Here is a 115,343-nt window from a genome sequence, read left to right as displayed (position 1 = left end):
CCGCGGGGCCGGAGTGTCGCGCAGCCGTTCGGGGCGTTCCGGGAATCAGCATCGCTCGGGCATGCTCTGGTGGACGCGTCGATCGTCCGCAACGATTTCGGCGCCTTGGACTCGGATGATGGCGAGGGCCGGCGCCCTTGGCACCCCTTGCGTTGGCCCCATGAGGTCACGGTGACGATCGGTCAGGGCGCCACGGGTGTCTACTTCGTGAGGTCCGCTGCGGGAAGCCATGCGGTGGTGAAGCCGATGTGGGACACGTCGTCCCACTACGCCGACCGGTTCATCCGGAAGGTTGCCGGCGTCGCCACTCCCAGGGCGGAGGTGGTGCGGTGGGACACGCCTGCGGGACGGCGGGTGGAGGAGCTACTTCCCGTTGCCAGGAATTCGATGGTGAATTTCATGGCACGGTGGGGTGAGACCTCGGAGGGCGGCCCAGAGTACTTCGCGGTGATGCAGCACGCCCGGGGCGAGGAGCTGACCGGTCTGGACGGCGAGGGGCTGCGCGCGTTCCTCACGGACCATACCGCTCTCGAATCGGTGGGGAGAGTCCTCGCGGCAGATATCTTCCTCGGCAACAACGATCGCATGTCGGACTTCCACATCAACTACAGCAACCTGCTCTACGACCCCGAAGGCGCCGAACTGACCGCCATCGACAACTCCACGTATTTCGGAGGTCTGCCGAAAGAACCGGAGATGGTGGCCGTCAACTTCTTCGGTGTCGAGGAACGGTACGATGCGATCCCTTCGGTGGCGAAGAAGTTCGTCGACGGCCTGCACGAGCGTGCCGTGAACGCGGCGGCTTCGGTCGACATCGGTGCAGATGTCCTTGATCTGGCGCGCAGTTCCGTTTCGCGAGGCGCTTTCAGTCTGTTCTCCCGCATCGGGAGTGACGTGCTGGAGCACGAACAGGATCTTCGCTTCTCCTATGTGGCGGACGTGCCGTACGACGATGCGTGGCAGCCGGACGAGTGGATGGTGCGCGGTTGGGCGCAGGCCCTTCGTGAGCGATGGGGGAAGGGACCTGTCGATCCTGCCTCCGGCATGGGCACGAAGTCGGAGGAATCCACCTTCGATGCGATGAAGCGCCTCGAGAGCTATTTCAAGGAGCACTGGACGGCTGACGACGACGCCCTGGTCGCCCGGTTCGCACCCAGTGTCCGGCCGGCCGTGCGGGTCTGGCACCGGCCTGTCGAGGAGGAGATCAGCGGCATGGCGGCCATATTGCGGAACCCGGGCTCCCGGTCCCTGGTGTTCGGCGCGCACTCCGATGAGGAGCCCCTGTGGGTGGTCAAGGTCGGCGGCACCCTGCGGTGGTTCTCGACGGCGGGCGTTTCCGTGGCGGCCCCGGATACGTGGATTGGTCGGCCCGTCTCCATCGACATCGACGAGCACGGTCAGCTGACCGGCCCGGCCAGGCTAAAGCTGCAGGAGACCGGGGCGGCCTTGTCCGATGTGAAGATCGGCTTCTGCGACGTAAACCTCGGCTCCGACCTGTCCCACCTCTATGCCTGACGTCCGCGTCCGGGTCACCCGCGGGGCCCGACGTAGGACTCGACGGTGTCCTCGCGCGGGCACTGAAGGTAGTAGCGGCTGACGGGGGGTGCGCAGCATGTGCCCGGCGTATCCGTCGTCGTGCAGGGCGTAGACGATCTCCCGGGTGGAGGGCGGGGCGTCAGCGAGGACGGCGAGCCAGGCCGAGTCGTGCCGCTTGCCGTGCGGTTCGAGGTGCTCGACGGGGATGGCCGCGCGAGAGATCCCGTGGAACCCGTCGCAGCCGGCGATGACGTCGCAGTCCACGGTGAGGCGCTCGCGGGTCCGGGCGGACTCGACGGTGATCGTGCCGCGCTCCCCCAGCGGGCCGGTTGTGACGGACACGGCCGGGTGGGAGAAGTACAGGGCGCCGCCGGTGGCCGCGCGAGCCGCGACGAGGTCGGCGACCAAAGGCTGCTGCGGGTAGACGGTGTGCTGGCGGCCGCCCGCCAGCACACCGGAGGGGACCGAGAAGCGCTCGCCGCGGTTGCGGAACTCGCAGCTGCCGTGGGCCACGGCGCCCACGAGCAGCCGGTCGGCCAGGCCGTAGCGGTCCAGGGCCGCGACGGTCCTCGGTTCGATCAGGGCGGCACGAGCGCGGGCTTCGACGTAGGAGAGCGGGTGTTTCTCGACGACGACGCAGTCCACTCCCTCCGCCTGGAGAATGGCTGCCAGCGTCAGACCGGCGGGTCCGGCGCCGATGATGGCCACCTGGGTACGGATCGGCATGGCTTCCTCGCTTCTTGAGGCCGGCTGGGGTCGTGCGGGGCGCCGAGGCCGGCGGGTCCGCGGCGTCACGCGCTCGCGGGCACCTGGTCCTGCGTTCGCACCGGCACGTAGGCGGGGTTGAACTTTTCAGCCATGTACATGACGGGCCGGCCGCGCTCGACCATCACGTACGTCTTGCTCGCGCAGGTCTTCGTGCTTCCGGGAGTGTCCGGCCAGCTGCCCAGGCCCATCGACAGCAGTTGGCGCGCCTGGCTCACGCCGAGTCTGCCCATGCCTCGCCCGAGCGGGGCCTGGCGGTCTTCCATCAGCGCGTACAGGGCCGAGCCGTCGACGGGGGCCCGTACGAGGTTGTCGGAGATCGGCTCGCCCTGCCGCATGTGGACCTGCGAGCGGCGAACCAGGAGCGGGCACCGGTCGGTCAGGTCATGGAAGACCATCGACGCCTCGGAGAACTCCCCGGCGGGCCGCTGTTCCTGGCTGGACACGTGGACGACCAGTTCCTCACCAACCAGGGCTTCGAGCAGCAGTGTCGTCGAGCCGTCGGAGGTGAGGAGCACGCAGGTCTCCGGAGGCAGACAATGCCGGGAACGATGAGAACTCATGACCCTTTCGCCCGATCGGCCGTCCACTGGAGATGTGCCTTACTCGCCAAACGGCAGGGAAGCGGTGGTGCGTTCACCCCCCGCCGGTTCTCCGGGGTGTGAAGTGGGTCACGAGTCATTGTGCTGCTCGGCCGGCGCACCCTCGTGGTGCCCGCGCCCGGAATGTGCACGAGTCGTCTGCCTCAGGTACCCAGGTCGTCCGCCCTGTTCTCGCACATCGACGGACCTTCGGACACGTCGGGTCGTTCCGGTACGACCGGCGTTCCGGAATGCGGATCATGCGGGCATCGCGTCACGCTCACCGATCCAGCGCGCGAGCCGATACGGGACGTCGGGCACACCTTGTGCGCGACGCCGGCGAGCTGCCCGACATAATGCACACGTGTGCGTGATTCTCCCCGGACCGTGTGGCCACCAGGTGCGGGCAGCAACACCAACTGGATCATCGTCAAGGACGGTGACGACGCGACCTTGGTGGACAGCGGCTACCCGGATGACCCTGACCTACTGCTGGCCTCGCTGGCCGTGATGGGGCTCAAGCCGGAGTCCGTGCGCGCAGTCCTGCTGACGCACGCCCACAACGACCACATCGGGGCGGCCGAGCGTCTGCGGGCGGCGCACGGTATCAGCGTCCTCATGCACGAGCTGGAAGTCCCGCACGCCCGACGGGAGTTCCTCGACCAGGTCTCCGTCGGTCAGGCGCTCGGCCAGGCGTGGCGTCCCGGCGTGCTGCCCTGGGCGGTCCACGCTCTTCGGGCCGGCGGCACAGCCACGTGCCGGTCGCGGAACCCGCGGCCTTTCCGGCGGCGGGCCCACTGGACCTACCGGGTGCGCCAGAGCCGGTGCACACGCCGGGGCACACCCGAGGGCACTGCGCCTACCTCCTGTCCGCGAGCGGGATCCTGATCAGCGGTGACGCCCTGGTCACGGCCCATCCGACGTCGCGGATCGAGGGGCCGCAACTGCTGCCGGCGATGTTCCACACCGATCGCGCCGCGGCCCTGCGCTCGCTGGACGCGCTGGAGGGCGTCGACGCGGACCTGATCCTGCCCGGCCACGGGCCGGTGCACCGGGGAAGCGTCAAGCCGGCCGTCGAACGGGCTCGGGAACACGCAGCACGCTGAGTCCGGGCGAACGGCCCGGCACGCCGACAGGCTTCCGAGCCTGACCTGCATCGCCGGATCGTTCGCGGACGGGTCATCGGCCGGGCATGACCTGAACGGTGTCGCCCACGGGGCGCTCGCCGGTCGCGTCCGAGGTGTGATTGACCAGCGTGCCGTTGACGGTCATGGCTGTGGAGCCGCCGCCATCCAGGTTGAGCACCTGCACTGCACCGAGCGAGCGGATGAAGGACGCGGCCTCGTTGAGCGTGAAGCCCTCGCTGCCGCCGGACTGCCGACCGTCGACCGCGGCGAGGATCAGCCGGCCCCTGGCGTCGACGCCGGCCATGGTGCGTGGCTGGCGGATCAGGGCCCACGCGTAGCCGAACGTCAGGTCCTTCACGTCGACGGTACCCTCGCGGACGGCGTCGACGGCGACACGGCCCGTCCTGCACCAGGGTGGGGGCGGCACTGACGATGCTGTCGTGGGAGCCGAGGCGGATCCGGCCGCCCTGGGCGTCGCGGATGTCATGGTCGAGCGCGATCCTGCGGCCGGTGACGGCGTGTGCGGCCAGCCAGTCGCCGGCGGTGCCGATGCCCTGGAGTACGCGGTCGCCCGCGAGAACGCTGCCGCCGCGCGCGCCGGCAACCCGGCCAGAGCCGTTGAGCACGACCTGGGTGCCGGGGCCGGTGGGCAGCGGTGCGCCGAACGCACCGGTGAAGAGCACCGCGTCGTCGGCGAGCTGGCAGGTGACGTCCTGCCAGGGCAGGTCGCTGGGCTGGGCGCTGGGCCGGCCGCAGTCGCGGACGGTTCCGGACACGCGGTTGATGCCCTGCACGGCCAGCGTCGCGCTGTCGGCGTGGGCGGTGACCTTCGTGGTCAGCCGGGCGACGCGGAAGCTTCGCCCCCATGCTGGTTGACCACCGCGGCGCGCGCGCCGGCGGCCATCGACTCCAGTTGGCCGTCGTAGGCGCCGACGCCGGACTGCGTGCCTTGGATGCCGTCGGCGTCGGAGGTGACGAAGAATCCAGCGTTCACGCCGACGAGCGAGCCGAGTTCAGTCGCGACAGACGAGGTGATCCGGCGCTGGGTGGCTGCGCCGCCGTGGGTGCCCTGGACGGTGCCGGTGAACATGCGCGGGTCGCTCACGGCCACGTGCACGTTCTCCAGGTCGGCGGGCGTCTGCGCGTCGTAGCCGGTCCACTCGACGGCTGCGTGGAAGCCGGCCGCGGTGACGTCCTTCGCGGCGGCCGTGGCCTCGGTCTGCGTCGCGTAGGAACCGACGCGCACTCGCTGGCCCATGACCGGAGGCTGCGGGGCCGCGACGCCCTTGTCGGCGGCGGTGACGGTGGCGGTGGCATCGACGACGGTCAGGCCGGTGGTGGCCGCGCCCAGCGCCAGCGCGGTGGCAACCAGAGGGCGCAGCCGCCGTTACCGCGCCGCAGTGCCGCGGGGCGCGTCGCTGCCCTCGGGGGTGGCCGCGGTGCGGGAAGAGCGTTCGATCCGGCGCATGCAGGGGCCTCCTGGTGTGGCGGGACAGGTATGTGTGTTTCTGCATGTCGGATCCGTGGCGGTGAACCAACAGGGTGCTGAAGTGGAAACTTTGAGGAAACCCGACATGAACCGCCTTCAATTCGGTGCTCGTTGTACATGCCGATGATGCGGGAGGGTCGGATGAGAGGCAGGGGACAGGGAGTTGGGGTGGCCGGGGGCTGTGGGATGGCCGCCACCTGCCCTGAACCATTCCGGCTTTCGGCGTGGCCGGGCCGCCCCACATGCGTCTCCATCGCCCTGGCGCAGGTGTCGGTAAACCGTGAACCCTGCTGCCCGCCGTTCCGTTTCATAGGTACGCCAGGAGAAGGGAGCGAGCTTTTGCCCGGCAAGCAGGAACGCAAGCCCCACCGGGAAGCCGATCAGGAAGAGGCGACGGCGGCTGACACGAAGCAGCCGGAGGTTTCCACGGCTTCGGGCGAGGAAGCGTCCTCGCAGGCCGCCGACGTGATCGACAGCATCGACGAGGTCCTCGACGAGTTCGACGACCTGACGCTGTCGGAACTCGGCTTCCAGAAGGGGGACCGGGTGGACTCCCCCGAGGTGGACGAGGCCGTCAGGGACAAGGTCATGGGGTTCGTCCAGAAGGGCGGCCAGTAGCGTTGGCCGAGGCGTCACCCAAATCCGCCCTCGTGGTCAATGGCGAGGGCCTGGGCGAACACGTCGACCTGGCGGGCGAGTTGCTCGGCTCCGGTGTCGAGGTCGTGTTCCGCAGCATCGAGGACCTGGCCGTCCACATCGGGCCCGAGGGTGTTTGCATCCGCGAGACGGTGGATGGCCGGGATCTGGCCGATTTCGGCCTCGTGCAGGTCCTCGCCTACCCCAGGCCGACCGCGACCGTGCTGAACGCGATCTCGGACTATCTGGCCGTTAAGGGGGTCCGGGCCGTCAATGTGGCGGGCATCGGCGCGCCCACGAAACTCTTCACCTACGTCCGGTTGGCGAACCGGGGGCTGTCCGTGCCCTCCACGGTGTATCTGCCGTCCCGATCGCTCCCGGGTGCCTTCCACGACCTGGCCGCGCGGCTCGACCTGCCGTTCGTGCTGAAGTCGGTCACGGGCGGCAGAGCCGGCAGGACGAGGCTGGTCGGCGACGAAGCGGCGTTCGAGGGTGAACTGCGAGACGGCGACCTGGGCCGCGGGTTCCTCGCCCAGGAACTCGTGCCGCCTGACGGTTCGTACTTCGCCCTGGTGCTGGGTGGGCACGTGGAGTTCGCCCTGCGCCACACCGGCATCGGGAGCGACGATCTACTGGCCAGGACCAGATGGGAGGACGCCGAACGCGTCGACCCGCACGCGCTGGAGCCGTCAGCCGGGCGGACCGCGGTGCACGTGGCCGCGTCCCTCGGCTACGACATCGCCGGCGTGCGCCTGGTCCGGCACTGGACGACCGGACAGTGGTGCGTGCTGGACGTGAGCCCGAACCCGCCGATCGGCAGCGGCGGTTGGACCGCCGACAAGGTCAGCGCGTACCTGGCGTACATGAAGAGGCGGCTGGTCCATCCTCAGCAGGCGGACGCCGGTGGCCTGACGGACACCGATGCCACCGGGCTGCGGCTGGCCTGACGCCGGCCGCGCCCGGTCTGCGGCCCCCGCTCCGGCCAGCCGCGCGCCGCCTGGTCGGTTGCCGCGGGCCGCCTCGAGGGACAGCACGTGCTCGACGGCCTTGACCAGGACCTGCTGGACCGACTCACGGCGGCGGGCGTCGCACAGCAGGATGGGCACACCCGGCCTGAGGCTGAGCGCGGCGCTCACCGCCTCGACGGGGTAGCGGCGGGCGCCGTCGAAGCAGTTGACGGCGACGACGAAGGGCACCGCGCGCCGTTCGAAGTAGTCGACCGCCGGGAAGCAGGCGGCCAGCCAGCGGGTGTCGGCCAGCACGATCGCGCACAGCGCGCCGGCGGCCAGCTCGTCCCACATGAACCAGTAGCGGTCCTGGCCGGGCGTGCCGAACAGGAACAGCGCCAGCTTCTGGTGGATGGTGATCCGGCCGAAGTCCAGGGCCACTGTGGTGGTCGTCTTGCGCTCCACGCCAGCGAGGTCGTCGACGCCCTCACTGGAACGGGTGAGGGTCTCCTCGGTGTGGAAGGGGGTGATCTCGCTGACCGCGGAGACCAGGGTGGTCTTGCCCGACCCGAATCCGCCGGCCACGAGGATCTTCACCGCCTCCGCCAGATCCACGTCCTCCGCGGCCGGCCCACCGGTTTCCAGCCCGCCTGACATCATGCCTGTGCCCTCTCCCAGGTTCAATCTTCACCTCGCCGCAGCGCTCCGCACAGCTGCCGCTCCTGCCCGGGGACCGTCCCCGGGTGCCCTCACAACGCCCGCAGGCCGGCCAGGACCGTTGATGACGGGTACGGTGGGCCGATCGCTGCCCGCATCGGGTTCGCGCATGCGTACCGCCTGCGCGTCCAGTAGGTCCGCTAGCAGTACCCGCACCACCCCGACGGGGATTCGCAGTCCCGCGGCCACCTCGGTCACCGACCGCGGGATCCGGCACAAGTCGAGGATCTCCCAGTGCTCGGGCTGAAACGGCATCCACGGCAGCGTGCCCTCGGCCACGGTGACGACGAACGCAACCAGGTCCAGGACGTGCAGGCCCGCGCTGGTCCGGCCGCGTACCACCGCGTACGGCCGCACCACCGGGCCCGCCGCGTCGTCCACCCACTCTGGATCGCTCACATCGCTGTCCAGCGGGTGGAATCCGCGCCGTTGCGGGAGTCGACGGACATGCTCTGGCCGAGCGGCTTCACCAGCATCGCCATCTCGTAGGCGACGACGCCGATGTCTGCGCCCTGCGGGGTGAGTGCTGCAGGGCAGGCGTTGTCGCCCGCGGCGCACACGAACAGGAAGCCGGCCTCCATCTCGACCATGGTCTGGCGCACGGCGCCCCCGCCGAAATGCCGGCCGGCGCCCTCGGCCAGGCTGTTGAAGCCGGACGCCACGGCCGACAGCCGCTCGGCCTGGTCGCGGGCCATTCCGGCCGAGGTGCCCAGCAGCAGGCCGTCGGTCGACAGCAGGATCGCGTGGCCGATCTCCGGCACGGTCCGCACCATGTCGCTGAGCAGCCAGTCCAGGTTCATGGCCGATTCGGGAACGGGAAGGTGTGTCATCTGCTCTTGTGCCTTCCTGGAGCCGGATAGGGAGAGGCGGCATGGTGCGAGGGGGCGGGAGGCGGGTCGGCCGCCGCCGCGCCGGGGAAGTTCCAGGCCCGCACTGCGGGCCGGTCCCGCCAGGGCTCGTTGCCCGAACGGACCCCACCGGCCCGGGCCCGGGCGGCGCCCGCCTGGAGGGCGGACATCATCGAGCGGACGTGCTCGGGGCGGCGGCGCCGGGCGCGGGCGCACCGGGACGGGCGGCGGCGGGCCCGGCTGGGGCGCGCGGCCGCGGGCCCCGCGGCCAGCCGGGGCCGGAGCAAAAGCGCCGCTGTCCGCGGGTTCGGCCGGCGCCTGCCAGGGGAAGCCCCGGGGCGCCCCTGAGGGTTGCCCCCAGTCCATCATTCGCCCCGCCGCCGTCTCCTCGGCCTCGTCGAACAGCTCCTGGGCGAGGCTGGCCTGCGGCACGCGGCGCGGCAACCCGTCGATCATGTCGGGCTCGCCCTGGCCGGGCGGCGGCGCGGCGAACTCGTGCCCGCCCGGCGGCTGCCAGCCATCGGCCGCGCCCATCGCGGCCGGCTGCACAGGCATGGCGCCGTAGGCGCCACCCGATGTCACGGGCTGCGGCTGGGCGAATCCCCTCGGGTCGGCCAGCTGCTCTGCGGACGCCTGCCGTTGCGGCTGCCGCTGGGCAGCGGGCCGGGCGGGCGGCTGAGCCGCGGGGGGGCGTCAGGGGCTCGGGGCGGGCGTCGTGGCCAGGCTGGTCGCCGACGAGCCGCTGGCCCTCGACGGTGAGGGGCGTCCAGCCGCCCTGCCGGCCGGGTACGGAAGCGCGGGCCGGTCCGCTAGCCGGTACCTCGGCGCCTTCCGGTGCCCACTCCAGCAGCGTCTGCGGGATCAGCACCACCGCGTTGACACCTCCGTACGGGGACTGGCGCAGCGTGACGCCGATGCCGTGCCGGTCCGCTAGGACTGCCGAACGCGAGGCGGCTGGCCGGTGCCTGGCGCGGCCCGCCCGTCTCCTTCCCGGACGTCCGCCCGACGGGCGTCGTCCCGTGAGCGGCGCGTCGAGGTCGTCCCGGTCCGCCGATGCCCCGCGGACCGGGACGGTTGGGCACGTCAGGACAAGCCGCCCAGCCCTGCCTTCAGTGAGTCCAGCAAGGGGCGCAACTGGGCCCGATGGATGGCCGTCAAGGAGGTGTGAGCGTCCCGGACGGCGGCGACGACCATCTCGGCAAGGCCTTCGGTGTTGTTCGGGTCGGCGATCACCGGCGAGATCTGAAGGGTCTCGATCTGTCCTTTGCCGTCCACCGTCACCTTCACCGCGCCACCGCCTGCTACTCCCTGAGCGCCGGTAGCAAAAAGTTCCTGCTTCGCCCGGGCGGCGTTCTGCTGCAACTGATCGGCGCGCTGCAGCAGACGGTCTAGGTCGAAACTGTCGTCGTGGGCCACCTGCATGTTTCCGATCTCTTCGAACTACTGGACTGTTTGCTGCCGGGCACGAGCGGCGGGGGAAGCCGGAGCAGCCAGGTCACCCGGACCGGGCTGACTCTCCCTCAAGCCCTGGCACCGTGACCCCAAAGGGGCCACCGCCACTTCCTGCGGCGGGCGTCGGCGCGGAACCGGGACTGTAGGTACTGCGGCTCCCCGAGCTTATGCCGGATGCGCGCATCAAGAACACCACATGGCGGCGTAACGCCCCGGCAGCAGCGAGTGCGGCCACCCCTTGCGGTGAGCCGGATGGCATCCGACCGTCCCGCGGCACCGTCGCCAGCCCATACCTGTAGATACGTGTCGACTGCACCAGCCACCGACTGGTCGGGCGGATCTCCGATGCAGACTTGATCACCTCACCGATGCCGGGCTGACACCTGCAATCTCCATGGAGGGTGGCGAGGGGGCGCGGCTGGCGGCGACGGCCAGGAGCACGGAGTCCACAGCAGTGCGACAGTGGCCTGCCTCTGCGGTCCGGATCGGATGGCGCTGCACGTCTGCCTGGTCGTACCGTGCGGTGCTGCCACCTGTTGGTGATCGGTGTGGCAGGACAGCCGCTCATGCCCATTGCCGAGTGCGGGCTTCCACGTATGACTGGTCGCTCCGCCAGGGTGGGTGAGGGGCGGACAACCGACGGAACGTGTCTTGGAAAGTTCAGACATCCCCAGCACATCCTCACGGTCCGGGACTCGGTCACCACATAGCACCTACGAACTCTCGCGCCACCGTCACCTGGTGCCGTTCGATGGCCTCGGTCTTGCACGACAGGGCCGTTGTCACATTGTCCGGGGATCCATCAACGAATTCGGTGTAGTGCACATCGGTTGATATAGAGGTTTCCGTGTCGCCGGCGCCGTCACCCGGTCCGGGACCGGGTCGTCACCGCTCTACACACCCGAACCGTCCTTGCGGCACCAACCTTCGGCGCACTGGGACAGCCGGGGCGCGCCGCCCGGCGGACACGGCCCGACAGGCGGACGTTCGGAAAGGAGACGGGCAGGCCACGCCAGACTTCCATAGCCGCCGGGCCCGGGGACGCGGTCCGGCGTCTCGCCGTCCCTGCCACCCCCAGTGCCCGTCCCCAGACGCCCCGTCACACGACGTTCTTCAGGTCCGCGCCCAACGTGAGATCACAGAATCCTGACGCACCAGGCCCGGCCTGGACCAATTGCAGTGCCGGATCGATCAGCCTGGCGAACGGGTCGAGGTCGATTGACACGATCTTGCCCGTCGCGGTCAGCGGTGCCTGCGTACTCTCACCCGTGTTGTCCATCCAGCGGATCGCGCCGCCGACGTTGATGGCCCACAGGGGCTTGTCCGGCACCGCGCCGATCACCAGCGACCGAGCGCCGGAGCCGGCTTCATCCAGCAACCGCTCGAGGTCTGCCACGGCCTTGGCCACCGGCTCTTTCCATTCGCGTTTGGCGAGCGCGATACGGGCGCGATACCCGAGCGCGCCACCTGGGGCAACGTCTGTTTCGGCACCGCTCACGGTCTCGTCGAGCGCCCCATCCACTTCGGTCGGCCGTCGGTACTCATCGGCCGTGGTCTCAAGCTGCGTGACGTCGGCGTTCGGCGGTGCGGGCCGCTCACCCGCCGGGTGGAGTTCGATGGTGAAGATGGCGCGCCGGCGCAGCTCTCGGGGGTCGCTCTTGGCCCCGAGCCGGGACGGCACCGCGTTCTGCGGGAGTAGCCGCCCCCGGTTCTCCCCCTGCACCTCGAACTCGTCTGCCCTCAGTACGTCCGCGGGGTCAGCGCCCCTCTGGAAGTGGGCCAGTGCCTCGTCCAGCTGCTTGAGGAACTCGCTGCGGGCCGCTTCCAGCCGCCGCTCACCGGTCGCGTGTGCCGGGTCGTTCGCGTTGAGGAAGGCAGAGAGATCGTCACGGCGGCCGTTGCCGCCGGTAGACACGACTACGCGGGGCAGGGGCAGCCCGTTACGGCGGTTCCACAGGGCGATGCGAGCCACCTTGCCAGCCAGGGCATAAAGCGTACGCCTGTCATCTTCGGTCGGTCGGGTCGCTTTCTCGTCGAAGGTGAACGAGCTGCCAAGGGGGTCAGGAGCTTCGTGCGCTCCGACGACCACCGCGGTAAGCGGGTTGACGACGCACTCGGACCCGCCCGTCATCTGGTCGTGGAAGGTCTCCTGCTCCTGTCGGCTGACGAAGCGCATATGCCACAGATCACCCGGCGCCTTGAGCCTCCCCTGTTCGCCGGAGAGTTGGGCCAGTGCGCTGACGGCCTTCTGCTCCGCCGTCGTCGGACCGGTCGCGGCAGCGTCGGACGCGTTTCGCGCACCAGGCGCCGCGGCCCGTTCGTCCCGCACGGCGATGAGCGCGTCGACCGCGAGGACGGCGGCCCTGGCCGAGGCACGCTCCCGCAACTCGGTCGCGGTCTCCGTCTCGGCCTCGTACGCCGTCCGCATCTCTTCCAGGCGGTCACCGTGTTCGTCCAGGTTACGGTCGACAGCGTTCCGGAGTGCGTGACGGGTTCCGCTTTGCCGGGCGTAGTTCTCCAGCGTGACATGGGACGTGCCGTCCTCGCTGGCGAGGACCACGGCGGCGTAGTGGTAACCGAAGGGATTGTCGACCGGGTGGAGGGCGCCGGTGTGGTCCTCCAGCGTGAACTCGCCATGCTCGTTCTCCGAGCCGATGGACTGCGTGAGGTAGGCCTCGCCGACGGCCGGCCAGGCATCCTGGTTGATGCCGATCGCGCGCGCCGTCTTGTCCAGGCCTCGGGAGTTGGGGTTCAGCAGAGGTCCGTAACGCCGGCCCGGCAACGGGGTGGGGGGAAGCGCGTCGGACGACGGCAGGAGGGGGGTGAGTGGCCCGCGCCCACTCGCTTTTGCAACGGCCCAGAAGGTATCGGGGACGACGCCGGGACTCGCCGAACCGTCCGCGACCTGGACCAGAGCATGCGCGAGATGGTGCAGCTCACTGACTTTGAGACTGTCCGCGGCGTTCATCGGCCCCAGCACGGTCTGCCCATCCGGAGCTCGGAAGACCAGATGGTCCGCGGTGCCGCCCATCACCTGGCCGGCCAGGTCACGGCAGACGTCCGTCGTGTCTTCCAGAAAGACGGGACGAACGCGGTACAGGGTGCGTTCGGCTCCGTCGTGCCGGACGGTGAGCGAGACACTCTCGTCGAGTTCGAGTCTTACGGCGCCCCCGACTGCGTGGAGCTGCCTCCGGGACCGCTCGAAGGCGCCCCGGCTGGCGAACGCCTCTCGGCTCTCGTTCTCCGTGCTCGCGGCGAGTGTGCCGTCGGCGGAGACGTGGAGGGCCGGATGCGCCGCGTCAGTCAGGTCCTGTCGGACGGTGGCCAACCGCGGCGCTTCGGTGCCGTTGGCCTCGGCCGCGCTGTCCGACACCTGAATCGGCTTGATGTGCTGGAAGGTCGGACCCACGGCCGCGGCCGTCCGGTGCGTCACGTAGTCGACAGTGGTTTCGGCCTGGCCAGCGGTGCGGACCTCCGTTCCCGCCGCAGGCGCGGCCCCGGCTCCCCGGGAGCGAATGACCTGTTCAAGGAGCTCGGTCCGCCGCGTGTCTCCGCTGCCCTCCGCGTCCCTCAGGGCGTGCCGCAGGCCGTCGCCAACCGAACTATCCAGGTCGTTAGCCATGAACACCTGGACGACCATGCCGGCTCCCCGGCTCTCATCACCGTCCCGGCCAAGCTCATCACCACCCTCGGAGACGTTCCGCCCGGCGTCGGGCACCTGCCGAGCGGCGGCTTCCGAGATCTCTTCCGCGGCTCCCGGCGCCTCGTGCAGAACCGCGGGCTCCGCCGCGCCGGTATCCCGCTCGGGGGCCTTGCCCTTGTGCTGTGAAACCTTCGCGACAGACGCCTGCACAGGGGACGCCTGCGGATTGTCCCCGGCGGCCGACTCGCCGTCCAGCGGCGGCGCGCTCAGGTCCCGCCCCGCGAGCGGGTGCGACAGCTCGCGGATCTCCGGTCCCGAACGGAACACCTCCCCGATGGCGGCCAGATCATCGGCGCTGAGCACCGGCCCGTCCTCGCTGTTCGGCTCACCCGCCATAAGCGAACCGTCGAAAGCGACGGCCCGGGACCAGGGCCGGTCACGGAAGAGAAAACCCGACGCGAAGTAGCGGTCCGGCAACCCGACGAAGTGCAGAAGCTCATGGAGCAGCTGATGCTCACTCAGCGGGCTGCCGCCTGCGGCGACCAGATGCACATCGGTCGTGGTCGTCGCGCCCGGCTCCGCGTGCACCCGCATCACATGGTGCGCCCCGGCGCGATTCGCGAGGAACTCCACGTTGAAGTGGAACACGCTGCCGTCGGGCAGTTCGAAGCGCGGTGCGTTGATCACCCGCTGCACCGCGGAAGTCATCCGCTCCGCCAGGAAGCGGATGTCGTCACCCGTGACCCCCGGCTCAGAGGCCAGATGAACCCGCACCGTCGCGTCGCTGATCCACCCCCCGCCGACGTCCTGGAAACGCCGCGCGTCCAGCCTGATCCGGCTCATCGCCCCCGCCAGCCGACCCGGCTCATACGACCCCGACCTGCGCGGATCAAAACGCTCGGTATCGATCACCGCCGGCTCAGCAAGCTCACGCAACTCCCTCCAGGGGGCAGACGCGAGGGCCGCGGGCTCGCCCGGCAGGAGGCCTTCGTGCCCCTCCTCGGCATCGGGGATCGTCTCCAGCACGGGCCAGGACGCGGGCGCGCCCCACCGGAACGACTGCTCGGCGCCAGAGCCCATCTCCGTGCTCTGCGCCGCCTCCGGTGTGAATGCGTGGGATCGCGGGGCGGAGTGGAGGTGCTCCTGGTTCTCGGATTCGTCGGTGAGTAGTTGCAGGCCCTGCCAGATCGCTCGCTGGGCTGGGTCGAAGGTGAGGTAGTGCTGTTCAAAGGCGGTGGCGTACGGCACCCGCCCCCCGAAACCGTTGTGCTCCGACTGCGACGGCCATTGGCCACGGTCACGAAGGGACTGCTCCAGGCGCTTCTTGATGAAGTTCGGTCCGCTCAACTGCGGTGAGTTCTGACGCATCTCCTCCATTTGGGCAGGGAAACCAGGGGACCCCGGCTTTTTCAGGTTGACCAGCAGGTCACTGATGAACTCCGAGCCGGCCGGAGCCACAATCAAGTTGTTGTTCAGGTCACCCTTGCCGTACTGGTACGCGATGGCCCGGGTGAGGGACGCGTCGTCGCGTGGCGGGGCCGGGACTCCCATGTCCCGGGCTTGAGCCTCTATCCGGCCGAGGACAAACTCCAGATGGACGCGGTCGCGGACGGAAGGCGCGAAGAACGGGAGTCCGGCCGGATCCATCATTAGTGGCTTAGCGGGCAACCGCACGCCACCGGGCGCGATATCAACGTCGAGGTAGACGCCGCCGAACCGGCGCAAGGCGCCATACCGGATCACATTCGACGCCATGGCGAACGCGCGGTTGGCCATAGCGGTGTCGATCACAGTCCGTGCGGTGATGTCCTCGCTGGAGAACAACTCCTTATGCGAGCCGTGGATGTGCCACCCCGCGCCGGACAGGCGGGCGAAGTACCCGGCGTTCGCCCGCCGCGCGCCCTGGTCCGTCCACAGGTGCACGGACCAACGGGACCGGCCCGCCTCGGCCGACCACGCATCGAGGTTCCTCCGGGCGGCGTCGCTCATCGCGCCGCCGAGCCACACGAAGTGGAGATTCTTCGCGACCTCCACCGGCCTCTCGCCGGAGCCACCGAGAACGATCTGTGGCTGGTCGTAGTCGACCACGACAGTCACGCGACGCCTATCGTCCGCGGACATCCCGGCCTGCCGCTCCCCGGCCACCCGATCGATGTCGAAATCATCGACCGCAGGCTTGGACCCCTCCTGCCCTCGCAGGAATGCCCCGATCCGCGTGCCCAGTTCGTTGGCAACGGTCGCCGCACGCGATGCCGCTGTGTGCTCAGCCGTGACGCCGCCCCGGCCGAACCTGCCGTTGCCGTACCCGGTCACCTTCACCTTCGGCAAGGGCAACCCCTGCTGCCAGTTACGGACGCTCGCCCAAACCATCCGGCCGACGACATCGTCAAGCGCATCCTGGCCAGCGACCGGCAACTCATCCTTCACACCCTGCTCGAAGGGCACCTCAAAAGTCTCACGGCCCCGAACAGGCGCGGTCAACGCAGCGGCCATGTTCCGCAACGGCTCGTCAGCGAAGGCGAAGCCGCTGACGAGGCCGCGCAGTACCTCCTGGTGGTCCTGCACGGCCAGCCGGCCTTGCCGCACCGCGTTGTTCACTGCGGTCATCAAGGGGACGCCAGTGGTCTGCTGGTACAGGGTCTGCAGGAAGGTGGGCGTGAGCAGCTCGGGCGAGGAAGCCCGTCGCCGCAACAGGGCCAGCAGACCGGGTACGTTCACCTGCGGGGCGTTCAGGAACTCGGCGATCGACCGGGCGTAGGTGGCCTCAGCGGCCGCGGCAGACGCGTGCACAGGGGGCGCGGCGGGCGAGGTCCAGCCGCCGAGGGCTGCGGCCGACGGGGCCGGACGGGTGATATCGAACAGCTCCACGGTGAAGGTGAGACGGTTCGCAGCGGCGAACGCCTGGAGGTGCTCGCGCCGGACCACGGCCTGGTCGCGGTCCTCCGGCGTGTGGGTCAGCACGATGCGGGTGATATGCGACCACATGACATCGCCGTGGATCTGGGCCTCGAAGAAGCCATCCATGCGGAAGCCGACGGTGTCCCGCCGCGTCCGGTATTCGGGGTCGTAGGCGAACTCAGTGGCCTCCGCGAACGCCAGACGCACCAGCTCCTCGTTGCCGTGGACGAGCAGCGGCAGGAGATGATTGGGGCCGGTGACACCTGCGGCGCCGCGCAAGCCGGGGGCGAAGCTGTCGGCGGGGGTGAAAGTGGCCCGGTTCCGCATGGCAGGCGAAAGGTGGAACACGGCCGACCCGTACGTAGTTACTCCCGTCTGCCGCAGCGGGGACGTCAGCGCTGCGTACTTCGGTAGCAGCGCACGGTCCTCGCTCCGCGGAATGAATGCGGGAGTGGGGGCCGGCTCAGGCGGACGCTGGAAGGGAATCGCCAGCCGCCGGCGCGGAGCAGGATCCGCGTAGATGCCGCCGGCAGCCGTACTGCGACGGACGGTACCGGCGTACCCCAGCGACTCCTCCGCCTGGCCACGGAGGTACTTGTGCTTGTCCGGCTGCGTCTCCCAGACATTACGAAGCACCACCCCGGAAGTGCTGGTCAGGATGTCCAGGAGGGTGTGACCGTCCGCAGCCTCCAGCCCGAGCTCGACATTGACCGTCAGGGGCATCTGCCGCAGATAGGCGTGGACCGTGTCGATCAGACCGTTGATGCGCTGATCGTCAAGGGGGTACGCGGCAGTCCACCGCCAACGATCGCTGCGCAATTGTTCGATCAGCGCCACTCGATCCGCGTGCACCGCTTGCCGGCCGCGCCGCTCCGCCATGACCATGGCCGCGATCTGCGGCGCACGCAGCGATTGCCACACGCCCCGAGGAAGCATTGCCGCCAGCAACGCCTGCTCCTCGGACAGGGCGGCGAGCCGTCGATTCAGAGTGCGTTGCATCTCCTGTGAGTGATGCCCACCATGACTCGCAGGGTTCAGTTCATTATGGATGCGCTGAGACTCCACACGGAATGCCTCCTCGGAGCGCCTGGGATCATTATCGCGCAGCTGCTGGGCCAGCAGCAGGTCCCGGGCGCTGGGAACCATCATCTGCACGGCCCCAGATGGAGAGGCCGACTCCCCGCTCACCGACCGCCCACTGGCAGGTGCCGCGAGCGGCATCGGTTCCACCGAAATCACTTCGCCTGGCGGCGCCATGGAAGGCTCCGGCTCCACATGACGGGCCGGCCCCAGCCACCTGCGGATGCGTCCCGAAGCACCCGGCATCGCGGCACGCGGCTCGGCCACCAGCTCCACAGCCGGGAGCGGCTCACCGCCGGTGGCCGCATCCCAGTCGGCTTCGGCCGCCTCCAAAACGGCGTCGGAGGCAAGCACCTCCTGCCACGCGGCGAGCACCGCGGCACCCCCGGCATGGGCGGCGGACTCCACCCCGTCCGCGCGTGAGGCCTGTGCATCGGCGAGCGCATCGATAGCCCCGTCCACCTCGCGCTGCGCGTCCGAGAACGCCTGCAGCGCCTCCTCCCTCGTCGGCGCCTCGTGCAGAACCGCGGGCCCCGCCGCGCCGGTCTCCCGCTCGGGGGCCTTGCCCTTGTCCTGTGAAACCCTCGCGACAGACGCCTGCACAGGGGACGCCTGCGGATTGTCCTCGGCGGCCGACTCGCCGTCCAGCGGCGGCGCGCTCAGGTCCCGCCCCGCGAGCGGGTGCGACAGCTCGCGGATCTCCGGTCCCGAACGGAACACCTCCCCGATGGCGGCCAGATCATCGGCGCTGAGCACCGGCCCGTCCTCGCTGTTCGGCTCACCCGCCATAAGCGAACCGTCGAAAGCGACGGCCCGGGACCAGGGCCGGTCACGGAAGAGAAAACCCGACGCGAAGTAGCGGTCCGGCAACCCGACGAAGTGCAGAAGCTCATGGAGCAGCTGATGCTCACTCAGCGGGCTGCCGCCTGCGGCGACCAGATGCACATCGGTCGTGGTCGTCGCGCCCGGCTCCGCGTGCACCCGCATCACATGGTGCGCCCCGGCGCGATTCGCGAGGAACTCCACGTTGAAGTGGAACACGCTGCCGTCGGGCAGTTCGAAGCGCGGTGCGTTGATCACCCGCTGCACCGCGGAAGTCATCCGCTCCGCCAGGAAGCGGATGTCGTCACCCGTGACCCCCGGCTCAGAGGCCAGATGAACCCGCACCGTCGCGTCGCTGATCCACCCCCCGCCGACGTCCTGGAAACGCCGCGCGTCCAGCCTGATCCGGCTCATCGCCCCCGCCAGCCGACCCGGCTCATACGACCCCGACCTGCGCGGATCAAAACGCTCGGTATCGATCACCGCCGGCTCAGCAAGCTCACGCAACCCCGCCCAGGAATCGGCCACGCCCGCGGACCCGCCCGCCGCAACGCCCTCGTCCCCCTCCGCGACCTCACTGATCGTTGCCGGCGCGGTCCAGGACGCGGGCTGACGCCAACCGTGCCTACCTGCCGACGCCTGCTCCTCGGAGGAGTTGTCCTCCTCGCCGGAGGACAACTCGGCCTCGTCCGAAGACGAGTCGGGATGGAGCGAGGGGTCAGTCAGTCGTGGGAAGAGCCTGGCAAAGGCGCCGAAATAGTCGTCGGTCAGCAGGAAGCGCGCCGCGTCGGCGAGTTCCCTGTTCCCTTCGAGGAATCCGGGCTGGGGAGCATAGCGGTCGACCTCGCTCCGCAGCTGCCGCAGCAGCGCCGCACGGGAGTACGGGGCGCGGACGCCGTTGAGCATGTCGTACAGCTTCCGGGCCAGTTTCCGCCTGACCGCCCTGACGTGATGGCGGTACAGCCGGTCCCCATCCCTCTGTACCAAGGCGTCGGCCTCCTGCCAGGACTCGGTGTGCGGCCGGTCAGGGTGCGGGAAGTCGAGGCAGTAGCCGTCGGTGAACAGCAAAGTGGGCCGCCTGGGCAGCATCCGCTCGGTGAACCGCCAGGCGTTCGGGTGCCGCTGCTGGTCCACCACCAGCCGGGAGTGCACCTGAGCCAGCGAGCCCTCGTCGTAGTAGTACGAACCGGGCCCGGTAGGCATCCCGATGGCCTCCGCCCACTGCAGCAGGGTCAATGGGCCGCGATGCAGCGCGAGGTCGAGCACCATGGGCACCACGGTCCCATCGGCACGGAGCGCGTTGACCACCGGCCCCACGTGGAAGCTCCAATCCACCTGGCGCGGAGCCGTCTGGGTGGCGCCCCGGGCCGTGCTCGTCGTGAAGGACAGGCCCCTTTGCTCGTGGGCCAGCGCCGCGAACACCTTCCGCGGCATGGCCCCCCAGCGCATCAGCTGGATCGCCCACAGGTGTGCGCGCAGGACGCAGCCGTCCTCGGGGTACTCAGCAGTAACCGGAACCGAACCGTGCTGGTCGTGCTCGAACGTCGACTGGAACAGCTGCCGGTACCACGCGTGGACCTGCTGCATCGGCACCGGCCCGGCGTCGGCCAGGCCCAGGGCGTGATTGATCCGGTTCGCGTACGCCGGCCAGGCCGCCACCATCACCTGGCCCAGGTGCGAGCCGTAACTCCGTTGCCAGGCAGCTTCGACCGCCCACACCTTGCGCATATCGCGTTCCAGGGCCAGTAGCAGGGACAGCGCCCTCTCCGGATCCCCCGCGCGCAACGCGGCGTACACATTGTTCGCGTACTCGCCCACCTCGGGCAGCAAGGACACATCGTCCCCAGGCACAGCGGCCATGTTCCGCAACGGCTCGTCAGCGAAGGCAAAGCCGCTGACGAGACCGAGGCCGCGCAACACCTCCTGGTGGTCCTCCACGGCCAGCCGGCCTTGTTGCACCGCGTTGTTCACTGCGGTCATCAAGGGGACGCCGGTGGTCTGCTGGTACAGGGTCTGCAGGAAGGTGGGCGTGAACAGCTCGGGCGAGGAACCCCGTCGCCGCAACAGGGCCAGCAGACCGGATACGTTCACCTGCGGAGCGTTCAGGAACCCGGCGATCGACCGGGCGTAGGTGGTCTCAGCGGCCGCGGCAGACGCGTGCACAGGGGGCGCGGCGGGCGAGGTCCACGCGCCGGGGGCTGCGGCCGACGGGGCGTCCGTACTCGGCACCGGCTCGCTCCACAGGCCGGCCGCCGTTCCAAATGTTTGCCCGATCGTCCGCATTTCCTCGTCCAGCACGTTCCAGGCTTCCGCAGGATTCCGGCTGGTGAAAATTATGTAAGCGGCGTAATCCTGAATACTTTCGTACAGAAGGATGTAGTTCTGTTCATCCTCAGAGGTATTTTCCGAACCCTGAGGAAGCGGCCGATGGTACACATTCATGACGACACGAGCAGCGTCACGAGCCGCGAACATCTTTGCCGGAGAAATCGATAGTAGCCGCTCGATCTCGCCGCTTACCCCAGCGAACCCGGACTGCCATTCTTGAAGATCATGGTCGGAAACATCGGGAAATGTCCAATCGAATGACGCGTCCTCGTCCGAGAGGGCTGGCACCACGGATTCTCCGCCAGCCTCTGCCGACCATGCCGGCCGGGACAACGTCTCGCTCGCAACGTACGCCATTTCTGCCGCAACAGCGGAGCCATACGTTTCCCGCGCCAGTAGCCGCCTCCTCTCCCAGCTGTTCCGAACGCCTTCAACGGACTGTTCCTGGTCGAGCGGAGCCCGCTCTTCCAGCACCACGAGCGGGACTGGCAACTCCCCCTCGGCACCTGAGTCAAGCTCAAGGAAATTGGTGCGTATTCCAAGCACCTCTTGACTCAAGAGCACATCAGGCTGGTCAATGAGACCATTATCCAAATAGTCGGAGTGTGAGGCTTCGATGTCCATTTCAACACTCGGATACGACATCAAAACATCCAGAATGGACTGATGCTCCACATCCACCGAGGAGAGAAAATCATCTACGAGCGACCTGTTGGATCGCGTGAAAGTATCTTCAAATTTGCCCAGAATCCAATCACGCCGCTCTCCCAGGAACTCGCGAACCTCGGGCGGAAGTCCAGCAAGCACTCCTCTCAAAGATGTCCTAGAGACAATATCGAGCGTCTGCTTCACAAGGCCCATAGACTGCGGCACCCCGTAATTCGCGTTCACAACACCCGATATCTCCATCTTCAGAGAAGCTGCAACATGCGGGTAAAGAATCACCTTTGCGTAGCCGAAGAGCGACCAGGCTGCGTAGTCGTCACGCAGGGTGTCGATTTGCGAGGCATGAACACCAGCGAACACAGAGGTCACTGCCCTGGCGAAGTCGTCCGCAGCCCGCCGGGCGGCTTCCATTTCGTACGACAGTTGACGACTGGACGCCGATACGGCCCACTCGTGAAAATCAGCGAGCCCGTGTATCGGAATCCCGGTAGTATATTGCACCCACCAAGGGTTCTCCATTTTCTCGCCGATAAACACATCATCAGCAGCTTCTTCCGACAGGTATGTAAAATCCTCCACCGAAAACACTTCTCGGAGCAGTCGCCCCGGATTCCCCTCGAAGTCTTCAATCATAACCGAGAGGAGTTCGAATACAAGATCAGCATCCGGGCGAATTTCATCATCCAAGTGCCCGATAGGAGCTGAAACGAGCTCCACGATGTCATCACCGTTCAGGGCGGTGTCTCCGTCAACCGAAACCAAGCCGTGATCGAACAAATGTGTCGGCACTTCTTGATTCGAGTCACCGCGCCGCAGTCCTACGCTGGTTTCGATCTCGACTCCACCGGCTCCACCAGGCCTGGAATCAACGTTCCGCAGTCCGGGGAACAACTCATAGATCCGAGAAGTGTAGGCGCGGGCGAACAGTACGGCCTGTCTTCTCCCTTGGGCCTCCACGATCTCGGCGACCGCTCGGATCACAAATTCACTGATCCTCCGAGGTTGCTGGTCAGACTCGCTCGTGCCGATCGTCAAAGGGAATTTGAAGCGTTCCGCGCGAAGTATGGCAATGGCATCTTTCACGGCCTCGTCGGTCAATCCCGGGAGGAGAACTTCTGCCTCGCCGGGCGACGACGTAGAAGAGTCACCTCGGTCGGTGTCTGCTACGCCCGTCGGCTGACGAGAACTACCAGCCACCGTGGGGTCCGCCGACCGGGTTTCGACCAAGCCGCTCGGCAAGGCATCGACCACATCGTGCGCACTCCTGTCGATGACGACCGCCTGATCCTCAGCGGGTGCACTGTGTGGAACGGTGCCGTCCGGAGTCCGCCGCTCGGTGACGGACTCGGCGTCCGTGGCGACCGTGACGTGGCCCCGGGCAGGGAGTTCGCCCATCAGCTGCGCGAAACCCGGCAGGCCGTCCGACGCTTCAGACTCCGATGCAGTCATCTGCTCTTCAATCGCCTGCTGAGACGGCGTTACCGACTGCTGCTCGGTCCTTCCTTCGCCCTCTCCTGCGGTGACGGCCAAGTCCTCAGCGTTGGCACTGGTCCGAGAAGTTGCCGAGCCGGCCTCCACGGAGTCGAGCCCCGCCGTCTCGTCATCAGTCCACCCTGCCACCCTGCCACGCTCGTCGGACATCGCCCCGACGGCGGCAGCGGGGATCGAGGCGGACGTGTCGGCCTCGATGCCGATGGCGTCGTATTGGTGGTCGGCGCCCGGGTCGATCAGTGAGTGAGCAACGGAGGTGGATGCCTGGAAGCCGGTGTGATCGGTGGCGACGGGCGTATGCCCGACCGCACCGCTAAGGGGACTTCCACCCAGCGGCAGGGTGGAGCGCAGTTCGTCGTACTCCTTCCACTGAGCCGGAGTCATCCTGTTCATATACGTAGCGAGGCTTCCGAGTAGCGCTTGACGCTGCTCGGGAAATGGGACGACGTCGGGATTGCGCAGTCTCGACAGCAGGCCATTGATCATCAGGTCGTCCGTGCTGTTCATCCACACGTCCACAACAGACGTGTTTCCCGGGGCCGGGGACTGCCGAGGCCGTACCGGGGTGGTCTGCGGCAGCCGACGTTCGTTCAAGCGGTCCAGGTGAGCCTGGGCATGCGCCAGCAGACGCTCCACAGCCTCCCCCCGCACACTCCCGTCAGGACTGCGCTTCCACGCTCCAATGGAGTCGATGATCGATGCCAGCAACCCTCGGTTGAGGTCGCGACCACCACTGCCCCGCCCCTTCCAAGCCTGCACGGCATCATCCACCGGCCGAACCGCCTCAGAACGAGGCCGACCAGCTACCGCCGACACCGACAGCCAGCTGTTAACGACACCCACATCGCGCAACGCGGCCGGGTCGACGCCCGCCCCGCGAGCGGGAGCCGGCACTCGCTCCTCCGGCCGGGTAGCGGGCTTCTCGATGCCGGCTTGCCGGGTCACTCCGGTCACCGGCTGCGAGGCGGCCGGCGAAGGACCGGCTGGCGCACCACCACGCTGCGGAACACGCGGGCCGACAACCCCCGCAGCACCAGCACGAGCGTTCAAGCGGGTCCGGTCAGTCTGTGCCAAACCGTCGGCTTTTTCGACGGTCTGCGGCAGCTCCGGTGCGGGCTCCGGCAACGAACGAGAGCCGGTGACAGGTTGCGACGCAGGCTTCGACGGCAGCCGACGAGAATCAGCCTGAACCGTAGTGGCAGGTTGCGACGCAGGCTTCGACGGCAACGGACGAGAATCAGCCTGAACCGTGGTCTGCACGTCCCGCGTGGCCCAGTAATGCTTCACCCCACGCTTGTCCTCTACCAGGACGAGCTGGTCCTTACCCTGAGACAACAGCTTTACCGGCTGCCCGTCCGAGAAATCGACCACGCCAAAGCCAAGGTCACCGAACACGCGCTGGATCAGATAGGGAACCACATCCCCGAACTGGCCATCCCAGCTGCCTGACGCAACGATCTTCTTCACGACATCCCGGTGGAACTCCGACATGTGCGAACGGTCCGGTGCCGCATCAGAGAAGCCAGCGTCTGAGGCAAAGTAATCCCCGGCTTCTTCCCACCCATCCTGTGACAGCACGTAATCCGCGATGCCCTGCCGAAGCTGCCTGACATAGTCATCACTCCCAGGCAAGGGGAACTTAGGCGCCCTCTTCTCCAATTCATCCGGGCTGAAGCGAGCATGGACAACCGTGGCCAGGGCGTGGAAGAAACAGTTGCCGTCATCCGGCACCCACACCAGCTCCCGGCCCAACCGGGCCAGCGTGGCCATCTGCTCCTCTTTCGGCCACCAGTACTTCACGGGCGACAAAGACTCGCTCGCATCGCCCATGGACGACTCGGGGCCGCCCGAGGGCTTGACGCCCTGCGGTACGGACTCCGGCGGCAGCGGACGGCTGACCGGCGGAACCGTGGTGGCGTGGACGGTCTGCGGCAGCCGAGGTTCGTTCAAGCGGTCCAGGTGAGCCTGGGCATGCGCCAGCAGACGCTCCACAGCCTCCCCCCGCACACTCCCGTCAGGACTGCGCTTCCACTCTCCAATGGAGTCGATGATCGATGCCAGCAACCCTCGGTTGAGGTCGCGACCACCACTGCCCCGCCCCTTCCAAGCCTGCACGGCATCATCCACCGGCCGAACCGCCTCAGAACGAGGCCGACCAGCTACCGTCGACACCGACAGCCAGCTGTTGACGACATCCACATCGCGCAACGCGGCCGGATCGACGCCCGCCCCGCGAGCGGGAGCCGGCACTCGCTCCTTAGGCCAGGTAGCGGGCTTCTCGATGCCGGCTTGCCGGGTCACTCCGGTCACCGGCTGCGAGGTGGCCTGCGAAGGATCGGCTGTCGCACGACCACGCTGCGGAACACGCGGGCCGACAACCCCCCCAGCACCAGCACGAGCGTTCGAGCGGGCCAGACGAGCATCGGACCGGGTCTCCTCGGCAGAGGGTCGCCTGCTCGAGCCCACGCCTGAACCGCTCGCCGGGAGCGGCACCCCCAGCTCTCCCGGCTCCGCGTGCGCTGCCGTGTTCCGCACAGCCTCCGGCGTTCCCGAGGCTGGCTCGATGGTGCTGTCGGATGCCGGCTGTGTCGCGTCGACAGTGGGAGCGGACTGATGCCAGCCGGTTTGGGACTCCTGCTCCGGGCTGGCAGAACGCGGAATCGGCACCCCATCAACCAATCCGACCCACGAAGCAGCACCCTGTGTGGCAACGGTGATCGACTCCGAGTCGACGGCGGCGGTGTCCTCGTGCGCACTGGGGCGGGTCTGTGCGGCGGTGGGCTCGGGCAAGGACGGCAGCCGACGAATGCCGGTTCGACCAGTGGTGGGGTGGGTGGTCTGCAGCGGGGTGGAGCGCAGCTCGTCGTACTCCTTCCACTGAGCCGGAGTCATCCTGTCCACATACGTAGCAAGGCTTCCGAGCAACGCTCGACGCTGCTCGGAAGATGAGACAACGCCGGGAACGCGCAGTCTCGACAGCAGGCCATCGACCATCAAATCGTCCGTGCTGTTCATCCACACGTCCACGGCCTCCGGCGTTCCCACGGCCGACACGATGGTGTTGTCGGAGGTCAGCCGCGTCGCGTCGACGGTGGGAGCGGACTGACGCGCGCCGGTTGCGAGATGTTCCGTCACATCGGCGTCGAGCGACACTTCGCTGTGCACCGGGCCCGCTCCCGCCTCCGCAACGCGCGGCGCGGACCTTTGGTGCGCCAAAGGCTCTGGATGGACCGGCTCGGACTCACGGGCTGCAGGGACTCCGGACTCATGAACGCTGCTGCCTTCGGCAATGTGGGACATGCGCACGATGAGATCGTCGGTGCCAGGGAACGATGTCGGTTGCGGCCCTCGTACGAGACCGGCACCGCCGACAGGCCCGCTGATACGGGACGCATCGAGCGCCTTCACCAAGCCGGCCATGTACGGCGTGCCGATCTTGCCGTCGGCCAACGCGTTCAGCAGCGCGCCCTGGAGCACACGGCGGGTCTTCGACTCCCATGATGCGTCTTGCCGCATCGCGTAGACATCCGAGCGCGCGCCTGTCGTAGACCTTGTCGAAGTTGAGGGGGCCAGCAATGCCGGAGGAGCGGGTGCGGTGAGCGGCCTGTTCCTGTCCACGCCGGCGTCGGCCGCGGCTACGTCCCTGTGTTCCTCCCGCTGTTCCTCAAGCGCACCGGTGGGGGGTTCGCCCATGGCCTGGCCAGGAGGCCGGAGCCCGCCCTGTCCGGCGAGTTCGGGCTGCGTGTCCATCGTGGGCACCGGTGGCAGCTGACGGGAACCGGTTGGACCGGTGGTTGTACTGGCCTTCGTGTTCGTCGTGGGCACCGGTGGCAGCTGACGGGGGCGGGTCGGACTGGTGGTTGCGCGGACGGTTTGCTGCAGCTGGTTCATCTCGGTATCGGTCGCGGTCCTGTCGGGGACGGCCGCGCCGTCCTGCGAAACAGACGGGACCATCAGCTCGCGCGGGGAGTCGAAGACGTTGTCGGAGCGACCGCTGCCGGACAACTCCTTGGTGCCCCCGGCTCCGACCGCTGGACTCGTCAAGGGGCCCGCGGCCGGGGACAACACGTCCCGTGTGGCCCAGTAATGCGCCAGCCCGTTCCTGTGAACCAAAACGAGCTGGTTCTTGCTCTCCGACAAGCCCACTACCGGCTGCCCGCCCACATAGTGGACCACGCCAAAGTCGAGGTCACCGAACGCGTGATTGATCAGCTGGGGAAGCACATCCCCGAAAAGGCCATTCCAGCTGCCTGACCTACCGACCGCCGCCACGATGTCCCGATGGAACTCTGAGCCGTGCGACATATCCGGCACTTCATCAGCGTAACCAGCATCGGCGGCAAAGAACGCACCCCAGGCTCCCCACTCCTCTGACCTCAGGAAATTCGCGAGACCTTCCCGAATCTGCTGGACATGATCACCACTTCCGGGCAGGGGGAACTTAGGTGCCCTCTCCTTCAATTCATCCGGGCTAAATCGAGCATGGACAACCGTGGTCAAGGCGTGGAAGAAACAGTTGCCGTCATCCGGCACCCACACCAACTCGCGTTCCAACCGGGCCAGCGTGGCCATCTGCTCCTCGCTCGGCTGCCAGTAGCGCATGCTCTTGACCAACGCGTCGTTGGCCGAGGGCTGCACGCCGTCCGCGGACTTCACCGGCACCGGCGGCAGGGGACGGGGACCGGTTGAAACACTGCTGGTTGGACCGGTGGTGGTAGGACTCGCGTCGTCGTCGATGCCCATGGCGCCGTATTGATGGCTGGCCGCGGTAGCACTGGCACCGTCTGCTGCCGTGCCCTGTTCCGCCGTCCGGCCCTTGTCCTTGAGCACGGCGGGCGTGCCGGCGGCTGACTCGATGGTGTTGACGTCGGCATGGGCCGATGCCTCGAGGCCCTGCGCGTACGCAGTCTGGGCTTGGGCGGGGGGAGTGCCGACGAGTGAGTCGCTGACATTGGTGACAACCGGCTGCGTAACAAACCCCTCCGCCACCTCACTACGGAAAAGCGACTCGTGGACAATCTCAACGCTCTCCGGAAGAGCCCCAACAACCTTCGGACTCCTCACCCACCCCCTCGCCGCACCACGAACCCCAGCATCACCAACAAAACCACCATCCACCGTCTTCATAGCGACGCGAACCGGCACACCCTCCTGAGACCACAACGACGCGGTATCCCCACGCCACACCAACCGACCAGCATCATTCGACACCACCACCAGATGCGGCCCCGCCTGAACTTCCACAACCGCACCCCCACCAAGCGCCGAAGCAGCCTCCCTCACATACCTCTCAACATCCTCCAACGCAGGAACAACATCCCGCACGACATCCCCCACCGCAGGAACAACATCCCCCGCGACAAACCCCTCCGCCACCTCACTACGGAAAAGCGACTCGTGAACAATCTCAACGCTCTCCGGAAGAGCCCCAACAACCTTCGGACTCCTCACCCACCCCTCCGCCGCACCACGAACCCCAGCATCACCAACAAAACCACCATCCACCGTCTTCATAGCGACGCGAACCGGCACACCCTCCTGAGACCACAACGACGCCGCATCCCCACGCCACACCAACCGACCAGCATCATTCGACACCACCACCAGATGCGGCCCCGCCTGAACTTCCACAACCGCACCCCCACCAAGCGCCGAAGCAGCCTCCCTCACATACCTCTCAACATCCTCCAACGCAGGAACAACATCCCGCGCAACATCCCCCACCGCAGGAACAACATCCCCCGCAACAAACCCCTCCGCCACCTCACTACGGAAAAGCGACTCGTGAACAATCTCAACACTCTCCGGAAGAGCCCCAACAACCTTCGGACTCCTCACCCACCCCTCCGCCGCACCACGAACCCCAGCATCACCAACAAAACCACCATCCACCGTCTTCATAGCGACGCGAACCGGCACACCCTCCTGAGACCACAACGACGCCGCATCCCCACGCCACACCAACCGACCAGCATCATTCGACACCACCACCAGATGCGGCCCCGCCTGAACTTCCACAACCGCACCCCCACCAAGCGCCGAAGCAGCCTCCCTCACATACCTCTCAACATCCTCCAACGCAGGAACAACATCCCGCGCAACATCCCCCACCGCAGGAACAACATCCCCCGCAACAAACCCCTCCGCCACCTCACTACGGAAAAGCGACTCGTGAACAATCTCAACACTCTCCGGAAGAGCCCCAACAACCTTCGGACTCCTCACCCACCCCCTCGCCGCACCACGAACCCCAGCATCACCAACAAAACCACCATCCACCGTCTTCATAGCGACGCGAACCGGCACACCCTCCTGAGACCACAACGACGCGGTATCCCCACGCCACACCAACCGACCAGCATCATTCGACACCACCACCAGATGCGGCCCCGCCTGAACTTCCACAACCGCACCCCCACCAAGCGCCGAAGCAGCCTCCCTCACATACCTCTCAACATCCTCCAACGCAGGAACAACATCCCGCACGACATCCCCCACCGCAGGAACAACATCCCCCGCGACAAACCCCTCCGCCACCTCACTACGGAAAAGCGACTCGTGAACAATCTCAACGCTCTCCGGAAGAGCCCCAACAACCTTCGGACTCCTCACCCACCCCTCCGCCGCACCACGAACCCCAGCATCACCAACAAAACCACCATCCACCGTCTTCATAGCGACGCGAACCGGCACACCCTCCTGAGACCACAACGACGCGGTATCCCCACGCCACACCAACCGACCAGCATCATTCGACACCACCACCAGATGCGGCCCCGCCTGAACTTCCACAACCGCACCCCCACCAAGCGCCGAAGCAGCCTCCCTCACATACCTCTCAACATCCTCCAACGCAGGAACAACATCCCGCGCAACATCCCCCACCGCAGGAACAACATCCCCCGCGACAAACCCCTCCGCCACCTCACTACGGAAAAGCGACTCGTGGACAATCTCAACACTCTCCGGAAGAGCCCCAACAACCTTCGGACTCCTCACCCACCCCTCCGCCGCACCACGAACCCCAGCATCACCAACAAAACCACCATCCACCGTCTTCATAGCGACGCGAACCGGCACACCCTCCTGAGACCACAACGACGCCGCATCCCCACGCCACACCAACCGACCAGCATCATTCGACACCACCACCAGATGCGGCCCCGCCTGGATTTCGAGGACTGCGCCCCCACCGAGCGCGTGAGCAGCCTGCTCGACGTACGTCTGCTCCGGCGTCTTGAACTCGGGCTCCACACTGGTCACGGCACCGGCGGCCGTCGCGTCGCCGGACGTCTCGGTCGATACCTGAGCGGACGTTTCGGCCGACGCCTCCGCAGACATCGCGGCAGACTGCTCCTGTACGTCGGCGGAACCGGACCTCTCCTCAGTGCCGACCCCGGCGGCCTCGCCGGCTGTGGCTTCCGGGACCTTCGCAGCCTCACCGACAGCAGCCTCCGAGACCTTCCCAGCCTCGCCCACAGCAGCCTCCGAGACCTTCACAGCCTCGCTGGCTGCGGCCTCCGAGACCTTGGAGGCCTTCGCCGCCTTGGCCGCCTGCCCGGCCCGGAACTCGCTGTGCAGCTGGTCCAGTCCCTCGGCGCCAGGAATACCGTTGCGCAGTTCGTCGGCCGCTTCCGGCGCGAGCGCCGGGGGACGGACGCTCTCCATGACGCCCATCTGCATTGAGCCGCCCTCGGAGTTGAAGCCCGAGTCACGGCCGCCCGAAGTGGACGAGGCGTCCTGCGTGGACGGGCCGTCGGCCTTCGGGGCGTCCACCGAAGGCTTGGGCAGGTCGTCGAGGGAACCCGCAGCCTCCGCACCGGCGCCGTCACCCCGCTCGCCGACAGCCTGGTCACCCGAGGAGGAACTCGAGCGAGTCGGTGCGCCGGGGTCGTTCTTCGGGACGGACGGGAAGTCGGGGAGCTCGCTGACCTCGTGGTGGGCCCCGTCGCCCGCGGCGGACGAGTCCTGGGGTTTGATCTCATCGCCGCGCAGCATCTGGATGCGCTGGTCGAGCTCCATTTCGGTGAGATCCGACGCCGGCTTGCGGTCACTGCCCAACAGGTCGGCGCTGCGGGCCTCCATGGCCTTTGCCTCGGCAGCCCGCAGCGCGTCGACCTTCTTCCACTCCCGCATGAACTGCTTGAACCCGGTGGCGTCCGGGCCGCTGTCCGAGCCTCGGCCGGGCGCGGGCTTGCGGAGGCTGTCGGCCAGGTTCCGCTGGGCGACGCTCTCCTTGATCAGTGACCTGATGTCGTCGGCGCCGGCCCTCGGGGCTCCTCCCCGGAGCGCGTCCATCCGCTGCTGGCGGTTGGCGTCGTCGTGGGCCGCCCCCTTGCCCGGCCCCTCCGAGAGGTTCGGCTGGTACTTCTTGAGCGCCTCCAGACGCTGGTCGAGCTGCTCCTGGGAGGGCAGGTCCCCGCCGTCCTCGGGCTTGCACTTCAGCGCGTCCAGCCGCTGCTGGCGGTCGGCGTCGTCGTGGGCCGCCCCCTTGCCCGGCCCCTCCGAGAGGCTCGGCTGGTACTTCTTGAGCGCCTCCAGACGCTGGTCGAGCTGCTCCTGGGAGGGCAGGTCCCCGCCGTCCTCGGGCTTGGACTTCAGCGCGTCCAGCCGCTGCTGGCGGTCGGCGTCGCTCACCCCGGTGTGGTCGTCCGTCCCGGCCTCGCCGTGCGCGCCCGTGTCCTTGGCATCGGCCGCAGGCGGCGTAGCGGCGTCGGAGGTCGGCGCCGCGTCGTCCTTCGACACAGCGGGGGCGTCGTCCTTCGACAGCGAAGGCGCGTCCTTCGGCAGCGCGGGGTCGTGTGTGGCGGCCCCGGGGAGGCTGTCGAGGAGTTGCGCCGTCTTCTCCTCCGCGGCCTGCTGGAAGAGGAAGTCGCGCCGTTCGTTGATGGATTCCTGGAGCGCTTCGGCCTTCAGCGGATTTTTGGTGTCATCCAGCTGCTTGTAGAGGTCGTCCAGTACCGGGTCGTTGCTCCCGGTGCGGGTGCTGAAGTCGTCCCTGCGCAGGTTGTTGAACCTGGAGTCCATGCCGAGCTTGCCGGCGTAGGTGTTGAAGTTGTCCAGCGCGCCGCGCAGCGCGTCGGGGCCTTCCTTCGCGGCCGACTCGATGGCCGCGATGTGTGCCTTGAGCTGCTCCTCGCTGCCGCCGAGGTCGAGAACCTTGGCCGTGCCGTCGTCCTTGGCGAACGAGCGGAAGTCCTCAAGCCGGTTGTTCAGGACCTTGGCGTCCACCGGACCACGGAACTTCTCGATCAGTTCCGAGGCCTTCGCCCAGTCCTTCACAGCGATCGCGTCGCGGATCTGCTGCTTGTACTCCGAGGTCATCTCGTCCAGACCGACGGACTTCGCGGTCTTGTTCAGATCCCGGATGTTGTCGTTGACCAGCTGCTTGATGCTCTTGCCCACCGTACCGGGCGTCTCTACCCGCACCCCGTCCCGATAGGACGTCTTCCCCGCGGCCGGCACCTTAGGCGCGTCGTTCAGCCGCTCCTTGAGCGTCTTCAAGTCCCGGAACTCCGGCGACAGCTTGTCCAGCTCCCGCTGGTGCAGCGCGTCGAGCGCCCGCTGGTCGCCGGAGACCCTGACGTGGTCGTCGATGCCCTTCTGGAACGATTCCTTGGCCGAGTCGTGCGACAGGTAGTCGTCGACACCCGCTGCGCCGTCGCCGTAGTGCTTGTCGAACAGGCGCACGTAGTCGTCACGGAACCGGTCGGCCACGTCGCCCAGACCGGCGCGCAGCGGGTCGTCGGTACGGATGTTGTAGGTGCCGCCGAAGTGGTTGCTGAATTCCTCACCGGCCAGCTTGGTCCCGTTGGACCACAGCTTCTCCTTACCGACCCGCTTGGCGACGTCGGACAGCTCCTTCGCCACGTCGTCGCGCCACGCCTGGAAACTCGGGTCGAAGGTGTCGCCGTGCCCCCGGTCATGCCCCAGCAGCAGCTCGGACAGGTGCTGGTCTGCCGAGGCCTTGATCTTGTTTTGGTACTCGGTGGTGATGTGGTCGAGTTCGCTGGGGGACAGCTGAGTGCCGGCGTGCAGCGTAACCGCCTCGTCGATCTGGTCGAAGGCCTCGCGCAGGTTCGTGTGGAACCGCATCCGCAGGTCCAGTGCGCGCGGCGCGACCAGTTTGTCAATCTTGTGGTCCAGCACACTTTGCGACTTGGCCACGGCCTCCGGGGTGAGGCCGCCCTTGCTGTGGGAGAGCTCGGCCAGGTGCTGCTCGGTGACGCGGAAGATGTCGCTCTTGAGGCTGTCGACCGCCTCCCGCACGGACAGCGCCGGGTGGCCGCCGGCCACCTGGGCGTTGTCCAGCCGCGCGTCCAGCTCCGGCAGGTGGTTGAACTCGACGTCCAGCTGCGCCTGGAGGCGCGCGACCTTCGCGTTGAACGCCTTGTCAACGGCCGCGCTGTCACTGCCGTAGCCGCGGAAGCCGTCCGGGCTGGTGTAGGCGCCCAGCAGTTCGGACTTGGCGCTCTCCTCCCAGGCGTTGCGTGCCTCTTCGATCTCCACCCTCGTCAGGTGGATGTCGCCGGCGTCGAGATGCTGCTTGACGAGCGCGTCGAAGTGGTCGAGAACGCGTCCGACCTGCTGGCCCGCCGCGGCCGCGTGGTCGAACCGGTCGAGCAGCGTGTCGGCCAGCGACATCGTCGGGTGCGCCGCGTCGCCTTCGACGCCTGCCTTCCCGAGCTCCGACTTCACGTCGCCGAGGTACTGCCGCTGCACCCAGTGGGCCTCGCCCGCGTCCACCCCGTCGCGGTAGTGACGGTCGATGAAATCGCTTACCTGGCTCTTGGCGGTCTTCTCCGCCTGGCCGACAGCCAGCTTGTCGGCGAAGCGGGACGGGAGCTGCTCGACCCGCGCGTCGACGTGCAAGTTCCACTCGGCGCCCAGCGAATCGACCTGGTCCTTGGTCAGGTTGCTGAAGTCGCGTCCGGGGGCGAGCAGCTTCTCGTTGAAGTCCTTGGTGAGGGTGTCCTTGAGCTCCTGGAGGAGCTCCGCGCGATCCGACTCCGACAGCCCCGGCTGCCCGATGCCGAGTTCGTCCTCCCACTGGTGGTGCGCGTTCTCGAACCTGCCGGGGAGGGTGTGCTCGAGGACCTCGTTGCGGACATCGGCGAGTCCCATGACCACGTCATAGTGACCGAGCTGGTGGTTCACCGCGTTCTGGAACATCTCGTGGGCCGAGCCGGAGTCCCCCGGCTTGCTGAGGACGTCGGCACGGTGCGGGCCATAGCCCTCGTCCGGACGCGACGACGGCTCCGCCACGCCGTGCGGATCGTCCTTCGCGGGGGCACCGTGCTCGCCGGGGTGCTCATCGGCACGGGTGGACGGAGCACCGTGGTCGGTCACGCGACCGTTGCCCAAGTCCGACTCCGACGAGGTCGACGACGAACGGCCGGACACCCAGGAGTCGCGCCGCGACGAGGAGGCGGACGTCTCGTTCCCCCGGTCCGAGTCCAACGAGGGCCTGCTGTCGTCGATCGCGGAGGCGGACGTCCCCGCCTTCCCGGTGGAGTCGCCGACGGGACGCTCTGCTCCGGGTGCGGGGGTCTTCCCCTCCTCGCCCGTCAGGAGCGCCGAATCGTTCGACCCGACGTCGGTGTTCTCCCGCCCACCGGTGAGGCGTTCGCCGCCGCCCACGCCCTCGGACTTCGGCGCCTCCGAGGAGAGACCGGACCCGGCGTCGGACGCCTTGCCCGGCGCGCCGGGCTCGGCCGACGGGGAGAGCCGACCCGAGGAATCCACCCCGGAGACGCCCCAGTTGTCGACGATTTCGGCGGAGTGCCCCTCCGGGGTTTCCGCCATCTGCACCTTGGTGGGCTGTGGCGCCTCGCCGAACCTGATGTCCTCGTTCGGTTGCCCCTCGCGCACATCGCTCGGGCCGCCGAGCGGCTTGTCCGCCGTCCCCGTGCCCGGGGCCTTCTCGCCCGGGAGCGCAACCGCGTCGCCGTTCTTCGACAAGGCGCCCGGCATGCCGACCGAATCCTCCGGCAGCCCGCTCTTGCCCTGCTCGAGTGCGTGGGGCGTGTCGTCGATGCCGGAGGAGGAGGCGCGCGGCCGTGCATCCGCAGACGTCGCGGCGTGCACGTCAGCGCCGGAGGCCGCCGCGGGTCCGGACTGCCGCTCTTCGAAGGAATGAGAGCCCATGTCCGACGACCGCTCGCCGCCCGCGACAGACAGCTCATCCGCGGATTCCTGTGCCGACGACGCACCCGTCCCACGGCGCCCGCCACGTGCCTCATCGGCCGTGCCACGGCTTACGTCCGCACCCGAAGCGTCCCGTCCCCTTCCCCCGGTGCCTACCTGCCCACCAGTGGACCGCGGCGTACCAGCCGTAGCCGAAGCATCTGCAACGTTGCGGACCTTGTCACCGGCACCGGCCTCCACACGTATGCCGCCACCGGCCACCGCACGCGCACCACCATCGGCACCGCCCTCCGCGGTGGACCGCGACGCGCCCGTCACCGCACGGGCGCCACCGTCACCGCCGGCAGCAACCGGCTCCACACGGGTGCCGCCACCGACACTGCCACCGGCACCGGCACCGGTGCTTGCGTCGGTCGACAACGGGGTTGCCGGGCTCGCGGTTCCATCCGCCGAGGCGCCACGGGGCGGACCGTCCAGGAACGCCCCCGGCTTCGCTTGGGTGGGTGTCACGGATCCCGTTACTTCGCCGTGGGCGCCGCCCCCGCCCTCGCCCTCGAGCGTTGGACGCGGATCGGAGGTCTGGGGACGACCCACGACGGGTGACGGATCACCGAGAACCGGCGATCCTCCGGACTTGCCGGAAGTGGTGACGACCGCCGACTGCGGCTGCCCGCTGTCCGGTCGAGCGGTGATCCCGCCCGTGTTGCCGGCACTTGCCCGTGGCGGCGCGGCTGCTTCGTTCACACCGCCGACGTGAAGCGCCGATGGCGCGCCGTCCGACTGAAGCGTGGTGCGCGGCGGAGTGATCTCTCCGAGGGTGGGAACGCTGTTCCCGGGGAGTTCCGTCGGGTGCGGATCGGTGAAACCCGGTGTGGACGGCTTGGCTTCGGCCGGGACGTTCACCGACACCGTCCCGCCTGTCTTCGGTTCCAACTCCGACCCGCCACGCAGAGGCTTGAGATGCGGTGCCTCCATGCCGCCGGCAGCCAACAGGGTGCCCATGCCCGCGTTCATGGCCTCGGACGCCCAGTCGATTTTCAAGGGTGTATGCGTGATTGCCGCGGCTATCGCCTGAGCACTCACATCGAAGCCGACCGTCGAGCCACCGCCGACGATCACTGCCTCACCTGTGTAGGAAGCGACCTTCCAGATATTGGCGATCGCCGGATTGTTGAGCCCTGACAGGATGTCGCCGGCAGCGGCGGTGATCGACTTGGCCGCGACGCTCACCTCGTTGGTCGTGAATTTGGCGGCTTGCCATATTGTGCTGATGATCCCCTTTGCCTCATCCAGCGCTTTGACGAGCCCTTCGATGATCACACTTACCTCTTCGAGCAAGGGACCCAGATAGACTCCCAGCGCCAACGTCGCCAGACTCAGGATGGACTCGAACGCGCCGATGAGGGACGCGATGACGCGTTGCCTGTCGATCTGCTCGACGGCCTTCTGCAACTCCTCGGCGTAGATGTTGATCGCCTCACCGACCTTCCACGCCGTCTGGGCCGCCGCCGTCAGGACGTAGCCGACGCCCTTGGGACTCGTGAAGGCGTCATAAGCCGCCTGACTCGCCTTACCGGTCCACGCCGAACGCATTCCGGACACGTCGAGCAACAGATTCGCCGCGTACTCCTCCAGCCTGTCGCCAGTGGCGATCCACCCGTTGCCCAGGTCGTAGATGGGAGAGACGTCGAAGTCAGTCATCGGCTATGCCCTTCGCGTGTGGGCCGCCCGAGCGGAGGCTGCCCACTGTTCGTTCGTTTCGTGCGGCGTTGCGGCGTGGACCTGAGCGGCTACGAACCGGTGGTGTCCTGCACCGTCTGAATGAGAGAGGCACCCTCGTGGCGGGAGACGAGAATGCCGCGCCCGGGAGGCAGACGTTGGGCACGCTGGTCCGCGAGCACTGTTCCCTCGCGTGGATCACCGGACAGGATCAGGCCGCCGGAGCCCAGTTCGCGCATTCGGCTGACCAGCGGATCGGACGTCAGCGCGCGGCCGATTCCACCGCTTCGCCGGGCGAGCACCACATGGAAGCCGATGTCGGCCGCCTGGACGAGATAGTTGTTCACGGCCGCCAGCGGACCACGTCCGCTCGTGCCGCTACCGGCCACCAGGTCGTAGTCGTCCACGACCAGGTACAGCTCGGGGCCGCTCCACCAGCTGCGCTCCTTCAGTTCGCGCGGGGTGATGTCCGCGGGAGGCATCCGTTCCTTGAGTTTGTCCACGACCTGCTCGACGTAAGCGGCAGCGACATCGGCGTCCCCGGCCTGCGCACCGATGTAGTCCTCGGGCACCGCGCCGAAGAGTCCCCGCCGGTAGTCGACGACGATGAAGCGGACGTCCCAGGCTGACCGGCGTTCGGCCATGCCGCGCATCCATGAGCGCAGGAACGTGGTCTTGCCCGCCCCGGAATCGCCGAACACCAGGAAGTGGGGCCCGTGGGATTCCAGGTCGAGCGTCGCGGGGCCCAGATCGAACTCCCGGATGCCGATCGGTACGGCGCCGATGGGCAGCCCGGCCGTTCCGCCGGGAAGGCCTGTTGCACAGGCCCGGTCCAGTTCTTCCGGGGTGATGTGTTCCGCGAGTACGCGCAGTGGCGCGGCGCTGGTCCCGTGCCAGCAGGTGGCCAGCTCGTTGACCACCATGGCCTGCGCCTTGGTGAGGTTGTCGGTCGATGCCACACCGTCCAGCCGCGGCAGCGCGCCGTGAAAGACGTTGCCGGGCGGCACGAGACCGCGGCCGGGCGGGACGGCGTGCAGTTGCCGGGCCATCGGCCGGGAGATCTCCGATTCGCCGGGCTCGTTGAGCCGCAGCTCCAGACGGCCGGTGATGTTGTCCCGCAGGCCGGCTCGCAACTCGCCCCAGCGGTTGGCCGTGATCACCAGATGGACGCCCACGCCGAGACCACGTACCGCGATGTCGTGCACGATCTCCTCGGCCTCCTCCACACCTGCGCGCAAGGCGGCCCAGTTGTCGATGACCAGAACCACGTCGGCGCCGTTGACGCCGTCGGGCAGAGCGTTCTCGTCCCGTATCCGGCGAAAGTCGGACGCGGAGTCGATCCGGAGCTCCTGGAAGAGCCGCTCCCGCTCGCCCACCAACTGGCTGACCACGGACAATGCGCGCCGGGTACGAGCTTCGTCATGCCTGGTCGTGATGCCGGACACATGCGGGGCGGGCTCCAAGCCCATCAGTGTGCCGCCGCCGAAGTCGATGCCCAGGAACTGCAGCTCGTCAGGGGTGTGCGTGAGCATCGCACTCATCATGAGCGAACGCAGCAAGGTGCTCTTGCCGGACTGCGGAGCGCCGACCACGACCAGATGTCCTTGGGGTCCGGACAGGTCGAGCATCATGGCCCGCTGCTCCTGCCGGGCCGGCAGGTCCACCACTCCGACCGGGAACATCAGGTTGCCACCGCTCGGCCACACCTGGGAGTGGAATCCGCGTTCGGCACTCGAGCGGACCGGCCCCAGAATGGAGTCGAGTTCCACCGCCGGCGGAAGCGGCGGCAGCCACACCTGGTGCACGGGGTTGCCGTGCACCATCAGCTGTGCCACGGCCACCTGCATCTCGGTGCGCTGGCCCGGCCCGGGTCGCGAGAGGGCGACCGCGGGTTCGGTCTCGTCGGTCTCCTCGGCCTTGGCCTCTTCCGCGGTGCGCAGGCCGAACGGTACGGGGTCCGGCACCGGCCCGGACGCACGTTCCGCCTCGCCAGTCTTCTCCTGGTAGGCACCGGAGACGTGAGCCACCCGGAAGCGCTCGTAGATGCTCTCGTCGACTTTGAAATAGGCGGAGCCGGGGATCGACGGCAGCCGGTAGGCATCCGGCGTCCCGATGACCGTGCGGGACTCCTGAGGGCTGAACGTGCGAAGGCAGATCCGGTAGGACAGATGCGAGTCCAGACCGCGCAGGCGACCCTCCTCCAGCCGCTGGGTGGCCAGCAGCAGGTGCATGCCCAGGCTTCGGCCGACCCGTCCGATCTGCACGAAGAGATCGATGAAATCCGATCGCTGGGTCAGCAGTTCACCGAACTCGTCCACGACGATCACCAGATAGGGCATCGGCTCCAGCGGTCGTCCGTTGATGTCCGTGCCGCCCTGCGCGTGCAGAATCTGGTACTCGCGGACAGAGTCCACGTTGCCCGCGTCGCGCAGCATCTGCTGCCGGCGCTGTTGCTCGCCCTGCAGTGCCGCGCGGACCCGGTCCACCAGGGCCAGATCGTCGGCGAGGTTAGTGATGAGACCGGCCACGTGCGGGAGTTCGGTCACGCCTGCGAAAGTGGCGCCGCCCTTGAAGTCCACCAGCACGAAGCTGAGCTGCTCCGGGGCATGAGTCATGGTCAGGCCGGTGACGAGGGTGCGCAGCAGTTCGCTCTTGCCGGAACCGGTCGCGCCGACGACGAGCCCGTGCGGGCCGAAGCCGCCGAGAGCCGACTCCTTGAGGTCGAGCACCAGAGGGGCACCTTCACCGGTGACACCGATCGGCGCGCGCAGCAGCGCCTCGTCGTCGGGTTCCCGCCACAGGAGGGTGGGATCGAACACCCCGAGATCGTCCACCCCGAGCATCGCGGGGAGCGCGACGGCGCGGGAGAGTACCTGTTCGCGCTCGCCCGAAAGCCTCAGCGGGGTCAGCGCCCGCGCCACCTGTCCGCCCATCCGCGGCGGGCACACGTCGGCCACCGCGTCCGTGACGGAATGGATCAGGGCGGAATAGCGGGTCTCCAGGGTGAGGTTGCCGTCGGAGTCCACCCGCGCGCGGGCGTCCACCCGGCTCGGCTCCTCGCTCTCCTTGGTGACCAGGCAGACGACATGGATGCCGGTCCCGGCGCCCGCTTCGGAGAGCAGATCGGCCACGAGCGGCAGACGCGCCCAGTCCGCTTCCGGAAGGTAGCCGTCGAGCACCACCACGAGATGACGGGTTGCCTTGACGTCCCCACGCAGTCCGGTCAGGCTGCCGGACCGTTCCGCACGCTCCGCGCGGACGCGGTCGACATGGGACTGAAGGACGTCCGCGATGCCGTCGAGGCTCGTCGCCACCACGGGAACGATTCCGGCCCTGCCCGGTTGACGGGCGTGGGGAAGCCACTTGACCCAGGACCAGGAGCGGTCTTCAGCCGTGAGCAGAGCCGCGACCTGGACGTCGTCGGGGGCGTGCAGCACGGCCAGTTGCGTCAGCAGCGCCCCGGCCAGGTCACCGGTGCGCTCTTGGGGTCCGAGCAGGCTGAGCACACCGGTGTTCGCCAGGTCGATCCAGGCCGGCTGGAGGTTGACGGTCGCGTAATCACCGGTCAGTTTCGCGGCGAGGCGGTAGGCCGCCGGGTCGTACTCCGCCGTGGGGTCACCTCGTTTGCCGAGGCTGATGCGCAGCGCCGGCTCCCCGCGGCCGAGGCCGAGCCGGAGCCTCAGGAAGTCCGCGTCGGACGGCCTGCGCTCCCAGATCCGGCGCGGTGCCGTGGTCGCGATGGCCCACAACCGCTGCGGGCTGGGGTACAGGAAGGCGTTGACCGCGCGCTGGGCCGCCGCGGACTCCCGGGCCTGACGCCGGATGTCGGTGAGGTACTCGACATACCGGCTGTGCTGGCGGCGCCGCGCACGCACGTTCGCGTTCCTGGACTGCGTCCGAACCAGGACCGTGACGCCGACCGAGACGCAGACGAATCCGACACCGAGAGCGATCATCCACGGTTTTCCGTAGGTGACCATGTAGGCCGCCATGCTGACGCTGCTCAGCAGCGGAAGGAGCATGTACAGCCAGTTCGAGGCCTGGTTCTCTTTCACCTTCTGCGGCGGGGCGGCCAGCGCGACGTTCTGTTCGGGCACCGAGGGCGGAAACGTCCTCGCGGGTCGGTGGAATGCTGTTCTAGTCATTTACTGGGGAAAGTTCTCGTAGACGGCTGAATTCATGTCATCGACGTCTTCGGGTGAAGAGCTGGGCGTCCCGCCCCCGGATCCTCCACTGTTCATCGCATTATTCAAATCATTGAAGAACTTCCACAGTCCAAGTTCCGTGTGACTGAATCCGATGGCTGTCCCCTTGAGCCCTCCGGCCATGACGGGGAGCACGCCGTTCGTCTTGGTGTCGCTGTCCCCGAACATGTGCGTCATCACCTTCTTCCACTGATCCGAGAATTCCTGAGCTTCCTGGGCGCTCTTGCCCACCCACGACAATTCCAGGTTGGAAGTGACGTTGTTGATCCGTACGACCGCGTCGGCCACCTTTTTTCCCAGCGAGTCGATTCGCTGGGAGCTGTCGCCGAGAGCGTGCGGATCAATCTTTAGCTTGCTCATGTCATAGCTGACATCAGGCATGCCGGCTCCTCCTGTCGTCCGACGGGGTCATCGCGGCCCGCCGGGAGAATTCCTGACCGCTGTACGGCGCTGCGACGCGGTGCCCGCGACTGCGCCCCGGCCCCGGTCGACAGCCCACTTCCTCGGCCGCCGCGGCAGCTCGCCACCGGGCAGGGCGGGCACCACGGCCGTCCGTCACCCGGCTCACGACGCGCTCCCCACGATCGGCGATCCGGGCACGTCGCCGGCTGCCCCGCTGTTCCCCGGACGGACACGCGCGGTCGCCGCCGGCTGGGACCCGTTCCCCGATCCCGGCGCCGGCTTGTGCCCGTTGCCCAGGTTCGCCGCCCTGTCGTACCCGTCCGCCCCGTTCGGGGTGTGCCCCCCTTGCCCCTTCCCTCCCGATCCGTTCGGGGTGACATTGGCATGATTCTGGATCTCGGTATCAAGGTAGTTCCGGTAGGCGACTTCCATCCGGCGGACCATCTCAGCGAGCAGATCGTGCAGTTCGTTCGAGGAACGGGTGAACCACTGCTGGGTCTGCGCGAACGTTGTCGCTGACGGGCTTTCCCACGATGATTCGGCGGCGCTGAAAGCCCTTCCGATCTCACCGAGCAGGCCGGCTATGTTGTCCCTTTCTGCACCCACGGTTCCGATCGCAGCCTCGAGTTCATGCAGGGCGACCTCGAACTCCGCGGCCGACAGATACTTCTTCATGGGTCATACTTCTTTCACGTGTCGTCCGCCGGCGACCGGCCGCCGAGTTTCATCGGTTGTTCTTCCGGAATCTCGCCGGGGCCTCGCACCGACTGGCCCCGATATGGCAAACTTCTGCAGACCGATCTCCGTCGGCCGAAACGTCGGCACCGCGTCGCGGACGCCGACCGCAGGTAAAGGGAGAAGAATATGTCCGACCCGCAGTCCTCGCAGTACGACCCGAATCCGATCGACCCGAACGCCAAGGGCGGCGACAATACCCCCGACCCCGACTCGGGGAAGAACCTTTACTATCTCGTACCGGACGTCCACGTGCGCTGGAGCACTCCGCCGTCCTTCAACGAGGCACCTCCCGGCCAGTCGTCCGGGGCCTCGCCGACCGATGTCGCGGACAGCGGACCGATCAACTTCGATGCCGGCGGCGTTCGGGCGGTCGAGACCACGATGCTGGGACGGGTGAGCTCCGCGGTCGACGACTACGAGGCGCTGCGCACCAAGTCGCTCAACGCCGCACAGCAGGAGGCGTTCTTCGGCGTCGGCCACAAGTTCCAGGACCCCGGCGAACACCAGCACCACGACGGCGGCTTCAACGGTGGTGTTCCCACGGAGAACAGCGGCAACCAGGAGAACAATCAAATCGCCGACATGGCCAAGACCTTCGCCGACCAGATCAACCCGACGATGGAAAAGGCCCTGTGGCAGATCGGCAACGCCCTCGAGACGGTCGGCCAGTACATCACCATGATCAACACTGCGGGCCAGACCTACGCCCAGGTCGACCGTGCCGCACGCTTCCCGGAACCTCCGGCCTAGCCCCTCCTTCGAGCGGCACGCCGACTCCACGCCCCACCACCTGCCATGCCTCCGTGGGTGAGCCATCAGGCCACCACCGGAGGCAGGTCCTGCGGCATGACGAGCGTGAGGTCCTCGGGGCTCGGATCGTCCAGGTCCGCCACCCGCTGGGCATGCTGCTCGGTCATCTGCTGAAACACCTGCCGGGCGGTGCGGCCGTTACCGAAACGCTCCGTCCGCTCCAGCGAGTCGAAGTAGGCCAGCAGGGCGTCGGCGGTGTCGTCGTGCAGCCGGTACTCGTGCTGGACCGCCTGATGGCTCACGATCCGCACCAGGTCGGCCGAGGCGTAGTCGTCGAACGTGAGGGTCCGGGTGAAGCGCGACGCCAGCCCCGGGTTGGAGTCGATGAAACGCTCCATGTCGTCCGGGTAGCCCGCCGCGATCACCACCACGTCGTCACGATGGTCCTCCATCAACTTGACGAGGGTGGAGACGGCCTCCTGCCCGAAGTCATTGCTCTGTCCCGCCGGCACCAGTGCGTATGCCTCGTCGATGAACAGCACGCCGCCCAGGGCCTGACGGAAGATCGCGGTCGTCTTCGGTGCGGTGTGGCCCACGTACTCGCCCACCAGTGCGCTGCGGTCGGCCTCGACGAGGTGCCCTCTGGCCAGCAGCCCCAGCGCCGCGAGGAGCCGACCGTACAACCGGGCGACCGTCGTCTTGCCGGTGCCCGGGTTTCCCGCGAAGATCAGATGCCGGCTCAGCGGTGGCGGCTGCAGACCGGCCTCCTGACGCCGTTTGACCAACTGCATCACCTTGGCCAGCGAGGCGACTTCCTGCTTGACGCGCTCCAGGCCCACCAGACGCGCCAACTCGGCAAGCAGATCAGGCAGTTGCTCCTCGCCGACCGACTCCTGCTTTCGCTCCTTGCCTTCCGGCACCCCGGCCGCGCCGCGGGTCCCCACCGCGGGCAGGGCCACCGCCTCGTCGGCCACGGGCATGGTGGCGACCTTGACGTTGCTGCTGCGGCACCCCTCGAACCGGACCGCCGCGTCATCGGCCTGCGACAGATCCTCATCGGTGTCGTGCACCAGGCAGCGGCGCAGTACCGGCGCGGCTTTGGCGCCCACGTAGAGCGCCGGGTACCCGGCGGCGGAGATCGAGCAGTCCTCCAGCAGCCCGGCCGCACCGTCGTTCAGGTACACGCCGTTCTTCACGGTGCCCGCGATCGTCACCGACCGCACTCGTGGCCTGGCCCCGGTCCAGATCACCAGGCCGCTTCCCTTGGCACCGGTGATACGCAGGTCCTCGATCCAGGCCTCGCTGCCCTCGTCGAGGAAGACCCCGGCCGATCCCGCGGCGTCGACGAGACCGCCCAGCACCACGGCTCCCGTGGCGGGCGCGACCTCGATGCCGGTCTTGACGGACCCGGAAACCTCGCACTCCTCCAGCAACGGCCGGTGCCTGGTCTCCAGTCTGATGCCGGTACCGGCCCCGCTGATCACGCAGCGGCGCAGCACCGCATCGGCGTCGGTGATGTCGACACCCGTCATCCGCGGGCGCTCCACGCGGGTGTCCTCCGCCAGTACCTCCGCTCCGGACTCCGCCTTGACGGCGTGCTGGGCGCTGTCCCGCACGGTGCAGTCACGCAACTCCGCGCGGGCCCCGCCGCCAAGGTGCACGGCCGTGTACGACGTGGTCGAGATCTCGCACCCGGTGAGGCGGACCGTGCAGTTCCCCGTCGCGTGCACTCCGTTGGCGCCGGTACGGGCTATGGTGCCGCCACGCACCTGCACGTCGGCGTTGTCCACCACCGCCAGGCCGGTCCCGGACACGTCGACCACCCGGGGATGGTCCAACTCCACCCTGCTGGAACCGACGGCGATGACCCCGGCGCTCCCCGACTCCCGGACATGGCAGTCCCGCAACGCGGCCTCGGCCGCACCGGCGACGAGCACGCCCTCCAGCGCGGTCCGGAATATCTCACACTTCTCCAACCGGACCCGGTACTCCTCGCGGCCGGCCGCCGATGCCGCCTCGTCGTCACCGGCCTGTGCGGCGGTAGCCGCGCCGCCCGGTGCGTCGCTGACCCGTACTCCCTGGCCCTTGGTGTCGTGCAACCGGCAATCGCGCAGCAGTGCACGCGCCGGGGTGTGGACCAGGAGAGCGGTGTCGCCGGTGTGGGCGATCAAGCAGTCGTCAAACGTGCTCAGGGTGGAACCCACCATCACCACGCCGCAACCGGTGACGCGCTCGACCGTGGTACGGCGAACCTCCGCCCTGGCGGCGTCGTTCAGGGTCAGACCGTGGCCCGCCACCGACTGGATCGTGCATTCCTCGATGACCACACCAGCCGTGCCGGTGACATGGATGCCACTGCCGGAGGCGCCCTCGACGGTGCAGGAGCGCAATTCGGCGCCGGCGGTCTGGGCGATCTCGACACGCCCGCCGAATACCCGGCAGTGTTCGACCACCGGCTTGCCGCCGCGAACGAGCATCGCGGCGTCGCGGTCCACGACGCCCTCGATGTCCAGATCCCGCAGCACGGGGGCGCCCTGACTCACGCTCACCGCGGGACCGTGCGCGGCCACGATGCGGACCGTCCCCGGGCCGTTCTCCGCGACGACAGTGACGTCGCGGTCGAGCACCAGGGACTCGCGGTAGACACCCGGCTGAACGGAGATCACGGTACCGGCCGCGGCCGCCCGGACCGCGGCCGTGACGGTACGGTAGGTGCCCCAGCCTCGGTCCGCGACCCGTATCACGCCCCGTTTCACCAGTGCCGCGCTCCCGTCCTCCGGTACCGTCGCCCTCTGGGCGCACACTTCAGCGCCTGCCCGTCACATCGACTGGCCCATGTGCAGCATCGCGGCGTAGACGCCGAAGACGCCTACCGCAAGCAGCACACAGACCAGGGCGAGGAACGCGGCCAGGGGATCGAGCCAGGAGGGGCGTTCCTCATCGTCGGCATCCGGGCGGAAGGCGAGGTTCAGCCCGATGCCCAGTGCCGCCACGGTGGCGAGGAGCAGCACGACCGGGCCGACCCAGCCGGGGGCACCGAAGTACGCCGGACCGTGCAACAGCACGGTCACCAGACCGGCCGTTCCCGCACACACCACCGGGACGACCGCCGGTACCACCGTCAGCTGCCCCGCGCGCAGTACCAGCGCCAGCCCCATGCAGACAGCCAGCGAGAGTGCGAAGACCTGATCCGCCGTACCCAGGACCACCAGGCACGCGCCGAGCAGCACCGAGCACAGCATGTTGATCCCGATGAGCAGCCGTCGGCTGCGGCCCACCAACCAGACGACCTCGGCTTCGTCGGTGGAGGTCTGCGCGCCCTGCATGCCCGCCATGACCGCGACGTGCCCGGCGGCCTTGGGAGCGATACTCATGACACCCCACAGGACGACGGCGGCCACCGCGGCGGACTCCAGCAGACTGGCGTGGCCGGCCACCAGCCCCACGGTGACCGGGACGGCCAGGGCGGTGATCGACAGCGCCGTCAGTGTCGTCGCATGGCGAACGGCCAGGACGGCGGCCACTCCCCCGAGCATCGCGCCTATGCTCAGCGCCATCGGCAGGGCGCCGCTGTCCCTTCGCGCCCCCTGCAGCGAGACTGCGGCCAGGGCGAGCAGCGGTATCGCGGAGTGTGCCAAGAGCAGCCGCACACCAAGCGGAAGGGACCAGCCCTGACGGGTGGCGTGCCATCCGAGCAGAGCCAGACCGAAGGCGACCACGATCGCGGCGACGCCGACGGCGGGCTGGGCCGGGTGCGTACCGATCAGGGTCGCGAAACCGACCGTCAGGCTCAGCACGCAAAGCACCAGGCAGGTGTAGGCGCGCAGCGACCGGCCCCATCGAGCGCCGCCATTGCCGGCCTGCTCGACCGTCTCCTCCAGATCGGTGACCACGGGTTCGTCGAACTCTCCCGCCGCGCAGTCCCGCAGGTAGAGAGTGGCACCGTCCACGACGCCGGAGTCCCCGAGGGAAGCCTCCGGGGAGAACGGCCGGGCACCGGGCAGGGCGAGCGACCAGACCGGCGGGAAGGTGTCGTCGACCTCCACCTGTCCGACCAACTGGAGCAGAGTCGGGGTGTATTCGGCGATGGCCGCGTTCGCAGGCACCGCGAGATCCACCCGCCGCCGTGTTCCCACAATGGTCACGTGGCAGCGTTCGTTGTCCACTGGGCGTTCCTTCGGGTTTTCCTTGTCATGTGACGGGCTGGGGGCCGTGCCGAACGGCTCGGCCATGGGGTACACCCACGTCGCGCCGGATCAGTGCGAAGCCCGCCACGTCTTCAGATTCGCGTCCTCCGCGGCGACGTAGTTGCCGTAGTTCACGTCCATCGCCGTGGCGATCGTGCCGAGGATTCCCGAGTCCGCCTCGTCACCGAAGAGGTTGACAGCAGCAACGTCCCACTCGTGCATACGGTCCTGATAGGCGGTCGACGCCTGGGCGTTCCACGTGTCGATCAGGGGCTGGAGGTTCGACCGCAGCCGGTGCAGCTCACCGATGATCAGTTCCGCCCACCCGTTGATGTTCCTGCCCGCCGCCTCCAGTCCCTCGCCGACGTAGACCGTTGTACCTTCAAAATCAGGCACTCTTGCTCCTCTGCAGATAGGTGTGGAGATTTATGCCTGCCGACGGCGGACGTCAGTGCAAGCCACCCAGCCTGGCCGGCGGGATGTTGATGGAACTGACTGCCGCCACGGCAGCCGCTTCGGCGTCGACGTAGTTGTGGCTGGTTCCGTCAAGACCGCCCGCTATCGCGGTAAGAGCCTGCTCCAGCATTGCCGCGTTGGCGTCGTACTCGTGCATGAGGATCTGGAACTGCTGGGAGGCGATTCCCCGCCAATCGTCTTCCATGCTCTGCACATAGGACTTCAAGCCGTTGAGCTGCTCACGGACCGTCTCCTCGACACTGCGGCACTCGGCGGCCGCAGTGTCGAGGTCGTGGGCCGTGACGTTGTAGAGAACACCGTCCCTGGTGATCGCCATGATGTCCGCCTTCCTGGGGTCTCGCGACGCCGAGCTCCGGGCTCACCGGTCTGTGGCCGAAGAGCCGGGGTCGCAGGCCCACACGGGTTCGACCAACCTAGTGAATACGTGTTAACTCTGAGTCGAGTCACTTCCAAGGGGTTCGCCGCATCACATGTGGAACCACTCATGGAGTGTGCACCACTGTACCTTGCTTGACTCAGCAACTGGGCCTCGATACAAAGCTTGCACCATAGGTTCACCGTCCCGGTGACCCGACCTTTGGTCGACAGGGTCGACTGGGCCCATTGTCGACCCCACGGGCATTCCGGATCGCGCAACACCGCAGCCCCGTCGCCGACCATGTGTCAACAACCTGCCATCATGACGTGCACAAGGAGGAGCCAGACGTGGTCGAACCCGACCAGAAGCGACCCGGCGGCCCCGGCATTCCCGGCTTTGCGAAGAGTTTCGCAGCAACCTCCCGGCAGCCGGGACATGAGTCGTCACGAGCCATTCCGAAGCTGCTCCTGGTATCTGCGGCCGTTGCCGTCGCCATCGCCGTCACCCTGGGAGCGGGACTGCTCCTCTCCACATCAGGCAAGAAACATAACGGCGCGTCAGGTAAGAATCATGACAACCAGCTGGCCGCCGACGCGGCGAGCTCCAACACGAAACACGTGTCCCCGAATCCAGGGGGGCAGAGCACCGCGCCAAACCACCCGGGCGACAAGAGCCCGGCCGCCCCGGGTGGCATCACTCAGCAGCCCGGCAGTGGGGGGACGGCCAAACCCGCGCCCGGCGGCGGGGGGACACCCAAATCCGCGCCCAGGACGGAAAACCCGCACACCACGACTGCATCGCTGCCCACCCATCCGATCGTCGGCATCGGCTCGAACCGGTGCATCGACATCCCGAACGGCAACGTGTCCTCCGGTGCGCAGCTTCAGATCTGGGACTGCAGCGGTGCCGGCTGGCAGAAGTGGTCCTTCCCCTCGGACGGCACCATTCGGTCCGAGGGCGCGTGCATGCAGCTGGCCGGCGGATCGACCGACGACGGCACCGCGATCGTGATGGCGCAGTGCGACGGCACCGCGGCACAGAGGTTCACGCTGAACTCGTCCAACGACTTGGTCAGCCTCGACGCCAACAAGTGCGTGGACGTCACGGACAAGGCCACGGACGATGGCTCGCTCCTGCAGTTGTGGGACTGCGCGGGAACCAAGAACCAGAAGTGGGCCATGGGCCAATGACGTCGCCGGCTCATTGCCGACATCGGGTGACTTGTCGGATGTGCAGTGGGCTGTGGTCTCGTGATTCCACCAACTCTTCACATGGGAAGGCGCTTCTTCAGTTGATGCGGGGGCCGCGGGCCGCAGCCCCCCAGCGAATCGGGTGGGCTACCTCGGGCTGATCGTTACCCTGCAGGTGGCTCCGACCCTGCCGTGGGTGCTCACGGCGACGGTCTGGCCGTGGTCGTCCCAACTGGCCTTGCCGCCTTGGACATCGACGCGGTAGCCACCTGGGTACGTGTCCCCGGGCACGGTGATCTGAGTGGGCCCCTCCGCGTTGTCGCGGGTGCGGAAGGTGAGCGTGTAGGTGCGTGTGGCCGGGTCGTACGCGAACTTGAGCGGGTCGCCCGCGACGGCCCGCGCGTACGGCTGGACGAGCAGCTGGGCGTTGGGCTTCGCGGCGCCCGTCTGGTCGAGGAAGCAGTAGCCGCCGCCCCGGCACCACTGCCACCATGTCCAGCCACTGGAGAAGCGGTCCAGGGAGGCCGTCATGTCGGTGACGAACTGGCTCGCGTGCGGAAGGTAGGGGTTGCCGCCCCACTCCCCCACGATCACCGGCATGCGGTTACGGGTCGGGTAGTCGCTGATCGCGGCCTCGTAGGCGGGGATGAAGGTGCCACCCGGGTCGTAGTCGGCGCCGGTTTCCATCGCGGTCTCGTAGAAGTGCGGCGCGTAGCCGGCGTGCGGGTCGTCGATGTGGCCCATCCGGGTTGGGACCCCGATACCGACGATGACGGTCGGTTCGACGAATACCCACGATTTGTGGTCGACCAGGCGGATCGCCTTGGCAAGGCGGTTCCACAGCTCGGTGAGTTCGGTGGCCTCGAAGCGGGCCGCGGCGGCGGGGAGGTCCTCGCCTTCGAGGAACTTCGCGAACGGCTCATTCATCAGGTCGTAGCCGAGCAGTGCCGGGTGCCTGCCCAGGGCGGAGGCGACCGTCATCCACATGCGAGCGTGCGCGGCGCGGAGGTCGGCGTCCTTGTACAGGTGGTCGAAGGCGGTCTGTACGGATGGCTCGAAGTACTCGGAGAACCAGTCGTCGGGTATCCGCGAGAACGGCAACCCCTCGTCGCGGGTGGCCCAGTCGGGGACGCCGCGGGAGCCGAAGTGGGGGCCGTACACGTCCTGGTGGGCGTCGAGGATGACCTTGATGTGGTAGCGGTTGGCCCAGTCGAGGATGCGGCGCATCTTGGCGAGGTAGCCGCGGTCGTAGTGCCCGGGGGTGGGTTCGAGGTCGTCCCAGAAGAACGCGAGGCGCGCGAGGTTGAAGCCCCGGGCGGCCATGCCTTCGAGGTCGCTCTCGTGGATGTCGGCGAACGCGTTGGTGCCTCGGCTGCTCTTGTCGGCGAGGTTGAAGCCGCGCCACTGGAGCGCGCGGCCTTGGCCGTCGGAGATGAAGGTGCGGTCACCGACCGTGACCCGGTCGGGGGTGCGGTCGGCGTGGGCCTGGGCCTGCGCGGGCAGGACGCCGAGCAGGAGGGCGGCCACGGCGAGGGCGGCAGGGGCGACGCGGGAGGTCAAGCGCATGCAGGAGACCCTTTCGAAGGGGGCTGCTTGGGCGGCGTGCTACTGGCCGGGCCGGATGCTACTGGCGGGTGGGCCAACTTCACAGGGGCTCGCGGGAGTTGGCGGGGCTTCCTTCTTCAAGGGCTTCCCCGGCGGCATCGCCGGGGTTTCCCCATGGTCTTCGCCTGGGTCTTCCTCGAGGTCTTCGCCTGGGTCTTCCTCGAGGTCTTCGCCTGGGTCTTCCTCGAGGTCTTCGCCGGGGGTTTCCTCGGGCTCTTCGCGGCGCCCGGCCCGCGCCGACCACCTCAAACCCAGCTGTCTGCACGGCTTCCTCACACGGCTCGCCGAACTGGTTCGGCAAACCCCTCCTCGAACGCCTCGCGCTCCTGACCGGACACCCGCCAGAACTCCTGCAACGAGTCCTGACCCATACGCGTTCGGCTCACCGACGCCGCAAGTCGGGCCCGGCCTCCGCACCTCCCAAGAAGATCGACAAGAGGCCTGGAACCGCTCCGGGACCCGCAGCGGCGCCGGGGTGAGCCCCGCCCGCACCATCCGGCTCCGCCCCTCCGGGCCGGCCGGCCCTCGAGAACCCGAGTCGACGGTGCCGCTCTTCACCAGCTTGTCGGGCTTGTCGGCGCTGTAAAGGTTGGCCCAGACGATCAACAGGGCTCACTCTCCTGGATCGAGAACCCGGAAGCGGTCCGCACGGCGTTCGAGGACCTGGTCCTCCTGCTGGACAGCGGCACGGGACAGCGTCGCTGTCCCGTGCAAGCCGGTCCGTTACCCGCCGGCCTTCGGATGCACCCGCTCCCGCGACGGCAGGCAGCCGGGCTGCCGGTGACGGTGGCCTTTCTGAGACCCGCGCATGGTATCGCTGGTACCATCGATACCATGTCTGATTCCAAGGCGATGAGTCTGCGCTTTCCCGACCCTGCGCAGCGGGCGGCCATCGCGGCAGCCGCCAAGCAGGCGGGGGTCAGTATGCAGGAGTACATCCTCTCGGCGGCCTACGACCGCGCGACCGCCGTCGAGCGGCGGTTCCTGGAGGGCTTCAAGTCCTCCATGGCCCGTAGTGGCGCGGCTTTCGCGGCCGAACCCAGCAGCACCGATCCCAGCACCGAGCAGCGGGCGGCCGAGCAGGAAGCCCAGCGGGAGCTTGAGCATCAGGATCGAGGCCACGCCGCGTGACCCAGCCGGAACCGCTCCACCCCCTCGACGTCGCCTTCCTGCTGCACGCCGCCGAGCTGCTCGACGGTGATCCGCAGGTCGACGACTACGGACCGCTCTACGCGGCGGCCGCCCGGGTCAACGCCCGGGCGCTGGAGCGCGACATCTACGGATCCCTGTACCTCAAGGCCGCCGCGCTGCTGCAGACACTGGCGAAACTGCCGTGCCTGGAACACTCCAACGAAGCCTTCGCCTGGCACGCGACCGAGGCCTACCTGATCCTCAACTCGCGCGAACTCGACTACCCGTCCAAGGCCGCCGTCGCGCTCGTACGCGACGCGGCCTCCGGAGCGCTCGGCGTCGCCCGGATCGCCCGCCAGCTGCGCGACTGGACCCCCGCCTGAACCGAGTCTCCAGGCGACGGGCGGGGCTGTCACCCGCGTACCCGGTACCGCTGAAGTCCAGGGTGTGACTCTGGTCGGCTCTGCTCGAGCCGTACCTGCCCGTCCCGGCGTCGGGCGCATGCCCGACGACGTCCTCTGCGACGACCCGCCCACACCACGCCCGAGTCAGGACCTGGCCGGACGGCCCCTCGGCTCGCTGCCGAGCCCGCAGGCCTGGGCACTGGCCTTCTACACCCGGGCGCACAGGCGCACGCCTCCTCAGCACGTCGAGCCCCGCGACGCCCCGGCCTCGTCACAACTGCGCGGAACCGCCGAGGACATGCAGCGACCACCGCGATGCACATGGCGACGGCACCGCGCAGCCCCATCGGGCAGGGAGTCCCACCCTCGCACCTGCCCGGAACCGGGATGATCGCAGGGCCGACTGCTCGTTACCCCAAGCACGTCCCCGACCTTCCGCCCACACCCCGCCGACCAGCAGGAACACCACCGCCCAGAGAAACGCCTTCCCGGGTTTTGCGACGGGCCCCGCGCACAGACCACCCTGGAACGCTGTCACCAGGCCCATGACCTGCTCGACCAGGGCGTGGGCCTGCGCGAGTGCGCCCGCCGGCTCCAACTCGCTTTGAACCCCTTCAAACGCTCCCGTCTTGTATCGAGCCTCGACCGCATGCCCGTCCACTGTCCGTGTCGTGGGCCTGGCGCAGGTGAGTGAACCCTTCACACGCCGTGCGACGTTTCGAAGTTGGAGACCTACGTCTCCTGAGAAGACAGTGATGAAAGGCAGCAATGTTGCGTAACACCAAGAAGCGTCTTGCGGCACTGGCGGTGGGGCTGACGGCCGTCGGCACGACCGTCATCGGCGCTGCGTCCGCGGCGCAGGCGAGCGACGGCGGTTGTGACGCCAAGTACTACCAACTCTGCTTCTACAGCAACAACGGTTACACCGGTGCCTCCTACAAGGTGCCGTGGGGGACCTACGTCGGCTCGACCAATGCGGATGTGGGACTCCGAATGCCAAGCGGCCTGTACGACAACGTCTCGTCGCTGGTCAACAACACCGGCCAGACGGTGTACCTTGCGAAGGGGAGCGGCCAGATCGTCCTTCGCGTAAGCCCGTACCATCACCTGTCGTACCTGGGAAGCGCCGACAACCAGACTGAGTACGTCAGTCTCTATCTCTAGCAGCCCTCGAACCCCTGTCCTGGCCCGCAGAACGCACCCCGGGCCAGGACAGGGGGCGGCACCCGACCAGGTGCGCACTGTCCAGGCCGAGCCGGTCCAGCAGGCCCCGGATTGTCGACGGGCAGCCATGACCGCTGACCCGGATGCCGTCGGCGAGGTGACCGAAAGGACTGGCACAGCCCACGCCATCGCTGTTGTGTCCTCAACCGGGCGGGTCCGGGTCGGGCGGCGAGCACACCTGCGGGGCAGGACGGCCCGGCCAGGTCATCCAGTTGCGGCTCATGGCCGCGCTCCCCGCGCGCAGGTGGCATCGCGGCACCGTATCGGGTGCACCAGCAGCCACGGCGACCGACAGCAGCAGCCACAACTGTGATTGCAGTATCAGGTGGTACGGCGGCGCCGAACTCACTGAGTGCCGTAGGTTGTTCGGGTAACCATTCATACCGGCGGTGGGATGCTCTGGCGGTGCTACCTTACAGCGTGCCCGCTTCCGCAACACATGTGTCACTGCTGTCTGCTCTCAGGCCCAAAAACCAGAATCGTCTCTACGATTTCTACCGGGACCTTCGAAGCGCTGACGACCTCTACTGGGACCGCCACCTGGATGCCTGGGTCGCGACCAGCCATGCCGTGGTCAGCAGCACGGCAAGTGATCCACGTTTCTCCTCGGTTCGTTATCCGGACATCGACGCGGTCTCCGAGGAACTACGGCCACTGGCCCGGGTCCTGAGCCGGCAGATGCTCTACAGCGATGCTCCGGACCATGCCCGGCTGCGTTCCCTGCTCAGCAGGGCCTTCACGCCCCGGACCGTGGTGACGCTGCGCGATCGCATCTCCGATACGGTCGATCAGATCATCACCTGCGCAGCGCCGGCCGGCCGGTTGGACATCGTCGCGGACCTTGCCCGTCCGCTTCCCCTGGCGGTCATCTGCGACCTTTTGGGCGTGCCGGAGGAGGACCGGGCCGCTCTGTCCTCCTGGTCCGACCCGATCGCCGCGGCTATCGGCAGTTCCCGGCTCGACGCCGACGACAGCCGCGCCGCCTCGGAGAGCATGGAACGGATGCTCGCCTATCTCCGGGAACTGCTCACCCGTGAGGACGGCCCGCCCGCGCCCCACACTCTGCGCGCACTGCTGGCCACGGGGACCGAGAACCCCGAGCAGGATTTCGATGAGCTTCTGGCCAACTGCGCCCTGCTCCTGATCGCCGGCCATGAGACCACCACCCACTTCATCGGCAACGCCGTCCTCGCTCTTCTGAGCCACCCGCAGGCCGCCGACCAGCTGCGCAACCGGCCGGAGCTGATCCCCGCCGCCGTCGAGGAACTCCTGCGCTACGACAGCCCAGTGCAGCTGATGCTGCGTCGGGCTCGGCACGACCTGGACCTGGCGGGTCGCTCCATCACCGCCGGGCAGGCGGTCCTCCTTGTGTGTGGCGCCGCCAACCGGGATCCGGCGGCCTTTCCGGACCCTGACGTACTGGACTTCCAGCGGCCCGGTGGTCGGCACGTCGCCTTCGGGTACGGGCCGCACTTCTGCCTCGGCGCAGCGCTGGCCCGGCTGGAGGGTGTCGTCGTGCTGGAGGCGCTGCTGACCCGGCTGCCCGACTGGAGGCTCGATGGCACCTTGCCGCGCTGGCAGCGCAGTCTCAACTTCCGGGGACTGACGAGCTTGGAGGTCGCCTTCACTGCGTCCCCGGCCCATCATGACGGCTCCGCACGGGCCGCGTCGGCTCAGGCCCGAGTGAGCGTGGCTGCATCTCCCGGCAGCAAGGCTTGACGCACTGATCATCGCTGGGCAGGTCCGGCCGTTCCGCCTGCTCTGTGCAGGGCTCACGCGGGGTCGAGGAAACTGGAGGCCACGCGATTGTCAGGTTCTGACAGACCGACGCGCCGTCAGGCCCCTGTACCGCCGCTCATGGGTGCCCCGGATCCCCCGCCAGCACACTGCAGTACTGAACCGCCGAGCGTAGAACTGGCTGCCCACAGCCCACAAACCTGTTCTCGGTACTCAGCCTAGGACGCACTGTCCACCCCCTCGCTGCATTGGGGCATCGGTGCACGTGTGCTGGCCCAGCACACGTGCACCGGCGGGGTACTGGGCCCCAGCTGAGAGCTACACGAATACAACCCCTCTACAACCCCCCTACAACCCCTCGCCGGAGGCGATCGCGGAGGTTTCTCGCCTGCTCGAGCCGGGCGACCGCAGCCGGTGACCGGGCGAGAAGACACGTATTTTGAATCGCCCCTGGGGTCCGGTACCCTCGCTACCGGACCCAAGGGTCCGGATTTTCGGTCCGCTCCCGCATGCAAGGGAACTCCTCAGCCATGCCTCACGCCCGTATCAGCGAAGCCCTTCGGGCTCTGGTCTTCGAGCCCGACCCCGACGAGGAGCTGCATCAGGTCCTCGACCGGTACTACGCCCCCGACTACACCCACCGCAGCGACGGAGAAACCCTGAGCCGCGAACAGTTCGCGGACATGGTCGCGCGCGTCCGGAGCCAGGTCACCAAGGGCTCGGTGACCGTGCTTGACGAACTGCGTGACGGGTTCACCTACGCCGAGCGGCACGTCTTCCACATCACCCTGGAGAACGGCTCCACCCAGAGCCGGGAGATCGCGATCTTCGGCACCTTCGCCGAGGACGGCCGTTTCCGGAACCTGAGCGAGACCGGCTTCGACGTCGACGTGGACGCGACCCGCTGATTCCTGGACGATCGGAGTACGACATGCCCCGCCTGCCCGATCCGGACCCCGCGTCGTTCCCGGCCGAGATCCGCGCATTCCTCGCCTCCCTGCCGCCCGACTCCATGGTCAGGATGCTGTCCCATTCGGCCGGGACGGTGAAGCCCTTCGTGCAGCTCGCCAAAGCGCAGTTCACCGGGCTGGAACTGCCGGCTCGTTCACGTGAACTGGTGATCCTCACCGTCGCCGAGTACACCGGCAGTACGTTCGTCGCCGCCCAGCACAATCCCATGTCGCAGACGGCCGGGGTCGACGAGCGGACCCGGCAGCTCATCCGCGCCAGGCAGATCGACAGCCCCGAACTCTCGCCTTCCGACCGCGCCCTGCTCCGCTTCACGGCCGAGGTGGTGCAGTGCCCTCGTGTCCCTGACGAGCTGTTCGAGACGGCGCGCGCGTTCCTCACCGACCGCGAGCTGGTCGAGGTGCTCCAAGTGGTCGGCTACTACTGGTCGTTCGGCCGGATCTCCACCGTTCTGGACGTCGAGGTGACCAAGGTCTACGGCGACGAATCCGTACTGGACACGCCGTCACATTAGGCAAGTGACCGCGGTACACCGGTCCGCGGGCCCGAGGTGAGTCCCCGCACGCGCACCGTCAGCTCACACCTCTACCGTGTGTTCCCCGAACTGGGCATCACCTCACGCGCCGCCCTGCGCGACGCGCTGGGCGAGGCTCCCGGCGACCAGACCGTGTGACGGTGCCGGGCAGTTCCCGGCGGCTGGTCGTGCTCCATGACGGGTGCGGGCGCAGGCCGCGTTCGTCCACCCGGCCGAGCACGTAGTCGGCGACGTGGCGCCATCCGCCGTCGATGACGAAGGAGTGGGCGCGGTCCGCGAACTGCTTCAGATCGGTCACGGCCGTGGAGTCGCCGTACTGCTTGTACACCGCGCGCGTGACGGCGTCGGGCACGAGCCCGGAGATCAGCAGGAGCGGGCCACGCTACACGTTGCCGACGTGCACCACCGCGCGCGGGCCGCGCGCCGCGCCCGCGCTCCCGATGTCGGCGAGCAGACGGCGGGGGGCGGCACCACATAGCGCTCGAAGCGGCGGCCTCCTCCGTCCCGACGGTGTTCGCGAAGCCCTGCTGAAACGGGGCCGGGGACAGGGTGAGTCGGCCGTCCCGGGGCGAAGGCGAGAAGCCCGCGGCCGGCGAGACACTCGGCCCATACCTTTCGGGAAAGCGCGTGCAGCCAAGCGCCATGGATGAAGATGACGGGCATAGGGTTCACGGTCGGCTGCTCCGAGCATGACGACCACCCAACACCGGCACACGGGTGACAGTTTCACGATCGCTCAGGCGCAGGTCACGGGCGACAGCAGTCGAATGACTTACCGTTGCCCGGCCGCAGCCGCGGAGGGGCCCCACGCCGCTCCCGGGGCCGCACCGCACAGGTTGCTCCAAAGCGGACAGCGGTCCGCCTGACGGGCACCGGTCGTCCCTCTCACCGTTTACGACTGTGATGTTGGACGGTCAAGTTGCTTATGTACGACGATGCCGCGAGGACAAGAGTAGGCCGGGCCAGCACCCGCCGGAGAGAAGGATCAACTCGTCATGAGCGGCAACCGACCCGAGGCACAGGCCCGAAGGACAGGGCCGTACGACAGCCCTGAACTGATCTTGGACATCGAGCGCGTGCTGGACGTCTCCGCCCGGCAGCCCATCAGGGCGGAGTTCCGGTTCGACCCGGAGTCGCCCCTGATCGTGTGCGTGGAGTTCCTCATCAAGGGCGGCCCGCGAGTCATGTGGCGGATCGGCCGCGACCTCCTGCGACAGGGGCTGTACTCGGTGAGCGGCTTCAGTGACGTCCGGATCTGGCCGTCGCACCCCGAGGACCGGGCCACCGTGCTGCTCCAACTGGCCTCCCGGGACATGGCGGCCCTGTTCGAACTGCCCGTGCCTCCACTGGCGGAGTGGCTGGCGTACACCTACGAGCTGGTCCCCGCCGGTCAAGAGCTTTCCGAGATCGACTGGGACGTCGCCACCGCGGCCCTGCTCCAGGGGCCCAGCACGCAGTCCGACTGATCGCAACAGGCTCCCCCAGGGCCACCGGGCCGTCGTACCACGCCCGGCCTGCCGGCCGCCTCCGGGAAGCGTCCACCGTCCGTTGCCCTCCGCATCACCGCCGCTCGCCGGCCCGTGCCCGCCCGCCCGGCGGGACGCGCGGCGGGCGAGGTCCTCGGCTCAGCGCTGGGGGCGCCGGGCCGCGACGAGGACGGGACCGCCCGGAACGGTCGGGAAGGTGTTCGTCTCGACCAGTCCGAGTGCTTCGAACTCCTCAGTCATACGCGCCGTGTCGAAGGAGTTGCCGCCGCCACGCACCGCGGTCCACCGGCCCACGGAGCGGAGCAGCGCGTCCTCGGCGACCGGGTTGGTCCCGGCCACCAGCCACGCCCCGGGCGCCAGCGCCTCGGCGAGACGGGGCAGAGCCGCTCGCAGCGCCTCCTGCGACAGGAACGGCGCCGGCAGCCAGACCAACTGATAGGCCTCCTTCTCCGACACGTCCACCACGTCCTTGTGGCGCAGGGACACCCGGGCGGCCACCGCCGGATCCGCAGCGGCCAGCTCTGCCCGCCCCAGAGCCAGCGCCCGCTCCAGCACGTCGATACCCTCCACCCGCACCCGAGGAAGACTTTCGGCCAGCGCCAGGGCCAGCGCGCCGACACCGGTACCCACGTCGAGGACACGACTGCCCTCGGCCGCCAGCCGCTCGGCACACCCGGCGAGCCGCGGCACGACCTTCCCGGCGAGCGCACGGCCGGTCGCCGCGGAAGCCCGCCCCTGGCTGAGCAGCACCTCATCGCTCTGCGCGCCCCAGCCGCCCTCCGGCGTGCCCACCGCGTCGGAAGCGGCGGCGGAGACGGCCTGCCGCAGCGAGCTGAGCTTCGCCTCCACCGCACTGTGTGCCGTCGCCACGTCCACCTGCCCGAGCGAGGGGTGCACGACGTACCCGTCGGGGCCCCGGCGGACCAGACCCACGCTCTCCAGGACCGCGGTGCGCTGCGGGTCACGCAGGAGCACGTCCGCAAGGGGCTCCGACAAGGCCTGCCGCTGGACGCTCACGATCGCGGCCATCGCCCACACGGCGGCTTCCAGAACGGCCACCGGGTTCTCACCGAGCCGCAGAACAAGATCCGAGGCAGGTGTGGCGGATTCGGGCGATGCGGACATGAAGGCCTCCGGAGGAGCACTGCTACGACATACGTGTCGCGCCTGTACACACACATGTTGCCACAGAAAGGTGTGAGTGGGGTACACGGTCATACCCCGGCCGTGCCCGCTCATGGCACGGGCTCGGTGTCGGGCCAGGACACGGCGGTCGCGGCGGTGACCGCGGCGACAGAGGCCAGACCAGCAGGCCGAGCGGACCGTCGGTCCGAGGGTCCGAGGGTCCGAGGGTCCGAGGGTCCGAGGGTCCGAGGGTCCGAGGGTCCGAGGGTCCGGCAAGAGCAGACCTGTCACCGCGGTGGGTGCCGCCGCGGTGGCCTGCTTCCAGGTCTCGGCGGCCCGGGATGAGGAACGCCGGTGCACCACGGGGGTGAAGTCGCCCCGGTGACCGTCGGCCCGGGCCGCGTCCGGGGAAGAGCCTCTCGAAGCCGACGGGAAGCCGCTGGGGCCCGGGGCGTCCGAGAAGTATCCGACCGACTCCAGACAGATCATCCCGCGCACGTCAGCACCGCGGCCGAGTTCGCGGGCCGCCTGACGGGCCCCGATCAGTCCGAGTTCTTCCATGTCGAACACGGCGAGGACGACGCGCGGCGGTAAGGGCGCCGCAGCCGGCAGCCGTACCGTCTTCAGGACCACCGCCACCCCGGATGCGTTGTCGTCCGCGCCCGGACTGTAGCTGACGCTGTCCAGATGGGCACCGACCACCACGACAGGCCCGGCGCCGGCCCGGGGCAGCGAGGCGATGAGGTTCGCCCCCCCCCCGCCGTCGGATCGTTCGTCATCCGGCACTCCGGTCCACGCGGGATCGAGTACGCCGGACAAACCAACAGGCCTCTCACGACGGCGGATGTGACGGTCTGTCCGTTCGTGACCGGCAGCCGGGCCGACCCGGCAGGAGGGCGCGGACATCCGGCGCGACAACCCCGGCCGATCCGTGAACCCGCCATACCTTCAATCCCGTTGCCCCAGAGAAGAGCTCCTGCGTCCAGTGTGTTCATTGGCTGGCCTGGTCGCAGGACGGGACGGCCGTCCTCGTGCTCTTCCCCGACACGAGGACGGCCGCACCCCGGCGACCGGGCTCTCGCGCCGTACACCGCACGGCGGCCGGAGCACACCGCGCACCGTGCGCCGGTCTGGCACGGTCCGCCGCATGTCCGGCCTCTCCCCTCCCCCCTCCCCCCCCCACGACGGGCGCACGGCCCGCTTCCGTCACGGGGATACGGAAGCGGGCCGCGGCCGACCAGCCTCCGGGACGGATGGGGCCTGGATCCGCGGTCCGGCCCGGGAGGATCCGTCTCCTGGGGCCGTGCGCCGCGGACGCGGACGAGGCGGCGGCGGTGGCACACGTCCTGTGCTCACCGGCGGCTCGGACGAGTGCGCGCACCGGCGGCCCGAAGGGTACTCCGACCGCCAGTGCGGGGACGGGACGCGACCACTCGTGGTGTGGCTGGGCTCCGGATCCTGTCGCAGTTCCACCGCCCGCGTGTCCGGCGGCAGAGCCTTCCGACCGGAAGACGCTGTGGCGGACCCGAAAGGTTCAGCGCACTTCGCACGACGGCGGGTCGGGCATCGCACGACGGCGGGTCGGGCATCCGATCGCCGCTCCGGGGGCTACTCAGATATACATGGCTCGGTGGCTGCGGAAGGCGAATGAGTCGCCCGAACTCAGGATGGTCACGATCTCCTCGCAGAACTCCCAGTACTCCGCCTCCCGTTCCTCCGGCAGGGTCACGGAGACGGCGACCTCCTGGGGCACCACATGCCGCAGGGTGTCCAGGAGGCCCTCCGGAGGAGGCAGCAGCAGCACGTCCATGACGCGCCGGAAGACGTCGATGAGGCCCTGCTCCCCCTGTGACGGTTTGGCACACATCCGTTCCCGTCCGCCCCGCCGCACCCTGCCCGCCTCGACGAACAGATCGAGACAGGCCGTCAGGTGACCCAGGTCGGCCGCGGCCAGCTCGGTCGGGTACAGACTCGTCAGCTGGTCGCCGCGCGCGTTGTACAGGGCGTACCGCGGCCGATCGGCCGACAGGTCCGCGGACGTCTCGCCCGTGTGCCACCAGGACCACAGCGGCAGCTTCAGCAGCACCTGCACCCAGCTGTCGTAGGCATCCGAGATGATCCGCTCGTCGTCGGACCCAAGACCCTCGCTGTGCAGTCGGTACAGGTGGCGAAGGAGCGGTTCTTCCAGGCTCTGGAACTTCGAGAAGAACACCGGATCGTCAGGGACCAGGACGTACAAGGGGTGCTCCTCCTCCTACCGGCATGACGGCCTGGCCCGCGAGCGGCGGGCCGGACCGCTGTCCCGCAGCCGAGTGTGCCGGGCCCCGGCCGGGTGCCGCCCGACCGCTGGCGCGGGCTGTCCGTCCGGCCGCCTCGGCTGCAGTGCCCGGACCCCCCTCCGCCGGCGAGGCAGGCTCTCACGGCAGTCGTCCGGTCGGCGGAGACCCGTCATGAGGATGAACGGAACGGGCCACGGCGGGGTTCACCGTCCGCACGAAGACGCCTGGGCCGCCGCCGGGGCGTCGGCCGCTGCCGCCTCGCGCCACCGGCACGCCGTCCGTTTCTCACCGGCACCAGCCGCCTCAAGTAACCGTCTTGACGGGTGACGGATCTCGTGAGACTGTTGTCACCTATTAAAGTGGTTACTTGCTCCTGCGAGGAGGCAAGCATGTGCTGCATGGGTCCTGTCACACCCCGACCGTCAAGTGACGTATCTCGGACGCGAACCCGACAGAAATGCCAAGTCAGCGAACCGATTCCGCGACACGTATCGACTGACAGCCTGGTGGCGGCACCCGGAACGTCCGGGAGCCGTCCCGGCGGCGGACTCCGTGCGGAGCCGGTCCGCGGCGGACACCCGCGCCACGACGGCATCGTTGCGGCACACCCCGCAAGCCGTCCCACCCGCTGCGAGGTCTATGACATGTCTGCTCGCTCCGTACGCGTACAGGGTGTCCATGGCACCCCGCCCGCGCCCCTCACCGGTTGCGGAAACATGCCACGCGACATGGCTACACTTCGCGGTCTTGGCCACAAATTCCTCGGCAGGACACGGCCTGGCCCTCCACCGTTGCTGTGACGACAGACCGGACGGGCAACCAGCAGCACCGGATGAGAAACAGCGAGGCCAGCCGCGAGATGGACGCGACAGTGCGCTACTCAATCCTCGGAACCGTACGTGCCATTCGCGGGAACACCGAGATCGATCTGGGCCCCCCAAAGCGGCTCGCCCTGCTCGCCCTGCTGCTCCTGCGCGCGCCCGGGCCGCTCACCCTGAGCGAAGCGGTGGACATCCTGTGGGACGACGAACCGCCGACCAGCGCCGTCAACGTGGTGCACCGGCACATCGGCGCGCTGCGCAGGACACTCGAACCGGATCTGCGCAGCCGGACCAACGGGGAACACCTCGTCCGCGCCGCCGGCGGATACCGCCTGCTGGTCGACACCTCGACCTCGGACCTGCTGCGCTTTCGTGACCTGCGCGCCCAGGCTCAGCTCGCGGTCAAGGGGGGTGCCCCGGCCCAGGCCGCGCAGGACTTCGTCGAAGCCCTCCGGCTGTGGCGCGGTCCTGTCGTCGCCGCCGGCACCTCGGTGGCCCGGCACCCGGTCTTCACCTCGGTCGGCCACGAGTTCGTCGCGACGGTGAAGGAAGCCGCCGACGCCGTCCTGACCGCGGCTCCCGCGTTGACGGAGGAGGTACTGGCGGTACTGCGGCACGCCGTGGACAGCCACCCCTTCGACGAGGCCCTGCACTCCCGGTTAATCGGCGCGCTCGCCGTTACCGGCCGACAGGCCGAAGCCCTGCGGCAGTTCGAGAACATCCGCGGCGCGCTCGCCGAGGAGCTGGGCGTCGAGCCCGGTCCCGAACTGCGCGCCGCCCAGCAGCACCTGCTCCAGCGCAGGGTGCCCCGGGACCCGGTCGCTGCGGCGTCCCGTGCCAGGGAGGCCGACGGGCCCGCGCAACTGCCCGCGGACTGCGTCTCCTTCGCCGGCCGTCAGCAGGCGCTGGACCAGTGCCTGGAGTTGCTGCCGCTGGAAGGGGAGAGCCGGCCGCCCACGATGACCGCGGCCATCTGCGGGATGGCGGGCGTCGGCAAGACGACGCTGGCCGTGCACTGGGGCCACATGGTCGCCGACCACTTCCCCGACGGACAGATCTACGTCGACCTCCAGGGCCACCACACCTCCCGTTCCCCTCTCGACCCGGCCGAGGCCATCACCGAGGTGCTCGGCGCGCTGGGTGTGAAGAGCGACCGTTCGCACTCGAGTGCCGCAGCGCTCGCCGCGGCCTACCGCAGCGCGCTGAGCGGGCGTCGGCTGCTGCTTGTCCTGGACGACGCGGTGGACTGCGAACAGGTACGTCCCCTGCTGCCCGCCACGCCGGGCTGTCTTGCCGTCGTCACGAGCCGACGGCAGATGGAAGGACTGGCCGTCACGGACAACGCCCGGATCATCACGCTGGAGCCCATGACCCGCGAGGAGGGGCTCGAGCTGCTCGACCGGCGCCTGGGCACCGGCCGGATCAGAGCCGAGTACGCCGCCGCGATGGAGATCGTGGAGCTGTGCGGCGGGCTGCCGCTGGCGCTGGCGGTCGCCGCCACCCGGACACTGCTGCAGCCCCACTTCCCCCTGGCCTCGCTCGCGGCCAGGCTCAAGGACACCGACGACTGTCTCGACGCCCTGTCCGGCCGCGACGCCCGCACCAATACCCGCAGTTCGTTCCACAGTTCCTACGACGCGCTGGGCAGCAGCGCCGCACGGCTGTTCCGGCTGCTCAGCCTGCACCCCTCGCGTGACATCACCGTGCAGGCCGCCGCCAGCCTGGCCGGCACGGACCTGCGCAGGACCCGGCAGGACGTGGCCGAGCTGATGGACCGCTGTCTGCTCGTCGAACTGGCCGCGGGCAGGTACACGTGTCATGAACTGCTGCGCACCTACGCGCGGGAGCTGAGTTCGCTCCTCGATTCGCAGACCGTACGGTCCGAGGCAGTTGCCCGGATGTTCGAGCACTATCTGTACAGCGCCGACGCCGCCACCGCGCTGCTCGCGCCGCACCGGTCCACCGTGATCCTGCCGCCGCCCAGGCCGGGTGTGCGGCCCCAGTGGTTCGCCGGACGCACGGACGCCGCCGAGTGGATCGTCGCCGAGCAGTACCTGCTGCCGGAACTCGTCCGCTCCATCAGCAGCCACCATCCCCGAGGCGAGGCGTTCCGGCGTCAGCTGACCTCGGCGCTGGAGACGTGCCTGGACTCGACCCGCTTCTGACCCGGGGGGCGCTCCGGGGATCCGGCGCCCCGTGCGGATGCCGCTGGGAGAGGCCGCCGCATGGATGGGGCCGGGCCAAGAAGGTCCGCGACCACAGCGGTGCCCACGTCCCGGGCCGGGCCGCCGGCCACGGGGATGTCGCCGGTGGCGCGCACCTGCGGCCGAAGGGCCGGGTGCCGTCCGCAGGGACCGATGCCGGACGGACGGTGCCGCCGATCCGGCCGACGGTCGGGCGACCGCCAGAGGGAGAGTCACGCTTCGGGCGGCCCACGGTGCGTCTGACGGGCAGGCGCGCCGGGGCAGCCGCCAGGAGGAGAGCGCGGCGGTTAGCGGCGGGACGGTGTTCCGCCGCTTGAACAGAGCTGACGGAACGGCCCGCCCGGGCATGATGGCGGACCTTCCCACCACCACACCCGTCAGACAACTCGCCCGGTGGGCGAACATGCGCCGGTGGGGGCGAGCACGATTCCCGCCGGCACCGCTGGGCGGCCGCTAGGCCGCCTCCGGCCGAGCCGCGCTCCGCAGTTTGCGCAGGGCGTTGTGCTGGCGGCTCTTGACGGTACCGGCCGGCACTCCGAGGATGCCGGCGGTTTCCTGGATGCTGCGGTCGCACAGGTAGATGTGGACCAGCACGGCGCGGTGTTCGGGAGACAGCTGGCGCAGCAGGGGCTTGGCCACCAGAACGTCGTGCACCGCATCGGTGCCGTCGGTGCCCAGGACGGGGTCGCTGTAGCTGACTCCGACGACCTCCCGACGTGCGTGGGGCCTGCGCACCCAGTCGATGACCAGATGCCGGGTCACGGTGAAGAGCCAGCCCCGGACCGACCCCTCCATCCCGAGCAGCCGGTCGATGTTCCGCCAGGCCCGGATGATGGTCTCCTGGACGATGTCCTCGGCGAGTCCGCGGTCACCCAGCATCTTCTCGGCGTACGAGACGAGACCGTCCCGGTGTTCCCTCATGATCGTGCCGAGCAGATCAGATCGGGACATGGCTGTGTGGGGCGTAGCCATAGTGTTCTGGACCATCCTGGTTCTCTGTCGTGCGGCGACCGGAGGCCGGATGCAACCCCCGCGTTCGCACTGTAGGCAGCGCCGGGTGCCGGAATAATGCTGCATTTGTGTCGTCCGAGTGCCGCGCCCCGGACCGGCGAACACATATGCCACCGATCCAGTAGCGCAGGACCGGAAGACCCCGTCCCACCAGGGATTTGTGGGCCCGCCGCGTCAATTCCCCGTTTATCGGGATCCGAACAACCGCCAAGATGCGAGTTGCATGTCACCCGTGTCGAGCCGTCTCGTCGTACCTGGTCTTGGCTCACTTCAAAGAGAACACATGTGACGGCCATGGAGCAATTGTATGGAACACGTGTCTGCCCGACGCCCCGGCCCCAGGTGTGTGTCACTGTCTGCTCGGTCACCGTTCGCGGCTGAGCGGTACCAGGAGTCACCGGAGCCCGTGCCGCCGACGCGGTGGCACGGGCTCCCGCGCGTGTATCAGACGCCGCGTTCGTAACTGGCCCAGGCGATGTGCGACTCGTGCAGTGTCACGGCCACCTCGCGGATGCCCTGGGCGCCCTCGCCGAGCGTCCCCGCGTGGATCGCCGCGACCAGCCGGTCGGCGATCACCTTGGCCACATACTCCGTCGAGGTGTTGATCTGGTCGAACTGCTCCTCGTCGTCGAGGTTGCGGTAGTTGAACCCTCCGATCACCTTGCCGAGTTCTGAAGTGGCCAGACCGATGTCGACGACGATGTTGTCGTCGTCCAGCTCGGGTCGCCGGAAGGTCGCGTCCACCACGAACGTCGCGCCGTGCAGCCGCTGGGCGGGACCGAAGATCTCGCCGCGGAAGCTGTGGGCGACCATCATGTGGTCACGTACGGTGATACTGAACAAGGATCCTCCAGGTGGGGGGGCGCTCCGGCGCGGCGGACGTCCGCGGTGGCCCGGCGCGGTCCGGCATGGGGTCGCTCCCGTCGCTCCGGACACACCTCCGTCCGTGTGCGCGGCACCGTGGCACCGGTCGACGGACCCGGTCCACGGCAGCGCGCGACGGGAGGACGGCCGCGGCGGCGAAGAACTCGGCACGGAGCATACCGGCCTACGTGTGACGGAGCCCGCGTGTTCTCTGACGCCGAAGGCGGGTCCCGTCGTTTCCCGGCGTGTGAACCAAGTGTGCGGTCCCCTCGTGTCCTTCATGTATCGGAGGGGCCCTCGGTCCGGGTGCGCTTCCGGCACGGCCGACCTCTTCCTTCCGCCGGTGGCATGCGGCGAGCATGTCGGAGAGGTGGGGCGTGTGCAGGGGGACGGGGACCGCGCGAGCCGAACGCGAGCGGACACCGGGAAGGTGCCTGGGGAGCGGCAGCCCGCACGGCCGCCCCGAGGTCATGCCGCCTGAGGGTGGCTTCAGCGGCAGAGGAGGACTATGAACACGCCACCGGGAAGCCGTCTGGAGAAAGCCCTTGCCGACTTCGCCGAGCAGCATGGAACCCTGGCCAGGGCTCGGGAACAGATGAGGGCGCTGTCGGTGACGGCGCGTTCCAGGGACGGCGTCGTGGAGGTCACCGTGGATGCCGACGGCCGCGCCGCCGGCATCGGCTTCGTCGACAAGCGGTTCCGGGAGATGCTGGCCCCGCAGCTCGGCGACAGCGTCCTGGAAGCCCTGACGACGGCCCGCGCCGAGGTCGCGGCCCGCGCCACTGCCGTGATGATGGCCGCGAACCTCCGGCTGCCGCGGTGCGCGGAGCCCGCGCACCGGGACGAACCGGTCTCGCCCGACACAGTCCCCGACACCCCGTCGGTGTGCTGGCGCCGGCTGGTGGGCGAAGCCCGCGCGGTGGTCTCCGGCCTCGCCTCCGTGCGGGAGCCCGGCGTGTTGAAGGCCGACAGCGCGGTGGGCACGTGGGAGGCGACGGCAGGGTTCCTGGAGACATCGAGGTCGCGGTCGCAGGGCCCGCTCTGGGGCCACAGCCGTCCCGGTGCGCGGTCCACCTCGGCGCACGCTCCCCTGCCGGCGGAGTTGCGGGACGCCGTCATGGCGCTGCGGGAGTCCGTGTGCGACGCCGTGCGCGACTCCCGCCCTCCCTCGGTGTGCGGGTACGTGGGCGCGCTGGAACGGCCGGGGAGGAAGGCGGAGTCGGCTGAAGGCACCCTGCGGCCCGGATGCCGCCAGGTGTGTTCAGAACCGGACACAAGTGCACACCTGGACTCCTGAACACGTGTGATCTTATTGGATGAAGACATCCTACAGTGAAATGACCCCTCCTCCGCCAGATGTCCCGCACCGCGTCGGCGTGCGGCGCCGAAGGAGAGGCCGCTCATCCGGTGACCGGACCTGTCGGGGTCCCACCACGTCGAGAGGATCACCAAGGCCATGACGAGGCTTCTGCATGAGGACGACATCGTCCGCGTCGGGGACAACGTCCATACGGTGTCCGGCAGCAACACCAACTGGGTCGTGGTCAGGGACGGCGACAGCTGTACCCTGATCGACACCGGCTACCCCGGCGACCGCGACGCCGTGCTGGGCTCGCTGCTGGCGATCGGGCTCGACCCGCGCTCCGTGACCGCCGTCCTGGTCACGCACGCGCACAACGACCATATCGGCGCGGCCGAACACCTGCGGGCCACCTACGGCGTGCCCGTGCTCATGCACCGTGAGGAGGTGCCGCACGCCCGTCGCGACTTCCTCGACCAGGTGTCCGTCGGTCAGGTACTCGCGCAAGGGTGGCGGCCGGGTGTGCTTCCGTGGACACGCACTGCGGGCCGGGGGGGACCACCCACGTTCCCGTCCATGAGCCGCAGGCCTTCCCCACCACGGGTGCCCTGGACCTGCCCGGGGCGCCGATACCCGTGCACGCTCCGGGACATACCAAGGGCCACTGCGCCTACCACCTGCCCGAAAGCGGCATTCTGATCACCGGCGACGCCCTGGTGACCGCGCACCCCACGTCCCGTGTCCGCGGGCCACAGCTGCTGCCGGGGATGTTCCACACCGACCGGGCGCGGGCTCTCGACTCCCTGTCCGTCCTGGAGGGACTGGACGCGGACCTCCTCCTGCCCGGCCACGGCCCCGCGCACCACGGCTCGGTGAAGGAGGCCGTCCGGGCGGCCCGTGAGCACGCCGTCGGGTGAGATACCGGATTCCAAGCGGGCACGTGGCCGTCCTTCCTCGCCGAGCGGCCGCGCAACACGGACCCGACCGGCCGGCACCCGCGTACGACCGCCCAGGCGGGACCGGGTGCCGGCCGGGTCCGCCGCACTGTCGTGAAGGGTGAACATGCCCGAAGAACCGTCTGGCGTCGACACCTATCCGCACGGGCCCCTCCGCGTGGGTACCATGCGCAACGTCATCCATATCGAGGGAGTGAACGGTTGTGACCAGCCAGTCAGCCGCCACGCTCCGGTCGCGGTACGTGGAACAAGCCGCGTCGGACCTGGAGGAGAACCGCCGACGACAGCAGGAGCTGACGGAGAGGATCACGGTGTTGAAGCAGGAGGAGGCCCTCCTGGCAGACATCCTGAACCTCGCGGGGCGGTACGAGGGCTTCGCGGACGCATCCCGCCTGCCCGAGCAGTTGCAGGACGAGCCCGTCGTCGCGAAGGCGAAGAACGCCTCCGCCGCAGCCACTTCGCGGCGCTCGGCGACGGCCGGGAGCACGCCGGCGGGCACCTCGGCGAAGGCCGGCGCGAAGGGGAAGTCGCGTCAGCCTCTGCTCAGTGACCTGCTGGCGGACCTGCTCGGCAAGTACGACGAGCCGCGTCTGGCCAAGGAGTTGCGGGACGAGCTTCTGGAGAAGTTCCCGGACCGCAATCCCACACCGCAGGTGGTGCGCAACACCCTCGAGTCCCTGGTCGCCAAGGGACGTATCCAGCGGCACAAGCAGCAGCGCTCTGTCATGTACACCCTGATCAAGTAGGGTCCGGCGGACACCTCCGGCTGACCTGCGCACTCGTCCCGCATGCCGGGGTCCGGCCGGACCCTGGCATGCGCCGCGGGCGGCACCATCCGTCACGCAAAACGGGTGAGACACCTGAGACCGGTGTACCGGGCGTGTCTGCCTACAGGACCGCATCCGCCAGTCGTGCCACCTCTCCGGGATCCTCCATGGTCGGGGTGAAAATGGGTTCGTCGACGCCGAGTTCCCCGAAAACCTTGACCGCGGCCCGCACCCCGGCAACTCCACTACTCGTCTCGGCGCCCCTCGCCCAGGCCCCTCCGGTCCGGCAGGCCGGTAGTAGGCGTAGACGTTGGCCCGGCCCCGGTTCTCGTCGCCCAGGGCGAAGGACGCGAGAGCGACGAGGTACGGCGTGCCCTCGAGTCCGCCCGCCTTCCAGGCGGCACGTGCGGTCGAAGGCCGGGCCGACGGCCGCGGGCGGGGCGGGCCAATGCATCCCCGGCTCGCCCTGGCAACCCGGTCGAACGACACCTGCCCATTGCACCGAAGTGCATCGGCAGCACCCGCGGTGGTTGGGGGCGGAGCGCACAGGCACCGTGTCCGGGAAAGTGGACAAGATGTGGCATGCCCCTTGAAAGGGGAGTGGGTCTGGCCGGAAGGGCTCATGGACGACCGCGGTGCGCCGGAGGCAGAAGAACCCCGGCCGGACGGCCGGGGGCACGAGACGCCGTCGGCGACAGCGGACACGGGCCTGGAACATCTGCCGGACCGCCTGCTCCAGGACGCCCCGGCCGGCGCGACGCCGCCGCCCTGCAAGTCCCGCCGGCTGCGTACCGGGACCGCCTGACCGCTGTACCCCTTCCGGTTCCGTCCCGGTCCGCGCCCTCCAGGCGCGGGCCGGGACGTTTTCGTGCCGCGGCTGCCGTCAGGCGACGCGGTAGCGCACCGGAAGGGACAGCACGCCGCGGATGATGCCGGAGCCGATCCACTTCAAGGAGTCGGCCGGCGTGGCGAGTTCGAGTTCGGGCATGCGGGAGAGCAGGGTGCGCAGGGCGATCGTGGTCTCCAGCCGGGCGAGCGGGGCGCCCAGGCAGTGGTGGATGCCGTGCCCGAAGGCCAGATGGCGGGCGCCGGGCCGGGTCACGTCGAGCACGGCGGGATCGCCGCCCCCGGCCTGCGGGGCGTCGTGCCCGGCCGATCCGAGCGCGACGACGACCATGCCGCCCCGGGGGATGCGCACCCCGCCCAGCTCGATGTCCTGGGCCGCGTAGCGGCTGGTGGAGCGCTCGACGGAGGTGTCGTAGCGCAGGAACTCCTCCACCGCGTCGGGCATCAGCCCGGGCCGCTCACGCAACAGCCGCAGCTGGCCGGGGTGTTGCAGCAGGGCCAGCACGGCGTTGCCCAGCAGGTTCACGGTGCTCTCGTGACCCGCGACGATGAGCATCATGGCCGTGCCCACCAGCTCCTCCTCGGTGAGCCGGCCGTTCTGCTCGTCGCGTACGGCGACCAGGGCGGACAGCAGGTCGCCTTCCGGGGCGCGCCGCTTGTTGGCGATCAGGCCGGCCAGCAGTGCGTGCAGACCGGCCAGTGCCGGGCGGTGCTCGGGCGAGGCGACCTGGAGGGCGTGGCTCGACCAGCGGCGGAAGTCCGCGTGGTGCTCCTCGGGGATACCGAGGAGTTCGGCGATGACGGTGGCGGGCAGCGGGGCGTTGAACGCCTCGACGAGGTCGGTCTCGCCGGCGGGCGCCATGGCGTCGATCAGCTCGTGGGCGATCTGCTCGATGCGCGGCGCCAGTTCGGCCGTGCGGCGCGGGGTGAAGGCGGCCGAGGCCAGCCGGCGCAGCCGCGTGTGCTCGGGCGGATCGGCCTCCATCATCTGCGCGCCGAGCCCGACCGAGGGCTTGTGCAGGACGTAACCGGCGGCGGCCAGGTCCTTTGCGGCGGGCGTGGCGTCCTTGAGCAGGGCGGGATGGGTCAGCGCCTCCCGGGCCAGGTCATGGCCGACGACCACCCAGCCCTTCAGCCCGAGGTGGAACTCGGCCGGGTGGATGGGGCCCAGTTCCCGCAGCCGGGCGTACCGGGCGGGGGCGTCCGCCTTGAAGGCCGGACCCAGGTCCACCCTGCCGTCCTGATACGGACACTGCTCGTGAGGGCTCATGACCTTTTTCTCCCGTTCTCGCCGTCGGGCCGTCGGGCCGTCGTCATCAGAACGAGCCGGGTGCCGGGGAAGTTCAGGCAGCGGGCCCGCGTGCGAAGGCCCCGGAGGGGTAAGCGCGGTGCGCGTGCCCCTCCGGGGCCGGGGAACTCGGTGGAACTCAGTTGTAGTTGTCGGTGTTGAAGATGGTCAGCACGCGCAGCACCTCCAGGTAGATCCACACCAGCGTCGTGACGAGGCCGAAGGCGGCCAGCCATGCCTCCTCGCGCGGGGCGCCGTAGGCGATCGCGTCCTCGACCTGCTTGAAGTCGAGGGCAAGGAAGGCCGCGCCGAGCACGATGCCGATGACACCGAAGAGGATGCCGAGGCCGCCGCTGTGGAAGCCGAGGCCGTTGCCCGCGCCGAAGGCCGTGAAGAGGAGATCGGCGGCGAGCAGCAGCAGGAAACCGGTCGCGGCCGAGGCCACGAACCCGGCGAACCGCCGGTCGACGCGGATCCAGCGCATCCGGTACGCGAGGAGTACGGCGGCGGAGACCGCGAAGGTGCCGAGCACCGCCTGGACGACCACGCCGGGGGAAAGGTACGTCGAGACCGTGCTGGAGAGCACACCGAGGAACACACCCTCGAACGCCGCATAGCCGAGGATCAGCGCCGGGGACGGCGTCCGCCTGAAGGACTGGATCATCGAGAGGACGAAGGCGACGAGAGCGGCACCCGTGGCGAGGCCGTAGGAGCGGCCGAGGTTCGCCTCGTCGACGGGCAGCAGCAGCCAGGAGAGTACGGCGGTCAGGGCCACGATGCCGAGTGTCGTTCCGGTGCGGACGATGACGTCGTCCATCGTGATGGCGTTCCGGGTGCTCCCCGCCGATGTGTCGGGACCGGGGGCGTAGGGGTTGGCCAGGTAGTCGTCCGCCGGCCGGCCACCGACCGTGGCACCCACCGGCCGGGGCGCCTGGGCGTGGGCCTGCTCCGGGTCAGGGCTGGCGCCCCAGCGGGAAAAGATGGGGTTGCTGGTCCTCACGTTCTTCCTCCTCGTCCGCCGCACACTCGCGGCCTGCGGCAAGCGTTGTCATCGGGTGCCCGGCACGGCATACGTGTGGCGTTGGCCATGCACCGGGTCGACGACGGCAACCCTGTTCGTCACCACTTTGACAGGTGACGCATGGATAAGCAAGTCATCCGCGGGCTGATCCAGCGAGGCTGATCCGGCGGGGGTCATTCGGAGGGTGCGTGCAGGAGGGCGCGGCCGATGTGCCAGATGAGGCTCGGTCCGCGTTCCGCCAGGAAATATCGATCAGTTGACGGTCACGGCAGGAGCCGGAACCCGGCCGTTGAAGGCGTGGTCACACGTAAGCACAGCGTTCGTGGGGTGCGCGCCGGTGCGAGGGGGTCCCGAGACGTGTTCCGCGGGACGCGCGGAACGTCGCTGCCGTGTTCTGGAACGACCTGCCGAAGGGGTCGGCGCCGTACTCCGCGACGTGGCGGGACGTAGCAGTTGTGGGCTGAATGTTCAGCTCGGGTCTCACATGTCGGGCCCCGGTGAGGGCGGGAGGTGTCACCGCCTCACGGACCCTTCGTATGACGGGCTGCGCAGACTCACACAGGATCGATCCGGATCGTCGCGGCACGAGCGTGCGGGCTGGCGACGAGGGCGTCCGCCACCGGGCCGTACTTGTCTCGGAAGGCGGTGTCGAGTCCGGCAGGCAGTTCGAGGCCGTGCGTCGTCAGGAGGACGTCGCGGGTCACGGAGCCCAGCCGGATCCGGCCGTGCCCGTGTTCCCGGGCCGCTCGGTACCAGCGGGAGCCAACGCCCCGGTAGGCGCGGACGTACAGCTCGCCGTTCACGAGCACCATGCCGATCTCCACGCCGGGGCGCTCACCGTCCCCGGCGGTCAGGACCAGGGAGTAGGTCTCGGTGAACAGGGTCCGCTCCTGCGGTGTCCAGGTGTTCATCGGGTCAGGTCCTCGGTTCGTTCCGTGCCGGGCTCCTGCGCGGTCCAGGAGTTGAGGATGCGCAGGGCGTCGTGGGAGGGGGTGCCGGTCTCGGCGGTGAGGGCCATCAGCCGCTGTCCGGAGCCGTCCGGGCTGGTCCAGGTGTCGCAGTCGAGGGTGAGGTCGCCGACCAGGCGGTGACGGTAGTGCTTGGTCCCGTATCCGGCGTCGTTCACGCGGTGTTCGGCCCACCAGGTGCGAAAGTCCGGGTCGCGGATGGTCAGGGTGCCGACGAGGCGGGCGAGTTCCGGGTCGTCGGGGTCGGTGGCGGCCTCCATGCGCAGGGCGGCGACGGCCTCCCGGGCGTCGTGCTCCCAGGCGAGGTGCAGTTCCCGGATCATCGGGTCGGTGAACAGCAGGCTCACGTAGTTGCGGCGGTCGGCGGGGAGCGCCGCGAAGTCGGTGTAGAGGGCGGTGGCTGCCGGGTTCCAGGCCAAGATGTCCAGGCGTCGGCCGAGGACGAGCGCGGGTGTCTCGGTGAGCTGGTCCAGCAGGCGGCGCATCGGGGGCCGCAGCTGCTGAGCGGCCCGGCGGCGGCGCGGGCGTAGGCCGCTCCTGCCCGCGAGCTCGTACATGTAGGTCTTCTGGTCGTCGTCGAGGCGCAGGGCGCGGACCAGGGTGGTCAGTACGGGGGCGGAGGCCCGGACCCGGCCCTGTTCGAGCCGGGTGTAGTAGTCCACGCTGATCGAGGCGAGCCGGGCGACCTCCTCGCGGCGCAGCCCGGCGCCCCTGCGCGGGGAGTCCGCCTCGGGCAGACCGCACTCCTGTGGCGTCAGCTGCGCCCGACGGGCCCGTAGAAAGGAGCCGAGGTGGGAGTCGGGTGTCTGTTTCATTTCTCCAGTGTCATGCGGCCGGGTCCGACCCGACACAGGTGTGAGGGGGCAGATTCCTTCCTATGCAGAAACCTGCCTCTTCCGGACGCGGCCGGGAGAACGCATGGTGGATGTGTGCCCGGCACGGACGGTGCGGACACCGAGCCCACCGACCGGTGCGGCGGCGACCAGACTTCAGCGTCACCTTCAGGAGAGTGCCCTCATGGCCAGGACCAGTGTCACCTTCGACAGCGCCGGCATCGAGATCGCCGGTCACCTCTACACCCCTGACAGCCCGGCGTCGGGCCCGCGGCCCGCGGTCGTGGTCGGTCACCCCGGCAGCGGGGTCAAGGAGCAGGCGGCCGGCCTGTACGCGAGCCGGCTGGCCGAGCAGGGCTTCGTCGCGCTCGCCTTCGACTCCGCCTTCCAGGGCGAGTCCGGCGGTCTGCCGCGCGGTCTGGAGGACCCCGCGCACCGCGTCGAGGACCTCAAGGCCGCCGTCTCCTTCCTCACGACACGCGACGAGGTCGACGCCGACCGCATCGGCGCCCTGGGCATCTGCGCCTCCGGCGGCTACGTGCTGACTGCCACCGGAAGTGACCACCGGATCAAGGCGGTGGCCACCGTCAGCGGCGTCGACATCGCCCGCCAGTTCCGCCTCGGCGCCGACGGCACCCAGGACCCCGCTGTCTTCCAGGGCATGCTGGACGCCGCCGCCCAGGCCCGTACCGCGGCCGCCCGCGGCGCGGAGCCGGCGGTTCTGCCGATCTTCCCGGAGACGGCCGAGCAGGCCGGCGCGCTCGGCGGCGAGCACGGCGTCGACGGCTTCGAGTACTACTGCACGCCCCGCGGGGCGCACGAGCGCTCCGCGAAGTTCTTCGTCTGGGAGAGCGTCGACAAGATGGCCGCGTTCGACGCCTTCTACGCCGTCCCGCTGATCGGCGACCGTCCCCTGCTGCAGATCGTCGGCACCCGCGCGGTCACCTCGTGGATGGCCATCGACATCCATCAGCGGGCCACCGGCCCGAAGGAACTGCACTGGCTCGAGGGCGCGAGCCACGTCGACCTCTACGACAAGAAGGAGTACGTCGACCCGGCCGTCGCCAAGCTCACCGACTTCTTCACCGCAGGACTGGGCGCCGCGAACTGAACCCGCTCACGGCGGCACGACGAAGGGGCCGGCAGCTGACGCTGCCGGCCCCTCGTGCTGTGGGTCATTTGGCCTGGAGGGGGCCTGCGAAGGACTTGCGCAGGGAGCCGGGGGCGACCAGGGGGAGCAGGGAGGCGAGCATCTTGCCCTTGAGGGTGGCGGGCTGCCGGGTGAGTTCGACGTCTACGCGGGTGCCGTCGCCTTCGGGGGTCATCTTGAACACCCAGCCGCCGCCGGCGCCGAAGAGCTTGGAGTCGAGGGTGGTGATGGTGACGGTGTCGCCGCCGGGCTGCCATTCGTAGCGGGCCCGCTCCCAGGCCGCGGCGGTGCCCTCGGTGACCTCGGCCCAGGTGTCGCCGAGGTCGTGGACCTCGAAGTGGTCCGTGTCGATGGTGGGCCAGGACTCGGCGCGGGAAGGGCCGAAGTCGGTCAGCACCCCCAGCACGTCCTTGGGGGCGAGCGTGGAGACGAGGTGGAAGCGTACGACTGTCATGGGGTGTCCTCATCGAGCAGTAACTGGTCTGGCCGGTGATGAAAGACTCCCATACATTTCAGTCACCGGTCAAGACGGTTACTCTTGAAAGGTGTTCAGCCACCTGTCAGGAGAGTCTCGTGAGACATGTGTTTCCGTGCGGGACGCCCGCGCTCGACTTCGTGGGCACCCTTCATGCGCGGCGTGCGCCCGCTCCGATCGAGCGGATCACCACCCCAGGACTGCTCGACTCCTGGTTCGTCGAGTCCGGCCTGCTCGACCGGGAGCCCGGATCCGGCCAGGCGGACCTGCGCGCCGCGATCGCGCTGCGCGAGGCGATCTACACGCTGGTCGCGGCGCGTCTCGACGGCCGGTCCCTGCCCGCCGTGGCGGTCGCCGCGGTGAACCGGCAGGCCGCCTCGGTGCCGGTGGCGATGTGCCTGGGCTCCGCGGGCGCCAGCCGCTCCGGTACGGCCGACCACGCCCTGACCGACCTGGCTCGCGAGGCGGTGGAGACGGTCGCCGGTGCCGAGGCGGAACTTCTGCGCGAGTGCGGGCACCCCGACTGCACACAGGTCTACCTCGACCGCTCGCGCGGCCGCCGGCGCGAATGGTGCGCGATGCGGACCTGCGGGAACCGCGTCAAGGCAGCCGCCTTGCGGTCCCGCCGCCGACGATGAGGGGGACACGGCCTCCGGTCGCCGTGCGCGGCCGTGCGCACGGGCGGCCTGCTACATCCAGCTCTGTTTCCATGTTCAGACACGGTTCAGGGACCAAAGGGACCCGTGTCTCAACTGTATGATCCAAAAGGCGTACGCTCTCAGCCCAGCGCCCGCGGCACCCCCCGTTACCTCGTCGCGGCCGGGTGCGGGGACGCCCGACGGGCAAGCGGATGCGCGCCTTGTTGAGCACCGGGATGAACGGAGGGTTGTCGGCAGCCTGCCCCACGGTCAGGACCAGCGCCATCGGTCGGCGGCGTCGATCGGCGGCCGGGTGGATCGCGCTGGTCAGCCCGCCGCGGGACCGGCCGAGCAGGGCGGCCTTCAGCCGCGCCCGCCGCCTGCGGCGGATACGTCGGCGTTCGACGCGGGCCGGGTCGCTTTCGCCCTCCTTCCACCTTGTCCCCCGGTCGATCCCTTTTCCCGCGGCTGCCTCCCGAGTGCAGCCAGGCTCTCGTCGCTGACCCGCATGCCGGCGGCGTCGTGATGCGCCCGGTCCGTGGTGGACTCCGCTCTGACCAGGGATTTATCGATCTCGTCCCTGCGGGCGGCCTCGGCGATCGCCTCTTCCAGCAGGGCCTGGAAAGCGCCGGCATGGTCCTGCCGGACAGGCGCCCCGAACGTGACCCAAAACCCGGTTTTGATCACAACAGCAGACAGTCCCCAGCGGGCGCGGCCTGATACCTAGAAGCGAGAAGGGCCGCAGGCGCCGCGCGGATAAGAATTCACAGGAAGCAAGCGTCCGCGCCGCCCGGGGGAAGCAGGGGTCATGACCCTCGCACCAGTCCTCTACTGGCGGTAGAGTGGTGGATATGGCAGACGAAACGAGCATCAAGGTCAGCGCGGCCACCCGCGACCGGCTGGCCGCGCTGGCGAGCGAGCAGGGCACAACGATCCGGCAGCTCGTTGAAGAACTCGCCAAGGGCCGGCCGACCGAGGCCGAGTACGCGGAGCGCGCCGAGCAGGCCCGCGCCGAACTCGCCTCCGTCCTGGGCACGGTCCCCAGTGAGGAGGCCGAGGCGAAGGCCCGCGGCCTGCTTCAACGTCTCGGCGCCGGCCAGGACCCGGCGGCCGCGTAGTGGGGCAGATCGCGGTCGTCCTGGACCACACCACCGCCACCGCCCTGCACGATCCCAAGGACCCGTACAACGATGCCGTGGCCGCGTTCTACGTCCAGGCCTCCGGCGGGCTGGGCAGCCTGTACGCCCCGGTGCTCTGCCTCACGGCCGGCGACACCGAGCGACCCGGTCTCCTCGCCTACATCGACGGGCTGCGGTTCATCACGGTCGAGCCCTTCGACACGCAGGCGGCGGCCACCGCCTCCGGGCTGTTGTGCGCCGGGCACTCCCGGGCAGCCGTCCATGCCATCCACGCCGCCCGCCCCTCCGCGGACTTCCCCATGGGCCGCTTCCTGCTCACCCTGACGCCCGAGCTGTACGAAGGAACCGGGGTCCAGGCCGTCCACCCCGATGAGTAGGCCCCAGGAGCAGTTGAGTCTGGTTCAACGGCGACACCAAGCGGACCAAGCAGATCATCGAGCCGTTGGGCTTCCTGCCCGCTGATTCACGGCCGGTGTACGAGGTATCCCCAGATCAGCGGGTCTCCAGCGGAAGACGGAGGCGGGTCTCGGCAACGCGCATGTCCTGGCGCCGCGCGCAGCGGCTACCTGGAGCCTCGGCGACACCTGGAGCGGGCGCGACAAGCTGTTCGCGGTGCATGCCGACCTCCTACGTCGACGTGATCCGTGCTGTGGAGGCCGTGGCCTGCCCGATGTTCCTGCCTCGAGACTCGCTGCCCACACTCGGCAAGGTGCAGTTGGTCTGGTGATCGCTTCGGCGGCCGTGCTGCGGGCCTGTGGCTGGTGGTCGTCCTGTCTTCTATCTTTCAAGAGCAGGGCGGCTATGGGTCGTTGAGTGAAGAGCTGGAACGCTAGGAAGCGGCGGTCCACGCAAAGGCCGAGGAACTTCGCACCCGTCGACTCCGTGTGCCCAGCCCCTCTGCGATGCGCTGTCGCAGCACCTCAGCTTCGGAACCGGGTGGTTGCCCGTGATACGCGAGGAAGAGACTCTCGGCCAGAGCTACGGCGGGTTCACCACCCTGACCTATCTGTCCCTGGCGCCCGAAGGACTGCGCGCCTGCCATGTCACCGGCGGTCTCCCGGGCCTCAACACCAGGGCCGAGGACGTCTACCGCCTCACCTATCCCCGTGTCGAGGCCAAGAACGGCGAGTACTACGACCGCTACCCGGGGGACGTCGAGAAGGCCCACCAGATCGCCGACCTCGCCGAAAGCGGCCGCGTCCTGCTTCCCGACGGTGACAGGCTGACATCACGGCGACTGCGGACCCTCGGGCTGGCGTTCGGGATGAGCGACGGTTACGAACGCGTCCACTGGATGCTCGACGAGGCGTTCGACGCGGCCGGACGACTCAGCGACACCTTCCTGCTCCAGGTCATGCAGCAGACCGGGTTCGTGGACAACCCACTCTTCACGATCCTCCAGGAGCCGTGCTTCGCCCACGACTCGACGCCGACGAACTGGGCCGCGCAACGCATCGCGATCGAGCATCCGAGGTTCGCGGAAGACGCCGATCCACTGCTGTTCACCGGCGAGATGATCTACCCCTGGATGTTCGAGGACATCAGAGCGCTGCGCCCCTTCGCCGAAGCCGCCGAGACCCTCGCCGCGTGGACCGAGTGGCCCCCGTTGTACGACCCGGCCAGGCTCGCCACCAACCAGGTACCGCTGGCGGCAGCCATCTACCACGACGACATGTACGTCGACGCCGAACTGTCCCTGCGCACCCTTCGAGAAGTGGGATCGGCCCGCGCGTGGGTGACCAACGAGTGGGAGCACGACGGTGTGAACGCATCGGGGGACGTCGTGCTGTCACGCCTGATGGCCATGCCGGCCGGGAGACTCTGACCCGCGCTCTCGGCCCCTTGAGAGTATGGCGGCTGACGGCCAGGCACCGGGTACAAGACGGCCGCCGAGATCCTCACATCCTCGCCGACCACCCCGGGTGTGTCAGGTATGCGGGCACGGGCTGCCTGCGGGGGCCACGTCTGCTTCGAGGACGAGGCGGGCTTCACCCGCAGGCCGCCCACAGGACACACCTGGAGCCGACGCGGGCGACCGGCCTGCCCTGGACACCCCGGCATCACCTTGACGAGCCGAGATCAGTAGTAGATCGATCCCTTCAGCCCGCCGCCCACGTTGACCGGATCACCGTTGATGGCCACACTGAGCGGACTCGCCAGGAAGGCGACGACGGCCGCCACCTCGTGCGGCTCCACGATTCTCTCGATGGAAACGGATGCGGCGAACTGCTGCTCCAGATGCGACACACTGCGCCCCATGGCCACGGCCCGGCGATCGAGATTCTCCACGAAAGTGCGAGTCCGTGTGGCGCCGGGATGCACAGCGACGACGTTGACGCCCCTGGGCCCGAGTTCGTCCGCCAGATTCTTCGTCATGGCCGTCACTGCGACGTTGCGGATGGAACCGGTCACCGATCCCGTCTGCCGTGCCGCCAGCCCGCCGATGTTGATGATCCTGCCCCAGCCTCGCTCCGTCATTTCCGGAGCGAAAGCGCGTACACATCTGAGGTATCCACGAACCTTGACATTGATCTCGGATTCCAGGGCATCCTCCGGAATCGCCCCGGGATTCATGGCGGCGGCATTGTTCACCAGGATGTCCACACCGCCGAGCCGGTCCTTCACCGCCCCGGCCATTTCCGTCACCGAGGCGTCGTCCCCCGTGTCGGCCGCGACACCGATGACCTCGGCACCGGTCTCCGAGCGAAGAAGTGCCGCCTGTTCCTCGACATGACCGGCGGATCTGGAAACCAGTGCGACGGACGCGCCTTCCACCGCGAGAGCCCGCCCGATGGCGAAGCCGATGCCACGGCTTCCGCCGGTGATCACGGCCCGTCGACCTCTGAGTTGAAGATCCATGACCCCTTCAAACATTGTCGTTCATAGACATGTTGACTGCCTCCATCATACGTATGAGCAATCTGGCCACGGTGGCTGACCGGCAGCGGTGCGGATTGCGGAAGTTCGCGGATCCGTGAGCACCACCGCGGGGATCCCGCGGTGCCGGAGGACGGCCGGTAGCCGCCTACCGGTGGCAGCCCGTGAGCAGGCCGACGCCGGCCGGCGGGGCAACGACCTTTCGGTCCGAGTGGGGCTTCAGAAGCCCGGGCGGATCAGGCCGGTGCGTTTGGCGGTGGCCAGGACGGGGGTGGTCTCGATGGAGGTGACCTGTTTCATGGCGCCGATGGTGTCGGTGAGGAAGCGGTAGAGCGCGTCCAGGTCGGTGGTGGTGACCATGACCAGGAGATTGGCGGGTCCGGTGGTCGCGGCTGTGAAGCGGACGGCGGGTTCGCGGCTGAGTTGTTCGCCGGCGGCCTGGAGGGCGCCGGGTTCTATGGACAGCCACAGTTGGGCCTTGGTGCTCAGTCCGAGCAGAGCCAGGTCGGTCTCGGTGACCAGGCGGACCGTGCCGTCGTGCACCAGTGCCTCCAGCCGGTGACGGACGGTGCGTGGTGTGGTGCCGGTCCGCTGGGCGAGGGTGGCGTAGTCGGCGCGAGCATCCTCGGTCAGGGCCTGGATCAGTGTCAGGTCCGTGGAGGGCAGAGGGGCCGGTGGCGGCGAACTCAGCGGGAACGGCTGCACCCCCAGGCGTGCGGCCTCCTCGTCCTTCAGTAGTCGGGCACCCCAGTTGAGGGAGGCGGGGAAGACCCGCAGCAGGGTGTGGGAGGTCCAGCTGTGGACGTCGGCGGTGGCCGGCAGGTCGCGCAGCAGGAGGCGGTTGCGTGCCTCGGTGCCGTCCAGGAAGACGATGGTGCTGATCTCGTCGCCGCCCCCGAGTATGTCGACCCAGAGGGTGTCGGGGCGACGCGCCAGGGTGGAGGCGACCATTCTGATGCGGTCGGGACGGCAGCGGATGCGCAGAGCCATGGGCACCAGGTGGGGGAACCGGATCGGATTGCGCTCCGCGGTGGCGCGCAGGGTGCCGTCGGCGTACAGCGGGCCGACGCGGCGGACCACGGTACGTTCGGACACTCCCAGACACGTGGCGACCGCTCGCCAGGAGGCACGTGGGGAAGCGATCAGAGCGGCGGCGATACGTTGCTCCGTCTCTTCAAGGCTCTGGCGCATAACCGGCACTCTATACGGCGTTCATGGCGCACAATCCGACTTTTGAGTGTCCGTTCTGGACGTGCGTCGCCGACATGTCGAGGATGGATCACGAGCCGGGCGATGGCCCGCACACCTCCTCCAGGCGGTCGCACCTAGATACGACAGCGGCCGGCCCTCATCGTCCGACAGCCACCCGCCGCCCCCCTGAGCCGCGGCCCGAACCGCGAAGGAGAACACGTGACCCGCCTCAACGTCCTTGCCATCTCAGGTAGCCTGCGCCGGGACTCCCTGAACACCGCCCTGCTGCGGGAGGCGGAGCGCCTCGACCCACGCTATCGCTTCGACCACTACGACGGGCTCGGCCGTCTTCCCCACTTCAACGAGGATCAGGAACATCCCGCGCCGTCCGCCGTCACCGACCTGCGCCACCGCGTCCACGAGGCCGATGCCGTCCTGATCGCCTCGCCCGAGTACAACGCCTCGATACCCGGAGCGCTGAAGAACGCCCTCGACTGGCTCTCGCGCCCGGCCGGCGACAATGGCCCCGCGCTCGCGCTCAAGCCGGTCGCCGTCATCGGGGCCTCCCCCGGCCCCTTCGGCACCCTTCGGGCCCAGCTGACCCTGCGTCAGGTGCTGCACAAGATGAACGCCCGCGTCGTGCAGCAGCCCGAGTTCCTGCTCTTCCAGGCTCACCAGCAGTTCGGCGACGACGGCCGCCTCCCGGACGGCTGCCCTGCGCAGGAGCTGCTGTGCGCGGTGCTCGACGCCCTCGGACAACTCGCCACGGACGGGCAGCACCAGGACCGGACGGGCGCAGCCGTCCACTGACCGCGGTGCGGCCCGCAGCAGCCCGACAGGCGACGGCCGGGCGGAAGTCACGTGACCGACGGTCACAGCCAGATGGCCCCTGAAGGAGAGGGAAGTGACATGCACATCGGAGTTCTGAACCGGCAGTCTGCCGTCAGGTCGCTCGAGCTGGGTGACGTGCGTTTGACCTACGTCGTGGACGGTGCCATGGCCATGTTCCCCTCGGTCTTCTTCCCGGGCTTCACCCCGGACTACTGGGACGCCCATCCGGAAGTGCTCGACGAACAGGGCCGGCTGGCCATGTCAGCGGGCGGTCTGCTGGTCGAACGCGACGGCCGCCGCCTGCTGATCGACGCCGGGATGGGGCCGGTACGCGGGCCGATCCACGTCTCCGGCGACCTGGTGGGGTACAGCGACTGCGGTGCGCTCCCACAGACGCTCGCCGCGCTCGGGCACACACCCGAGGACATCGAGGTGGTGGCCTTCACTCACCTGCACGTCGACCACACCGGCTGGGCGTTCACGCCGGAGAAGACCTTCCCCCGAGCCCGGTACCTCGTCGCCGCACAGGAGTGGGCCCCCCACAGCTGCGGTATGACGGTCCCGGGCGCCCCGGAAGCGGACGTCCTCACCCTCATAGGTGCGGCACACACGCCCTTCGACGACGGCGAAGAGATCTTCCCCGGTGTGTCCGCACTGGTCACTCCGGGCCATTCCCCGGGACACACCTCATACGTCATATCCGCCGGGAGTGAGCGGGTGGTCGTGCTCGGGGACGTATTCCACACGCCGGCGCAGCTGGCGCATCCCGAGTGGCCCTCACGGCCCGACGCGGACCAGAGCGGGGTGATGGCCGCGCGGAAGCGCATCGCGGCGGAACTCGAACAGCCAGGGACAGTCGGATTCGCGTTCCACTTCGGCGACCAGGCGTTCGGGCACCTGGCCGGCGCCGACTGGGTGCCGGTCCCGGCCCGAGCACTTTTGCCGGCTCCGGGGACGGTATGACGGAGCGTCCCGAGGGCAATCCGGATCAGCGCGCAGGCGAACGGAGCCGATGACGGTGCGGACGCCATCGACAGGGCCGTCATCGTCCAACCGATGCGGCGTGGCCGGGTACACGCGTCCCCGGACGTCGGGCGCGACCACACCGGGAACCGGCCGACAAGCCGCGAACAGCGTCTCGTCAGGGATGTGCTGCGTCCCACCGCCTTGCGGCCGCATCATCGACGGCGGGATCAGCAGCCTTTCGATCTCCCACGACCCGGCCCTCACGAGGGCCGGCCTCGAGCCGCCAGTACGTCCCGGTCACAGGAAGCCCTGCCATGCCGGGTCAGTGCCGCTTCAGCCGGTCAGCGCCGCGATCACCTGCCGGACGATCTCGCGGCGCTGCGCGCGGTCGTCGAGGTCCACCACCGTCAGTACCTCGGGGTTGCTGGCGTCCCAGAGCATGGCGATGTGGATCATCAGGGCGAACAGGACCCGGGCTTCGAAGCGGGTCGACACCCGGCCTCTGGCCTGTGCCTCGGCGATCGCGGCACTCCGGACACGGACGTTCTCGACCCCGAACTCGTTCAGCGGGTCGCCGCCGCGTTCCAGGCGTTGCCAGGTGATCAGTCTGGGCAGCTCCGGATGCTCGGCGTACATGTCGCTCAGCTGGGCCGCGAACCCGGGCAGATCCTCCACGTCGATCGCCAGGCCGTCCACGATCTGTACGACGAGGCCGTCCCAGACCGCGTCGAACAGGCCGGCCTTGTTCTTGAAGTAGTGGTAGATCTGTGCCTTGTTGCACTGTGCGGCGTCTGCGATGCGGTCGACGCGGGCACCATTCAACCCGTATGCGGCAAATTCGGCCCGACCGGCCGCGATGAGTCGTTGCTTGGTGGCTTCGGCGTCGCGCTGCATGCGCCGAGCCTAGCGCACAGCTAACTAACCGTTTACTTGACAGTCCTCGCCGCCGGACGATCTAATCAACTAACCGGGTAGTTGAAAGCCGATGGCAGTAGCCCCGGGCCCTGCCCAGCGATCCGGAGGGCTGCAGCACTCGGCATTCATGCGTGGGCGGTTAAGGAGCGGGGGCCGTGGTGTCAGCAAACGTGATCGTCGGTCGAGATGAGGAGAAGGCGCAGCTGAGTTCGTTCGTACGGGCCGCAGAGGGCCAGACCCTGCTGCTCCGGGGAGAGACGGGAGTCGGCAAGAGCGCCCTGCTCGACTACTCGGCGGACCTGGCGGCCGGGGAAGGCCACCTCGTGATCCGGGCCACCGGGGTCGAGGCCGAGTCGGAGCTTCCCTACGCCGGGCTGCACCAGCTGCTCTACCCGCTGCTCCCGGACGCCTCTCAGTCGGACACCGGCACCCAGGCGGTGTTCGACGCCGTGTTCGGCCGGACACAGGGTACGCCGCCGTCGGTCATGACCCTCGGCATCGCGGTACTCAGCCTGCTCTCCGTGAGCGCTGCCAAGCAGCCGCTGCTCCTGGTTCTCGACGACGCTCAGTGGCTGGACGACTCCAGCGCCGCTGTCTGCGGCTTCGTCGGACGGCGCCTGACCGGCAGTCCGGTGAAGCTGCTGCTGGCGGTTCGTGCAGACATCGCCTCGCGCTTCGACACCTCGGCGCTGCCAGAGGCATCGGTCGGCACACTGACGGACGAGGACGCCGCCCGCCTGCTGGATCGCCACCACCCGTCGCTGGGCAAACAGCTGCGTCGGCACATACTGAGTCAGGCACACGGCAACCCGCTGGCTCTGCTGGAGCTGCCCGCCCACGCCGCCGCTCACTTCGGCGAGCGGACGCCCGACGACTCCCACGCCCTTCGCGGCACGCCACTGCCCCTGCGGCTGCAGCACGTCTACGGCGCGCGCATCACCGCCCTGAGCGAAACCACCCGCACTGAGCTGCTGAAAGGCGCGCTCGACGGTGTCGCGGCCGGGCCCGGCGACGGTGCCACCCCGCCCTCGCGGTACCGGATGCGAGACGCCGACGAGGCCCTGGTCTGCGGCCTGCTGGTGATCGAACCGGCCACCGGCGACTTCGCCTTCCGACATCCGCTCGTGCGATCCACCGTCGTACAACTGGCCACACCCAACCAGCGCCGCGCCGCCCACCAGGAGCTGGCACACGTGCACCGCGACGACCTCGAACGGCGCGCCACACACCTGGCTGCCGCCGCCCTTGACCCCGACGAGGAGGTGGCAGGCGTCCTGGAGACGGCGGCCGAGTCGGCGACCCGGCGCGGGGGCGCCCTCACGGCAGTGACCTGGCTGACCCGCGCCGCCGAGCTGAGCGAGAACCACGCCGACCGCTCCAGGCGACTCGGTGACGCGGCCTTCATCGCCGGGCACGCGGCCCGCCTCGGCCATGCGCGCAGACTCGTGCTGGGCGACCCCGCGGCCGGCTCTCACAACTCCCCCGCCTCGGTCCTGGCCTCCGCGTACCAAGCGCTGTACCAGGACGGCGATGTCCATTCGGCACAACAGCAGGTCGCCGCCGCGATCGAGAGGTTGCGCGACGGGCAGACCGACCAGCACGAAGAGATGCTCCACCGGCTGGTGACCCTCCTGCTCGCCGTGAGCCAGTACGCCGGGGACCGTGCCCTTTGGGAGCGCACTCACCGACTGCTCGCCTCCCTCGGCGACCGCGTCAGCGAGCGGGCCCTCATGTACAGCGCTACGTGGAGCGACGTGGTCCGGCACGGCGCCGGCTGGTCCGGAAGGGTTGAGGAGGCCGCTGCGTACCTGCAGGACCAGGAACCATGGGACGTGACACGTTTGGGGGTCTCGGCATACCACCTCGACGTCCTGAGCCCACTGCGTCCGCACCTGCAGCGCATCGTGACCCGCGAGGTGGAGACCGGTGCTGTGTCCACCGGGATGGTCATGCTGCACTTGATCATGCTGGACCAGATGGCGGTCGGTGACTGGGACGCCGCCGAGCGCACGGGACAGCGCTCACTGCTTCTGGAGGCCGAGCACCGGCACGAGTTGTTCGCCCATCAGACCCGGGCCTACCTGGCCCAGCTCGCGGCGATGCGCGGGCACACGGAGACGGCGCACGACCTGCAGGCGGTGGTGGACTCCTGGGCCCGCCCCCGCGGGATCGGGTTCCTGACCCAGGTCGCCGACTCCGTCGGGGTGACGGCAGCGCTGAGCGACGGTGACTACGAGACCGCGTACCTCTGCGCCATCGGCATCACCGCCCCGGGCACGTTCCAGCCCTACGCCTACCAGGCCTCGCGGACCCTGCTCGACCTCGTCGAGGCGGCCTTGCACACGGGGCGGGCCGACCAGGCACGGGCCCACGCGCTGGCCGCACGCGAGGCGGGCCTTCCCGGCATCTCTCCGCGGCTTGCCCTGATCACCTTCGGCGCCCTGGCGATGACAGCCGACGACGACGAGGAAGCAGCCCGCATGTTCACGCGCGCCGAATCCCATCCGGCCGGCGCCCGGTACCCGTTCGAGTTGGCGCGTATCCGGTTGGCGCACGGCATCCGCGTGCGCCGTACCCAGGGCGCTGCGATGGCCCGGCAGTTCCTCGCTCCGGCGGCCGACGCGCTCGAGCGGCTCGGCGCGACTGCATGGGCCGAACGTGCCAGGGCCGAACTGAGAGCCACCGGCGTCTCCACCCGCAGGTCTACGGGCCCCTCGATCTCGTTGACCTGGCAAGAACGCCGCATAGCCGACCTGGCCGCCAGCGGCTTGACGAACAAGGAGATCGGCGAGCAGATGCGCCTGTCCCCGCGTACCGTCAGCGCCCACCTCTACCGCATCTTCCCGAAACTGGGCATCACGACAAGAGCCGCGCTCCGCGACGCCCTCAACAGCATGGTGAATGTTCCCTCGGCGAGTTCTGAAGCGGCACGGCCACAGGCGATCAGCGCCGCCTCGGCCACGAGGTGACGGCGATCGTCAATTGACGGGAAGGCCGCAGACGAGAGAGCCCACCATGACGCGGGGGTGCAGGGCAGCGTGTGAAGGGGAGGCTGCTGTGAGCCCCGTCGCTGAGGGCCGTACGTGCTCGCCGGTGCCGTCGTCGCCCACGTTGCACCGGGCGATTCACCCGGATCCAGCGGGCCTCAGCGCCGGGCTGCCCGCCGCCTGAGTGCCGGGGACGGCGGCCCGTCCGCCCCGGCGCGCGGCCCCTGCCCCGCCACATCGGCGATCATTGCGGTGATCTCCATGGCGTACCTCGCCCTGAGGTTCTTCACCTCTCCGGCCATGGCTTTCATGAGCCACTCGAAGGTCAGCCGCGTGGATCCTCGGGGAGAGACATGGAAACCCCTGCTCCGGAGTATCTTCATGTGATCGGCCTGGGTCAGTTCCTGTTTTTCCTCAATCACCTGGGCGGCAGGGAATCTCGTCCCTTTCGCCTCTTCCATCTCACGCAGATAGGCCTCTGCGATCCGACTGCGTCCGCTGGTGACGTTGTGAAACCACTTGTAGGTCTGCTGCGCGACCCCGCCGCGGTGAAGGGCGTAGTCGTGGGCGCGAATGACCTGCATGTGCTCTTCGGGCGTGAGAACCCTCTGCTCCTCCAGCACCCGCGCATGGTCGCCGAACCCGTCCACATGCCGCGCCAGCTCCTCCACGTACATCCGCGTGACCGGCGTCACGCCGCTCTTCACGTTGTGGAGCCATGTGTACGTCTGCTGCGTGGCCCCGCCGCGGGGGAGAGCGTAGTCGTGGGCGCGAATGACCTGCATGTGCTCTTCGGGCGTGAGAACCCTCTGCTCCTCCAGCACCCGCGCATGGTCGCCGAACCCGTCCACATGCCGCGCCAGCTCCTCCACGTACATCCGCGTGACCGGCGTCGCACCGCTCCTGACGTCGTGGAACCACCTGTACGTCTGCTGCGTGGCCCCGCCGGGCACAAGGGCGTAACGGCACGAGCGGATGACCTGCATGTGCTCTTCCGGCGTGAGGACCCTCTGCTCCTCCAGAATCCGGGTGTCGTCGCCGAAGTCCGGCGTCATCGCCTTCAGTTCCTCCACATGCGACCGGGCGGCAGCCGTCACTCCCCTCTTGACGTGCTGAAGCCACGTGCAGGTCTGACGCGTGTCCCCACCGGACGGAAGGACGTAGTCGTGGGCGCGGATGATCTGCATGTGCTCTTCGGGCGTGAGAACCCTCTGCTCCTCCAGCACCCGCGCATGGTCGCCGAATCCGGGAACATGGTCCTTCAGCTCCTCGACATACGTCCGTGCGGCCGCCGTCTCTCCGCTCCTGACGCGCTGAAGCCATGTGTAGGTCTGCTGCGTGTCCCCACCGGAGAGGAGGATGTACTGGTCGTTGCGGATGATCTCCATGTGGTCTTCCGCGGTCCACCTGCCCCCGGTGAGGCGCCGGGGCTGCTCGTGCGCGCCGGAGCCGGGGACGTGGTGCCGGTGGCCGACTGGTGCGGCGGACTGCGACGGGCTCTCCATGCGGGCGTCCTGGGAGTCGGGGGCGGCCCACCGGGCGGCCCGGACAACGGGGGCGGTAACGGGTTCTGTGGCCAGTGCTGCGGCACCCGTTTCCTGGTGAGTCCTCGCACCCTGACACGGCGAACCCGTTCTGTCCGACGCTGACAACGCCCACGGACTCGCTCACCGCCTGTCGGCGCTAATCCGACGCTCGGCCTCCCGCACGGATACCGCCCGCACGGCCGCAGTGCGTGCTGTCAACCCAAGTGTCCGGGGCCCGGCAAAGCGGCCTTACGCGTCCGGCGTGGCCGGTCCGGCAGTACGCCGAACCGCGGTGCCCGCGCTCTCCGTCATTCGCTCACGCCGCGCTTGAGTTCCCACAGCTGGAGCACCGAAGACGAGTTGACAGCGTACGCGACACCCGTGATGTCGTCGCGTGCGGCAACGTACTGCTTGCCCTGCCACAGCGGCAGGACAGGGACGTCGTCGGCGACGGTGTCCTGGATCGTGGTCAGACTCTTGGCGGCGGCGAGCCGGTCGGCCTCGCGGCGGGACTCCGGGATCAGCGTGTGCTGGATGGTGGCGTTGGAGTACGGCGAGCCGAGGGTGTTGTGCTCGTCGAGGAAGGGCGCGAGGAAGTTGTCGGCGTCGGGGAAGTCGGGGAACCAGCCCATGCCGTAGACATCGAACTGGCCCTTCTTCTCGGCCGGCCGGAACTGGTCCCAGCGGTGGCCCTGGACGGAGGCGTCGAACAGGCCACTGTCGTTGAGCTGCCTCTGCAGGACCTCGAACTCCTGCTTCGTGGCCGAGCCGTAGTGGTCGGTCGTGTAGTGCAGCGTCAGCTTCACCGGAGTGGTGATGCCGGCCTTGCTCAGCAGGGCCTTCGCCTTGGCGACGCTGGGGTTGCCGTACTTGTTGAAGAACGAGTTGGAGTGGCCGGTGATGGTCGCCGGGACCAGCGAGTACAGCGGCTCGGCCTGGGTGCCGTAGACCTTGGAGACCAGCTCGCCGCGGTCGATGAGCTGGGCCATGGCTTGGCGGACGGCCTTCGACTTCACGCTGGGTGCGTCGGTGTTGAAGCCCAGGTAGCGGATCTCCAGGCCCGACATCTCGACCAGGTCGATGTTCCGGTCCTTACCGGCGTCCAGTTCCTGGATCTGTGTGGGCGTCATGGTGCGGGTCATGACATCGATATCGCCCTTGTCGATCGCGGCCCCCATGGAGTCGGAGTCCTTGAACACACGCATGTCGATCTCGTCGTTGTTCACCTTCAAGCTGCCCTTGTACAAGGGGTTCTTGACGCAGGTGATGCCGGCGATCACGTTGTCCTTGACGTCGGCCTTGAAGGTGTAGGGGCCGGAACCGTCCACCGCGAAGCCGTCGCGGAGCTTGCCCTCCTCGTAGTCCTTCGGGTTGACGATGCCCGCGACCGGGGTGGACAACTTGTACGGGAAGGTGGCATCGGCCGTTTTGAGATGGAAGATGACCTCACGGTCACCCTGCGTCTCGATGGTGTCGATCGTGTTCAGCAGGCTCGCGACACCCGTGTCGGCGTTGATGTGCAAGGACCGCTCGATGGAGTACTTCACGTCGGCGGCCGTGACGTCGTCGCCGTTGGCGAACCGCAGCCCCTCCCGCAGCTTGCAGACGTATCGCTCGTTGCCGTTGTCGCTGAACGAGCAGCTCTGGGCAGCCTCCGGCACCAAAGTACCCTCGCCCTTGGGCTGGATCATCAGAGTCTGGATCGTCTGGCGCAGCAGATTCCAGGCGTTGGTGTCGTAGGTGTAGGCCGGGTCGAGGGGCGCGGGTTGGTCCTTGGTGGCGGCGAACCGGTCCGTGGTACCCACGACGATGGTGCCGCCGCCCTTGCTCCCGCTGTCCGATCCGCCGCACGCCGCGAGGGCCGGAGTGAGCAGGCCGACCACTGCCGACAGCGCCAGAGTTTTGCGGTTCATCCGGGAGTCTCTCCAGAGCGTATTCGAGTACGTGCACCCGGCTGTGCACGGGTGGTGAGGCCGATCGGACTGCCCTGGTCGGAACGGCATGCGCGACGGACCGCCCGCATCCCGCCACCCCACCGTCCGTATGCAGGCGCTCACACCCTTTGCGCAGTCCTTCCCACACCTCGGGACGAGCCCGACACGACCGCCGAGGCACATCCGAGAGGTTAGTGGGTTTGTGCCAACATGGCGGGCAGATCCATACCGCCGACACGGGGACGAACTACGAAAGTTATTCACACGTATCATGTATGCCCTGCCGATCGGCATACACATTTGCTTGACGGGGCAACCGTATGCGCGTGTTGATCACCTGTCAATGCGGTGTGAAGACCGCCGGGCAACCCCTCCGTCGCAGACACGTGCCACACCCGCACCGGCCGTGGCCGGGCTTGCGTCTGCGCGTGACGACAAGGTTGTCTCGCCTGGTGAGCAGGGACACGGAATACGACGAGGGCGCGTGTGGCGGTGCACGTGCACCGCGCTCCTCCCTGCAGGTTTCACCGCGGCACCATCGCACCGGTCACCCGGCTGGAACCCGACTGCCTCACCCCGCGAGCCGATTGCGAAGACGATCACGAGCACTGGAAATGCCCTCGCGAAAGCTTCCTTGTGCGGTTCAGCGCCGCAGTGCGCTGAGCACCATCTCCCCGTAGCGGCGCCACGTCGCGGGGTCGCGTTCCGTCAGCTTCACCAACTGCAGGGCGGTGCCGCACAGGATCACCCGCAGATCCAGCTGTGTGATGTCTTCCCGCAGCTTCCCGGCCACCCGCGCCGTCTCCATCGCACTCACCAGCGTCTCCATGACGGACGCGGCGGCCGGGGAGGCTGCGTCCGCAAGCCTTTCCGCGAGCAGACGGTCGTGCGCCAGCGTGTCGAAAAGTTCGAGGACATAGCGCCGGAAGGCCTCGTAGGAGTCGGCTTCGCGCAGTGCTGCGGTGGTGCGCTGTTCGAGCCGCTCCAGGCTCAGCCCCGTGATCGTCTCCAGCAGGTCCTCCTTGGTCGGGAAGCTCCGGTAGACCGTCGCCTTGCCGACCTGGGCCCTCGTCGCGATCTGGGGCACGGAGGCCTGTGTGCCGCGTTCGCGGAAGACCTCCACCGCGGCGGCGACCACGCGCTCGTGATTGCGACGGGCGTCCGTCCGCCTCGGCGTCCTGACTGCGCCCTGGACAGGTTCGGGAGTCTTGGATGGGTTCATGGGAAGGAAACCTGTCTCAGGGGCCGGAGGCGGACGATCGATTTGATGGTCTCAGACGCGCCGCGCACCGGTGGGCAGCCCTACTGGCACGGCCGAGGATCCCCCTCCGCCCGCTGCGGGCCTGCCCACAGCCGAACCGGCCTTGGATTTCCGGCCAAGCCCCAGGTCTGGCCAAAGCTCAGTCGGAGGCGCTGCCGGCCGGCGTGTCCAGCACGGACTCGTAGACCTTGATCACCTCGACGTCCAAAACGGTGGAGATCCGGGCGCCGACGAACGTACTGCCGGTGTACCCGGCGACGGTGAGGGGGTCCGGATCGGGCAGGCGGGGCATGTCGTACTCCGATCGTCCAGAGGAAGCAGCGGGTCGCGTCCACGTCGACGTCGAAGCCGGTCCCTCTCAGGTTCCGCAAGCGGCGACCTGGCTCCGGACGCGCACGAGCATGTCCGCGAACTCTTCGCGAACAACCCGGCGGCTTCGGACCCGCTACGCCCGCGGCAGGCGGTCGGCAACCTCGTGTCGAACGCCGTCCGCCACACACCGCCCGGCGGCACCATGCGTCTGGAGGCGGCCGAGGACTCCCCCCGCTCCTGGCGGGGCCGGCCGGGCAGACGCGGCCGCCGCCGCGGGAGGCGTCCGGATCTAGGTCCACGACGGCTCCGGGACAGCGCCCGAGGAACTGCCGCACGTCTTCGAGCGGTTCTGGCGGGCCGAGAGGTCCCGTTCCCGTCAGGCCGGCGACAGCGGGCTCGGCCTGTCCATCGTGCGCGAGCTGATCGAGGCGCACGGCGGCATGGTCGAGGCTCACAGCACCCCGGGCACCGGCTCGGTCTTCGTCCTGCGCCTGTCCGGCCCCGCCACTCCCCCTAGATGATCTATTCCAAGGGCTGGGTCAAGTTCAAGAGCGGCCGTGGCTGGACAGGGTAGATGCGTCAGTCGATGAGGCCACGTAGTTGGGCCTGGGCGCGTTCGACGAGTTTCCTGGCGGTGTGGTCGGAGATGCCCAGGTGACGGCCGATCTGGCGAAATGACCTTTCCGGTCGGTCGTCCAGGCCGTAGCGCAGAATCAGCGCCTCGGCTTCGCGCGGGTCGATGCGGGTCAGGGCGGTTCGAGCCGTGCTGGTGAAGTCCCGTGCGATAGCGGCGTGTTCGGGGTCGGTCAGGGTATAGCCGGGTGCGGGCAGTTCTTCATCGTCTTCGGCAGGTGCGGTGCGCAGTTGCCGATGGAGTGCGGCAACTGTCGTTGGTGAGATGCCCAGCGCGGCAGCCGCCAGGTTCAGGCTGTCAGCGTTCTCGTCGAGCGCCCGTCGCACGGCGACGGTGCGGCCGACGAGGTCGGTGGGTACGACGGCGGGGAACTCCTGGCGGGCGACGGCCCGCTGGATTTCCTTGCGTACCCAGGTGTGCGCGTATGCCCCGAAGGGCACTGCGCGATCGGGATCGAAGCGGCTCGCGGCAATCAGCAGCCCGAGGATGCCGGCCTGTCGCAGGTCCGCCCGGTCGATGTGCCAGGTGCGATAGCGGGCAATTTCGCGTTCGACGAGACGGCCGTGCATCGCCACAAGGCGTTCCCGCTCGATGGCGTCCGGTTCGGCCTGGTGACTGCTCACTGCGATGATCTCCCCGGGGATCGATGCCCATCTGGTTGCCGTTGTTACGGATACCGGGCCGGGCACGCAGTGCGAGGTTCGCACGGCGGCCGATTGCCGGTATCCCCTCTGGCGACCGAGCAACGCCCGAGCCTGGAAGGCCACCGCATGTCTGATCTCAGCAATGCCACCTGGCAAGCAATCCCGATCGTCCCCTACGGAGCTGTCCTGCACGTGCCGGCGGGTTGGGAGGCGCTGCCTCCCGTCCCGGCGAACGGTCCGGAGATCCTGCGGGCCACCGGAGGGCCGGGCCGGAACCTGATCGTCTTCAAGGTGCCTGCCAAGGGAATGACCGCTGCGCAGGTGGCAGACACCGCCCAGAAGAAACTCGAAGCCCACGGCTACGACGACTTCACGCGTACTGAGGCCCGGTTCGCCGGGCAGCCGGGGTTGGCGCTGGATTTCGTCACCCGCCGCGACAGCAAGGGAACGGTCATCTACCAGACCCGGGAGTACTTCGCTGTGCGCGGAAACGCAGCATTTGTGCTCGGCATGGGGAGCGCGACCTGGGAGCAGCACCTGCCGCTCATCGAGCAGATCGCCGACCGATTCGAACTCACGGACTGAGCTGATCCCCACTCCGTCCGCTCCCCGGCCCCACACAGCACCTCCAGGCTCCGGCGTCGCACTACCCGACACCGGATCCTGGAGGCTTGGTGAACGCTGACCTGGACACCCTCGCGACCGCACTGTTTGTGAAGACCGATGACCTACTCAAGGGCTCGCCTCACCTGGCTCCGTGGCGGCCGGCCGTGGGCATCGCGCCGCAGCTGAGCGACGCGGAGCTGGTCACGCTCGCGGTGATGCAGGCCATGCTCGGCTTCACCTCCGAAGCACGCTGGCTCCGCCACGCCTGCGTCCACCTGCGGCACCCGTTCCCGTATCTGCCCAGGCAGCCCGGCTACAACAAGCGGCTACGGAAGGCAGCCGGGCTGATCCAGCACGTCATACGCCTGCTGGCCGTTGACACTACGCTGTGGAGCGATGACGTGTGGGTGGTCGACTCCACGCCGGTGGAATGCGGGCGTTCCCGCGAGACCGTCAAACGCTCCGAACTGGCGGGATGGGCCGAGTACGGTTACTGCGCCAGTCACTCACGGTTCTTCCGGGGTCTACGGCTCCACCTGGTGTGCACCCTGCACGGCCTGCCCGTTGCCTTCGCGCTGACCGGAGCCAAGGCCGACGAGCGCGAGACCCTGCTGGCGATGTTCGAGGTCGAGCCCGGCCTCCTCACCGGCCGGCCCGATCAGACGCTGATCGGCGACAAGAACTACTTCGGCCGCGATTTCGAGAGCCAGCTCGCTCGGTGGGGCATCCGGCTGTTACGGCCGGGCCGCAAGGGCGAAGCCGAGCGCGCCGGATCCCAGCTGTTCAAACCGCTGCGACAGGTAATCGAATCGATCAACGAATCCTTCAAGGGCCAGCTCGACCTCGAACGCCACCGCGGCCGCACTCCCGGCGGGGTGATGGTCCGTGTTCTGCAGCGAATCCTCGCGCTGACCGCCGCGATCTGGCACAACGACCACACCGGGCAACCCGTCATGCGCGCGCTGACCGCCTACGACCACTAGTAACCCCTTGGAATAGATCATCTAGGTGAGCGGACGGGCCGCGCGCCGACGAGATGCCGGTACGCGGGGTCGGACGAGGTTCGGATACGAGGCCCGCATGAGAACGAGCACGGTCACCGAGGGCTGTGGCCCCCGGCCGCCCGTGCCCGATGTCTGCCCGTTCAGAGACGTCGGCGCGTGGAGCGCTGCGGCTAGATGTCGAAGACGTGCTGGGCGCAGCAGGGTTCGCGTCGCAGCCGGCGGCTAACCTCCAGCCAGTCGGTGGTGTCCGCCCGGTGTTGTCGCCCCGTGGCGGTGGCGAAGGATCCGACCAGGTCGTCCTGCCGGTGGACGATGCCGTCGCGCATGGCCCACGTGGTGCGGATCAGATCGTCGAAGTCCTCGAAGGGATTTCCGTCGACGGCCGTCAGGTCGGCGACCTTGCCGGGCTCCACGGTGCCCAGGTCGTCCGCCACACCGAAGACACGGGCGGGTACGACCGTGGCGGTGCGCAGCGCCTGTGCCGCGGAGAACCCGTGGGAGCGCAACGCGCGCAGTCCCAGGTGAACATGGAGGCCGATCGGCGCCAGGGGCGCGTCGGTGCCGAGCGCCAGCGTGCCGCCCTGCTCCAGGATGCGCCGGTAGACAGCCATCTCGTCGACGATGGCCTGTTGTGCCGCCGGCGTCGGCGGGGTCGCCGCGTAGTGGTCGACGAGCGCGGTGTCCCAGGGTGGCATCAGCGTGGTGACCCTGGGGTCGTCGGCCAGTGCGGGGTCGGCCCCGAGGAGTGCGATGGCCGTGAAGGGAGTGAAGACGAGTTCGAAGTCGCCGTGCCTGTAGGTCTCCAGAACGTCCTGGTACGAGTGGCCCGTCGGGGAGTAGGCGCGTCCGTACTCCGTCCGCTGGGTGGCCGCCAGGTGGGTGGTGAGGTCCTGCCCGACGTTGACTCCCGGTGACAGGAAGTGGCTTCCGGACCGTACGCCGAGTTCCTCGTGCGCGGTGCGGGCCGCTTCGCGCATGGTCTCCGCGCAGGCGCGCACGTAGGTCTTGACGAAGTCGTAGTCGAGTGCCGTGGCCCGTTCCAGGGAACGCCGGACACCGTCACGCGTTCGGTGGGCCCGGCCCATGCTGTAGGCGACGCGGCTGCCGTCGATGAGTTCGCCGGTGGCGAACAGGCGCGGCCCCGCCATGTGCCCTGACTGGACGGATTCCCGGATCCGGACGGCCTCGTGGGCGAAGCCGCCCAGTGAGACATTGGTAGTGACACCGTAGGCAAGCATGAGGCTGCTCTGCCGGCCGCCGTAGGTGTACTGCCACGGGTGGGTGTGCGAATCCCACAGTCCCGGGATGATCGTGGACGTGGAGGCGTCCACGAGTGTCTCGCCGGACGGGACCTGCGCGCGGTGGGGTTCCACGGATGCGACGCGGTTGCCGCGGATGACGATGTCGACGTCCTCCAGGACCGTGTCGCCCGTTCCGTCCCACAGCCGTCCCGCGTGCACCCGGGTGACGTCGGAGGCGGACGGCAGCCGCCGGTTGTATTGCAGCGGCACGGACAGGGTGCGGGTGCGGGTGCCGTCGCGGCCGACGAGTTTGAGTGTGCCGGCGGCCAGGTACAGCAGGGTCTGCGAATCTTCCGACCACGACGGGTGGTCGGCCGCCTCGTCTGTGATGCGCAGGGGGGCACCCGCGGGTGAGCCGTTCGCGTGTACCGGCAGGACCCACAGCGCGGACTCCATGACGAAGGCCATCGCCGATCCGTCGGGAGCCCATACCGGGCCCGCGTTGCCCCGGTCGGAGAGCGAGGCGTGCGGGAGGGGCTGATGCGCTGTCCACTCCCCAGTGCCGGTGTCGACCACGCGGATGAGGTTGTATCCCTCACGGAACCGCTGATTGAGCCGGTTCCGGTCGCAGAAAGCGACGTACCGGCCGTCGGGCGACCAAGTGGGCCTGCTGGGAAGCCCGTTCGCGCCGAGGGGTTTGACGAGCACCCTCTCGGTCCCTGTCGCGAGATCCTTGACCAGCAGGCTGCCGGAGGAGTCCTGGCAGGCGAGCCTGGTGCCGTCGGGAGAGAGCGTGGCGTTCAGCCGTCCCCCGCTCGCGACGGTCTCGTCCCGGTCCTCGTCGAGCCAGTATCGGTGGACGCTGATCAGCCCGTTGCCGTTCGGCCTCCCATCGTACGAGTACAGGACGCTGCGCCCGTCCGGTGCCCAGGACGGCATCTGGACGTACCCGGAGGCATCCGCCTGGACGAGCCTGCGCGGACGGCGGCCGATCGGCATGACCCACAGCGCGTTGAGAGCGGCGAACGCGACGGATGCGCCGTCCGGGGAGAGCACCGGCAGATGGATTCCCCGGACCGGCCGTTCGGCCGTCGAGTCGAATTCGTACGTCTTCTCCGTGTAGGACAGCGCGGGCACGCCAAGTGCCGCCGTGAAGGGGATCCGTTCCGAGGCGTGCTGCGAATCCAGCCGGTCGGGACGTCGCACCCGCAGTTGTCCGTCGGCGACGTAGAAGAGCTGACCGTCCGCGCCCCAGCACGGAGGAAGCGGGGAGACATCCTCGCCGTCGGTCACCGGCTCGCCGTCGACCAGCAGAGTGGAACTGCCCGCGTTGGCCGGCAGGACCGCGTCGCCGAGGTGCACGTACGCCACGCGGCCGTCCGTACCGACCGCGGGACCGACCAGGACGCCGGTGTCCACCGTGCGGAGCACCGTCGCCTCGCCGCCCTCGGCCGGTACGGAGGCGAGGGTGCGTGCGCCTGTGGCACCGGCTCGTACGAAGACCAGCTTGCTGCCGTCCGGGTACCAGGCCGGGTCGTAGTCCTCGGCGCCCGTCTGGTTGGTGAGCCGCGTCAGCGCACCGGAACGGACGTCCACCGTCCAGATCGAGTAGGAGCTGCCGGCCACCGGGTCCCCGCCGCGCTCCGACGCGAACGCGATGCGCGTGCCGTCCGGGGACCAGGCCACACCGCGGTCGTCCCAGGGTCCGGAGGTCAGCTGCCGCAGCTGGGAGCCGTCCGGTCGCATCGTCCACAGGTGGAAGCCGCCGCCCTGGTAACCGCAGACCGCGATCCGGGAGCCGTCGGGCGACCAGGCCGTTCCGGCCGGTTCCAGATCGGGCCGGGTCAGTGCCGTCGCCGCCCCGCCCTCACGGGGCAGTGACCACAGAACTCCCTGCACTTCCATGATCAGTTGGTGCCCGTCGGGTGAAACGATCACGGACGCGTTCGTACCGGCGGTGAATTCGCGGATCCTGGTGCCGGCCGAAGCGGCTAAGCCGCCTACCGGTGACATCGCGGCGGCCGCTCCCTGGGGCGAGGGAAGAGCGGCGGCGCCCAGCCCGCCGAGCCCGGCCTTCAGGACACCACGGCGCGTTAACACATGTTCGCTGGACATGGCAGCCATGCTAGGGCCTGGTGTGATTCTCCGACATACCTCGGGCGTCGACGAACTCCCCGTGTTCACAAGGTATCTGGAACAGTGTCAGCACTCGACCCTAGAGTGTGCCCGAACCTGCCTCTCCCCGGAACCCGACCCGATCGAGAGCACCGTCCGAGTACTGATCCCTGAACACCGACATGGCGGCAAGTGCCGTTGCTGACTTGAAAGTTGGCTCTCATGCGTGCAAGAAATTTGAGACGGTTTCTACTAGCGTTGGGCCTGGCCCTTGCCGGTGTGACGTGCGTACCGGCCACAGCCGCGACAGCATCCGGGGGAACACGGGCCGGGGCGTGGCAGTTGGTGGGGCCCAACGCCAGCGGCGGGCAACTGGCGTTCACGCGGGCCCGTCCGTCGCGGCTGTACGTGCTGCCGGACCTCGGCGAGCGCGTCTACCGGACGGACGACCACGGCGTCACATGGAGTACGCAGTCCGGCCTCGGGGTGCCCGGAGCCGTGGGGAGCAGGGTGGCCGCCGACCCGCTCGACGCGGACACCGTATACGTGGCGGCCACCGTCCCGGGCAATGGTGAGGGGTACGTCCTGCGCAGCGAAGACGCTGCTCACACCTTCCGGCCCGTGCTCGACGATGTCGCGGCCTTCACCGACGTGGTGACGTCGCCGTCGGGCGGCGCCGTCTTCGCCTCTGCTGCCACGGGCGTCTTCACCAGCTCGGACCGGGGGCGGCACTGGCGGCGACTGCCGCACGTCCCCACGGAGGTGACCCGGCTGGCGCTGGACGGCGACGACCTGTTCGTCGGCACGAGCCGGGGGACCTTCCTCGTCGAGGATGCGGTGGACCACCCGAAAGCCGCCAGACGACTGCCCGTACCGGGCGATCCCGCCGTCGCAGACCTGCAGGTGCGAGGCCGGGTCGTGCTCGCCTCGGACGTGTACAGCGGTGCGGTGATCTCCCCCGACGGCGGCAGGAACTGGACCCGGCTGACGGGGCCGTGGAACCCGACCGACACGACCACCTACACCGGGATCACCGCGACCGGAGAACTCCAGGTGCAGACGATCGGGCCATCGGCGGACGGCTCGGGCGAGAAGAACCTGTGGCTCAGCGGCGACCTCGGCCGGACCTGGAGAGCGAGGCCCCAGGCCACCACCAAGGTCGATCTGTACGCCGATACCGGCAGTTTTCCCGACCGGCCCTTCGAACAGGTCGTGTCCGCGTCCGCGGGCATCTACACCACCAGGAACTCCACCGACTACCGGCGCATCGGCGTGCCCGACGTGGAGGTCGACGCGTTGGCCGTCTCCGGTTCGGCCCTCATCGCCGGCACTCCCAGCGGCACCTACCGTTCCTCGGCGCCACTCGCCCGCCGCCTTCCGGCCGGCTACCAGGACTGGGGATGGACGGGACGGGCGCCCGACACTGTCGGAAACTCCATCAGGGCGCTGGCCACCGTGCCCGGCACGGGCACCACGGTGCTGAGGACGCGCAGCACCTACTGCTCGTACGACTGCTTCGTGCTGGAGCGTTCCTTCGACGGGGGCCGGACCTGGCGGCAGTTGTCCGTGTCGGACGGCACCTCCACGGCACTGGCGGTCGACCCCCGCCACCCGTCGCGGCTCTACGCCGCCTCCTACTTCCCCAACGGCGTGTACACGAGCCAGGACGGCGGCATGACCCTGCGACTGCACCCGCTCGCGCAGGGAGAGGGTGTGACATCTCTCGCCGTCGATCCGCGTGCCTCCGGGGCGCTGTGGGTAGGCGACATGACCGGGCTGTACCGCAGCACCGACTATGGCGAAGAGGCGGTCAAGGTGTTCGACGGCGCCGTGGACCGGGTCGCGGTCGACCCCTCGGACCCGGACCACGTGGTCGCCGTCGGCGAGCACATGCTCAAGGTGAGCCAGGACGGCGGGAAGACGTTCCGTGACGCGAGCGGCGTCCCCGAACTGACCTACGACGATGTGGCCTTCGCCCCGGACGGCGCCCTGTTCGTGGCCTCGCGCGACCTGTACGAACCGGGTCAGGGCGTCTTCCGCAGCGACGACGGGGGCATGCACTGGACCTCCATGTCCACCGGTCTCGTCACTACCGACGTGCGCTCCCTGTCCGTGTCACCAGATGGTCGCCGGCTCTTCGCGGGCACCGGCAACGGAGGCGTCTTCCGGCGCGTGCTTCGCTGAGCCGCCGCGCGGCCCGCGCTGGGCCGGGCACCCTCTGCGACGAGACAAGGATGCCCGGCGGACACCGGGCTCGATCACCGTGCGGGATGCGATGGCACCCGGCCGACAGAGGAGCTGGCGCACCCGTGCCGGCCGAGGACGTTCGGCCCGCCATGGCCGGAGTTGACCACATCGATCCGGTCCGGCGCGGCGCGGCGCGAGGGGAAGCCGATGACGACCGCGGTGGCGAAGCGCTCCTCGGAGGTGCCCAGTTGGGCGGCGACCGGCGCCGCCACTACTCACACCTCGGGCGGCCCTCCGGCTCCTCGTCGCGCGTGCGGTGCGCACCCGCGGCGCATGTGTACACGCGGTGAACCGGAGGGGTCGGTTCCCTCGTTGGGGTGGTGAGAGATTCCGCTCTCCCTCACCACCCGGCCGGCAACCGACGGCTGCTACGAAGTGACCCGAGCCTGAAGGCAGAGCGCTGGGAACCGTGGTGAGGCCGGGATGGTGGTGGAAAGGCTGATCACATGTCGGATGAGAATCGCGTGATGGAATTCCTGGGCCGGGTCGTCGCCGACAACGCGGCCGCCTTCGCGGGGGTGTCGACTTCTCTGGGTGTCCGCCTCGGACTGTACGAGGCGATGTCGGGAGCCGGGGCGCTCACGTCGGCCGCACTGGCCGAGAAAACCGGACTCGTGGAGCGGTACGTCCGGGAGTGGCTGGCGGCGCAGGTCGCGGGTGCCTACGTACTGCACGACTCCGCGACGGACACGTACGTACTGCCGGACGAGCACGCGGCCGTACTGGTCGATTCCTCGCTGCCGACGTACGTCGGCGGCGGCTTCACCATGCTGAAGGCCCTCTACGGTGCCGAAGAGGCCCTGGCGAACGCCTACCGCAACGGTGGCGGCGTGAGCTGGCGGGAGTACGAGCCCGAACTCGCGGAGGGCGTCGCCGCGTTCTTCAAGCCCGGATACGAGGCGGTCCTCGTCCAGGAGTGGCTGCCCGCCATGGAGGGCGTGGAAGCCAAGCTGCGGCGCGGCGCCTCGGTCGCCGACGTCGGCTGCGGCTTCGGTCACTCGACGGTGCTCATGGCTCAGGCGTTCCCTCAGTCCCGCTTCCACGGCTTCGACTTCCACGAGCCCTCCGTCGAGGCGGCGCGGAAGCTGGCCGCGGAGGCCGGCCTCGGTGATCGCGTGACGTTCGAGGTCGCCGGCGCGCACGACTTCCCCGGTGGCGACTACGACCTCGTCACGTTCTTCGACTGCCTCCACGACCTCGGCGATCCCGGCGCGGCACTGCGGCGCACCGAGGAGGCTCTCGCGGCCGACGGAAGCTGCCTTGTCGTCGAGCCGAACGTATCGGCCGAGCCCGGGGAGAACATCAACCCGATCGGCCGGTCCTTCGCCTCCACCTCGGCCGTCCTGTGTCTGCCCGCGGCCATGGCGCAGGGCGGCCCGCACGCCCTCGGCAACCATCCCGGCCAGGACGCCCTCGCGGCGATCGCCGACGAGGTGGGTCTGCACAGCTGGAGGCTCGCCGTCGAGACCGTCACCAACCGCATATACGACGTCAGGCGCTGAGACCGGGCCTCGGGATGCGGCGCGCCGCCGTGGCGGAGGGCCGGATCCCGAGGCGGCCTCTCATCGGCTGCCCAGAAACCGCAGGGCCGACTCGGAGATGTAGTAGAACCCGAGATACGACGTCCCACGGGGCGGGACGTCGGCAGCGCAAGCCGCGTCCCCGGACGCGGAGCGCCCGAGCATCCGGAAGCACTGGGTCACCGCGAGCACGTCACCGGCATGGCGCCATATCCTGGCGTGCTTCCCCGGTCCCCAGTCCTCCTCGGACGGGGTGAGCACCGGAAAGAGGACCTGCATCATCTGGTGCAGCAACTCGTCGACGGCGCCGCGCGACGCGGCGAGCATCACGCCGTTGACGCACATCCGGTCCTCGTCGCGGCCCGCGACGGACACCGGGAGCGACGCCGGTCCCAGCGCATAACAGCCCCGGGGGGAATCCTCTGCCCCTCCGCTCTCGCTCTCAAGCTGTGGGACCGCTTCGAGGAACAGACCGGCCATCGGTTTGTCCGCCCAGATCGCCCACGGTGTTCCGGCTTCGCCGACGTCCGCAGCCAGCCTCGCCAGCAGTGCCTCCCTCAGTTCCGGTGCAGCGGATGCGCGCGGCAGGCAGGTCTGGGCCAGGACGGCGGAGTGGAGCACGCTCCACACCACGTTCAAACCCATTCGAATGTCGCCCGAACACCCTTCCCGCTGCGTGTGATCACGTGCCGTTCCCTCGGTCTCTTCGCCCGAGACACCCATCCGGTCCTCCCATGCTCGTAGGTCAAAGTCCAGCATCCCGCATCCCGCATACATAGATCGAGCCACTTGCCTGGCCGGTTCGCCGATATGACATGTATCCGACGGAGCAACCGGCTGCCGGTTGGGTACATATCAACCTGTCCGCGGATACATCGCACTCTCCAGGTGTCTCGATCTTGCCCATCGGCAGGCGGGGAGCATGAGCCCGCGACAGAGAAACACCGGCCGGCGGCCGGGCCGGCGAGGCCTCACGGTCGCCGTGAGCGGTCTGCTCGCCCTGCTGATCGGCGTCGCGTCCGGGAGCGCGCGGGGAAACCGCGCGTCGGGCGCCCTGGGGACCGGCTTCGACCGGTACGTGGCCGACGAACAGCGACCAGGCCGTGCTCGGCCGCCGCAGCGGCGCGGGAACTCGCGGGGCGCCGACCGTGAAGGGGCTGGTGCGGCGGTGCCGCGCCACCTCGGCCAGCAGGGCAATTCGCCACGGGTCGCTGTCCTAGACCCAATGCCGTTGCATTACGGGCCCGCGGGTTGAGGTCTTGTGATGAGGATGGCTTGTGCGCCGGTGCGGGTCGGTGGTGGCCAGACATGGTGTTCAGCCCGCTTGAGCTGGTAGTTGGACATCTTGCGTTTCACGACTCGGGGCTGGCTGCGGAGCCGTCTGACGGGCAGAAGCCGTTCGAGAAGGTCCTGCTCGAGCATCAGCAAGGCTCTGACCAGGAGGTCAGGGGGAAAAGCTGCCCGGCGTGACGGTCACGCTGCGCCGGGCGGAGCGCAGGGTGCGCAGGGCGTGGTGGACCAGCAGATGCGCCCAGATCTGCTGGCGGACACCATCGGGGGTTTTGCTGCTGAGTACGACGCGGGCGCCGCGCTGATGGGTTTTGATCTCGGCGAAGGCGGACTCGATCTCCCAGCGTTCGCGGTAGAGCGCGGCCAGTTGCCGGGCCGGATGGCGTCGGGCGTCCAGCAAAGTGGTGACCAGGCGATAGCCATCGGCTGTTCCCTCCCCGACCCGGTCCTTGAGCTGGTAGGCCAGGACCCGGACGGTGACCGGCTCGTTTCGGGCGGGGCCGCTGCTCGCCCGGATCTGTGAGAGCCATGACCCGTCCCGGAACTGCTTGATGACCGGCAGGACACGGTTGGCGGGCACCCGCCACAGCAGATCGGCACCGGTCGCGGTGAAGGCCTGCCACAACGGGACACCGAGGAACTCACGGTCGGCCAGGACGAGCCGGCCCGGGCCGAGTGACCGCGGCAGGCGGCCGACCAGGGTGACTTCCCCGGTACGGCAGCCGGCGAGTTCCGCGTCCAGCACCGCGTGGCTGCCCACCTCCACCAAAGCAGCCATCCGCACCTGCACAAACGCGCTCCTGCCCGACCCGCGGCCGCTTCCCGGACGTCCGAAGGCGGCCTCGTTGGCTTCAGTGCCTGCGACGTCCCAGCAGGTCCCGTCCACCGCCAGCAGCCGCAAACCCCGCCAGAACGCTCCGGGTGTCGCCTCGGTGGCCATCGGCTTGGCCGTCGCGGCGAACAGCACCCGCAACGGCTCACAGCCCAGCCGCTGCCGGGCCCGGAACAGCGACGACTTCGCCGCACATGCCAGCCGCCCAGCAGCCCCTGGCCCCGCAGACCCTCCACCAGGTGCCGCATCACTTCCAGATACGGAGCCGGAGAGAACAATGCCAGCCCCAGCACGAAGTACACCACCAGCCGCGCGGGAAGCAGCCGCTTGCGCTGCTCGACGCACCCGCACGCCGCGACCACCCGATCCACCAACCCCGGCGGATACACCCAGGTCAACAGCCCCAGGCCCGATAACTCAGACACACGCGCAGACACCCGAACCACCCCCTGGGACCACTACCCAGAAACTTGCGCCCGAGGCCTAAAACAACGGCATTGGGGCTAGACCGTTGCCGCAAGGTCACACCAGAACTGCTACGTTTCACGGACGGTCCGAGGAACACTCCGGCGTTGCCCGGATGTCTGATGCACACACGGGCGAGGGGACGGCTGACGAGAGGACGTTCGGTCGCCTGTTGCGTGGGGGCGCGGCAACGAGCCCTGCTGACGAGCGTCGCCGGATGGCGCGGGCCGCCCTCAGACGCCTGCGGTACCGGCCCGGCATTCTCGACGGGTTCACAGCCGGGGCCGCCGGCCTGCCCCTGGACACCCCCACTTCACCCTGACGAGCCGCGATTAGCAGCCACTGGTAGGGGTGGCCGATGTCATTCCCCAGACGGCCATATGCGGCCAAATCGGTACCGGGTCGAGCAAGCGGGTGCGGCATGAGCGAAACACATTCGGACCTGTCGGTCGTGTGCGGGCAGCAGTTGCGCCTGCCGGTCGGCGAAGCCCTTCAGACGGACCTGTCATGGTCTGCGGAGAGCGGCTCAGACCGGTTACCGCCCCCCGCAAGTCTGCCCCTGACGGCGTCGTCGACGGGCGTTCAGGACGTCGGATCCGGGCTCGGCGGGTGCTCCGACAGCTTCTCCAGCTGGGCGAGCCACAGCTCGTTCAGACGCTCGGCCCACGCGTCGGTCAGGGTGTCGAGTGGCGTGGGAACGTCGGCGCGGACGGCGTTCTCCACCACGACCTCCGTACCGCCCTCGGTCTCGGTGAGCAGCCAGGCCTGGTACAGCATCACGCCTCCGCCGATGCCAAGCCAGCCGATCCGGCGGGGCGGCACGCTCTCCCCCACGAAGACCTCGAACCGGTGCCCCGCCCAGACCACCTCGAAGGTCTGCGTCAAGGTGACGGAACTCACTTCCTCGCAACCCGGTACCCAGTTCGGCCAGTTCGCGACGTCGGTGAGCAGTGTGAAGGACCGCTCCGGCGGACCGGGCACGACAGCCTGCGCCCGGTGGAAGCTGTGGGCGTCGGCGGGCGAGAAACCGGACGGCCAGTGGATGTCCGGATGGCTGTCTGAGGTGTCGTGCATCCGAGTTCTCTTTCGCGCTTCTGTTCGACTCCGGGTAAGCCTGCGACGGTGTCGGCGGCACGACAGTCTCAGGACGTCCCCTCCGCCAGTGTGCGGGCAGAGGCGCGCAAGCGCATACGTCATCTGACTGGGTGCTCAGGGCCGCCCTCGGCCGGTGTCCTCCGGTTCGAGGGCGGCCAGAGCGTCATGCGGGGCGGCCCAGGAGCCGATGCCGAGTTCGGGCTAGCTCTGGTAGAGGTGGGGTCCGATCGTCCGGTGCGACAGGAACAGCCGCTCGGCGATCTGGTTGTTGGTCAGCCCGGTCGCCGCCGGCGATCGCGATCTGCCACTCCTTGAGCCGGCAGCGCAGTGCGGCCGACGACGCGTCGTCGAGCGGCTCGAGCCGGTGCTCTGTGACCCCGCTCGACTCGAAGAACCCGTCGGAGGTCACGCGAGAGGCCGCCGGGAAGCTGATACGGCCAGCACGTATTCGGCGGACGTATCAAGAATCTCGGCGCCGGCAGTTCGTGAGGAACTGCTGCGCGGCGCTCTCGACGGCGTCGGAGCGGCACTGTCGCCCGCGCCGGGGGGGCTACCGCATGCGTGACGCCGACGAGGCGGTGACAGCCGGCCTGCTGAGTGTCCACCCGGTCAGCGGCGACTACGCCTTCCGGCACCCGCTCGTGCGCTCGGCCGTGGTGCGGACGGCCACGTCCAACCAGCGACGGGCGGCGCACGCGGTGCTCGCGGGGGTGCACCGGGACGACGTGGAGCGGCGGGCCACGCATCTGGCGGCCTGCACGGTGGACCCGGACGAGGAGGCGGCGGCCATGCTGGCGACCGCGGCCGAGTCCTCGACCGGGCGCGGCGGAGCGCGGGCCACGGTCGCCTGGCGAGCACGGGCCGTGGAGTTCAGCGAGAACCGCGAGGACCGCTCCCGTCAGCTCGACGACGCGCCTTCATCGCCGGACACGCGCGGCTCTTCGACCGGGCCCAGCGGCTCGTCCGGTCCGACCGGGGGCCGAGCACGGACGAGTCCCCGACCGCCGTGGCCACCTCGGCCTACATAGTGCTGTTCGAGGACGGGGACGTGCGGCACTCGCACCGTCAGGGGCATCGGCGATCGGGAACCTCCGCCACGGCGGACCGCGCCGGGCGTTCGAGACGCTCACGAGGCTGGTGAACCTGCTGCTGGCGATCGACCAGTACGCCGCCGACCCGACCCGGTGGGAGGAGACCGGCACGCTGCTCGGCTCCCTGGGCGACACGGTCCCGCTCGGTCGCCGATCTACCGCGACACGGGCGGGGGGACGTGGTCCGGCACGGCGCCGGGGTACGGGGGCGAGTGGAGACCCAGTTCCACGGCCTCGCGGTGACGGATCCCTGGGACGTCACCCGACTCGAGGTCGTGACGTACCACCGGCACCACCGCCGCCCTTAGTGGTCAGCTCCGGAAGTCCTTCGGGGGCTGACTCCGGAGTCGGTCTTGGGGTTGGCCTGTCGGGCCCCAGGGCGGTGTCAGGCCGCCGCACAGTCTGGACTTGCTAGTCCATTTTGATGGGCGCACGGTGGCACTCTGCCCTGGTTGTCCAGGGCGCCGATCGGCCGAAACGCCGTATCCGGCTCGGCTGTGCGGGTTGTTAGCGGAGAACTAATCAACGGAGTGGACCATGACGACGCGTCTTGAGGGCAAGACCGCCCTGGTGACGGGAGCAACAAGCAACATCGGGCGGGCAATCGCGGAGACCTTCGCAGCCGAGGGGGCGCATGTCGTCGTCTCGGGCCGCAGCGCCGGGCGCGGTCGGGAAGTCGTCGACGGCATCCGCGCCCGGGGCGGCCATGCCGACTTCGTGCAGGCGGCCCTGGACGGCAGTGCGGCCGCCTCGCAGGCACTGGCGCGAGAGGCGACTCGAATTCTTGGCGGCCGTATCGACGTCCTGGTCAACAATGCCGGGATCTACCCCGGAGACACCACAGCAACCACCGACGAGAAGACCTTCGACGAGGTGTACGCCGTCAATGTGAAGGCCCCGTTCTTCCTCACCGCGTCCGTGGCACCTGCGATGGCGCGAGCAGGCGGCGGAGCGGTGATCAACCTGGGCTCGTGGATCGCGCGCCTGGGAATCCCAGTCGGTGCCCTCTACAGCTCTACCAAGGGGGCCATGGAAACCCTGACCCGCGCCTGGGCCGCAGAGTTCGGGCCGCAGGGCGTACGCGTGAACGCGATCTCCCCGGGCGTCGTACAGCCCCCCGCCCCCGGTGAGATCCATCCCGGGGAGGTAATGATGAAGGGCACCCCCGCAGGCCGGATGGGAACCCCCGACGCCATCGCGAACGCCGCCGCATATCTCGCCAGTGACGAGTCGGCTTTCGTGCACGGCATCGTGCTCGACGTCGACGGAGGCCGCACCACCGCTGCCGTTATCGCCGCCTGACACGGGAACCCGCTGGCGGGCCCGGTTCTGCCCACCAGGACCAGGAGGGTCACGGCACCACGCCGCCCAAGCGGCGCAGGTCCGTGATCCCCTGGTCGAGAGCCGCGCGCAGATGGATGGACCGCCCCGTCGACAGCAGGATCGACACGCCCCCCTGGATCGCGGCCAACAGCGCGGCAGCCCTGACTTCGACATCAAGGTCGGAGGGGAGAAGGCCGGCTGTCTGGAGCGAGCGGATGCCCACCGCCAGGCTCTCCTGCCAGCGGCGCATCAGTTCGACCACGATCGCACGCGCCCCGGGGGTCGAACGCCCGATCTGAAGGAACAGCGACCCGAGCGGACACTCGTCCCCTTGGGACTCGTACCGCTCGATCACCACGTCCCGCCACTGCTCCCAGGCTTCCCAGGAGTCCAGGCATCCTAGAAACGGCTGTTGGTCCTCCAGGACCTGATCCGCCTCGAACTGGGCGACGGCGAGCAGCAGTTCGTCCTTACCGGCCGGGAAGTAGTGGAAGAGCTGACTCTTACTGGTACGCGTCCGCGCCATGACGTCGTCCAGCGTCACCGAAGTGACCGCCTTCTCCCGAACCACCACCGCGGCCCCTTCGACGATCCGCCTCCGTGTCGCCTTCCCCTTCGCGGTCAGTTCCCCACGCATGATCCACCTCTCATTAAAATGGACTACCGAGTCCATTATAGTTCGGCGCCCCGCCGCGGTCACTTGCGGCAGGCCGCCGGCAGACGACTCGGGATGGCCCCTCCGCTACGCACCTTTCATCGATGCATCCTGATTGGCTTGCTGTGCCTGCTGCCTCCGCACGTCCCATCGCCCTCACCGCCACGGAGCGGCATCGGTTGAAGAAGGCAGCCTGGGGCCACAGGACCGAGCACCAAGCCCGGTGCGAGCGCGGATCGTGCTTTTGGCGGCCCGGGGTAAGCCAACGCCCGAATCGCCGTCAAGGTGGGCCTACACGTGGACACCGTGCGCACATGGCGGGGCCGCTTCGCTGACCTGGGGCTGTCGGGCCTCGCCGACCAGAAGCGTCCGGGACGGCCCGTCACCTTTACGCCGCTACAGGCCACGCAGATCAAGGCGCTGGCCTGCCGACTCGCCGTCGAGACCGGCGTGCCGCTCTCGCGCTGGTCGTATCAAGAACTGGCCCGGGAGGCCATGGAGCGGGACATCGTCGCCTCCGTGTCACCCTCCACCGTGCGCCGCTGGCTCAGCCGAGACACGATCAAACAATGGCAGCACCGCTCCTGGATCTTCATCACCGCCCCCGCCTTCCGTGCCAAGGCCGGCAGCCCGCGGAACTGACCTGGCAGCGCCGAACTCGCGGCCGGCGGCCTGACCAACAAGGAGATCGGCGAGCGGACGCACCTGTCATCGCGCACCGTCAGCTCACACCTCCACCGCGCGTTCCCCAAACTGGGCATCACCTCACGCGCCGCCCTCCGCGACGCGCCGGCCCGGCTGGAAGACTTGCACGGCAGTTGAACGCGGAACTCCGAGAAACGTTCCCCCAGTCGAATGACTGAGGGGCCCACACACCCGGCCGCGGAAACACGCCCGTTCCCACTGACCGCACCCGACGACACATGTGCTCACCTGCGGCACCGAGCGGGAAACCGGGTGCACCGCATGCCCTCGTGACGCCGTCCGCACCCGACCGTCATATGACTGATGTGTCCGGTTTCATTACAGACAAGAGTGTGCACCGACGATTACGTTCCCGCAGAAAAGAGGGACCTCGGATCCGTCGGCCGCACAGCAGAACCGTCCATGAGGGTCGTCGCGCCGATGAGCCGCGCGGTGATCCCACAGCGCCGAAGCGAGCGGGAGACATCCCGGCGTCACAGGTGTCTCGATGGACCCGGCATGCCTGCCGCCCCGCACGCCGATCGCCGCACCCGCCACCCCTTCGTCACTAGCTTGACAGGTGACGAACGACATGACAGGTTAGTCACCAGTCAGAGCGGTGACGCTAGTCCTTCGGGTCGAAGCCAGTCCTCTTCTGAATATCTTTCGGAACATGTGAGAGGGGTTTGTTCATGGTGAGCATCAAGGGTGGACGCAAGCGAGTGGTGACGGGTGTGGTCTCGACGCTCACGGCGGGTCTGGCCCTCGGCGCGTTCGCCCTCAGCGGCACCGCCAACGGCGCGCCGAACACCACAGAGGCGGGCAGACACGCCAAGCCGACCATCGTCCTGGAACACGGCGCCTTCGCCGACGGCTCCAGCTGGAACGGCGTCATCGCCGACCTGCGCGCCGACGGCTACCCCGTGGTCGCCGCCGCCAACCCCCTGCGCGGCCCCGCCTCCGACGCCGCCGCCCTGCGCACCGTCCTCGACCACATCAAGGGCCCCAAGATCGTCGTCGGCCACTCCTACGGCGGCAACGTCATCAGCGAGGCCGCCACCAACGACCCCCAGGTCAAGGCCCTCGTCTACGTCGCCGCCTTCCTCCCCGCCCCCGGCGAGAGCGCCCTGGAACTCACCAACAAGTACCCCGGCTCCACCCTCCCCGCCACCCTCGACCCCGTCACCTACAAGCAGCCCGACGGCACCACCGCCACCGACCTGTACATCCAGCAGGACAAGTTCCACCACCAGTTCGCCGCCGACGTCCCCGCCGCCCAGGCCGCCCTCATGGCAGCCGAACAGCGCCCCATCGCCCAGGCCGCCCTCGAGGAGAAGGCCACCAGCGCCGCCTGGAAGACCACCCCCAGCTGGGACATCGTCACCACCCGCGACCTCAACATCCCCGCAGCCGTCCAGCGCTACATGGCCAAGCGCGCCCACGCCCACACCACCGAGGTCGCCGCCTCCCACTCCGTCGCCGTCTCCCACCCCCGCCTCGTCGCCGACGTCATCGAGCGAGCCGCCCGCACCACCGTCCGCTGACGCCTCGGAGGGCGGCGGAGCCCACGGTTCCGCCGCCCTCGGGACATGCCCACGGACATCGCCCGGCACACTCACAGGTGTGCGGTTCACGGGAGAATGGACGCCATGACCTCACACGCCGACCCCCGTGCGCTGGGGGAGTTCCTCAAGGCCCGCCGAGCCCAGCTGGATCCTGGGGACTGTGGTCTGCCCGGGACGGACTCCACCCGTAGGGTCGCCGGGCTGCGCCGCGAGGAGGTCGCTCAGCTCGCCTCGATCAGCCTGGACTACTACACCCGGCTCGAAAAGGGCCGGGTGCGGGCCTCCGCCTCCGTGCTCCCGGCCCTGGTCCGAGCCTTGCGCCTCGACGACGACCAGCAGAGCTACCTCTACGAACTCGCGGGGCGCACCGACGACCGCCCACGCCGCCGCCGGCCCGTCCAGCAGGTGCGGCCCTCCATGCGCCGCCTGCTGGACCAGCTCACCGAGACACCTGCGCTCGTCCTCGGCCGGCGCCTGGACATCCTGGCCTGGAACCCGGCCGCCGCGGCCCTCTACACCGACTTCGCCGCCGTCCCGGCCGACCGGCGCAACTACCTGCGTCTACTCTTCACCGACCCGGCGATCCGGGAGATGCACCGCGAGTGGAGCCATGACGCCCGGGACGCGGTAGCCGCCCTGCGCATGGAAGCCGCCACCGACCCCGACGTCCCGGAGCTGGACAGCCTGGTCGCCGAGCTGTCCGCACAGGACGCGGACTTCCGCGCCTGGTGGGCCGAACACCGCGTCAACAGCGCGACCTACGGGACCAAGCACTACCGTCACCCCCTGGTCGGCGACCTCACCCTCGACTGCGACACGTGGACCGATTCCGACGGCTCCGGACAGCGCCTGATGGTCCTCACCGCCGAGACCGGCACCCCTTCCCACGACGCCCTGCGCATCCTCACTTCCTGGACCGCCGAGCGGGTGGACGCGAGCCGGGCTCGGGACAGGACACCGTGACCGCCAGTGCGTCGACGGCCCCATCCCACACAGTTGAACCCGCAGGCCGTCACCTCTCGTCCCCTGGAGAGAGGTGCGAGAAGGAGTGGCACATGCTGGCGTACGACATCCTGGGCAGCGGGCCCGGACTCATCCTCCTGCCCGGTATCGGGGGTTCCGCGACCGACACCTGGGAGGCGCTGAGCGCCGACCTCGCGGTCACCCACACCGTCGTCCTCGCCGACCTCCCCGGATCGAGTCGCGGCCGGCTGCCCTCCGGACCGCTGCAGTTGGAGGTCTTGGCCGACCAGGTCGTGGCCACGGCACGGCAGGCCGGGCTGCGGAACTTCGTGATCGCGGGGACCTCCCTCGGCGCGGCCGTCGCGGTCAAGGTCGCCGCCCGCCATCCCGACCGGGTCCGCGGCCTGTTCACCCTCGCCGGCTTTGCCCGCCCCCGCACCACGCTGTGGCTCAGCCTGGAGATGTGGGCGTCGCTGCACGCCCACCGCGACGACAAGCTGAGCGCGTTCGTGACCTCGGTGGCCTTCTCCGAGGACTATCTGGCCGACCTCACCCCGGAAGCGGCCCGGCGGCTCACCGCCCGACTCGTGGCGTCCGCTCCCGGCGCCGCCCAGCAGATCGCCCTCGCCCTGCGCACGGACCTCCGCGCCGACCTTCCCTCGATCACGGCCCCCACCCTGGTGGTCTCGGCCACGGGAGACCGGCTCGTGGCCCCGGAGCACTCGGTGGAACTCGCCGAGGGCATACCCGGCGCACGCCTGGCCGCGGTCAGGGGCGGGCACGCGGCGACGATCGAGGAGCCAGGGCGGACGCTGGAGATCCTCGCCGGGTTTCTCCGTGACATCCGCCGGACCCGCTCCGCGGACTCCGCCACCCTCGTCCTCCCACGGCCGGCAAACCCAGATCCGCAGTTGCTACCGACTTCCCCGCAACCCCGCAACCCTCATCGATGCTGACCCTCCACAGGAATCCGACACCGTCATGTGCGTGCACTTCGTCGTCCACGAGGCGTTCGAGGCGCCCCGTGCCTACGCCCGCTGGGCCCTGGTCCGGCGGCACAGCGTCACCCGCTCGGCGGTCCAGGTGGTGAGGCGCTCGGGGCTCCCTGACTGCGCAGCCCGGAGCCGGAAGGCGGTTCCTTCCCTGTCGCGCTGACCGAGGCCGGCCGCCGGCACCCGTTGTTCGACGGCTGCGACGAAAGCTTCGACACCGCCTTCAGGGCCGCCGGGCACCCGCATCATGTCACGTCCATGCCATGCCGGACTCACGGCAGACGCGACCGCGCCGGCCACCAGCGAGGGCCGCCCCCGCCAGATCGTGGCCGGGCGGCCCAGGTGTGCCGTGACGTCCGGTCCCCGCCCGCGAGTGTCCAGGACAGCAGAACGTGGCCCTCCGGCGAGCGGGAGGAGCCGCTCGGCAGCATCCAGGCGGCCGGCAGCCGGCCGCGCAGCACAGTCACGACCGCGCCCCGGACGTCGGCCGCGGCATGGGCGCCCCGGACCCGGAACCCATCCGTGACTCTGACCGCCCGGGATCTCACGATGTACTCAAACCGATTGCGCTGAGGGGTGCGATACACACGTGTGAGTTCTTCCGCCCCGTGGGCAGACGACACTATTCTTGATCCGCGCCGCGGCAACATGTGCCGCCTCGCATGCTCCGGTCCCGCCCCCGGGCGCCCGGCCTGCCACCACCCTTCTCTGGAGCCTCGATGCGATCCGACCCGTCCGAGCTGTCCCTCGATCATCCTGTCTCCGTCCTGAACCCCTTACAGGAAACGCACGCCGAGGCGGCACAGTGGCGCCGGTACGGCCCTCTGGTACCCGTCACCGTGATGGGCGGCGTACGGGCCTGGGCCGCCGTGTCCGCCGACGCGGCGCGCACCGTACTCGAAGCCCACCCCGACCTCTCCAAGAATCCGGCCCACTGGGGCGCCTACCGCCAGGGCGAGGTGCCCGCCGACTGGCCGCTGCTGAGCCTGATCGTCGCGGACTCTATGCTCAACGCCGACGGCGCCGACCATCTGCGGCTGCGGCGCCTGGTCACTTTCGCGTTCACGCCCCGTCGGGTCGAGGCGCTCGCGCCCCGGGTCCGGGAAATCACCCGCAACCTCCTGGACGACCTGGAGCACCACGGCACGGACACGGCCATCGACCTCAAGAGCCGCTTCGCCTACCCGCTGCCCCTGCTCATCATCTGCGAGCTGTTCGGCCTCTCGGACCCCGCGCAGCAGGGTCTGCTGCGCGAGCACTACGAGACGATGCTCAGCGTCGAGGCCTCCGACGACGCCCGTCGCAAGGCGGCCCTGGGGCAGCGCGAGGTGCTGGGCCGGGTGGTCGCCGACCACCGCAGCGACCCGCGCGACGACGTGACCGGCGCGCTGATCGAGGTCCTGGACGACGAAGGCGGCAGGCTGAGCGAGAAGGAGCTGATCGACACCCTGGAGATCATTCTCCTCGCCGGCCACGAGACGACGGTGAACTCCCTCACCAACACCGTCCACGCCCTGCTCAGCCACCGCGACCAGCTGGCGCGGCTGCGGGAAGGCACGCTCGGCTGGCCGGCCGCTGTGGAGGCGGGCCTGCACTGGAAC

The 115,343-nt window shown here is 68.9% G+C and carries 76 protein-coding genes and 10 pseudogenes (2 of these 86 running past the window's edge); 40 read left to right on the top strand and 46 right to left on the bottom strand.

All coding sequences use genetic code 11. From position 1 onward, the window contains the following. Positions 1 to 1,515, top strand: the final stretch of a protein-coding gene (locus A6P39_RS43725) for a glycosyltransferase (protein ID WP_275884109.1). It extends 3,378 nt beyond the left edge of the window; the window shows 1,515 of its 4,893 coding nt (coding positions 3,379–4,893); the start codon falls outside the window, past its left edge; its stop codon occupies positions 1,513 to 1,515. Here A6P39_RS43725 and A6P39_RS43720 read toward each other — a convergent pair. Further along, entirely contained in the window at positions 1,420 to 2,262 is an 843-nt protein-coding gene (locus tag A6P39_RS43720; protein WP_275884108.1) for an FAD-dependent monooxygenase, read from the bottom strand. The genes A6P39_RS43725 and A6P39_RS43720 overlap by 96 nt on opposite strands. Before the next feature lie 65 nt (positions 2,263 to 2,327). Further along, the gene (locus A6P39_RS43715) at positions 2,328 to 2,819 is read right to left on the bottom strand and encodes a chorismate pyruvate-lyase family protein (RefSeq protein WP_275884107.1); all 492 of its coding nucleotides are present in this window, start codon (positions 2,817 to 2,819) and stop codon (positions 2,328 to 2,330) included. 429 nt (positions 2,820 to 3,248) lie between these two features. On the opposite strand from A6P39_RS43715, the pseudogene A6P39_RS43710 reads away from it, so the two are divergent. Beyond that, a pseudogene (locus A6P39_RS43710) lies at positions 3,249 to 3,988 on the top strand (MBL fold metallo-hydrolase). A 73-nt stretch (positions 3,989 to 4,061) separates the two neighbouring features. On the opposite strand, the gene A6P39_RS43705 reads toward A6P39_RS43710, so the two are convergent. Both A6P39_RS43705 and A6P39_RS43700 read right to left on the bottom strand, forming a co-directional pair. After that, positions 4,062 to 4,367, bottom strand: a complete 306-nt coding sequence (locus tag A6P39_RS43705) for a phosphodiester glycosidase family protein (RefSeq protein WP_275884106.1) — start codon at positions 4,365 to 4,367, stop codon at positions 4,062 to 4,064. A 477-nt stretch (positions 4,368 to 4,844) separates the two neighbouring features. Next, positions 4,845 to 5,267 (bottom strand): hypothetical protein, encoded by a 423-nt coding sequence (locus tag A6P39_RS43700; RefSeq protein ID WP_275884105.1) that lies wholly within the window; start codon positions 5,265 to 5,267, stop codon positions 4,845 to 4,847. A gap of 570 nt (positions 5,268 to 5,837) precedes the next feature. Between A6P39_RS43700 and A6P39_RS43695 the strand changes: the two genes are divergently transcribed. Next, positions 5,838 to 6,116 carry a ubiquitin-like protein Pup gene (locus A6P39_RS43695; protein WP_275884104.1) on the top strand — a complete coding sequence of 93 codons (279 nt, stop codon included), beginning with the start codon at positions 5,838 to 5,840 and terminating at the stop codon, positions 6,114 to 6,116. A gap of 2 nt (positions 6,117 to 6,118) precedes the next feature. Next, positions 6,119 to 7,081, top strand: coding sequence for an ATP-grasp domain-containing protein (locus A6P39_RS43690; protein ID WP_275884103.1), 963 nt, complete (start codon positions 6,119 to 6,121; stop codon positions 7,079 to 7,081). A gap of 78 nt (positions 7,082 to 7,159) precedes the next feature. Here the strand turns inward: A6P39_RS43690 and A6P39_RS43685 are convergent. From A6P39_RS43685 to A6P39_RS43650, 8 genes and pseudogenes are all read right to left on the bottom strand, one after another. After that, a pseudogene (locus A6P39_RS43685) lies at positions 7,160 to 7,741 on the bottom strand (GTP-binding protein); the annotation flags it as partial. Between the two features lie 89 nt (positions 7,742 to 7,830). Beyond that, positions 7,831 to 8,209, bottom strand: a pseudogene (locus tag A6P39_RS43680) (DUF742 domain-containing protein). Then, positions 8,194 to 8,628 carry a roadblock/LC7 domain-containing protein gene (locus A6P39_RS43675; RefSeq protein ID WP_275884102.1) on the bottom strand — a complete coding sequence of 145 codons (435 nt, stop codon included), beginning with the start codon at positions 8,626 to 8,628 and terminating at the stop codon, positions 8,194 to 8,196. Before A6P39_RS43675 ends, A6P39_RS43680 begins: the two are co-directional and overlap by 16 nt. 1,101 nt (positions 8,629 to 9,729) lie before the next feature. Further along, a complete protein-coding gene (locus tag A6P39_RS43670; RefSeq protein ID WP_275884101.1) occupies positions 9,730 to 10,068 on the bottom strand; it encodes a YbaB/EbfC family nucleoid-associated protein in 339 nt (112 codons plus the stop codon). Positions 10,069 to 11,197: 1,129 nt separating this feature from the next. Beyond that, positions 11,198 to 36,874, bottom strand: coding sequence for a protein-glutamine glutaminase family protein (locus tag A6P39_RS43665; protein ID WP_275884100.1), 25,677 nt, complete (start codon positions 36,872 to 36,874; stop codon positions 11,198 to 11,200). Between the two features lie 89 nt (positions 36,875 to 36,963). Further along, positions 36,964 to 40,989 carry a type VII secretion protein EccCa gene (eccCa, locus tag A6P39_RS43660; protein WP_275884099.1) on the bottom strand — a complete coding sequence of 1,342 codons (4,026 nt, stop codon included), beginning with the start codon at positions 40,987 to 40,989 and terminating at the stop codon, positions 36,964 to 36,966. A 48-nt stretch (positions 40,990 to 41,037) separates the two neighbouring features. Beyond that, positions 41,038 to 41,478, bottom strand: coding sequence for a WXG100 family type VII secretion target (locus A6P39_RS43655; protein ID WP_275884098.1), 441 nt, complete (start codon positions 41,476 to 41,478; stop codon positions 41,038 to 41,040). A gap of 183 nt (positions 41,479 to 41,661) precedes the next feature. After that, on the bottom strand, positions 41,662 to 42,174 hold the full coding sequence (locus A6P39_RS43650; protein WP_275884097.1) for a WXG100 family type VII secretion target: 513 nt from the start codon (positions 42,172 to 42,174) through the stop codon (positions 41,662 to 41,664). Positions 42,175 to 42,363: 189 nt separating this feature from the next. On the opposite strand from A6P39_RS43650, the gene A6P39_RS43645 reads away from it, so the two are divergent. Next, positions 42,364 to 42,987, top strand: a complete 624-nt coding sequence (locus A6P39_RS43645; protein ID WP_275884096.1) for a hypothetical protein — start codon at positions 42,364 to 42,366, stop codon at positions 42,985 to 42,987. Between the two features lie 65 nt (positions 42,988 to 43,052). On the opposite strand, the gene A6P39_RS43640 is transcribed toward A6P39_RS43645, so the two are convergent. The 4 genes from A6P39_RS43640 to A6P39_RS43625 form a co-directional block, all read right to left on the bottom strand. Then, entirely contained in the window at positions 43,053 to 45,731 is a 2,679-nt protein-coding gene (locus A6P39_RS43640; protein ID WP_331454219.1) for a right-handed parallel beta-helix repeat-containing protein, read from the bottom strand. Between the two features lie 75 nt (positions 45,732 to 45,806). Beyond that, positions 45,807 to 47,093, bottom strand: a complete 1,287-nt coding sequence (locus A6P39_RS43635) for an EsaB/YukD family protein (RefSeq protein ID WP_275884094.1) — start codon at positions 47,091 to 47,093, stop codon at positions 45,807 to 45,809. Positions 47,094 to 47,243: 150 nt separating this feature from the next. Beyond that, positions 47,244 to 47,570: a WXG100 family type VII secretion target gene (locus A6P39_RS43630; protein WP_275884093.1), complete on the bottom strand. Its 327-nt coding sequence runs from the start codon at positions 47,568 to 47,570 to the stop codon at positions 47,244 to 47,246. A 52-nt stretch (positions 47,571 to 47,622) separates the two neighbouring features. After that, the gene (locus A6P39_RS43625; RefSeq protein WP_275884092.1) at positions 47,623 to 47,967 is read right to left on the bottom strand and encodes a WXG100 family type VII secretion target; all 345 of its coding nucleotides are present in this window, start codon (positions 47,965 to 47,967) and stop codon (positions 47,623 to 47,625) included. A 389-nt stretch (positions 47,968 to 48,356) separates the two neighbouring features. On the opposite strand from A6P39_RS43625, the gene A6P39_RS43620 reads away from it, so the two are divergent. Then, on the top strand, positions 48,357 to 49,199 hold the full coding sequence (locus A6P39_RS43620; RefSeq protein ID WP_275884091.1) for an RICIN domain-containing protein: 843 nt from the start codon (positions 48,357 to 48,359) through the stop codon (positions 49,197 to 49,199). A 147-nt stretch (positions 49,200 to 49,346) separates the two neighbouring features. On the opposite strand, the gene A6P39_RS43615 is transcribed toward A6P39_RS43620, so the two are convergent. Then, positions 49,347 to 50,765 carry a cellulase family glycosylhydrolase gene (locus tag A6P39_RS43615; protein WP_275884090.1) on the bottom strand — a complete coding sequence of 473 codons (1,419 nt, stop codon included), beginning with the start codon at positions 50,763 to 50,765 and terminating at the stop codon, positions 49,347 to 49,349. A 153-nt stretch (positions 50,766 to 50,918) separates the two neighbouring features. On the opposite strand from A6P39_RS43615, the gene A6P39_RS43610 reads away from it, so the two are divergent. The 7 genes from A6P39_RS43610 (at position 50,919) to A6P39_RS43580 (ending at position 56,783) form a co-directional block, all read left to right on the top strand. Further along, positions 50,919 to 51,134 carry a hypothetical protein gene (locus A6P39_RS43610; protein WP_275884089.1) on the top strand — a complete coding sequence of 72 codons (216 nt, stop codon included), beginning with the start codon at positions 50,919 to 50,921 and terminating at the stop codon, positions 51,132 to 51,134. 504 nt (positions 51,135 to 51,638) lie between these two features. After that, positions 51,639 to 51,935, top strand: a complete 297-nt coding sequence (locus A6P39_RS43605; protein WP_275884088.1) for a type II toxin -antitoxin system TacA 1-like antitoxin — start codon at positions 51,639 to 51,641, stop codon at positions 51,933 to 51,935. Further along, complete coding sequence (locus A6P39_RS43600) at positions 51,932 to 52,318, top strand: fic family toxin-antitoxin system, toxin component (RefSeq protein WP_275884087.1); 387 nt, start codon at positions 51,932 to 51,934, stop codon at positions 52,316 to 52,318. The genes A6P39_RS43605 and A6P39_RS43600 overlap by 4 nt, the downstream gene beginning before the upstream one ends. Positions 52,319 to 53,107: 789 nt before the next feature. Beyond that, the gene (locus A6P39_RS43595; protein WP_275884086.1) at positions 53,108 to 53,503 is read left to right on the top strand and encodes a peptidase inhibitor family I36 protein; all 396 of its coding nucleotides are present in this window, start codon (positions 53,108 to 53,110) and stop codon (positions 53,501 to 53,503) included. A 630-nt stretch (positions 53,504 to 54,133) separates the two neighbouring features. Next, complete coding sequence (locus A6P39_RS43590) at positions 54,134 to 55,282, top strand: cytochrome P450 (RefSeq protein ID WP_331454218.1); 1,149 nt, start codon at positions 54,134 to 54,136, stop codon at positions 55,280 to 55,282. A 548-nt stretch (positions 55,283 to 55,830) separates the two neighbouring features. Further along, positions 55,831 to 56,208, top strand: a complete 378-nt coding sequence (locus tag A6P39_RS43585) for a nuclear transport factor 2 family protein (protein WP_275884084.1) — start codon at positions 55,831 to 55,833, stop codon at positions 56,206 to 56,208. Between the two features lie 23 nt (positions 56,209 to 56,231). Continuing rightward, positions 56,232 to 56,783, top strand: coding sequence for a carboxymuconolactone decarboxylase family protein (locus A6P39_RS43580; protein ID WP_275884083.1), 552 nt, complete (start codon positions 56,232 to 56,234; stop codon positions 56,781 to 56,783). 97 nt (positions 56,784 to 56,880) lie between these two features. Here A6P39_RS43580 and A6P39_RS43575 read toward each other — a convergent pair whose 3' ends face one another. Continuing rightward, entirely contained in the window at positions 56,881 to 57,156 is a 276-nt protein-coding gene (locus A6P39_RS43575; protein WP_275884082.1) for a hypothetical protein, read from the bottom strand. 643 nt (positions 57,157 to 57,799) lie between these two features. Between A6P39_RS43575 and A6P39_RS43570 the strand changes: the two genes are divergently transcribed. Then, the gene (locus tag A6P39_RS43570; protein ID WP_275884081.1) at positions 57,800 to 58,270 is read left to right on the top strand and encodes an SsgA family sporulation/cell division regulator; all 471 of its coding nucleotides are present in this window, start codon (positions 57,800 to 57,802) and stop codon (positions 58,268 to 58,270) included. Between the two features lie 159 nt (positions 58,271 to 58,429). On the opposite strand, the gene A6P39_RS43565 is transcribed toward A6P39_RS43570, so the two are convergent. The 3 genes and pseudogenes from A6P39_RS43565 to A6P39_RS43555 form a co-directional block, all read right to left on the bottom strand. Further along, positions 58,430 to 59,416: a class I SAM-dependent methyltransferase gene (locus A6P39_RS43565; protein ID WP_275884412.1), complete on the bottom strand. Its 987-nt coding sequence runs from the start codon at positions 59,414 to 59,416 to the stop codon at positions 58,430 to 58,432. Positions 59,417 to 59,926: 510 nt separating this feature from the next. Further along, a pseudogene (locus A6P39_RS43560) lies at positions 59,927 to 60,322 on the bottom strand (M28 family peptidase); the annotation flags it as partial. Between the two features lie 706 nt (positions 60,323 to 61,028). Next, a complete protein-coding gene (locus A6P39_RS43555) occupies positions 61,029 to 61,655 on the bottom strand; it encodes a hypothetical protein (protein ID WP_275884080.1) in 627 nt (208 codons plus the stop codon). A gap of 872 nt (positions 61,656 to 62,527) precedes the next feature. Here A6P39_RS43555 and A6P39_RS43550 point away from each other — a divergent pair. Continuing rightward, positions 62,528 to 64,681 carry an AfsR/SARP family transcriptional regulator gene (locus A6P39_RS43550; protein ID WP_275884079.1) on the top strand — a complete coding sequence of 718 codons (2,154 nt, stop codon included), beginning with the start codon at positions 62,528 to 62,530 and terminating at the stop codon, positions 64,679 to 64,681. Positions 64,682 to 65,173: 492 nt separating this feature from the next. Here A6P39_RS43550 and A6P39_RS43545 read toward each other — a convergent pair whose 3' ends face one another. Both A6P39_RS43545 and A6P39_RS43540 read right to left on the bottom strand, forming a co-directional pair. Then, positions 65,174 to 65,671, bottom strand: a complete 498-nt coding sequence (locus A6P39_RS43545) for a sigma-70 family RNA polymerase sigma factor (protein ID WP_275884078.1) — start codon at positions 65,669 to 65,671, stop codon at positions 65,174 to 65,176. A 504-nt stretch (positions 65,672 to 66,175) separates the two neighbouring features. Then, positions 66,176 to 66,574 (bottom strand): 6-pyruvoyl trahydropterin synthase family protein, encoded by a 399-nt coding sequence (locus A6P39_RS43540; RefSeq protein WP_275884077.1) that lies wholly within the window; start codon positions 66,572 to 66,574, stop codon positions 66,176 to 66,178. Positions 66,575 to 67,103: 529 nt separating this feature from the next. On the opposite strand from A6P39_RS43540, the gene A6P39_RS43535 reads away from it, so the two are divergent. The 4 genes and pseudogenes from A6P39_RS43535 to A6P39_RS43520 all read left to right on the top strand — a co-directional run bounded on the left by A6P39_RS43535 (position 67,104) and on the right by A6P39_RS43520 (position 70,423). Continuing rightward, positions 67,104 to 67,892 carry a YbaB/EbfC family nucleoid-associated protein gene (locus tag A6P39_RS43535; protein ID WP_275884076.1) on the top strand — a complete coding sequence of 263 codons (789 nt, stop codon included), beginning with the start codon at positions 67,104 to 67,106 and terminating at the stop codon, positions 67,890 to 67,892. 159 nt (positions 67,893 to 68,051) lie between these two features. Continuing rightward, positions 68,052 to 68,812 (top strand): annotated as a pseudogene (locus tag A6P39_RS43530) (MBL fold metallo-hydrolase). Between the two features lie 242 nt (positions 68,813 to 69,054). Then, complete coding sequence (locus A6P39_RS43525; protein WP_275884075.1) at positions 69,055 to 69,597, top strand: hypothetical protein; 543 nt, start codon at positions 69,055 to 69,057, stop codon at positions 69,595 to 69,597. Positions 69,598 to 70,240: 643 nt separating this feature from the next. Then, positions 70,241 to 70,423 (top strand): hypothetical protein, encoded by a 183-nt coding sequence (locus A6P39_RS43520; RefSeq protein ID WP_275884074.1) that lies wholly within the window; start codon positions 70,241 to 70,243, stop codon positions 70,421 to 70,423. Positions 70,424 to 70,501: 78 nt separating this feature from the next. On the opposite strand, the gene A6P39_RS43515 is transcribed toward A6P39_RS43520, so the two are convergent. From A6P39_RS43515 to A6P39_RS43500, 4 genes are all read right to left on the bottom strand, one after another. Then, positions 70,502 to 71,734, bottom strand: coding sequence for a cytochrome P450 family protein (locus A6P39_RS43515; RefSeq protein WP_275884073.1), 1,233 nt, complete (start codon positions 71,732 to 71,734; stop codon positions 70,502 to 70,504). A 157-nt stretch (positions 71,735 to 71,891) separates the two neighbouring features. After that, positions 71,892 to 72,752 carry a Bax inhibitor-1/YccA family protein gene (locus A6P39_RS43510; RefSeq protein ID WP_275884072.1) on the bottom strand — a complete coding sequence of 287 codons (861 nt, stop codon included), beginning with the start codon at positions 72,750 to 72,752 and terminating at the stop codon, positions 71,892 to 71,894. Positions 72,753 to 73,327: 575 nt separating this feature from the next. Beyond that, positions 73,328 to 73,684, bottom strand: coding sequence for a DUF2255 family protein (locus tag A6P39_RS43505; RefSeq protein WP_275884071.1), 357 nt, complete (start codon positions 73,682 to 73,684; stop codon positions 73,328 to 73,330). Further along, positions 73,681 to 74,556 carry a helix-turn-helix domain-containing protein gene (locus tag A6P39_RS43500; RefSeq protein WP_275884070.1) on the bottom strand — a complete coding sequence of 292 codons (876 nt, stop codon included), beginning with the start codon at positions 74,554 to 74,556 and terminating at the stop codon, positions 73,681 to 73,683. Before A6P39_RS43500 ends, A6P39_RS43505 begins: the two co-directional genes overlap by 4 nt. A gap of 202 nt (positions 74,557 to 74,758) precedes the next feature. Between A6P39_RS43500 and A6P39_RS43495 the strand changes: the two genes are divergently transcribed. After that, on the top strand, positions 74,759 to 75,685 hold the full coding sequence (locus A6P39_RS43495) for an alpha/beta hydrolase (RefSeq protein ID WP_275884069.1): 927 nt from the start codon (positions 74,759 to 74,761) through the stop codon (positions 75,683 to 75,685). Between the two features lie 64 nt (positions 75,686 to 75,749). Here A6P39_RS43495 and A6P39_RS43490 read toward each other — a convergent pair whose 3' ends face one another. After that, entirely contained in the window at positions 75,750 to 76,178 is a 429-nt protein-coding gene (locus A6P39_RS43490; RefSeq protein WP_275884068.1) for a hypothetical protein, read from the bottom strand. Between the two features lie 119 nt (positions 76,179 to 76,297). On the opposite strand from A6P39_RS43490, the gene A6P39_RS43485 reads away from it, so the two are divergent. Further along, entirely contained in the window at positions 76,298 to 76,837 is a 540-nt protein-coding gene (locus tag A6P39_RS43485; RefSeq protein WP_275884067.1) for a CGNR zinc finger domain-containing protein, read from the top strand. 178 nt (positions 76,838 to 77,015) lie between these two features. Here the strand turns inward: A6P39_RS43485 and A6P39_RS45745 are convergent. After that, a pseudogene (locus A6P39_RS45745) lies at positions 77,016 to 77,246 on the bottom strand (IS5/IS1182 family transposase); the annotation flags it as partial. Continuing rightward, the gene (locus A6P39_RS45740; RefSeq protein WP_375996405.1) at positions 77,201 to 77,524 is read right to left on the bottom strand and encodes a hypothetical protein; all 324 of its coding nucleotides are present in this window, start codon (positions 77,522 to 77,524) and stop codon (positions 77,201 to 77,203) included. The gene A6P39_RS45740 and the pseudogene A6P39_RS45745, both read right to left, overlap by 46 nt. A 164-nt stretch (positions 77,525 to 77,688) precedes the next feature. Here A6P39_RS45740 and A6P39_RS43475 point away from each other — a divergent pair, with 164 nt between their 5' ends. The 3 genes and pseudogenes from A6P39_RS43475 to A6P39_RS43465 all read left to right on the top strand — a co-directional run. After that, positions 77,689 to 77,955, top strand: coding sequence for a hypothetical protein (locus A6P39_RS43475; protein ID WP_275884066.1), 267 nt, complete (start codon positions 77,689 to 77,691; stop codon positions 77,953 to 77,955). Further along, entirely contained in the window at positions 77,955 to 78,353 is a 399-nt protein-coding gene (locus tag A6P39_RS43470; protein WP_275884065.1) for a hypothetical protein, read from the top strand. Before A6P39_RS43475 ends, A6P39_RS43470 begins: the two co-directional genes overlap by 1 nt. 584 nt (positions 78,354 to 78,937) lie before the next feature. Then, a pseudogene (locus tag A6P39_RS43465) lies at positions 78,938 to 79,801 on the top strand (alpha/beta fold hydrolase); the annotation flags it as partial. A 254-nt stretch (positions 79,802 to 80,055) separates the two neighbouring features. On the opposite strand, the gene A6P39_RS43460 reads toward A6P39_RS43465, so the two are convergent. Both A6P39_RS43460 and A6P39_RS43455 read right to left on the bottom strand, forming a co-directional pair. Continuing rightward, the gene (locus A6P39_RS43460) at positions 80,056 to 80,835 is read right to left on the bottom strand and encodes an SDR family NAD(P)-dependent oxidoreductase (protein ID WP_275884064.1); all 780 of its coding nucleotides are present in this window, start codon (positions 80,833 to 80,835) and stop codon (positions 80,056 to 80,058) included. A 237-nt stretch (positions 80,836 to 81,072) separates the two neighbouring features. Next, positions 81,073 to 82,044 carry an Lrp/AsnC family transcriptional regulator gene (locus A6P39_RS43455; RefSeq protein WP_275884063.1) on the bottom strand — a complete coding sequence of 324 codons (972 nt, stop codon included), beginning with the start codon at positions 82,042 to 82,044 and terminating at the stop codon, positions 81,073 to 81,075. 219 nt (positions 82,045 to 82,263) lie between these two features. Here A6P39_RS43455 and A6P39_RS43450 point away from each other — a divergent pair, with 219 nt between their 5' ends. Both A6P39_RS43450 and A6P39_RS43445 read left to right on the top strand, forming a co-directional pair. Beyond that, positions 82,264 to 82,854: an NADPH-dependent FMN reductase gene (locus A6P39_RS43450; protein ID WP_275884062.1), complete on the top strand. Its 591-nt coding sequence runs from the start codon at positions 82,264 to 82,266 to the stop codon at positions 82,852 to 82,854. Between the two features lie 99 nt (positions 82,855 to 82,953). After that, a complete protein-coding gene (locus A6P39_RS43445; protein WP_275884061.1) occupies positions 82,954 to 83,838 on the top strand; it encodes an MBL fold metallo-hydrolase in 885 nt (294 codons plus the stop codon). A 336-nt stretch (positions 83,839 to 84,174) separates the two neighbouring features. Here A6P39_RS43445 and A6P39_RS43440 read toward each other — a convergent pair whose 3' ends face one another. Further along, positions 84,175 to 84,735 (bottom strand): TetR/AcrR family transcriptional regulator, encoded by a 561-nt coding sequence (locus A6P39_RS43440; RefSeq protein WP_275884060.1) that lies wholly within the window; start codon positions 84,733 to 84,735, stop codon positions 84,175 to 84,177. 176 nt (positions 84,736 to 84,911) lie between these two features. Between A6P39_RS43440 and A6P39_RS43435 the strand changes: the two genes are divergently transcribed. After that, positions 84,912 to 87,725 carry a helix-turn-helix transcriptional regulator gene (locus A6P39_RS43435; RefSeq protein WP_275884059.1) on the top strand — a complete coding sequence of 938 codons (2,814 nt, stop codon included), beginning with the start codon at positions 84,912 to 84,914 and terminating at the stop codon, positions 87,723 to 87,725. A 176-nt stretch (positions 87,726 to 87,901) separates the two neighbouring features. Here A6P39_RS43435 and A6P39_RS43430 read toward each other — a convergent pair whose 3' ends face one another. The 4 genes from A6P39_RS43430 to A6P39_RS43415 form a co-directional block, all read right to left on the bottom strand. Beyond that, the gene (locus A6P39_RS43430; RefSeq protein ID WP_275884058.1) at positions 87,902 to 89,131 is read right to left on the bottom strand and encodes a hypothetical protein; all 1,230 of its coding nucleotides are present in this window, start codon (positions 89,129 to 89,131) and stop codon (positions 87,902 to 87,904) included. A gap of 446 nt (positions 89,132 to 89,577) precedes the next feature. After that, positions 89,578 to 91,182, bottom strand: coding sequence for an ABC transporter substrate-binding protein (locus tag A6P39_RS43425; RefSeq protein ID WP_275884057.1), 1,605 nt, complete (start codon positions 91,180 to 91,182; stop codon positions 89,578 to 89,580). Positions 91,183 to 91,846: 664 nt separating this feature from the next. Then, positions 91,847 to 92,425 carry a TetR/AcrR family transcriptional regulator gene (locus A6P39_RS43420; protein ID WP_275884056.1) on the bottom strand — a complete coding sequence of 193 codons (579 nt, stop codon included), beginning with the start codon at positions 92,423 to 92,425 and terminating at the stop codon, positions 91,847 to 91,849. A 178-nt stretch (positions 92,426 to 92,603) separates the two neighbouring features. Continuing rightward, entirely contained in the window at positions 92,604 to 92,756 is a 153-nt protein-coding gene (locus A6P39_RS43415) for a hypothetical protein (RefSeq protein WP_275884419.1), read from the bottom strand. 144 nt (positions 92,757 to 92,900) lie between these two features. Between A6P39_RS43415 and A6P39_RS43410 the strand changes: the two are divergent. After that, positions 92,901 to 93,297: pseudogene (locus tag A6P39_RS43410) on the top strand (sensor histidine kinase); the annotation flags it as partial. Between the two features lie 58 nt (positions 93,298 to 93,355). On the opposite strand, the gene A6P39_RS43405 reads toward A6P39_RS43410, so the two are convergent. Beyond that, entirely contained in the window at positions 93,356 to 94,033 is a 678-nt protein-coding gene (locus A6P39_RS43405; RefSeq protein WP_275884055.1) for a sigma-70 family RNA polymerase sigma factor, read from the bottom strand. 147 nt (positions 94,034 to 94,180) lie between these two features. On the opposite strand from A6P39_RS43405, the gene A6P39_RS43400 reads away from it, so the two are divergent. Together A6P39_RS43400 and A6P39_RS43395 are read left to right on the top strand one after the other, a co-directional pair. Continuing rightward, the gene (locus tag A6P39_RS43400; protein ID WP_275884054.1) at positions 94,181 to 94,639 is read left to right on the top strand and encodes a hypothetical protein; all 459 of its coding nucleotides are present in this window, start codon (positions 94,181 to 94,183) and stop codon (positions 94,637 to 94,639) included. Positions 94,640 to 94,728: 89 nt separating this feature from the next. After that, positions 94,729 to 95,643, top strand: a complete 915-nt coding sequence (locus tag A6P39_RS43395) for an IS982 family transposase (protein ID WP_275884411.1) — start codon at positions 94,729 to 94,731, stop codon at positions 95,641 to 95,643. 191 nt (positions 95,644 to 95,834) lie between these two features. Here the strand turns inward: A6P39_RS43395 and A6P39_RS43390 are convergent, their stop codons facing one another. Next, a complete protein-coding gene (locus tag A6P39_RS43390) occupies positions 95,835 to 99,020 on the bottom strand; it encodes an amidohydrolase family protein (protein WP_275884053.1) in 3,186 nt (1,061 codons plus the stop codon). A gap of 345 nt (positions 99,021 to 99,365) precedes the next feature. Here A6P39_RS43390 and A6P39_RS43385 point away from each other — a divergent pair, with 345 nt between their 5' ends. Beyond that, positions 99,366 to 101,204: a WD40/YVTN/BNR-like repeat-containing protein gene (locus A6P39_RS43385; protein ID WP_275884052.1), complete on the top strand. Its 1,839-nt coding sequence runs from the start codon at positions 99,366 to 99,368 to the stop codon at positions 101,202 to 101,204. Positions 101,205 to 101,278: 74 nt separating this feature from the next. On the opposite strand, the gene A6P39_RS43380 is transcribed toward A6P39_RS43385, so the two are convergent. After that, on the bottom strand, positions 101,279 to 101,479 hold the full coding sequence (locus A6P39_RS43380; protein ID WP_275884051.1) for a hypothetical protein: 201 nt from the start codon (positions 101,477 to 101,479) through the stop codon (positions 101,279 to 101,281). 234 nt (positions 101,480 to 101,713) lie between these two features. Here A6P39_RS43380 and A6P39_RS43375 point away from each other — a divergent pair, with 234 nt between their 5' ends. After that, complete coding sequence (locus A6P39_RS43375; protein WP_275884050.1) at positions 101,714 to 102,769, top strand: class I SAM-dependent methyltransferase; 1,056 nt, start codon at positions 101,714 to 101,716, stop codon at positions 102,767 to 102,769. 60 nt (positions 102,770 to 102,829) lie between these two features. Here A6P39_RS43375 and A6P39_RS43370 read toward each other — a convergent pair whose 3' ends face one another. The 5 genes and pseudogenes from A6P39_RS43370 to A6P39_RS45735 all read right to left on the bottom strand — a co-directional run bounded on the left by A6P39_RS43370 (position 102,830) and on the right by A6P39_RS45735 (position 106,730). After that, positions 102,830 to 103,408 (bottom strand): hypothetical protein, encoded by a 579-nt coding sequence (locus A6P39_RS43370; RefSeq protein ID WP_331454217.1) that lies wholly within the window; start codon positions 103,406 to 103,408, stop codon positions 102,830 to 102,832. Between the two features lie 823 nt (positions 103,409 to 104,231). Next, on the bottom strand, positions 104,232 to 105,044 hold the full coding sequence (locus A6P39_RS43365) for an IS4 family transposase (protein WP_275884410.1): 813 nt from the start codon (positions 105,042 to 105,044) through the stop codon (positions 104,232 to 104,234). A gap of 140 nt (positions 105,045 to 105,184) precedes the next feature. Then, positions 105,185 to 105,271: pseudogene (locus tag A6P39_RS43360) on the bottom strand (transposase domain-containing protein); the annotation flags it as partial. A 685-nt stretch (positions 105,272 to 105,956) separates the two neighbouring features. Continuing rightward, positions 105,957 to 106,448, bottom strand: coding sequence for an SRPBCC family protein (locus A6P39_RS43355; RefSeq protein WP_275884048.1), 492 nt, complete (start codon positions 106,446 to 106,448; stop codon positions 105,957 to 105,959). A gap of 222 nt (positions 106,449 to 106,670) precedes the next feature. Further along, positions 106,671 to 106,730 carry a hypothetical protein gene (locus tag A6P39_RS45735; protein ID WP_443053123.1) on the bottom strand — a complete coding sequence of 20 codons (60 nt, stop codon included), beginning with the start codon at positions 106,728 to 106,730 and terminating at the stop codon, positions 106,671 to 106,673. A 296-nt stretch (positions 106,731 to 107,026) separates the two neighbouring features. Between A6P39_RS45735 and A6P39_RS43345 the strand changes: the two genes are divergently transcribed. Both A6P39_RS43345 and A6P39_RS43340 read left to right on the top strand, forming a co-directional pair. Continuing rightward, the gene (locus A6P39_RS43345; RefSeq protein ID WP_275884047.1) at positions 107,027 to 107,497 is read left to right on the top strand and encodes a hypothetical protein; all 471 of its coding nucleotides are present in this window, start codon (positions 107,027 to 107,029) and stop codon (positions 107,495 to 107,497) included. Positions 107,498 to 108,097: 600 nt separating this feature from the next. Further along, entirely contained in the window at positions 108,098 to 108,862 is a 765-nt protein-coding gene (locus tag A6P39_RS43340; RefSeq protein ID WP_275884046.1) for an SDR family NAD(P)-dependent oxidoreductase, read from the top strand. 49 nt (positions 108,863 to 108,911) lie between these two features. On the opposite strand, the gene A6P39_RS43335 is transcribed toward A6P39_RS43340, so the two are convergent. Further along, entirely contained in the window at positions 108,912 to 109,520 is a 609-nt protein-coding gene (locus A6P39_RS43335; protein ID WP_275884045.1) for a TetR/AcrR family transcriptional regulator, read from the bottom strand. Between the two features lie 315 nt (positions 109,521 to 109,835). Between A6P39_RS43335 and A6P39_RS43330 the strand changes: the two genes are divergently transcribed. From A6P39_RS43330 to A6P39_RS43305, 6 genes and pseudogenes are all read left to right on the top strand, one after another. Further along, a complete protein-coding gene (locus A6P39_RS43330; RefSeq protein ID WP_275884044.1) occupies positions 109,836 to 110,180 on the top strand; it encodes a helix-turn-helix domain-containing protein in 345 nt (114 codons plus the stop codon). Positions 110,181 to 110,189: 9 nt separating this feature from the next. Then, positions 110,190 to 110,360: pseudogene (locus A6P39_RS43325) on the top strand (helix-turn-helix domain-containing protein); the annotation flags it as partial. 554 nt (positions 110,361 to 110,914) lie between these two features. Further along, entirely contained in the window at positions 110,915 to 111,766 is an 852-nt protein-coding gene (locus A6P39_RS43320; RefSeq protein WP_275884043.1) for an alpha/beta fold hydrolase, read from the top strand. Positions 111,767 to 111,871: 105 nt separating this feature from the next. Then, a complete protein-coding gene (locus A6P39_RS43315; RefSeq protein WP_275884042.1) occupies positions 111,872 to 112,750 on the top strand; it encodes a helix-turn-helix domain-containing protein in 879 nt (292 codons plus the stop codon). Between the two features lie 92 nt (positions 112,751 to 112,842). Then, positions 112,843 to 113,706 (top strand): alpha/beta fold hydrolase, encoded by an 864-nt coding sequence (locus A6P39_RS43310; protein ID WP_275884041.1) that lies wholly within the window; start codon positions 112,843 to 112,845, stop codon positions 113,704 to 113,706. A gap of 755 nt (positions 113,707 to 114,461) precedes the next feature. Next, positions 114,462 to 115,343, top strand: the 5' portion of a protein-coding gene (locus A6P39_RS43305) for a cytochrome P450 family protein (RefSeq protein ID WP_275884040.1). The gene runs 378 nt beyond the window's last position; 882 of the gene's 1,260 nt are visible here — the first part of the coding sequence; the start codon lies at positions 114,462 to 114,464; its stop codon lies beyond the right edge, outside the window.

The sequence above is a fragment of the Streptomyces sp. FXJ1.172 genome, from assembly GCF_001636945.3.
Classification (GTDB): domain Bacteria; phylum Actinomycetota; class Actinomycetes; order Streptomycetales; family Streptomycetaceae; genus Streptomyces.
The sequence above is the reverse complement of the archived record's forward strand: the minus strand, read 5'-3'. Positions and strand labels throughout refer to the sequence as shown.

Excerpts from the sequence above, each read along its gene's own strand:
- A6P39_RS43585 (WP_275884084.1), top strand. The coding sequence starts at position 55,831 with ATGCCTCACGCCCGTATCAGCGAAGCCCTTCGGGCTCTGGTCTTCGAG.
- A6P39_RS43460 (WP_275884064.1), bottom strand. The coding sequence starts at position 80,835 with ATGGATCTTCAACTCAGAGGTCGACGGGCCGTGATCACCGGCGGAAGC.
- A6P39_RS43310 (WP_275884041.1), top strand. The coding sequence starts at position 112,843 with ATGCTGGCGTACGACATCCTGGGCAGCGGGCCCGGACTCATCCTCCTG.
- A6P39_RS43610 (WP_275884089.1), top strand. The coding sequence starts at position 50,919 with ATGGTCTTCGCCTGGGTCTTCCTCGAGGTCTTCGCCTGGGTCTTCCTC.
- A6P39_RS43335 (WP_275884045.1), bottom strand. The coding sequence starts at position 109,520 with ATGCGTGGGGAACTGACCGCGAAGGGGAAGGCGACACGGAGGCGGATC.
- A6P39_RS43475 (WP_275884066.1), top strand. The coding sequence starts at position 77,689 with ATGGCAGACGAAACGAGCATCAAGGTCAGCGCGGCCACCCGCGACCGG.
- A6P39_RS43615 (WP_275884090.1), bottom strand. The coding sequence starts at position 50,765 with ATGCGCTTGACCTCCCGCGTCGCCCCTGCCGCCCTCGCCGTGGCCGCC.
- A6P39_RS43420 (WP_275884056.1), bottom strand. The coding sequence starts at position 92,425 with ATGAACCCATCCAAGACTCCCGAACCTGTCCAGGGCGCAGTCAGGACG.
- A6P39_RS43665 (WP_275884100.1), bottom strand. The coding sequence starts at position 36,874 with ATGACTGACTTCGACGTCTCTCCCATCTACGACCTGGGCAACGGGTGG.
- A6P39_RS43445 (WP_275884061.1), top strand. The coding sequence starts at position 82,954 with ATGCACATCGGAGTTCTGAACCGGCAGTCTGCCGTCAGGTCGCTCGAG.
- A6P39_RS43700 (WP_275884105.1), bottom strand. The coding sequence starts at position 5,267 with ATGGGCCAGCGAGTGCGCGTCGGTTCCTACGCGACGCAGACCGAGGCC.
- A6P39_RS43720 (WP_275884108.1), bottom strand. The coding sequence starts at position 2,262 with ATGCCGATCCGTACCCAGGTGGCCATCATCGGCGCCGGACCCGCCGGT.
- A6P39_RS43425 (WP_275884057.1), bottom strand. The coding sequence starts at position 91,182 with ATGAACCGCAAAACTCTGGCGCTGTCGGCAGTGGTCGGCCTGCTCACT.
- A6P39_RS43440 (WP_275884060.1), bottom strand. The coding sequence starts at position 84,735 with ATGCAGCGCGACGCCGAAGCCACCAAGCAACGACTCATCGCGGCCGGT.
- A6P39_RS43655 (WP_275884098.1), bottom strand. The coding sequence starts at position 41,478 with ATGCCTGATGTCAGCTATGACATGAGCAAGCTAAAGATTGATCCGCAC.
- A6P39_RS43430 (WP_275884058.1), bottom strand. The coding sequence starts at position 89,131 with ATGGAGATCATCCGCAACGACCAGTACATCCTCCTCTCCGGTGGGGAC.
- A6P39_RS43650 (WP_275884097.1), bottom strand. The coding sequence starts at position 42,174 with ATGAAGAAGTATCTGTCGGCCGCGGAGTTCGAGGTCGCCCTGCATGAA.
- A6P39_RS43605 (WP_275884088.1), top strand. The coding sequence starts at position 51,639 with ATGTCTGATTCCAAGGCGATGAGTCTGCGCTTTCCCGACCCTGCGCAG.
- A6P39_RS43355 (WP_275884048.1), bottom strand. The coding sequence starts at position 106,448 with ATGCACGACACCTCAGACAGCCATCCGGACATCCACTGGCCGTCCGGT.
- A6P39_RS43520 (WP_275884074.1), top strand. The coding sequence starts at position 70,241 with ATGGACGACCGCGGTGCGCCGGAGGCAGAAGAACCCCGGCCGGACGGC.
- A6P39_RS43490 (WP_275884068.1), bottom strand. The coding sequence starts at position 76,178 with ATGACAGTCGTACGCTTCCACCTCGTCTCCACGCTCGCCCCCAAGGAC.
- A6P39_RS43455 (WP_275884063.1), bottom strand. The coding sequence starts at position 82,044 with ATGCGCCAGAGCCTTGAAGAGACGGAGCAACGTATCGCCGCCGCTCTG.
- A6P39_RS43570 (WP_275884081.1), top strand. The coding sequence starts at position 57,800 with ATGAGCGGCAACCGACCCGAGGCACAGGCCCGAAGGACAGGGCCGTAC.
- A6P39_RS43415 (WP_275884419.1), bottom strand. The coding sequence starts at position 92,756 with ATGCCCCGCCTGCCCGATCCGGACCCCCTCACCGTCGCCGGGTACACC.
- A6P39_RS43340 (WP_275884046.1), top strand. The coding sequence starts at position 108,098 with ATGACGACGCGTCTTGAGGGCAAGACCGCCCTGGTGACGGGAGCAACA.
- A6P39_RS43400 (WP_275884054.1), top strand. The coding sequence starts at position 94,181 with ATGTCTGATCTCAGCAATGCCACCTGGCAAGCAATCCCGATCGTCCCC.
- A6P39_RS43595 (WP_275884086.1), top strand. The coding sequence starts at position 53,108 with ATGTTGCGTAACACCAAGAAGCGTCTTGCGGCACTGGCGGTGGGGCTG.
- A6P39_RS43495 (WP_275884069.1), top strand. The coding sequence starts at position 74,759 with ATGGCCAGGACCAGTGTCACCTTCGACAGCGCCGGCATCGAGATCGCC.
- A6P39_RS43375 (WP_275884050.1), top strand. The coding sequence starts at position 101,714 with ATGTCGGATGAGAATCGCGTGATGGAATTCCTGGGCCGGGTCGTCGCC.
- A6P39_RS43315 (WP_275884042.1), top strand. The coding sequence starts at position 111,872 with ATGACCTCACACGCCGACCCCCGTGCGCTGGGGGAGTTCCTCAAGGCC.
- A6P39_RS43580 (WP_275884083.1), top strand. The coding sequence starts at position 56,232 with ATGCCCCGCCTGCCCGATCCGGACCCCGCGTCGTTCCCGGCCGAGATC.
- A6P39_RS43625 (WP_275884092.1), bottom strand. The coding sequence starts at position 47,967 with ATGGCGATCACCAGGGACGGTGTTCTCTACAACGTCACGGCCCACGAC.
- A6P39_RS43545 (WP_275884078.1), bottom strand. The coding sequence starts at position 65,671 with ATGTCCCGATCTGATCTGCTCGGCACGATCATGAGGGAACACCGGGAC.
- A6P39_RS43535 (WP_275884076.1), top strand. The coding sequence starts at position 67,104 with ATGAACACGCCACCGGGAAGCCGTCTGGAGAAAGCCCTTGCCGACTTC.
- A6P39_RS43645 (WP_275884096.1), top strand. The coding sequence starts at position 42,364 with ATGTCCGACCCGCAGTCCTCGCAGTACGACCCGAATCCGATCGACCCG.
- A6P39_RS43565 (WP_275884412.1), bottom strand. The coding sequence starts at position 59,416 with ATGTCCGCATCGCCCGAATCCGCCACACCTGCCTCGGATCTTGTTCTG.
- A6P39_RS43320 (WP_275884043.1), top strand. The coding sequence starts at position 110,915 with ATGGTGAGCATCAAGGGTGGACGCAAGCGAGTGGTGACGGGTGTGGTC.
- A6P39_RS43670 (WP_275884101.1), bottom strand. The coding sequence starts at position 10,068 with ATGCAGGTGGCCCACGACGACAGTTTCGACCTAGACCGTCTGCTGCAG.
- A6P39_RS43345 (WP_275884047.1), top strand. The coding sequence starts at position 107,027 with ATGCGTGACGCCGACGAGGCGGTGACAGCCGGCCTGCTGAGTGTCCAC.
- A6P39_RS43515 (WP_275884073.1), bottom strand. The coding sequence starts at position 71,734 with ATGAGCCCTCACGAGCAGTGTCCGTATCAGGACGGCAGGGTGGACCTG.
- A6P39_RS43390 (WP_275884053.1), bottom strand. The coding sequence starts at position 99,020 with ATGTCCAGCGAACATGTGTTAACGCGCCGTGGTGTCCTGAAGGCCGGG.
- A6P39_RS43505 (WP_275884071.1), bottom strand. The coding sequence starts at position 73,684 with ATGAACACCTGGACACCGCAGGAGCGGACCCTGTTCACCGAGACCTAC.
- A6P39_RS43500 (WP_275884070.1), bottom strand. The coding sequence starts at position 74,556 with ATGAAACAGACACCCGACTCCCACCTCGGCTCCTTTCTACGGGCCCGT.
- A6P39_RS43550 (WP_275884079.1), top strand. The coding sequence starts at position 62,528 with ATGAGAAACAGCGAGGCCAGCCGCGAGATGGACGCGACAGTGCGCTAC.
- A6P39_RS43675 (WP_275884102.1), bottom strand. The coding sequence starts at position 8,628 with ATGACACACCTTCCCGTTCCCGAATCGGCCATGAACCTGGACTGGCTG.